The organism is Lactobacillus sp. C449L (assembly GCF_059900815.1).
In genome coordinates this window covers 1-84,598 of record NZ_JBWXGA010000005.1, presented here as the reverse complement: position 1 = coordinate 84,598, position 84,598 = coordinate 1, and the positions used below count along the sequence as shown (strand labels likewise).

Annotated in this window: 84 protein-coding genes, 1 other RNA gene and 1 other annotated feature; of the genes, 70 read left to right on the top strand and 15 right to left on the bottom strand. The window is 37.0% G+C overall.

Annotated features, from left to right (window positions below):
• Positions 1-2,639 (top strand): SLAP domain-containing protein (locus tag AC2JF9_RS07560; RefSeq protein WP_500726592.1); only part of this gene is annotated, 2,639 nt, incomplete at its 5' end.
• A gap of 21 nt (positions 2,640-2,660) precedes the next feature.
• Positions 2,661-2,804, top strand: coding sequence for an SLAP domain-containing protein (locus AC2JF9_RS07555; RefSeq protein ID WP_500726599.1), 144 nt, complete (start codon positions 2,661-2,663; stop codon positions 2,802-2,804).
• A 445-nt stretch (positions 2,805-3,249) separates the two neighbouring features.
• Here the strand turns inward: AC2JF9_RS07555 and AC2JF9_RS07550 are convergent, their stop codons facing one another.
• Genes AC2JF9_RS07550 through AC2JF9_RS07525 form a run of 6 tightly spaced genes read right to left on the bottom strand, consistent with a single transcriptional unit; the run spans position 3,250 to position 8,513 of the window.
• Entirely contained in the window at positions 3,250-4,956 is a 1,707-nt protein-coding gene (locus AC2JF9_RS07550) for a glycoside hydrolase family 13 protein (RefSeq protein ID WP_500726590.1), read from the bottom strand.
• Positions 4,940-5,356: a PTS sugar transporter subunit IIA gene (locus AC2JF9_RS07545; RefSeq protein ID WP_500726588.1), complete on the bottom strand. Its 417-nt coding sequence runs from the start codon at positions 5,354-5,356 to the stop codon at positions 4,940-4,942. The genes AC2JF9_RS07550 and AC2JF9_RS07545 overlap by 17 nt, the downstream gene beginning before the upstream one ends.
• Before the next feature lie 8 nt (positions 5,357-5,364).
• A complete protein-coding gene (locus AC2JF9_RS07540) occupies positions 5,365-6,201 on the bottom strand; it encodes a PTS system mannose/fructose/sorbose family transporter subunit IID (protein WP_500726586.1) in 837 nt (278 codons plus the stop codon).
• Positions 6,194-7,012, bottom strand: a complete 819-nt coding sequence (locus tag AC2JF9_RS07535; protein ID WP_500726584.1) for a PTS mannose/fructose/sorbose/N-acetylgalactosamine transporter subunit IIC — start codon at positions 7,010-7,012, stop codon at positions 6,194-6,196. Before AC2JF9_RS07535 ends, AC2JF9_RS07540 begins: the two co-directional genes overlap by 8 nt.
• 11 nt (positions 7,013-7,023) lie before the next feature.
• Positions 7,024-7,485 (bottom strand): PTS sugar transporter subunit IIB, encoded by a 462-nt coding sequence (locus AC2JF9_RS07530; RefSeq protein ID WP_500726582.1) that lies wholly within the window; start codon positions 7,483-7,485, stop codon positions 7,024-7,026.
• A 20-nt stretch (positions 7,486-7,505) separates the two neighbouring features.
• Positions 7,506-8,513 carry a LacI family DNA-binding transcriptional regulator gene (locus AC2JF9_RS07525; RefSeq protein WP_500726580.1) on the bottom strand — a complete coding sequence of 336 codons (1,008 nt, stop codon included), beginning with the start codon at positions 8,511-8,513 and terminating at the stop codon, positions 7,506-7,508.
• Positions 8,514-9,096: 583 nt separating this feature from the next.
• Between AC2JF9_RS07525 and AC2JF9_RS07520 the strand changes: the two genes are divergently transcribed.
• Positions 9,097-9,747, top strand: a complete 651-nt coding sequence (locus AC2JF9_RS07520) for a hypothetical protein (protein WP_500726578.1) — start codon at positions 9,097-9,099, stop codon at positions 9,745-9,747.
• Positions 9,748-9,824: 77 nt separating this feature from the next.
• Here AC2JF9_RS07520 and AC2JF9_RS07515 read toward each other — a convergent pair whose 3' ends face one another.
• From AC2JF9_RS07515 to AC2JF9_RS07505, 3 genes are all read right to left on the bottom strand, one after another.
• Positions 9,825-10,535 carry a TatD family hydrolase gene (locus AC2JF9_RS07515; RefSeq protein ID WP_500726576.1) on the bottom strand — a complete coding sequence of 237 codons (711 nt, stop codon included), beginning with the start codon at positions 10,533-10,535 and terminating at the stop codon, positions 9,825-9,827.
• Between the two features lie 432 nt (positions 10,536-10,967).
• Positions 10,968-11,552 carry a DJ-1 family glyoxalase III gene (locus AC2JF9_RS07510; RefSeq protein ID WP_500726574.1) on the bottom strand — a complete coding sequence of 195 codons (585 nt, stop codon included), beginning with the start codon at positions 11,550-11,552 and terminating at the stop codon, positions 10,968-10,970.
• Between the two features lie 35 nt (positions 11,553-11,587).
• Positions 11,588-12,244, bottom strand: a complete 657-nt coding sequence (locus AC2JF9_RS07505; RefSeq protein WP_500726572.1) for an HAD family hydrolase — start codon at positions 12,242-12,244, stop codon at positions 11,588-11,590.
• Between the two features lie 76 nt (positions 12,245-12,320).
• Here AC2JF9_RS07505 and AC2JF9_RS07500 point away from each other — a divergent pair, with 76 nt between their 5' ends.
• From AC2JF9_RS07500 to galT, 8 genes are all read left to right on the top strand, one after another.
• Positions 12,321-13,082 (top strand): sulfite exporter TauE/SafE family protein, encoded by a 762-nt coding sequence (locus tag AC2JF9_RS07500; protein ID WP_500726570.1) that lies wholly within the window; start codon positions 12,321-12,323, stop codon positions 13,080-13,082.
• A gap of 37 nt (positions 13,083-13,119) precedes the next feature.
• Positions 13,120-13,800, top strand: coding sequence for a histidine phosphatase family protein (locus tag AC2JF9_RS07495; protein WP_500726568.1), 681 nt, complete (start codon positions 13,120-13,122; stop codon positions 13,798-13,800).
• Between the two features lie 56 nt (positions 13,801-13,856).
• Entirely contained in the window at positions 13,857-14,753 is an 897-nt protein-coding gene (locus AC2JF9_RS07490; protein WP_500726566.1) for a cation diffusion facilitator family transporter, read from the top strand.
• On the top strand, positions 14,750-14,932 hold the full coding sequence (locus AC2JF9_RS07485) for a DUF308 domain-containing protein (RefSeq protein ID WP_500726564.1): 183 nt from the start codon (positions 14,750-14,752) through the stop codon (positions 14,930-14,932). Before AC2JF9_RS07490 ends, AC2JF9_RS07485 begins: the two co-directional genes overlap by 4 nt.
• Positions 14,933-14,934: 2 nt before the next feature.
• A complete protein-coding gene (locus AC2JF9_RS07480) occupies positions 14,935-15,609 on the top strand; it encodes a 2,3-bisphosphoglycerate-dependent phosphoglycerate mutase (protein WP_500726562.1) in 675 nt (224 codons plus the stop codon).
• Between the two features lie 104 nt (positions 15,610-15,713).
• A complete protein-coding gene (locus AC2JF9_RS07475; protein WP_500726560.1) occupies positions 15,714-16,649 on the top strand; it encodes an AAA family ATPase in 936 nt (311 codons plus the stop codon).
• Between the two features lie 139 nt (positions 16,650-16,788).
• The gene (locus AC2JF9_RS07470; protein WP_500726558.1) at positions 16,789-17,955 is read left to right on the top strand and encodes a galactokinase; all 1,167 of its coding nucleotides are present in this window, start codon (positions 16,789-16,791) and stop codon (positions 17,953-17,955) included.
• Between the two features lie 20 nt (positions 17,956-17,975).
• Positions 17,976-19,454: a UDP-glucose--hexose-1-phosphate uridylyltransferase gene (gene galT / locus AC2JF9_RS07465; RefSeq protein ID WP_500726556.1), complete on the top strand. Its 1,479-nt coding sequence runs from the start codon at positions 17,976-17,978 to the stop codon at positions 19,452-19,454.
• 70 nt (positions 19,455-19,524) lie between these two features.
• Here galT and pepC read toward each other — a convergent pair whose 3' ends face one another.
• Entirely contained in the window at positions 19,525-20,871 is a 1,347-nt protein-coding gene (gene pepC, locus AC2JF9_RS07460; protein WP_500726554.1) for an aminopeptidase C, read from the bottom strand.
• Between the two features lie 150 nt (positions 20,872-21,021).
• The gene (locus tag AC2JF9_RS07455) at positions 21,022-21,324 is read right to left on the bottom strand and encodes a hypothetical protein (RefSeq protein WP_500726552.1); all 303 of its coding nucleotides are present in this window, start codon (positions 21,322-21,324) and stop codon (positions 21,022-21,024) included.
• A gap of 112 nt (positions 21,325-21,436) precedes the next feature.
• On the opposite strand from AC2JF9_RS07455, the gene AC2JF9_RS07450 reads away from it, so the two are divergent.
• The 22 genes from AC2JF9_RS07450 to rplL all read left to right on the top strand — a co-directional run bounded on the left by AC2JF9_RS07450 (position 21,437) and on the right by rplL (position 40,725).
• Complete coding sequence (locus AC2JF9_RS07450) at positions 21,437-21,988, top strand: dCTP deaminase/dUTPase family protein (protein ID WP_500726550.1); 552 nt, start codon at positions 21,437-21,439, stop codon at positions 21,986-21,988.
• Complete coding sequence (gene radA / locus AC2JF9_RS07445) at positions 21,989-23,365, top strand: DNA repair protein RadA (protein WP_500726548.1); 1,377 nt, start codon at positions 21,989-21,991, stop codon at positions 23,363-23,365.
• Between the two features lie 72 nt (positions 23,366-23,437).
• Positions 23,438-24,943 (top strand): glutamate--tRNA ligase, encoded by a 1,506-nt coding sequence (gltX, locus tag AC2JF9_RS07440; RefSeq protein WP_500726546.1) that lies wholly within the window; start codon positions 23,438-23,440, stop codon positions 24,941-24,943.
• A gap of 533 nt (positions 24,944-25,476) precedes the next feature.
• A complete protein-coding gene (locus tag AC2JF9_RS07435) occupies positions 25,477-27,087 on the top strand; it encodes an ATP-binding cassette domain-containing protein (RefSeq protein WP_500726544.1) in 1,611 nt (536 codons plus the stop codon).
• Between the two features lie 1,072 nt (positions 27,088-28,159).
• Positions 28,160-29,584 carry a cysteine--tRNA ligase gene (gene cysS, locus AC2JF9_RS07430; RefSeq protein WP_500726542.1) on the top strand — a complete coding sequence of 475 codons (1,425 nt, stop codon included), beginning with the start codon at positions 28,160-28,162 and terminating at the stop codon, positions 29,582-29,584.
• Positions 29,577-30,020, top strand: coding sequence for a Mini-ribonuclease 3 (locus tag AC2JF9_RS07425; RefSeq protein ID WP_500726540.1), 444 nt, complete (start codon positions 29,577-29,579; stop codon positions 30,018-30,020). Before cysS ends, AC2JF9_RS07425 begins: the two co-directional genes overlap by 8 nt.
• A complete protein-coding gene (gene rlmB, locus AC2JF9_RS07420) occupies positions 30,007-30,762 on the top strand; it encodes a 23S rRNA (guanosine(2251)-2'-O)-methyltransferase RlmB (protein ID WP_500726598.1) in 756 nt (251 codons plus the stop codon). The genes AC2JF9_RS07425 and rlmB overlap by 14 nt, the downstream gene beginning before the upstream one ends.
• A gap of 233 nt (positions 30,763-30,995) precedes the next feature.
• Positions 30,996-31,571: a sigma factor gene (locus tag AC2JF9_RS07415; RefSeq protein WP_500726539.1), complete on the top strand. Its 576-nt coding sequence runs from the start codon at positions 30,996-30,998 to the stop codon at positions 31,569-31,571.
• A 73-nt stretch (positions 31,572-31,644) separates the two neighbouring features.
• A complete protein-coding gene (locus AC2JF9_RS07410; RefSeq protein ID WP_500726537.1) occupies positions 31,645-31,860 on the top strand; it encodes a P8 family protein in 216 nt (71 codons plus the stop codon).
• Positions 31,861-32,043: 183 nt separating this feature from the next.
• Positions 32,044-32,193 (top strand): 50S ribosomal protein L33, encoded by a 150-nt coding sequence (gene rpmG, locus AC2JF9_RS07405; protein ID WP_084619582.1) that lies wholly within the window; start codon positions 32,044-32,046, stop codon positions 32,191-32,193.
• A gap of 7 nt (positions 32,194-32,200) precedes the next feature.
• On the top strand, positions 32,201-32,371 hold the full coding sequence (gene secE, locus AC2JF9_RS07400; RefSeq protein WP_500726535.1) for a preprotein translocase subunit SecE: 171 nt from the start codon (positions 32,201-32,203) through the stop codon (positions 32,369-32,371).
• A gap of 101 nt (positions 32,372-32,472) precedes the next feature.
• On the top strand, positions 32,473-33,021 hold the full coding sequence (nusG, locus tag AC2JF9_RS07395; protein ID WP_500726533.1) for a transcription termination/antitermination protein NusG: 549 nt from the start codon (positions 32,473-32,475) through the stop codon (positions 33,019-33,021).
• Positions 33,022-33,147: 126 nt separating this feature from the next.
• Positions 33,148-33,573: a 50S ribosomal protein L11 gene (gene rplK / locus AC2JF9_RS07390; RefSeq protein WP_500726531.1), complete on the top strand. Its 426-nt coding sequence runs from the start codon at positions 33,148-33,150 to the stop codon at positions 33,571-33,573.
• Between the two features lie 71 nt (positions 33,574-33,644).
• Positions 33,645-34,337 carry a 50S ribosomal protein L1 gene (rplA, locus tag AC2JF9_RS07385; protein WP_500726530.1) on the top strand — a complete coding sequence of 231 codons (693 nt, stop codon included), beginning with the start codon at positions 33,645-33,647 and terminating at the stop codon, positions 34,335-34,337.
• A 135-nt stretch (positions 34,338-34,472) separates the two neighbouring features.
• The gene (locus AC2JF9_RS07380) at positions 34,473-35,339 is read left to right on the top strand and encodes a phosphate ABC transporter substrate-binding protein (protein WP_500726596.1); all 867 of its coding nucleotides are present in this window, start codon (positions 34,473-34,475) and stop codon (positions 35,337-35,339) included.
• A 1-nt stretch (position 35,340) separates the two neighbouring features.
• A complete protein-coding gene (gene pstC, locus AC2JF9_RS07375) occupies positions 35,341-36,333 on the top strand; it encodes a phosphate ABC transporter permease subunit PstC (protein ID WP_500726528.1) in 993 nt (330 codons plus the stop codon).
• Positions 36,334-36,340: 7 nt separating this feature from the next.
• Positions 36,341-37,234, top strand: coding sequence for a phosphate ABC transporter permease PstA (gene pstA, locus AC2JF9_RS07370; RefSeq protein WP_500726526.1), 894 nt, complete (start codon positions 36,341-36,343; stop codon positions 37,232-37,234).
• A gap of 10 nt (positions 37,235-37,244) precedes the next feature.
• Positions 37,245-38,045: a phosphate ABC transporter ATP-binding protein PstB gene (gene pstB / locus AC2JF9_RS07365; RefSeq protein ID WP_500726525.1), complete on the top strand. Its 801-nt coding sequence runs from the start codon at positions 37,245-37,247 to the stop codon at positions 38,043-38,045.
• A gap of 13 nt (positions 38,046-38,058) precedes the next feature.
• On the top strand, positions 38,059-38,814 hold the full coding sequence (pstB, locus tag AC2JF9_RS07360; protein WP_500726523.1) for a phosphate ABC transporter ATP-binding protein PstB: 756 nt from the start codon (positions 38,059-38,061) through the stop codon (positions 38,812-38,814).
• A gap of 15 nt (positions 38,815-38,829) precedes the next feature.
• The gene (gene phoU / locus AC2JF9_RS07355; protein WP_500726521.1) at positions 38,830-39,516 is read left to right on the top strand and encodes a phosphate signaling complex protein PhoU; all 687 of its coding nucleotides are present in this window, start codon (positions 38,830-38,832) and stop codon (positions 39,514-39,516) included.
• 123 nt (positions 39,517-39,639) lie between these two features.
• Positions 39,640-39,765: a sequence feature (ribosomal protein L10 leader region), on the top strand.
• A gap of 35 nt (positions 39,766-39,800) precedes the next feature.
• Positions 39,801-40,310, top strand: coding sequence for a 50S ribosomal protein L10 (rplJ, locus tag AC2JF9_RS07350; RefSeq protein WP_500726519.1), 510 nt, complete (start codon positions 39,801-39,803; stop codon positions 40,308-40,310).
• 49 nt (positions 40,311-40,359) lie between these two features.
• Complete coding sequence (rplL, locus tag AC2JF9_RS07345) at positions 40,360-40,725, top strand: 50S ribosomal protein L7/L12 (RefSeq protein WP_500726517.1); 366 nt, start codon at positions 40,360-40,362, stop codon at positions 40,723-40,725.
• 41 nt (positions 40,726-40,766) lie between these two features.
• Here rplL and AC2JF9_RS07340 read toward each other — a convergent pair whose 3' ends face one another.
• Positions 40,767-40,904, bottom strand: coding sequence for a hypothetical protein (locus tag AC2JF9_RS07340; RefSeq protein WP_500726515.1), 138 nt, complete (start codon positions 40,902-40,904; stop codon positions 40,767-40,769).
• Between the two features lie 885 nt (positions 40,905-41,789).
• On the opposite strand from AC2JF9_RS07340, the gene AC2JF9_RS07335 reads away from it, so the two are divergent.
• The 3 genes from AC2JF9_RS07335 to AC2JF9_RS07325 all read left to right on the top strand — a co-directional run bounded on the left by AC2JF9_RS07335 (position 41,790) and on the right by AC2JF9_RS07325 (position 48,967).
• Positions 41,790-44,345, top strand: a complete 2,556-nt coding sequence (locus AC2JF9_RS07335; RefSeq protein WP_500726513.1) for a BspA family leucine-rich repeat surface protein — start codon at positions 41,790-41,792, stop codon at positions 44,343-44,345.
• 185 nt (positions 44,346-44,530) lie between these two features.
• Positions 44,531-46,762, top strand: coding sequence for a BspA family leucine-rich repeat surface protein (locus AC2JF9_RS07330; RefSeq protein WP_500726511.1), 2,232 nt, complete (start codon positions 44,531-44,533; stop codon positions 46,760-46,762).
• A 195-nt stretch (positions 46,763-46,957) separates the two neighbouring features.
• A complete protein-coding gene (locus AC2JF9_RS07325; RefSeq protein WP_500726509.1) occupies positions 46,958-48,967 on the top strand; it encodes a MucBP domain-containing protein in 2,010 nt (669 codons plus the stop codon).
• Between the two features lie 175 nt (positions 48,968-49,142).
• Here AC2JF9_RS07325 and AC2JF9_RS07320 read toward each other — a convergent pair whose 3' ends face one another.
• A complete protein-coding gene (locus tag AC2JF9_RS07320) occupies positions 49,143-51,275 on the bottom strand; it encodes a MucBP domain-containing protein (RefSeq protein WP_500726507.1) in 2,133 nt (710 codons plus the stop codon).
• 231 nt (positions 51,276-51,506) lie between these two features.
• On the opposite strand from AC2JF9_RS07320, the gene AC2JF9_RS07315 reads away from it, so the two are divergent.
• The 17 genes from AC2JF9_RS07315 (at position 51,507) to tsaD (ending at position 62,665) form a co-directional block, all read left to right on the top strand.
• Positions 51,507-52,127: a class I SAM-dependent methyltransferase gene (locus AC2JF9_RS07315; RefSeq protein ID WP_500726505.1), complete on the top strand. Its 621-nt coding sequence runs from the start codon at positions 51,507-51,509 to the stop codon at positions 52,125-52,127.
• Positions 52,127-52,657 (top strand): tRNA adenosine(34) deaminase TadA, encoded by a 531-nt coding sequence (gene tadA, locus AC2JF9_RS07310; RefSeq protein ID WP_500726503.1) that lies wholly within the window; start codon positions 52,127-52,129, stop codon positions 52,655-52,657. The genes AC2JF9_RS07315 and tadA overlap by 1 nt, the downstream gene beginning before the upstream one ends.
• Positions 52,658-52,687: 30 nt before the next feature.
• Positions 52,688-52,774, top strand: an RNA gene (gene ffs / locus AC2JF9_RS07305) — signal recognition particle sRNA small type.
• A 60-nt stretch (positions 52,775-52,834) separates the two neighbouring features.
• A complete protein-coding gene (gene dnaX / locus AC2JF9_RS07300; protein ID WP_500726501.1) occupies positions 52,835-54,649 on the top strand; it encodes a DNA polymerase III subunit gamma/tau in 1,815 nt (604 codons plus the stop codon).
• Between the two features lie 14 nt (positions 54,650-54,663).
• The gene (locus AC2JF9_RS07295) at positions 54,664-54,993 is read left to right on the top strand and encodes a YbaB/EbfC family nucleoid-associated protein (RefSeq protein ID WP_500726498.1); all 330 of its coding nucleotides are present in this window, start codon (positions 54,664-54,666) and stop codon (positions 54,991-54,993) included.
• Positions 54,994-55,593, top strand: a complete 600-nt coding sequence (recR, locus tag AC2JF9_RS07290; RefSeq protein WP_500726496.1) for a recombination mediator RecR — start codon at positions 54,994-54,996, stop codon at positions 55,591-55,593.
• Positions 55,593-55,823 (top strand): YaaL family protein, encoded by a 231-nt coding sequence (locus AC2JF9_RS07285; protein WP_500726494.1) that lies wholly within the window; start codon positions 55,593-55,595, stop codon positions 55,821-55,823. The genes recR and AC2JF9_RS07285 overlap by 1 nt, the downstream gene beginning before the upstream one ends.
• A gap of 102 nt (positions 55,824-55,925) precedes the next feature.
• Positions 55,926-56,573, top strand: a complete 648-nt coding sequence (gene tmk, locus AC2JF9_RS07280; RefSeq protein WP_500726491.1) for a dTMP kinase — start codon at positions 55,926-55,928, stop codon at positions 56,571-56,573.
• Positions 56,574-56,578: 5 nt separating this feature from the next.
• On the top strand, positions 56,579-56,902 hold the full coding sequence (gene darA / locus AC2JF9_RS07275) for a cyclic di-AMP receptor DarA (protein ID WP_500726489.1): 324 nt from the start codon (positions 56,579-56,581) through the stop codon (positions 56,900-56,902).
• Positions 56,902-57,759, top strand: coding sequence for a DNA polymerase III delta subunit-related protein (locus tag AC2JF9_RS07270; protein WP_500726488.1), 858 nt, complete (start codon positions 56,902-56,904; stop codon positions 57,757-57,759). Before darA ends, AC2JF9_RS07270 begins: the two co-directional genes overlap by 1 nt.
• 7 nt (positions 57,760-57,766) lie before the next feature.
• Positions 57,767-58,105, top strand: coding sequence for a DNA replication initiation control protein YabA (gene yabA / locus AC2JF9_RS07265; protein WP_500726486.1), 339 nt, complete (start codon positions 57,767-57,769; stop codon positions 58,103-58,105).
• Between the two features lie 11 nt (positions 58,106-58,116).
• The gene (gene rsmI / locus AC2JF9_RS07260; RefSeq protein WP_500726484.1) at positions 58,117-58,971 is read left to right on the top strand and encodes a 16S rRNA (cytidine(1402)-2'-O)-methyltransferase; all 855 of its coding nucleotides are present in this window, start codon (positions 58,117-58,119) and stop codon (positions 58,969-58,971) included.
• A 9-nt stretch (positions 58,972-58,980) separates the two neighbouring features.
• Entirely contained in the window at positions 58,981-59,718 is a 738-nt protein-coding gene (locus AC2JF9_RS07255; protein WP_500726482.1) for an acyl-[acyl-carrier-protein] thioesterase, read from the top strand.
• Positions 59,719-59,771: 53 nt separating this feature from the next.
• Complete coding sequence (locus AC2JF9_RS07250) at positions 59,772-60,290, top strand: folate family ECF transporter S component (RefSeq protein ID WP_500726480.1); 519 nt, start codon at positions 59,772-59,774, stop codon at positions 60,288-60,290.
• A 26-nt stretch (positions 60,291-60,316) separates the two neighbouring features.
• The gene (tsaB, locus tag AC2JF9_RS07245; RefSeq protein ID WP_500726478.1) at positions 60,317-61,057 is read left to right on the top strand and encodes a tRNA (adenosine(37)-N6)-threonylcarbamoyltransferase complex dimerization subunit type 1 TsaB; all 741 of its coding nucleotides are present in this window, start codon (positions 60,317-60,319) and stop codon (positions 61,055-61,057) included.
• A complete protein-coding gene (rimI, locus tag AC2JF9_RS07240; protein ID WP_500726476.1) occupies positions 61,023-61,613 on the top strand; it encodes a ribosomal protein S18-alanine N-acetyltransferase in 591 nt (196 codons plus the stop codon). The genes tsaB and rimI overlap by 35 nt, the downstream gene beginning before the upstream one ends.
• A 2-nt stretch (positions 61,614-61,615) precedes the next feature.
• Positions 61,616-62,665, top strand: a complete 1,050-nt coding sequence (gene tsaD / locus AC2JF9_RS07235; RefSeq protein ID WP_500726474.1) for a tRNA (adenosine(37)-N6)-threonylcarbamoyltransferase complex transferase subunit TsaD — start codon at positions 61,616-61,618, stop codon at positions 62,663-62,665.
• A 43-nt stretch (positions 62,666-62,708) separates the two neighbouring features.
• Here tsaD and AC2JF9_RS07230 read toward each other — a convergent pair whose 3' ends face one another.
• Positions 62,709-63,113: a GNAT family N-acetyltransferase gene (locus tag AC2JF9_RS07230; RefSeq protein ID WP_500726472.1), complete on the bottom strand. Its 405-nt coding sequence runs from the start codon at positions 63,111-63,113 to the stop codon at positions 62,709-62,711.
• Positions 63,114-63,254: 141 nt separating this feature from the next.
• Between AC2JF9_RS07230 and AC2JF9_RS07225 the strand changes: the two genes are divergently transcribed.
• Entirely contained in the window at positions 63,255-64,127 is an 873-nt protein-coding gene (locus AC2JF9_RS07225) for a PhzF family phenazine biosynthesis protein (RefSeq protein ID WP_500726470.1), read from the top strand.
• 71 nt (positions 64,128-64,198) lie between these two features.
• Here the strand turns inward: AC2JF9_RS07225 and AC2JF9_RS07220 are convergent, their stop codons facing one another.
• On the bottom strand, positions 64,199-66,121 hold the full coding sequence (locus tag AC2JF9_RS07220; RefSeq protein ID WP_500726468.1) for an ABC-F family ATP-binding cassette domain-containing protein: 1,923 nt from the start codon (positions 66,119-66,121) through the stop codon (positions 64,199-64,201).
• A gap of 269 nt (positions 66,122-66,390) precedes the next feature.
• Between AC2JF9_RS07220 and AC2JF9_RS07215 the strand changes: the two genes are divergently transcribed.
• The 16 genes from AC2JF9_RS07215 to AC2JF9_RS07140 all read left to right on the top strand — a co-directional run bounded on the left by AC2JF9_RS07215 (position 66,391) and on the right by AC2JF9_RS07140 (position 84,443).
• Entirely contained in the window at positions 66,391-67,026 is a 636-nt protein-coding gene (locus AC2JF9_RS07215; protein WP_500726466.1) for a redox-sensing transcriptional repressor Rex, read from the top strand.
• A 173-nt stretch (positions 67,027-67,199) separates the two neighbouring features.
• Positions 67,200-67,484: a co-chaperone GroES gene (gene groES, locus AC2JF9_RS07210; RefSeq protein ID WP_500726464.1), complete on the top strand. Its 285-nt coding sequence runs from the start codon at positions 67,200-67,202 to the stop codon at positions 67,482-67,484.
• A gap of 17 nt (positions 67,485-67,501) precedes the next feature.
• Positions 67,502-69,127 carry a chaperonin GroEL gene (groL, locus tag AC2JF9_RS07205; RefSeq protein WP_500726462.1) on the top strand — a complete coding sequence of 542 codons (1,626 nt, stop codon included), beginning with the start codon at positions 67,502-67,504 and terminating at the stop codon, positions 69,125-69,127.
• Positions 69,128-69,451: 324 nt separating this feature from the next.
• The gene (locus AC2JF9_RS07200) at positions 69,452-70,120 is read left to right on the top strand and encodes a DUF969 domain-containing protein (protein WP_500726460.1); all 669 of its coding nucleotides are present in this window, start codon (positions 69,452-69,454) and stop codon (positions 70,118-70,120) included.
• The gene (locus AC2JF9_RS07195; protein ID WP_500726458.1) at positions 70,121-71,158 is read left to right on the top strand and encodes a DUF979 domain-containing protein; all 1,038 of its coding nucleotides are present in this window, start codon (positions 70,121-70,123) and stop codon (positions 71,156-71,158) included.
• A gap of 25 nt (positions 71,159-71,183) precedes the next feature.
• On the top strand, positions 71,184-71,831 hold the full coding sequence (gene pcp / locus AC2JF9_RS07190) for a pyroglutamyl-peptidase I (RefSeq protein ID WP_500726457.1): 648 nt from the start codon (positions 71,184-71,186) through the stop codon (positions 71,829-71,831).
• Positions 71,832-71,999: 168 nt separating this feature from the next.
• Positions 72,000-74,582, top strand: coding sequence for a DNA mismatch repair protein MutS (mutS, locus tag AC2JF9_RS07185; protein WP_500726594.1), 2,583 nt, complete (start codon positions 72,000-72,002; stop codon positions 74,580-74,582).
• 2 nt (positions 74,583-74,584) lie between these two features.
• Positions 74,585-76,468 (top strand): DNA mismatch repair endonuclease MutL, encoded by a 1,884-nt coding sequence (mutL, locus tag AC2JF9_RS07180; protein WP_500726455.1) that lies wholly within the window; start codon positions 74,585-74,587, stop codon positions 76,466-76,468.
• Between the two features lie 3 nt (positions 76,469-76,471).
• Positions 76,472-77,056 (top strand): Holliday junction branch migration protein RuvA, encoded by a 585-nt coding sequence (ruvA, locus tag AC2JF9_RS07175; RefSeq protein WP_500726453.1) that lies wholly within the window; start codon positions 76,472-76,474, stop codon positions 77,054-77,056.
• Positions 77,057-77,091: 35 nt separating this feature from the next.
• On the top strand, positions 77,092-78,114 hold the full coding sequence (gene ruvB, locus AC2JF9_RS07170; RefSeq protein WP_500726451.1) for a Holliday junction branch migration DNA helicase RuvB: 1,023 nt from the start codon (positions 77,092-77,094) through the stop codon (positions 78,112-78,114).
• Between the two features lie 66 nt (positions 78,115-78,180).
• On the top strand, positions 78,181-78,633 hold the full coding sequence (yajC, locus tag AC2JF9_RS07165) for a preprotein translocase subunit YajC (protein WP_500726449.1): 453 nt from the start codon (positions 78,181-78,183) through the stop codon (positions 78,631-78,633).
• 168 nt (positions 78,634-78,801) lie between these two features.
• A complete protein-coding gene (gene zwf, locus AC2JF9_RS07160) occupies positions 78,802-80,250 on the top strand; it encodes a glucose-6-phosphate dehydrogenase (RefSeq protein ID WP_500726447.1) in 1,449 nt (482 codons plus the stop codon).
• Positions 80,243-81,379: a DNA polymerase IV gene (gene dinB / locus AC2JF9_RS07155; protein ID WP_500726445.1), complete on the top strand. Its 1,137-nt coding sequence runs from the start codon at positions 80,243-80,245 to the stop codon at positions 81,377-81,379. The genes zwf and dinB overlap by 8 nt, the downstream gene beginning before the upstream one ends.
• A 55-nt stretch (positions 81,380-81,434) precedes the next feature.
• On the top strand, positions 81,435-82,391 hold the full coding sequence (locus tag AC2JF9_RS07150; RefSeq protein ID WP_500726443.1) for a DHH family phosphoesterase: 957 nt from the start codon (positions 81,435-81,437) through the stop codon (positions 82,389-82,391).
• Positions 82,384-83,745, top strand: coding sequence for a DEAD/DEAH box helicase (locus AC2JF9_RS07145; RefSeq protein WP_500726441.1), 1,362 nt, complete (start codon positions 82,384-82,386; stop codon positions 83,743-83,745). The genes AC2JF9_RS07150 and AC2JF9_RS07145 overlap by 8 nt, the downstream gene beginning before the upstream one ends.
• Before the next feature lie 164 nt (positions 83,746-83,909).
• Positions 83,910-84,443 (top strand): hypothetical protein, encoded by a 534-nt coding sequence (locus tag AC2JF9_RS07140; RefSeq protein WP_500726439.1) that lies wholly within the window; start codon positions 83,910-83,912, stop codon positions 84,441-84,443.
• The last annotated feature ends 155 nt before the right edge of the window (positions 84,444-84,598 follow it).

Genomic DNA, 84,598 nt, shown 5'->3' with positions numbered 1-84,598 from the left:
CAATTGATGCAGCAACAAATGCGCAAGGAGTAAAGGATGCTAAGGAAGCAGGTATTGCCAAGATCCAAGGCGACCATATTCCAAACAGTACAACATTAGCTGACCAAAAGAGTGCAGCCAAGACAGCCATTGATGAAGCAGCGACTGAAACTAAGGGAAAGATCATGCAAGATCCATCCTTAGATAATGATGCAAAGGCTAAACAGTCTGCTGATGTAGATAGTGCAGTTAATAGTGCCAAAGATGCTATTGACAAGGCAAATAGTGTTCAAGAAGTACAAATTGCTCGTGAACAAGGTATAGCTGATATTAAATCTAAATATGTAACTAATCCAATAACATTAGCCAACCAAAAAGATTACGCTAAGGCTTTAATTAGAGACGAAGCAGCAATAGTTACAGCAGCTATTAGGAGCGATTCTTTGCTTGATGATATTACGATAGCTAATCAAGTAAGTGCGGTTAATGCACAAATGCAAATGGCTATAGATAGAATCACAGCTGCCACTAATGCTCAAGAAGTTAAGGATGAGTACAATAAAGGCGTCAGAAATATTCACGCTCAACATCTTTCAGGCGTTAGTTTAGCTGAACAAAAAGAGGATGCGATTGCAAATCTAAATGACGAAGCCACCTTAATAAAAGGTAACATTGATCAAGATGTCACAATAGATGATGATACTAAAGAAATTCAAAAAGCTAATGTTGATTCTGCATTATCAAGGGCAACTAGATTAGTCAACCGTGCTAAGACTTCTCAAGAAATAAGTAATCAAGAATCAGCAGGAATTACTAGAATTGATGAACAACATGTTTCTGGACAACCATTAAGTAGTCAAAAAGCACAAGCATGTCAAGTAATTGATGCAACTGCAACTAGTGCTAAAGGTAGAATTGACCAAGCTTTAAATATTACTAACTCAGAAAAGCAAAGACAAAAGCAATTAATAGATAACCTGGCTGCTGATGTTAAACAAGCAATTAATACATCATTGAATGCAACTAAGATTAATGAAAATAGAGATGCTGGAATTGATGCAATTAATAATGTAGCAAGAGCTACTGGTCAAGCTGACTTAAACAAACAAAAAGAGGCTGCAGTAGCTGCAGTAACTGCTGAAGCACAAGCCATTAAAACTGCAATAGCTAATGATCCTTCACTGACTACCTCAGAAAAAGACTATCAAACAGCAAATGTTGAATTAGAAAAATCTAAAGCACAAAGCGCTATTAATAGAGCCGAAAATGCTCAAGAAGTTTTAGAAAAACAAACTGCTGGTATTACTGCAATTGATGCACAGTACGTTCGAGGGAGATCAGTATCACAACTCAAGACTGATGCAATACAAGAAATTACTACAGCAGCAACAGAAGCTAAGAATAGTGTTGACCAAGATCAAACTTTAACTGCTGAGGAAAAATCAAAAAAAAAGTTAGCAATTGATAATGCATTAGCCAATGGCACAAATGCAATTAATAGAGCTACCAATGCTGATGAAGTAAATCGAGCAAAAGCTGAAGCAATTTTAGCAATTAATACTGCACGGAATTCTGGCGGTAATGGTTCAGGTTCAAACGGCTCAGGCTCAAACGGCTCAGGCTCAAACGGCTCAGGCTCAAATGGTTCCGGCTCAAATGGTTCCGGCTCAAACGGCTCAGGCTCAAATGGTTCCGGCTCAAATGGTTCAGGTTCAAACGGCTCAGGCTCAAATGGTTCAGGTTCAAACGGTTCCGGCTCAAACGGCTCAGGTTCAAATGGTTCCGGCTCAAACGGCTCAGGCTCAAACGGCTCAGGTTCAAATGGTTCCGGCTCAAACGGCTCAGGCTCAAATGGCTCAGGTTCAAACGGCTCAGGCTCAAATGGTTCAGGTTCAAATGGCTCAGGTTCAAATGGCTCAGGTTCAAATGGCTCAGGCTCAAATGGCTCAGGCTCAAATGGTTCTGGTTCAAATGGTTCCGGCTCAAATGGCTCAGGTTCAAACGGCTCAGGCTCAAATGGTTCCGGTTCAAATGCCTCAGATAGTACTACAGAGGCTCAAGCATCTAAAGCGGCAAACCGTAAACTGAAGCACAATGCTTACTTCTACAATAAAGAAGGAAAACGTGCAAATCTGCTAGTTGCTAAGAAGGGCTCAACTATTTCAACCTTTGGAATTAGAAATATTGGCAATCGCGAGTTCTATCTAACTGAGAGCGGTTTATACGTTGCTGTTAATAACTTTAGAGCAAGAAGTCGTCGCTTGAAGCATAATGCGTTTATCTATAGTCAAGATGGTGAGCGTATTGGTACCAAGGTACTAAAGAAGAACACAAAAGTTGGTACATATGGTGATCCAGTAAAAATTCTTGGGACTAATTACTACATCATTGATAATGATCAATATATAAAGGCTGCAAATTTCCCTTCAGCTAAAAGAGAAGCTAATAATGTACCTGCTGAAGGTGTAACCTCTAATGCAATAATTAAACGAAATTCGTATGTATATGATGCTACTGGTAAGAGAATTAACAAAGTGGTTCTTACAGCTGGTTCAGAGATTACTACTGGAGAGACTAAGTCAATTGAAGGACGTCAATTCGTCGAAATTGCCAAGGGTCAATATGTAGCAAGTAATAATATTAATGTTAAAGAAAGTTAATTAACTGCAAGAGTTTCCGTTATAAGTATTGATAACCGCTCTGGTAAGCCAACAGTTAAGGACTGCGAATCTGTTCAAACTTATGGAAATATAGTTTCTATCAATGGGAAGGCATACTACTCAATCGGTAACGGTGAGTTTGTTAAGCAAAGTGCTTTTGAATAGAGCTAATTATTAAAATAATTTTGAATAAACTAGCTTAAATTAATAAGCTCCTATCTCTTAAGAGATAGGAGCTTTTTTGTTTGTTTAAATTAAAATCAGTAGATACTTATAAAAATGCAGGTAAATTATAAAATAGTCTTATTCAAATAGATTCTTAGATATTTGAACTGAGTAAAATCTCGTTACAGAAAAGTATAAACGATTAGATCTAACAAAGTTATAATGCAATAGTTAAGTAGTTTTAAATTTAGAAACTAATAAGGCGAAAAAAATATCTAGGCAGATTAACCTATAAAACTCAATTTTTAATTATGACAAAACCCACCACCTTAAATACGGTCATTTAGCTTTTATACATAAAATTAAACACAAAAAAACTGATGGCTGCTTTCATTGAAATGTCTATCAGTTTTTTTAATAAAGAGTCTGCTCAAATAAACTTATTTCAATTGCTTAATTCATAAACAGCACATCCATAAGCAGATAAATCAAGTTCTCCATTACTAATTTCATCGGGTAAGTTTTGATTGCCAATTATTAATTTTGAAGAAGAATAATCTACAGTTTTAGGTATTGAATAATTAATTTCCCTATCAGTGAAATTGGCTATCACAATTAGTGCATGATTTTTTTCTTCTCGTAAATAAGTATATATGTAAGGATTACTTGCGTCTATCAATTTATATTTACCTGTAGTAATAATAGGAAGTTCATGCCTCAATTTAATTAACTTTTGGTAAAAGTAGAAAACAGAGTTTTTATTTGCTAAAGCATTTTTAACATTTATTTCTTTGTAATTTGAATTAGTTTTTAACCAAGGTTTAACTTTACTAAAACCAGCATTTTCAGTTTCATTCCATTGCATTGGAGTTCTAGCGTTGTCACGTGATTTTAGATGTATACATTCCATTGTATAATCTTTACTCAAATGGTTTTGCTCAGTAAATTCTTTATAAATACTCTTAGTTTCAACATCTTGATAGTCTGTAATATCAGAAAAAAGAGCATTTGTCATTCCTATTTCTTCGCCTTCAAATATATATGGAGTTCCTTGCAACATATGCAGAACAGTTCCTAACATTTTCGCAGATTTTTCACGGTATTTTTGATTATCATTTCCAAAACGAGAAACCGCTCTTGCTTGGTCGTGGTTGCTCCAATATAAGCTATTCCATGCTTGATGGTCTGACATTTCAGTTTGCCAGTCTGTTAAAACTCTCTTTAAATCAATTAACTTAAAACGCTTATCGGAAAATTTTCCATATTTACCGTAATCTAAATGCATATGATCAAAACTGAAAACCATATTAAGTTCATGACGATCCCGTGCTGAGTACAGTACTGCTTCCGAAGAATTAGTATGGGGCGTTTCTCCGACAGTCATAATATCATACTTACTCAAGACTTCACGGTTCATTTCCTGTAAATACTTATGAACTTTTGGACCATTAGCTGCCCCCTGGTAATAACTAGCATATTTTTTATTTTGAATAATAGGGCCATCAGAAAAACGAGTGTCCTTGGAAATTAAAGAAATGACATCCATTCTAAAACCGTCTATGCCTTTATTAAGCCAAAACTTCATAATGTCATAAACTGATTCTCTAACTTTTGGATTGTCCCAATTTAAATCAGGTTGTTCTTTTGCAAATAAATGTAGATAATATTCGGCAGTCTTATCTACATATGTCCACGCTGATCCACCAAAACTGGAGCCCCAGTTGTTCGGCTCATGACCATTTTTTGGCTTTTTCCAAATATAAAAATCGTGATACGGATTGTCAGACGATTTTTGCGCTTGCTTAAACCAGGGATTTTTATCTGAAGTGTGATTAACTACTAAGTCTAAAATAATCTTTATGTTTTTTTGATGACATTTCTTTAATAAGTCATCAAAATCGGCCATTGTTCCTAATTCAGGATTAATTTCTTTGTAGTTTGAAATATCGTAGCCATTATCAATCTGTGGAGACTTATAAATAGGATTTAGCCAAATAACATCGATTCCAAGTTCTTCCAAGTAATCTAGCTTTTCAGCTATACCGTTTAGGTCACCAATTCCATCATTATTTGAATCGTTGAAGCTCTTTGGATAAATTTGATATACAACACTATTTTTCCACCAAGGTCTGTTTTTATTCGTCATCATCATCCACCTTTATATCGTTTACATATACCATTGCTTCTCGAGCTTCTTTAAGAATTTCTCTTATTCTGTCTTCGGTTAGATAGTTTTGATTTGGTTCCATTAAGAAAGCAAGCGCTAAAGGCAAGTTCATCCCACTTATGACATGGGTGTGTGGCCTTTCTCTATATAGGAAGAAAAGTTGATTAACACTTCCTGCGGTCATATCGGTTAAAACTACTAATTCTGTTTTGCTTGAAAATTTGGACATTAGTGTTTTGATTTTTTCTTCTACGGAAGTGTTATCCAAATACGCAGAAAAAGAAATTATCTCGTCACTTTTAGTATTTCCAGAAATAAAATTTAGGGTATCTTTTAGACCGTCTGCAAGTCGATGATGTGAAGCTAAAATAATTTTACGCTGCATTTTTTCTCCTAAGCTTTTAGTAAACCGAAATATGAACCAATTAAGGATATTATAATTACGAACAAAATAAGTCTAGTTGGAGTCCATTTTTTGTTACCCAATAGTTTATAAACTAATATTGTTAATAGTGCCGGTAATAAATTTGGCATTATCTTGTCGAAAATCCCACTTTGCAAAGCTAACGAAACTTTGCCAAAGGTGAATTTTAATGGTGTTGATATCTTTACAGTCGTTGCAATTAGACTCCCTACAACTGTTAGCCCCATTATTGAAGCTGCTTCTGTAAAAAGAGACAGCTTATCGCCAAGCGACGTAATTAATTTTGTGCCTGAAGTAAAACCTACTTCAAACAATCCTACCTTAACAAACCAAAAAATAACGTTTGCAATGAACCAAATAATAGCTCCTAACGGATTTCCTTGCAAAGCCATATATCCTGAAATTGATCCCATAATTGTAGGCCATAATATCCAAACAAGAGTATCGCCAACTCCAGCTAGCGGTCCCATCAAACTAGTTTTTAATGATTGGACAGCTGTTTTTGCTTTAATTCCATCCTTTGCTTCCATTGCAGTGGTGGCACCTAGAATCAAGCTTGACATTACTGTAGTAGAATTATAGTAGTTAAAATGGTTGTCTAACGCTTCTTGATATTCGTCATCATCTTTGTAAATTTTTCTAAGAATTGGTGCTAAAGACCAAGCTACTGCCGCGCCCATTTGAGATTCATAATTAAAAATATTGACTGCCATAAATCCATATCTACTACCAGCTCTCCATAGGTCTTTCTTAGTAATGTTAGGTGTCTTGCTATCAAGCTGACCATTAGTTTGTTCCTTACTCATCGTAGTCGTCCTCGCCTTCATTTGTGTCTTCACTTATACTAGTTGGATTGTTGTTTGTACTAATTGCAGCTTTTGTTTTATGCTGATTTGAAGTAAAGTACCAATATCCAGCAGCAAAACCAATTAACGCTATTCCGAGTACAGAAATATTTAAGAAAGTTGCGCAAACAAAACCAACAATTATAAACGGAAGAAACTTTTTAACTGGCATGTATCTCATTAACATTCCAATACCAACAACTGGAAGCATTCCTCCAGCAATTGTTAAACCAGTAGTAAACCATTCGGGAATGAACTTTAATATTGCTTTAATTGCTGGAGGACCAGCTAATACAACTATTGCTGTTGGAACAGCAGTTTGCAAGCTGAATAGCAGAGGACCTAACCAAGCTTCACGTTCCATTCTTTTCCAATTATGTTGATCATTATCTGTTTTCATTTTATGGGCTAAACCATTGCAGATAATCCTACATAAAACTTCTAGTTGAACTGCAATAAGGCCTACAGGTAATCCAACTGCTATTGCAGATTTGATACCTGTCCCTGTTCTAACCGCTACAAAAATACCTACAATAGTTGCTAAACCATAGTTTGGAGCTGAAGCGCCACCTAAGGCTGCCACTCCAAGCATCATTAATTGAAAGGTACCAGCAATTAATAATGCGGTATTTAAGTCGCCCATAATTAAACCTGTGATTGTACCTACAATTACAGGAAACCATGACATAATAACTAAACCATTTTGGTCCACTGTCATGTATCCTGCTAATATGACAATTAATACATCTTGTAAAATCTGAATTCCTGACATCGTAATTTCCTCTAGTATTCTTTCTCTTGGTCTTCTGGAACGTATTGAATTACAATAGGGATATTCTTTTGTCTAATTTTCTCAAGATCATCCTCTTCTTGTTTATTCAAAGCAATAAAATTACTGATAGGCTTGCGGCCGTTTTCGTTGAATATAATTCCTAAATCAACTTTAGGAATTTCTATTCCGTTTTCAATAAGTTTGATTAATGTGCTAGGTTCTTTAACAAGAACTAATACTCTTTGATTGTCATAGTTCCCAGCATTAAAATTTGAAATAGCCTTTTCTGTATCAATAATAGACATTCCAGTTCCCGAAGGTTTTGACATACGCATGCTAGCTTTAATTGCTTCGTTTTTGCTAATTTCATCATCAATGACCATAAAGCGTTTGATTTTCAATGCTTGGGCCCATTGATTAACAATTAAGCCGTGAATCAACCTTTGGTCTATTCTTGCTAATACTACTGTCATTTTTGTTCTCCAATCATTAACTAAATTGTTTTTCTTATAACTAAATCAAGGTCTAAAAGTATCTTTCTTTTATCTTCTTTTTGACTTTTTATATCTTGCATTAATATTTCAGTAACTTTTTCACCCATACTTTTAATAGGTTGTTTTATTGTTGTAAGTGGGTAAGATAGAAACTCATCTAGAGGTTGGTCGTCAACACCTAAAATACCAAGTTCTTCCGGTATTTTAATATTCCTCTTAAGAGCTTCGCTCATTATTCCAGTTGCTACCTCATCACTACCAGCTATTATGCAGTCAGGTTTATCTTTCATCTTGGAAATTCTTTTAACTATCAGTTTTCCGTCTTCAATTGAATGTGCATTTGAGAATAACCAATTTGAATTAAACTCAAGATTATTTTCTTTTAGGGCAGTAGAGAACCCCAGATAACGATCGCTATCGAAACTTTGTCCCAAATTGCCTAAAGTTAGCTTAGAAGCACCGGTACAATAAGCTATTTTTCTTTTTCCTTTATTGATAATATAATTTGTGCCTTTAACGAATGCATCGTACTGATTGCCAATTACACAAGGCAATGTTTCGTCAGATATATACTCGTTACAAACTACAATTTGACCATATTTCTTATATGATTTAATTAAATCCCAGTCATTTTCTAGCGCACAAAGTATAATTCCATCGACTTGATGAAGTTTTAACAGCTCTAATGCGTTAATTTCATCTTCTTTTTTTCCAAAGGTTTGAAAAATTAGGACTTTATAAGAATACTGCGTAGCTGTTTGTTGAATGTAATTCACTAGATAAGAGAAAAAAGGATTAATAATAGAAGGCAAAACAACTTCTATTGTTTTTGTGCTTGATCCTCGCAGCTGTTGAGCAGCTAAAAGCGGTTCATATCCTAGTTGCTCCATTGCCAGTTTAACTTTTTCGACTTTATTTTTTGAAACATGGGGATTATTGTTAATAACCCTAGAAACTGTACTTACTGAGACTCCCGATAATTTAGCAACATCTGAAATCGTTGCCATATTATCACCTCCTTTTACCTAAATTTAAATATATCACTAAATGATATCGTTTTCAAATTAAATTGATATCGATTTCAAAAAAGATAAAAATATACTTGCTATATTAGAATTTGAGCTGTTTATTTTTTTAAAAAACTAGTATCTTTTCAATTATTTTAATGGAACTTAAAAAATGAAAGCCAAGAAGAACATGAATAGAATGCTAGATCAAGCAATAATTTGAAATTTTCTGTTGTCAAAAATAAGTTATTCAAAACGGAATTTTTTGGACAAAATTCACATAGAAACTTCCAAAAAATATAACTATTTTGTGGAAGAATGACTAATTGTTGTTTGGCATTTAAAGAAGTAACAGGCTGCAACTAGGAGATGATACGTTTATATTTTTAAAGAAAAGAAATAGTAAATATCAATTACATTTGCCGTCATTTAATTATTTTGTTACTTATTAAACAATTCTAATTAGATCCTCTAATGTGAAAAAAACATATATTTAATATAATAATTGTTGTAACACGATTGTAACAATATTATAATTTGCTTAAAAGAAAAAATAACGTTAGTGGTTTGGAGGATTGTTTAAATGAAATACAAAAGAAATTATTACATCATGACAGCGGCAGCTACATTATTATTTTCACTTGCTAGCGTTAGAAAAGAAAGTGTCAATGTTTATGCAGCAACCGAGTCTGTTCAGAAAAACAAAAACTCGGAAAACGGAAACTTACAAATTATTCCAGCGAAGCGCTTGGCCAAGGCTGGTTATATTTTTAGGTTAACTAAAGATGCTGCTTTATTTCCTAACTTTAATGCATCGCAAGGAGAGCAATATAGTAAGAAAGTTGTAAAAAAGCTGATTGATAAAAAAGTCCGTTTTAAGGTAACAGAATATGGTACTGCCAAGGCTGCTTTAGTTGCTCATATTATTGACAAAAGTGGTAAAAATCAAGGCTGGGTAAACTTAGGAAGTGATAACATCTATAACATTAACGCAAAAAAGAAGTCGCTTAAGCCACTTGTTAAAGCAGAAATGAAAGTTATGAATTTGGTTTTCGAAAAGGGTAAGGAAATCGCTTTAAAAGAAATGCCTCAAGTAGAAAAAGAAATTAAACAACTACATGGAAAAAACAAGAGAATTGGTGAAACTTCCGTTAAACAACTAAAAAAGTGGCTTGACTATCAGGGAATAGATGGAGCTTATAAATATATACCTACTTTATTATTTGGACTGTAATATGTACTCGATCGTCTCTCTTTTAGACGAATATAGTACTAAAAATGAAAAAATTCTATAAATTAAAGCTTTATTCTTTATCTTAAAAAGTCATTCAAGTTATTTGCTAACTGCGTGGTTAATCTTACTTTGTCAATATTACGTAGTTTGGCTAAGGTGGTAACTGTTTTCTCTAAAATGTCAGGATATTCTTCAACCTGAATCGAACGATTTTCCAGCCATTTAACCGAACTTAAACCGTCAGTTTCAATAAGTAATCGCTCAAGCGGAACTGCTTTAGCCAACTTTATAACGCTGGGATCACTTAAGACTGCAAGGCAGACACTAAAATAACAATCGGTGGCAATGTACTCTTCTTGGAAGCTTGGACAATCATACCAATGAATCATATAGTGATTTGGGTACTCTTTAATTGTGTCTAAAATGAGTTTTTCGCATCCTTTAGTATGCAAAATTACTGGCTTTTGCTTATCGCAAGCCCAAGAAACTTGTTTTTCAAAAATAGGTGTTTGAATGTCAAGATTGTTTTTTGTCCAAACTGTATCAAGACCAATTTCGCCCACAACGTTGGCTCGTTCAAAATAGGGTAGAACTTCTTGGAACGTGAATTTATCAGCGTCCCAGGGATGAATACCAAAGCTAAGAGGTTGCCTACGTTCAGTCAGCTGAAGATTAGTTGACCATTCTTGCGGATTCTGGCAATTGATAATCGACTTAATCCCATTTTGAATTTGTAGCTGTGCCAAGTTTTGATTATTTTCCAAATGGCAATGAGCATCAGTTAGCATTAATTTTGCCTCCCTATAAAATTCAGTATTTAAATTCCGAGAAAAATAAAAAATTGGTAGAGCATATAGATAATATTCTACCAATTTTGTTTTAAATACGCTTTGATAAAACGGCTATCAAAAGATGCAACTGTCTTTTTTATGAACCATGACTGCAAGATACGTAAAGTAAGCTTCATATACGACAAAGGACAGGCTAATGCGAAGATATCCAAAATTAATACATAAAAAACCTGGAAAAAGAATATCATAGCTTCTTATCTAAAATAGGGAAATTATATATTCGCTTTCTAGTTAACGATAATGTCACCGTAACTACTTTGAACTTTTAAAGTAATTTTACCATCTATTATGCGGCTAAAGCGCAATAATTCGGTTTTCCATAAAATCTAATATTCGAATTAGGATTGCTTTTTTGTATCCAGTATTTACTTATAAACTATCCTGAATATGGTCACCTAAGTAGTCATAAAGCATGGCTTTTTTCAGGTCATTAGTATCAATATCAAGTGCTTCGGCAATTGCATAAGAAAAAGCCCATGCAGTTGCTGGTCCGCGGCTGGTAACGATTTTATGGATATCGTCAGTCACTGTAATATCTTTTTTAAAATGACCGATTGGAGCGTCTTTTTTAGTTTGCTTTTCAAAGCCAGGGTAACAGGTATAGTCGGCATTATCTAAAAGACCGAAGCGAGCTAATGCGATTGGAGCAGCACACATTGCTGCATTCCACTTGCCTTCAGCGTTTCTTTTAGCCATGAAATCACGTAACTCGTCATTTGCTCGTAAGTTATTGGCACCTTCAGAGCCACCTGGTAAAGCAACCATATCGTAGTCGAGTAAGTGATCATCAAGCACTTTATTACAAGTAATTCTAATGTTATGCGCTCCCGTCACGTCTTTACTGGTTAATCCAACCATATCACATTCGGCACCAAGCCGCCTTAAAACATCAACTACACTCAGACCTTCAACTTCTTCACAGCCATCGGCAAATATTACTGCTATTTTCTTCATACTTAGTACCTCGCAATTCTTATACTTATTATAAACTAGCTAAGTTCAAGGTAAAATAATAAGTCATTTAACTTTTTTAAATGTAGGGTAGGACGCGGACTAATTGGCATTTTTACTTTCTTAGGGGCAACCCAAAGAGATTGCAAGTTAGCGTTTTCAGCGCCCTGAATTTCATCGGCTAAGTCAGTTCCAATGATTAAACAAGAATCTGGTTCAAGTTCTTGCTCTTGAATAATCTTTATAAAAATATTCTTATTTGGAAGCCGCTCAGGAAAGCTGTCTTTAAAATAGCTCGCTGCAAAATAATTAAGTAATTCGCTTGGGGCTAATCGATTTGTAACAACTTGTTTGTTTTCTTTTGATAAGAGTACCATTTTAACTTTGCCTTGGATTTCGTCTAAAAATGGAACTACACCTTTAACTAATTGTTTTTGCAATTGTATTTGCTCATTGAAAATCTTGCGTGCTTCAGTTAAGTTTGTTTTACAAAAGTTCTGCAAGCTGATTTCGATGCGCTCATCTAAGCCAAGCAACTTACTCTGCGTGCAAAAGTCGTTATATTTTAAACGTTCGGCAGGCCCAAAACCACTACCTAATGCTTTTAGGGTTCGCTGAAGAGCATTTCGTTCAGCCGCTTTCTCATCAAGCAAACTACCCTCAGGAATAAAGATTAATGTTTGAAATTTTGTCACTTTTAGTTTACCCTCTTAATTTGTTTGTTACCTGCATTATAATAGATATTATTGATTAAAAGGAAGTTAGATTACAATGCCCTCAGTTTTAACCATGATTTTTATTTTTTTGGGCGGAATTGCCGGTGGTTTGCTGTCTTCGGCAGCCTCAATGGCATCGCTAGCATCGTATCCGGCTTTGTTAGCCGTTGGTATACCTCCAATTTATGCGAATGTAACTAATGACGCTGCCCTCATTTGGACAGGTATAGGTTCGACTCTTTCATCGCTTAAGGAGCTCAAAGGCCACTGGCGTCAAGTAGCTTTTTATGCTCTTTTTACCATATTAGGATCGTTATGTGGCTGCTATTTGTTGCTTACTTTTCCATCGAAAGTTTTTGAGAAAGTTGTGCCATTTTTTATTGCTGGGTCGGGAATTATGGTTATCGTTTCAGCTAAGCATCATAATTTAAAGCCACATAAAAGACCCCTCTGGCAAGAGGTATTATATATCGTAGCATTGCTAGTAATGGGAATTTACACTGGCTATTTTGGTGCTGCTGGTGGAGTAATTGTCATGGTTTTACTAACTTATATCACAGACGAAAAATTTATTGTTGTAAATGCAATTAAAAATGTCATTTGTGGCTTAGCAAATTTAGTTGCCTTAATCGTTTTTGCTTTTGCTTCACATATCTACTGGATTCAGGCAATTCCGTTGGCGATAGGGATGTTTATTGGTGGCTATTTAGGCATGGATATTTTACGTGTAGTTCCAGCCAAGTATATGCGTGTTTTCATTGCTACACTAGCTTTTATTCAAGCTGGCTATTTCTTTTACAAGGCATATGTGTTATAGTTTATAAACATTAATTTAGATGAAAGGAGAATATAGATTGGCAACAGAAGTATATTTAATTCGTCATGGTGAAACTATGTTTAATCAACTGGATAAGGTGCAGGGATGGTGTGATTCACCGTTGACTGTTAAAGGGATTAATGACTTAAAAACGACTGCTCGAGCATTAAGCCAAGTTCGATTTGACAATATGTATTCTTCTGATTTAAAACGAGCAATTGATACAGTTCATTTAATGAAGGACGCGAATCAAGTATCTGAAATCGGGAAAATTAAAAAACTGCCCGAATTTCGTGAAGTTTTTTTTGGTTCGTTTGAAGGTGACGATATTCAAGATACTTGGGAGCAAGTTAGTTATGCTGCCGGAATCGGACCTGAAAAAGATGTCACTAAGATTATCAATCAGGTAGGAATCTACGAATTTCGTGAGGCTACCAAGAAGGCTGATCCTCGTCATTTAGCCGAGAATAAAGCCGAACTTGATGATCGTATGGTGAGAGCAGTTTCAGTTTTAGGTGATTTAACTAAAAATGATCAGCGTGTCCTCATCGTTTCTCATGGTGATTTTATTAAAACACTGGCAATCAAATACTGGAATCAAAGCGATGGTTTGCATGACATTATTTTTCCCGATAATGGCAGCGTTACAAGGGGAATACTATACAATAACGGAAAATTTGAAATTGTTGATTATAATGTTGATGCAACGGAAATGTAAGGCCCTACTGTAAATAGTAGGCCTTTTTGTTATACTGATGTAATAAGGAGAAGCAAATGAAAGATCACACCACAAAGCGTTACGCTTACGTTACAGCACTCAATGTTATTATCACGGCTGCGGAATTTATCGGTGGCTTCGTTTCAGGTTCGTTATCACTTTTATCCGATGCCGTACACAATTTAAGCGATGTCGGAGCAATTATTATTTCGTTTGTGGCTCACTTAATTAGCAATCGACGTAGCAATAAACAAAAAACTTTTGGCTATGAACGAGCTGAAACACTAGCTGCCTTTACTAACGGAATTGTTCTAATTTTAATTAGCATTATTCTATTTGTTGAAGCAATTGAACGTTTTTGGCAGCCAACTGAAATTAGTGGCACTATTATGCTAGTTGTTTCAGTCATTGGATTGTTAGCTAATATAATTTCAATGATTGTAATGCATGAAGACGGCGAACAAAGCTTAAATGTTCGTTCAACTTTCATTCATATGATGAGTGATGCTTTGTCTAGTGTTGCTGTGGTAATCGGAGCCATCTGTATTTACTTCTGGCATATCACTTGGATCGACCCGTTAATGACCTTACTTGTTTCAATTTTTGTTTTCCATGAAGCTTATGGTCTAACCAAAAAGGCTGCCAATATTTTGATGGAATCTAATCCTGATGTTGATCTTGATCAAGTTAATAAAATTGTTCTTTCATTTCCTGATATTAAAAACATTCATCACGTTCATGTATGGCGTTATAGCGATCGTTACATCATGTTAGATGCTCACGTAAATGTAGCTGCGGACTTAACTGCTGGTCAATTTGAACAATTGACTGGTCAAATTAGTCAAAAACTTGCCAATTTAGGTATTAATCACACTAATTTTCAAGTCGAGTGTGAGCGGGGAAAGAACAATAAGATGATTGTCTCTGATCATGATAAGGAAGCGTCAAAATGAAATTTGAAGTCAATATTTTTACTGCCATTATCGTGCTTATAGTTGGATTATACGATATGGCATATGCGTTTAACCGCCGTCACAAAAATCAAGGACGTGGTTATGGTCCATTCTTGGTATTAGGTATTATTTTTACAATTTTTGGCATCTATTTATTGATTAAAAACTGGATGGGTTAAAAATGGTAAAGTTAGTGTTACTTAGACATGGTGAAAGCACTGCTAATTCACTAAATATATACACTGGCTGGGATGATGTTGCACTAACTGCTAAAGGTAGAACTCAAGCTAAGTCAGCAGGACAGTTAATTAATGAAATCAGTGATTTTGAACCGACGCATATTCATACTTCGACTTTGCAGCGAGCAATTATTACAGCTAATATTGTTGCTGAAATTTGTCATTTTTTATATTTGCCTATAACTAAAACCTGGCGATTAAATGAACGTCATTATGGTAAATTACGGGGTATTAATAAAGACAGTTCTCGCTCGATTTTTGGTGAAAAACAAGTAAGAGAGTGGCGTCGCGGCTTTTATGCTATTCCGCCTGCGGGTGAAAGAATAAAGGCGCTATGTTACGACAATTTTGACTATCGTTGTTTGCCTAATGCTGAGAGTTTATACCAAACTCAAAAACGGCTGTTGGTCTATTATTATAATCAGATTGCCAACCGTTTATTAAAAGGCGAAGACCAGTTAGTAGTTGCGCATGGCTCAAGTTTACGCGCATTAATTAAACAAATTGAACAGATTAATGATAATGAAATTGTTAATCTTGAAGTGCCGAATGCCCAACCAATTGTTTATATAATGGACAGCCAGTTACAGATCATTGAAAAACAAATTTTATGCTGATTTTTCATCCACTTTTCAGTTAATCGTGAAGAATTTTCCAGATGTATGTTAAAATTTAATACGATATTAAATAGAGTTTTACATTCTTAGTTTGGAGAATAGGTATGCGTAAAATATTTTTATTACGAGGCGCACCCGGCTCCGGAAAATCTTCTTTTATTGCTCGTCATCACTTACAGCCTTACGCGATCAGCCGTGATCAGATAAGGTTATTATTGGCGAACTTAACTTACTATTATGAAGAAGATTCCGATTGCTTACATCAAGTTATTCCGCGTTATGCTAATGAGCAAACGGAAAAAATGGTGGATTACCTCGTAGAAGAAAAAATGAAACGTGGTGAAACCGTAATTGTCGATAGTACTCACATCGTTGAAGAGAGCATTGATCACTATCAGCAGTGGGTTGAACAGTATCACTACGAGTGTTTTATTGTTGATTTAATGTATCATAAAAACCTGCAAAATTTGTTAAACCGTAACGAGATTCGCAGGCACTATGATTGGGTTAAGCCTGAAGTAGTTAAACAAATGTATCTTAGCTATCAGGCTAATGTTCAAATTCCTGAGTGGGCTCGTGTTATTAGTCCTAATCAATTAGGTAGGGCATTAATACAAAAAGAAAGTGATTTGGATCATTTTGCTCATGTAGTTGCTGTTCCTGATCAAGTTGATGAAGAAGACTTTCCTCATGTTCACATTTCAAATTTCTATTTTTCGTTTAATGATCGCTTTACTGAGAAATATGGAACTTATCGAAATGTGGTGACAATTGGTAAAACTAAGAAAGAAATTATTGAAGAATTTCGACTTCCATATTTTGCTTTTAAGTTTCATCACAAACATTTTTTAATTTCCGCTTATCCAGTCCGAAACGAAATGCTGGATCCAATTAAAAAAGTTAAAGGGGTTTGGACATACTCAACTGGATTAATTAATTTAGCGGATTTTGCTGAGGAATATCCGCCGAGTAAACAGCAACATGTTCACCAGTTTAATTTGAATAAACTACAATCTGACCGTTTATTACATATTTGGTAAAAAAAGCCGCTAATAGCGGCTTTTTGCGTTCTTATAGTAACAAATAACATAGTGAGTCAGTATCACACTTGTTCAGTTTTTTAGAAAAAAGTATAATAAAAACAAAAATGGTAACGCTTTAAGAAAAAGAGTGGAAACAATGAAGATTGAAGATTTAAAAGCTGAGTTTGTAAAAACCTATCAGGAGCGCCCGACAAGGTGCTATTTTTCACCAGGACGAATTAATCTTATCGGTGAGCATACCGATTATAATGGAGGACATGTTTTTCCTTGCGCAATTTCTTTGGGAATATATGGTGCGGTAAGTCCACGTTCTGATCAGCAATTTAATTTTTATTCTACTAGTTTTCCGGATCTTGGAGTTGTTAGAATAGATCTAGCTCAATTACAATATGCAAAAGAAGACTCATGGGTTAACTATGCCAAGGGTATGATTTATTTTTTGCGTAAGAGTGGTGCTAATATTACTCACGGACTGAATATTTATCTGAGTGGTAATATTCCCGACGGTGCTGGCTTATCCTCTTCAGCTGCCTTGGAAATGCTAATTGGTGTGATCATGAATGATCAGTTTAACCTAGCTCTTGAACGTTTAGAGCTCGTTAAATTAGGTGTAAAAACCGAGAATGAATTTATTGGAGTAAATTCAGGTATTATGGACCAGTTCGCCGTTGCGATGGGGCAAAAAGATCAAGCAATTTTGTTAGACACGAATACGCTTCAGTATAAAATGGTACCGCTGAAACTAAAGGATAATGTAATTGTTATCATGAATACTAACAAAAGACGTGAATTATCCGATTCTAAGTATAATGAACGCCGAAGAGAATGCGAAACAGGCCTAAAGGCTATCCAAACGAAACTTAAAGTTCGTTCGCTAGGTGATTTAGACGTCCAGACTTTTGATGAATACAGTTTTCTGTTGCCAAATGAAACCCTGCTCAAGCGCTGCAGGCACGCCGTATGGGAAAATCAACGTACTTTAGCGGCTGAACAAGCATTACAAAAAGAAAATTTAGCTCAGTTTGGCCGATTAATGAATTCATCGCATGTTTCACTTGAATATGATTATGAAGTCACTGGCCCAGAGCTTGATACACTTGCTCATACTGCTTGGCAACTGCCCGGTGTATTAGGCGCTCGCATGACTGGAGCTGGTTTTGGTGGCTGCGCCATAGCCTTGGTAAATAAAGAAAAGGTTGCCGCGTTTAGAGAAAAAATGACTCAGGTATATCAGGAAAAAATTGGTTATCAGCCTTCATTTTATTTAGCTGAAACTGCAGACGGCACAAAAGTGCTGGAATAATTACCATATAGGAACTTGTTATGGATGAACACAATTTAGTTGAAACTTTTGTTACGCAGATTATAAACTTCAGTGATTACACTGAACTAGACCGAATTTATTTACGTAATTGGATTTTAGCCCTGGTAGGCGATGATGCGTTGACGGTCAAGACGACACAATCTAATCTTTTAGCTTTAAAAGATCAATTGGTGCAAATTGCCCAAGATCATGGTCATTCTTTAAAAACCAATGCTGAACGTGATCTTATTGGAGCTGAATTAATGGATCTGATAGTTCCAAGACCGAGCATTGTTAACCAACGCTTTTGGCAAACCTATCACCGTTCACCTGAACAAGCAATTGCCGATTTTTACGAATTAAGCAAGCGAAGCGACTACATCAAGACGCAAGCTATTGCCAAGAACATTTATTTCAAAGCACCTAGTCAGTATGGTGATTTAGAAATTACTATTAATTTGTCAAAACCGGAAAAAGATCCTAAAGAAATTGCCGCCGCCAAGAAACAAAAGCCTACTGGTTATCCACTGTGTCAACTGTGTATGGAAAATGAAGGTTACTTAGGAAGGATTAACTATCCAGCACGCAAGAATCATCGCATTATCAGATTTGATCTTAATCATGAAGAATGGGGTTTTCAATATTCGCCTTATGCCTATTTTAATGAACACTGTATTTTTCTTTCTGCTAAGCATGAACAGATGAAAATTAATCGTGAGACTTTCAAAAATCTGCTCCAGATTGTTGACCAGTTTCCCGGCTATTTTGCGGGTAGTAATGCTGATTTACCAATTGTTGGCGGTTCAATTCTGACTCATGAGCATTATCAAGGAGGGAGACATCGTTTTCCAATGGATAAGGCACCGCTTACGACCAAACTTCAATTTACTGGTTTTAGTCAAGTCGAAGCAGGTATTGTTAAATGGCCTTTATCGGTAATCCGTTTGCGCAGTCAAAGCCAAAGTCAAATGGTTGATTTAGCAGAAAAGATCCTTAAATCTTGGCAAAATTATACTGATGAACAGGTTGAGGTTCGTGCAGTTACTAATGGTGAGAAGCACCATACAATTACACCAATTGCGCGTAAACAAAATGATTTTTATGAATTGGATCTTGTTTTGCGTGATAATCAAACCTCAGCTACTTATCCCGATGGTATTTTTCATCCTCATCCCGATGTGCAACATATTAAAAAAGAAAATATTGGTCTAATTGAAGTAATGGGTTTAGCAATTTTACCGCCTCGTCTTGAGTCTGAAATGCTTGAAGTTAAAAAGTTTCTTTTAGACCAACCCAATGAAATTGCTCGGATACACCTCAAATGGGCGCAAAAAATTAAAGCAAAACAGTCGCTAACTTCCGAAAACGTTGATCAGATTTTACAAAATGAAATAGGGCAAGTTTTTGCACGCGTTTTAGAAGATGCTGGCGTTTTTAAACAGACAGAAATTGGTCAAGAAGCCTTTTTGCGCTTTGCTCAAAATGTGGGGCTGGCTTAACTAGTAATTTCGCAATAACAAAAAACTGCGTTACGTAATGTAGCGCAGTTTCTTTATTTGCTTAAACAGCTTATTTAAATGCTAAAGAACCCATTGGATCCCAAGGTAGCAATTGAATTGGGTTTTTGGCACCTTCATCAAACTCTTGTTTCATGTCTTCCGGTAAAAACTTCTTATTGATAACAGCTTGATAAACAAATGCATCAAACCATGAATCACTCATGATGAAGTAACCTTTGAAACCAGGTTTATCACCCCATGAGTTTTCAATCTTCCATTTAGTTGGCTTGTCGTCGACAATATCAACACCAGTGATAACCATGGCGTGATCCATCAAGCTTTCACCAGAATCAAGTTTGTCAGCCTTGGTCATGGAAAAGTCAACATCAAATAATTCATCGCGTTTGTAAATATTAGTGTCAAGAAGACCGAGTTGTCTTTCAGAATCCTTACCAACATTTGAACCAAACCAAACAACTTCGCCAGCTTTCAATTGCTTGATGATTAAGTCTTTCATGTCATCAATCTTCAAGTTGAGGTGACGAACTTGTCGACCACCAACAACGTTACCTAGGTATTCAACTGAGAAAACTTGGTGATAAGGCTTGTCGTCAGTAGGTGAATTGATAATTGAAACGTGATCTTCTAAGTTCATACCAACATACTTGTCAAAGAACTCTTTAGGTGTAATTCCAGCTTCGCGGTGATAATTGCCGTCATCATCTTTATATTCAAAGTCAAATTTCTTTGGTGGAACACCAAGGGAAACTGCCAAAATACGGAACACATCATTTAAAAATTCGTTCTTGCGAGCTTCAACTTCGTCTTCTGATTTGCCACTGTTTACTAAATCGCGTAGTTCTAAAGCGTCTTTACGCAAAAGAGTGTTCAATGTGTCATTTAAAGCACTAGAATTAGTTGCGTTTGCAGTTTCTGGATAAACTGATTTAGGAACAATCCCGTATTTTTCGATTAAGCCACAAAGCATGTCCCATTGACCACCATCTTGTTGCGGGGTCGCAAACAAAAAGCTGACTTTACGGTCGCCAAGTGGTTTATCTGCAGAAGCAATAACATTTTCAAAGAACCAGTTAGATTTCTCAAATTTGTCCCAAAAATTAGTGTAGTTTTGAGATAATTCAAAATCCTTAACTTTGTATTCCTTTTGTAGTGGGTGACGCATAGTGTTTAAAGCAGAAAACATCCAGCAACGACCGGATTGTTTTTGATCAGCTGGTTTACCCGTTTCAATTTCAATAGAAAATGCCGGCGTCAAATCGATTCTCGATTGAATGTTTTGGCTTGCCTTAAAAATGCCATTTTCTTGAGCAGCATGACTGGCAATGTTAAAGCCTGGGTGTTTTGCTAAGTCAGCGGTATATTCTGCAATGGCTTTATTTGTGATTTCTTTGGTCATAAAATAATTCCTCCTTTAGTTAATAACTACCATTTTAGACTATCTTTTTAAAGTAGTCTATTAGACTTGGGCTAAATTAGCTAAAGTATTTTTCATTTGCGCATTAAACTAGTTAAAAGGTAATTTAAGTAGTATACTAAATAGCCTTATTTATTCTGAAGCGGGCTTATGATACCAAATTTTACTAAATTCAGCGTGTTTATTAAAATAATCGATAACCATTGGGTCTGTGGGCCAGACTGGAATTTTTGATTCTTGGGCAATAAACAACAATGTATTCATTTCTTGAGCTAATATTTGATCTTTATTTGCATCTGGGTTGATAAACATGTGACTCATCAGCCACACTTCACCGTCCGCGCGTTCAATTTTGTCCATGGTCCAGCGGCATTGCATTACACCATTATCATCATCCATTTGAAAAAATTGGTGCGGGTCGTCAATATTAAACATAATTTTTCCTCAAAAAAATAGAAATAGTTTTTTACATATTTTATTATAGAAGATTATAAATAAAACCTGCAAACTATTGTAAAATAGTCTTTAGTGATTTAAAGGAGAAAAAATGACTAAGACACGGGGCTTTGAAATAGTATCAAAATATCAGAATAAAAATATTACTTTGCCAAAAAGACAGACCCTTGCAAGTGCAGGTTACGATCTTGAGGCTGCAGAAGACATTATTATTCCGAGTATTTGGCGTTTAAATTTTGTTCGCATTTTTCGTCTAATTAGAAACGGACACCAACTGTATGAGTTAGATTATGATATGGCTGAGAAGGTACTAAAGCCCTTTTTAGTACCAACTGGAATTAAGGCATATATGCCAGACAACGAATTTTTGCTTTTAGCTAATCGCTCATCAAATACCTTTAAGCGCAACTTATGTTTACCAAACGGAATAGGTGTTGTTGACTCAGATTATTACAATAATCCTGGTAATGAAGGTGAACTTTTTGTGCAAATTATTAATTACGGTGTAAGACCAATAAAAATTAATAAGGGCGAGCGAATTGCACAAGGCATTTTTATGCAATACCAAAAAACTGATAACGATCTTCCGGTTAGTCGACAAAGAGCTAACGGATTTGGTTCAACCAATTTAAAGGAGGACTAAATGGCTAAAACCAAGACAAAATATAAATGCCACTCATGTGGTTATATTTCCGCCAGTTATTTAGGTCGCTGTCCTAATTGCGGTGCATGGAATCAGTTTGAAAAGGAAACTGAGACAGTTTCAGCACATTCAACTAAAGGCAGTCCTAGTCGCTTAATTAAAAAAACCGGGGTTAACGAGCCAGTTAAGCTCGAAGAAGTTAAGGCGGAAAAAGAAGAGCGCGTCCAAACAAGTATGGGAGAGTTAAATCGCGTACTTGGTGGTGGAATTGTACCGGGTTCACTGGTTTTAATTGGGGGCGACCCGGGAATTGGTAAATCGACTTTAATGCTTCAAATCATGAGTGAGCTTTCCATGAATCATAGGGTTTTATATGTTTCGGGCGAAGAATCGGCCAACCAAATTAAACTTCGCGCTGATCGTCTGGGCTTGTCCGCTAACGATATGTTGCTATATCCTGAAACTGACATGGAGGATATTCGTCAGCAAATCGATACTATCAAGCCAGATTTTGTGGTTATTGATTCAATTCAAACCATGAATGAGCCAAGTCTTGATTCAATGACTGGCTCGGCTTCGCAAGTTCGCGAAGTTACTAGCGAACTGATGAAAATTGCCAAGATGGATGCAATTACGGTTTTTGTAATTGGACACGTTACTAAAGAGGGCGCTATTGCTGGTCCTAAAATTTTGGAACACATGGTAGATACTGTATTATATTTTGAAGGTGATGAACATCATGCGTACCGTATTTTGCACTCGGTGAAAAATCGTTTCGGAGCCGCTAACGAAATTGGCATGTTTGAAATGGTTAATAAGGGACTCCAAGAAGTTACCAACCCTTCAGCAATTTTTCTAGATGAGCGTCTGCCAAACTCCACTGGTTCTTCAATTGCCGTTTCGCTTGAAGGAACTAGACCGATATTGGCTGAACTTCAAGCACTGGTAACACCTACTGCTTTTGGTTACGCTAAAAGGACCACTTCAGGAATTGACTTTAATCGTGCGGGTCTACTACTGGCTGTTCTTGAAAAACGGGGTAATCTCATGTTGCAAAATCAAGACGTCTATCTAACGGCAACCGGTGGTATTCGGTTGAATGAGCCAGCGGTTGATTTAGCGGTGGTAATGGCAATTGCATCTAGTTATAAAAACCAAGAAATCTTACCAACTGACTGCTTTGTTGGTGAAGTGGGTTTAACTGGTGAGGTGCGGCGTGTTAACCAGATTGACGCCCGAATTAAAGAAGCTGCTAAAACAGGTTTTAAGCGCATTTTTATACCGCAGCATAATATGCGATCAAGTTTTAACAATCTAGAAATAGAGGTTATCCCTGTTTCGAGTATTCCCCAAGCGTTGAAATTGGTTTTGGGTTAGAAGCATTGAACTTTTAGGGCGCAACAGTTAAACTAAAAATATTGATATTTACTTTTGAAAGAGGCATGGATTTTGGCAAAACAGAAAATTCGGGTAAGATATGCTCCAAGTCCAACAGGACACTTACATATTGGTAATGCGCGTACGGCATTATTTAACTATTTATTCGCACGTCATAACAAGGGCGTCTTCGTCTTAAGAATCGAGGACACCGATCAAAAGCGTAATGTTGAAGGCGGATCAAAGTCACAGATGGATAACCTTCGCTGGCTTGGCATTGACTGGGATGAAGGTCCGGATAAGGGTGGCGATTTTGGACCATACCGTCAATCTGAACGTAAAGATATCTATAATAAGTATATCCAACAACTGATTGATGAAGGTAAGGCTTATTACTCTTATAAGACTGAAGAAGAACTTGAAGAGCAACGTGAAGAACAACGCGCAATGGGTATTGCCCCGCACTACACTTATGAATATGAAGGTCTGACTGCCGATGAAATTGCTCAAAAACAAGAAGAGGCCAAGGCAAAAGGTTTAAAGCCAGTAGTTCGAATCCACATTCCGGAAATGGAAACATATTCTTGGGAAGATATCGTCAAAGGTCATTTGAGCTTTGAATCTGATACTATTGGTGGCGACTTTGTCATTCAAAAACGTGATGGGATGCCTACATATAATTTTGCAGTGGTTGTAGACGATCACCTGATGGAAATCACTCATGTTTTGCGTGGGGATGACCATGTTTCTAACACGCCAAAGCAATTGGCGGTTTATGAAGCACTTGGCTGGCAACCACCAAAATTTGGGCACATGACTTTGATTATTAACGCGGAAACTGGTAAAAAGCTCTCCAAGCGTGAAAAAGATGATTCGATTTTACAGTTCATTGAGCAGTATCGTGATCTTGGTTATCTGCCAGAAGCCATGTTTAACTTCATTACTTTGCTCGGCTGGTCACCAGTTGGCGAAAACGAGATTTATTCACAACGTGAACTAATCAAGCAATTTGATCCAGCTCGCTTATCCAAGTCGCCGGCTGCATTTGACCGCAAGAAACTGGAATGGATTAATAATCAGTACATCAAACAAGCTGATCGAGATACTTTGCTCGACTTGGCTCTTAATAACCTTCAAGAAGAAGGAATGGTTGAAAAAGATCCTAATCCTGAGAAGATGGAATGGGTTCGTCAGTTGGTTAACATTTATTCAGTACAAATGTCTTACACTAAGCAAATCGTTGACTTAGCCAAGATTTTCTTTGATGCGCCAAAAGATTTGAATGAAGAAGAAATTGACGAAATCCGTAAGGACGAAGCCAGACCAGTAATTGAGGAATTCAAGAAGCAAATTGACTTGATTCCGCGCTTTACTTCACCGCAAATCATGAATGCGGTTCAAGCAACCAGGCAAGTGACTGGTATCAAGGGTAGACGTTTATTTATGCCAATCAGAATTGCTACAACCAGATCAATGGTTGGCCCTGGTATTGGCGAAGCTATGGAACTTTTGGGTAAGAAGAGAGTTATGCAACACTTGGAATTAACCTTGAAGCAAATGAGTGAAAACGGCTTATAAATACTATATTTTGGTAGAAATAAAAGCACATCATCTCGAAAAGAAGTGGTGTGCTTTTGCGTTTTAGCAGTAATTTTGTTTTGTACTGACATTAATTAACCGCTTGTTTGCCATAAAATAGTTCGCCTTTGCTCTGCCATCAATTCTGTGCAACTCAGCCAGAGGTTAGCGAAAAAATTGACGTTGGCGACGCTTATGTTAAAAGTAGCGAAGTAAAGTTCGTTTACGGAATTGAGTTAAAGCCAAGTAACATTGCCCAAGTTGCAGAAAATCAAGCCCGCCGAGATGAAACAAATAATAAAGTCTAAATAGTCTAGGGGAAAAGCTAGACTATTTTTAATTAAAAATTTATCTAATATAGCCTGATTGTATATTGCTGATATATATAAAATATTATATTGCGATACATTTTGTCAGAGAAAGAGAAATATTTACAATATTGTTTGACTTTTATATAAAAGTCAAGTATATTATTAAAAATATTAAAATATAATGAAAATAAATTTAATGTGTATTATTGAAGGAAATCAATAATGAGAATTAAAAAGATGATCGCAATTATTCCTAAAAGTTTGCTTATCCTCCTATCTATTACCTTATTGGCAAGCTCTTTTGAAGGTGTGGTGAATTCAGCTGTTATTGGTTACTTGCCGAATTTTACTCAAAATAGTTCAGTTGAAAAATTTATTCAGTTCGTTTGTATTTCAATTTTAGCTTATTCTGTGGTTTACCTTGCAATTTGGTTACTTAATCGAATTCAAAACCGAATCATTTATTTACTTAATATACAACTCAAATCTGACTATATAAAAAAGGCCACTTTTGAAAGAATTGATACTAATACGGAACTTTCAGCTTTAATTAACGACTTTAAATTAATTGAAACAAATTATTTTAATTTGTTGGTTGAAGTAATTGCCGATCTATGTATGTCACTTTTTTCAACAATTTTTATTTTGCGACTTAATGTGATTTTAGGCATTGTCTTTATTGCTTTTGCACTGCCTCAATTATTTGTACCGAGGATTTTTCAGCCACTGCTATCAGTACGCTCAGCCGTTTGGTCGAAAAATAATGGTAAATTTGTTGAAAAGATGCGTGATTTACTGGGCGGTAGGGAGACAATTTTGCGTTATGGCGCCTTTGAGCCAATTGATCGTAAAATCAACGAGCAGTTGGCTGCAACAGAGCGTTCCTACCAATCCTTGAATAATAGTAGAATGAACGTTCAAATAATTTCATGGCTTTGCTCGCTGATCGCATTGTTTTTACCGATTTGCTTTGGCTTTTACTTAATGGTCAACCAGCAAAACGTGACTTCTTCAATTATTTTATCTATTTACTTAGCTAGTGGGCAGGTCATGCAGCCATTAAGAGAAGCAATTAACGATTTTGCAACGGTTAAAACAACGGTTGCGCTCAGGAAATCAATTAATGATGTTCTTTCTAAACGAATTGTTGAAGAAAAGCCACAAACTGCAAGAAATAGGTTAACAATAAATAAAATAACAGGCAAGGGGATACAGTTTTCTTTTGGAAAGAAAACGATTCTTGATCAAGCTCAGTTTATAATCAATCAGGGTGATAAAATTTTGTTAACTGGCGCCTCGGGAGCCGGCAAAAGCACCATTTTTAACTTAATCATGGGAACTTTGCATCCAGTAGAAGGACATCTTGTCTATCGCGTCAATGGTCAAGATCAATTTAAGGTCAATCCTGCTTACTTTGCCTTAATTCAGCAAAACCCTTATATTTTTAATGAAACGATTCGTTTCAATTTAAGTTTAGGTCTAAATTTCCCTGATGAGCTGTTATTAACATGCTTAAAGAAGGTAGGCCTTGATCAGGAACTTGGCAGTCAACCTTTAAAGTATGTCTGCAAAGACAATGGCAACAACTTATCAGGTGGACAGTGCGAGCGATTGGAAATTGCTCGTGCCTTAGTGTTTGACCGGCAAATAATTTTAGCCGATGAAATAGATGCCAATCTTGATCCAGCAAATGCATTACAAGTAGAAAAAATGCTTGCTAATATTGATAAAACGGTCATAATGATTTCGCATCACATTAATTATCAACGGGCAAAAGACTTGGGCTTTCAGCATTGGGTACTAGAAAATAACAAGTTAATTGAAATAAAGTAGTGCTTCAAGGTCATAATAGTTGTGCAAATAAAAAGAAAGGACTAATACTAAACACTAGTTCTTTCTTTTATATTTAATTATTTCTTAACCCTATTGATAATTGGAAAAGCTATGAACTAGCTTCATTATACAAAAATAGTTAAATTTAACGAAAAATCAGGAAAATTGTCTATTGAATTACCAGCCCTCTTTAAATTGATTAATCCGTACAAAGGAAAAGAAGGAAATTTAGTCCGTAAAATATATTTCAATGATAATTTTAACGTCGCTTAATATTAGGAAGTTCTTCAGCAAGGAGAGGAACTGCAATCACTGGTATTCCATTTGAGGATATGAATCGTTTACAAGAGTTGACAGGATATTATATTAAAAATTATCATGTTAGCGAGGTTTCTTTAGAAAAATAATCCCTTTGGAGCAAAAATATCTAAAGAAGTATTTGGACGCATTAAATATGCCATAAATATGCTCTATCGTTAAGGCTGACTTAGTAGTGTTAAAATCGAAATTGAACAAATAGTTTCAATTAGCTGGGGAATTACAGTAATTGTTACATCATGAGAATGTAGCCATATGTGATAGTTCCGCGATGATTTGAGCGCTAGACATAATTCAGGCAAAGTCGCCTTTTAATTGTTTAATGTGGAAATTATTAATAATTAGGTTCAAAGCAGCAACCTTAAATAAATTTCTTAGAAGTAAAGCAAATACGAATCTGCTTAGGGTAAGCCATTGAAATTTTATCGCGTCAGCTACTTCTCAAAGTTATTCACCGTATTGCTAAGAATAAGATTCCGATCCCAAAATAAATTGTTTAAGTAAGATGAGCCCCGAAGTTGAAACAATTTCGGGGCTCATACCATACTCGAAAGCAACAACCAATTAAGTAAATTATTGAGAAAATACCTTATTAAAATGTTAGGTTAATTATTAGGATCATTTTTTACAGATGGGGTTAACAGGCAAGATTCGTCTTTCACGATCCGTTATTTTCCCTTAGCCGCTGCTAGAATATGCGCGACTTTCTGTTAAAATGGAAGTAAATGTTTTATAGAAAGGCAAGCAAGCCGCCGTGAAAATATATAATACTTTGACTAGAACTAAAGAAGAATTTCATCCAATTAATCCTGGAAAAATAACGATGTATGTCTGTGGTCCCACAGTCTACAACTACATTCATATAGGTAATGCGCGCAGCGTAATTGCTTTCGACACTATTCGGCGCTATTTTGAATACAAAGGCTACCAGGTCAACTTTGTATCGAACTTTACTGATGTTGATGACAAAATGATTAATGAAGCGCGTTCTGAGAAGATCACGGTGCCAGAACTGGCTGAGCGTTACATTAAGGCATTTCAAGAGGATACAGCGGCTTTAAATATTGAACCGGCAACTTTGAACCCGCGGGCAACAAACGAGATTACGTCGATTATTAAGTTCATTAAAAAACTCATCGAACAAGATTATGCGTACGAATCTAACGGTGATGTATATTATCGTACTAAGAAATTTGCGAACTATGGTGAACTTAGCAATAAGAATGTTGCTGAACTTGAAGAAGGTGCCTCAGAACATATCAATGACGAAGAGCAAAAACGTAAAGAAGATCCGATTGATTTTGCCCTGTGGAAAAAACAAAAGCAACCTGATGAAATCGCTTGGAATTCGCCTTGGGGTAAAGGCCGTCCCGGCTGGCATATTGAATGTTCAGTAATGGCGACTAAGTACTTAGGTGATACCATTGATATTCATGGTGGAGGTCAGGATTTGGAATTTCCGCATCATGAGAATGAAATTGCCCAAAGTGAAGCCGCTACCGGTAAGGAATTTGTCCACTATTGGATGCATAACGGCTTTGTAACGGTTGGTGCGACGCAGGAAAAAATGTCGAAGTCGCTACATAACTTTATAACGGTACACAACTTGCTAAAAGAAATTGACCCGCAAGTATTGCGCTTTTTTATGGCAAACGTTCAATATCGCCGACCAATTAATTATTCCAGGGAAAATCTTGAACAAGCGGCCAATATTCTGCAACGTTTCAAAAATACAGTGAATAATCTTGATTATCGTCTAACTAATGACCAGGATAGTAAAGAATCTTCTGAGCTTAGAGCGGCAATTACTAAAACTGAAAAAGACTTTATTGCTGCTATGGATGATGATTTTAACGTTCAAAATGCTTTAACAGCTATTTATGATTTATTACCAGTAGTTAACGCTAATACCAATGAGCGTTTTGCTGACGATGATGCCCTAAAACATGTTCGCGAGTTACTGGGTAAATGGCTAGAGATTTTTGGTATCAATCTTAGTAAATTAACGACGCAAGATAAAGTTCAAGATGATGAAGAAGTGATTATGCTTATTAAGCAACGCGAAGAAGCACGTAAAAATAAAGATTGGGCAAAAAGCGATGAGCTTCGCGACCAGTTAAAAGAACTGGGAATTATTGTAGAGGATACTCCACAAGGAACAAGGTGGGTACGTGAATAAACATAAAGAATTAGTTGAACAAAAAGTAAATCCTGATACCTTAAATGGGCAAACTTTGGCTTATCTAGGTGATGCAGTATACGAAATTTTCATCAGGCGGCATTTAATCAAATGTGGTATTGTCAAACCGCAGGTTTTGCAAAGGCAGGCGACACACTATGTTTCCGCAAAAGCTCAGGCTGCTCTGATAACTAAATTACAAAATGAGAACTTGCTAACTGATGATGAAGTAGCTACGTTTCGCCGCGGGCGTAATTCGAAAACTCATACCAAAGCTAAAAATACCAGCTTAGCAACCTATCAGTTATCCACAGGTTTTGAAGCAGTGTGGGGTTATTTGGAGTTGCTAAACAAAAAAGAACGCATTGCTGAATTAACGCAATGGTGCATTATTGCTGTTGAAAAAGGAGATCTTGATGAATATGACTTCGAATGATAGTGACTTTGTCTTTGGCAAGCATGCCGGGCTTGATTTTTTGAGCACGCAAGAAGCGGAGCGAATTAACAAGATTTTTTTGCAACAAGGTGTTCAAGAAAGTTTTGCTAATGAAGTTTATGGCTTAGCTAAAAAGAAAGGGCTGGTTGTTCAGGCTGTTCCCAAAAACAAACTGGACCGTCTTGTTCAAGGAGGCAATCATCAGGGACTAGTTTTGACGGTAGCTAGTTTTGAATATGCTAATTTGGAGAATTTATTAGACAAGTTTGACCAGGAAGAAAAACAACCCTTTTTATTAATGCTTGATTCAATCGAAGATCCGCATAACTTAGGTTCAATATTAAGAACCGCTGATGCTACAGGTGTTGATGCGATTATTATACCTAAACGTCATGCCACTGGTTTGACTTCAGTTGTTGCTAAAACATCGACTGGAGCAATTGATCACGTTCCGGTTGCTCGAGTTAACAATTTGGTACAAACAAGTAATGAATTAAAAAAACGGGGCTACTGGCTTTTTGGTACTGATATGAAGGGCATCGATTACCGTAAGTGGGATAGTAATGGCAAAACAGTTTTAGTTATTGGTAACGAGGGTAAAGGTATTTCGCGTTTACTTAAAGAACAGATGGATCAAATGCTGACTTTGCCAATGGTGGGGCACGTCCAGTCACTTAACGCGAGTGTCGCAACAGGGGTATTACTTTATCAGATGTTAAATAGTCGTAATCCTATTAAATAAAAATCACGAATCACTTTGAATTGTATAAAAGGTCAAAGTGATTTTTTGTGTACCAAATTTTTATAATTTTTTTGAAAAATGGGCATTTAGACATAATGAACATTATGTTTTTACCAAGAAAACACAAAATTTGCATTGCGTAGATTGAACGCGGGTTCGATATTTTGAGACAACCAAGCTTTGTATTCTGCACTCTGAGTGCTTTTTAAAAGCACTGAAAGGGAGCGAAAAGAGTGAATAATTCTCAATTAACAGCTGATCTGGAAAGTGGATATATTGAGCAAATCAAAGCAGGAAAAACGGATGCACTCAAAAACCTGTGTAATTTATATCGGCCGTTAATTAATAGTGTTAAGCGCAAATATTATGTGCGCAGTTATGATAGCCAAGACTGGGATCAAGACGCCATGATTATTTGCTATGCTGCAGTTATGAATTTTGACCAAGCTAAAGGTAAGTTTTCTAGTTATTATAAAACGCGATTGCTAAATCATGCTAAGAGTCTAGTTAGGTATGAGACAGCTTACAGAAGAAAAGCACTTTCGCAGTCGGTTTCACTAGAATCTGCGGTGGAATGTGGATTAAGACCATTATGTAATTCTTGCTCGATCACATCAGAAATTCCAATGAGTGAAAGTCTGGAAGAATTAGTTAGCAATTTATCTCAAATGGAAAACATGGCTTTGTTAATTGTTTTAGGAGTCTATCAAAGCGATGAAGTAATGAAACGGCTAAAAATTAGTCAATTGGCTCTTGCAAGGGCACGAGCGCGCTTATTTCGCAAAATGAGAAGTGTACTGTCGAAATAGCCTATGTATAAGTTGAAAAAGCTAAAGAGAGTTATAATTAACTATGTAGAATTATTTTTAGGAGGTAGTTAAGATGACTGAAGAATTTAAAACTGCATTGTTAGATCGTCACATGAAAGAAGTATTTGACTGGAGCGATTCTGATCTTCCAGTTAGAGATGCACTTTGGGATTATTTTATGGAAAAAAACGGTAGAGATACCATTAAAACGGAAGAAGACATGCTTCCGTTCTTAGATGATTCCGACGACAAAATCAAATCTTTTGTAAATGAAAATCTTAAAAAGTAAATCCGACTTTACATTGTTCTACGTCCGGTAATCACGCATATAGATTGATTACTAAAAAAGCAGTTGCATATAACCGTAGCTGCTTTTTATTTTTTGAGAATTCAAATTTTGATAACTTAAAAAAGCAAGTCATTGCCTAAACTGGCTTTTTTTGCTAAAATACAATAGTTTGGAAGTGAGATTATGGCAGTGAAAAAAGCGTCTCTAGCCTGCAGTATCTGCGGCTCGCGTAACTATTCAATCACCGCAAGCAAGAATCGCACTCAGCGGCTTGAATTAAAAAAATTTTGTAAGCATTGCGGAAAGATGACTTTACACAAGGAAACGAGGTAAGAAATAATTGATTAAGTTCTTTAAGAGCGTAGCTCAAGAAATGCGATTGGTAACTTGGCCAACCGCCAAGCAGAATCGCCACGATACCGGAACGGTGATTACAACTTCAATTTTATTTGCTTTGTATCTTGGTTTACTGGACCTATTATTTAGCAGTTTAACGCAGATAGTTATGTAAATAGAAATGTTTTTTTATTCGTGATATAATATAATGAGTTAGAAAAGGACCTCTTACTTGGAGGTTTTTTTGTTTGCCAAAATAAAAGGAGAAATTTAGTAATGGTTGAAACAACAAAAAAACAATGGTACGTGCTTCATACCTATTCAGGATATGAAGACAAGGTCAGATCAGATTTACTTTCTCGAGCTCAAAGCATGGGGATGCAAGACTACATCTTTCGTGTGATGGTTCCAGAACAAGAAAAGATCGAGAAAGTTAACGACAAGAAAAAAGAAGTTGAAGAAAAGATTTTTCCTGGTTATGTTCTCGTTGAAATGGTCATGACCGACGAAAGTTGGTTTGTTGTTCGTAATACGCCGAACGTTACTGGTTTTGTTGGCTCGCATGGTGGTGGTTCAAAGCCTTCGCCACTGCTTGAAGAGGAAGTCAATCGACTTTTGCGTCAACAAGGCGAGCCTGCTAAACGTCCCCAAATCAATTTTGAAATTGGTGAAACAGTTACAATCATTGACGGTGCTTTTAACGGTGTTGAAGGAAAGATTACCGAAGTTCAACCTGACCGCTACAAGCTATTTGTTTCGGTTGACATGTTTGGCCGTGCCACTACAACTGAGCTTGATTATGATCAGGTAAAGAAAATTAGTTAAGAATTAGTCAGTTATTGCAAATCTAACTAAACGATGGTACCATATTAGGGTACTTTTATTATTGTGGGAGGAAAAGTAGGTAACTTTTCCATTTTAACCACGCACGGAATCAAGGAGGTTTTGACCGTGGCAAAAAAAGTTATTAACGTTGTAAAATTACAAATACCAGCTGGTGCTGCAACACCCGCTCCTCCAGTTGGTCCTGCTTTAGGTCAAGCAGGTATTAATATTGTTGGCTTTACAAAAGACTTCAATGCTAGAACTGCTGACCAAAAAGGCATGATTATCCCTGTAGTCATTACAGTATATGAAGATCGTTCATTCGAGTTCATTACAAAGACTCCACCAGCTCCAGTTCTTTTGAAGCAAGCTGCTAAGATTGACAAGGCATCCGGTGAACCTAATACCAAGAAAGTTGGTAAGGTAACTAAGGATCAAGTTAAGGAAATCGCAGAAACTAAGATGAAAGACCTTAACGCTGCTGATATCGAAGCTGCTATGCGGATGATCGAAGGTACTGCTAAGAGCATGGGTATCGAAGTCAAAGACTAATCCTGTTATTTATAACAATTTAGGTGGGAGAGCTTGAAGCTCGTTTGACCACATATTAAGGAGGAAATCACATGCCAAAGCATGGTAAAAAATATTTAGAAGCTGCTAAAAAAGTAGATTCAAAGAAATTATATTCTGTTGCCGAAGCCATTAAGTTGGTTAAAGAAACTTCATATGCTGGCTTTGATGCTTCAGTTGAAGTTTCATACAACTTGAGTGTTGATCCAAAGCAAGCTGACCAACAAATTCGTGGCTCGCTTGTTTTGCCAAACGGCACTGGTAAGACTCAAAAAGTTATTGTCTTTGCTGAAGGTCCACAAGCTGAAGAAGCTAAGGCTGCTGGTGCAGACGAAGTTGGCTCAGATGAGTTAGTTGAAAAAGTTCAAAATGGTTACTTAGATTTTGATGTTGTTGTTGCAACGCCAACAATGATGGCAAAAGTTGGTCGCTTAGGTCGTGTCTTAGGACCAAAGGGCTTAATGCCAAACCCTAAGACCGGTACTGTTACAATGGATATTGAAAAAGCGATTAAGAATGTTAAAGCTGGTCAGGTTGAATACCGTGTTGACCGTCAAGCAGCCATTCATGCAGCCATCGGTAAAGTTTCATTTACTGATGAACAATTAATCGAAAACTTTGATGCCCTTCGTGACGTCATTGTACGTGCACGTCCATCAGCTGCTAAGGGACAATACATTAAGAGTGTTGCAGTTGCTGCAACCTTTGGCCCTGGGATTAAGCTTGATCCATTAAATTTGGTTTAATACAAAAAATAAAAGCAACTTGCTTACGTGGCTAAGTTGCTTTTTTTGTAGACTTTTTGAACATTTATTATTTATCAATTGCAGAAGATTTGTTAAACTAAAGCATAATCCAATTATCTAATTGAGGAAATTATGATGTGTAAAAGAAATTTGGGCAAATTGCTGGCCCTTCTTTTGTTTGTACCGCTTTTTTTAGTTGGTTGCAGTCAGAACAGGCAGAAGATTACAATCGTTGGTTCAAGTGCGCTGCAGCCTCTAATTGAACAAGCAGGAAACGACTATCATTTAGCTCATCTTGACAGTAATATTGTTGTTCAAGGTGGTGGTTCTGGAACCGGATTAAGTCAGGTTCAGGCTGGAGCCGTTGAAGTAGGTACTTCAGATGTTTATGCTGAAACACAAAAAGGCATCGACGAAAAGAAACTTAGAGATTATCCGGTTGCTATAGTTGGAATTGTCCCGATTGCCAACAAAGGTGTAGGGGTCAAAAACCTTTCTGATAAACAATTAGCCGCTATTTTCACAGGAAAAATTAAAAACTGGCGTCAAGTTGGTGGGAAAAACATGCCAATAATCGTAATTAATCGTTCACGTGGTAGTGGCACTAGGACTACCTTTGAGGATCTAATTCTGAAGGGCAAAGAAGCTGTTAATTCGCAAGAACAGGATTCTAACGGTACAGTTAAGAAAATTGTTAGTTCAACACCAGGAACAATCTCCTACATTTCTTTTCCTTATGCAAATGATCCCAATATTCAAAAGCTAAGCATTAATCATGTTCAGCCAGTAAATGAGAATATTCCCACTAATAAGTGGCCCTTATGGTCTTATGAACACATGTATACGAAGGGAAAACCCAATAAGGCAACAGCCGCTTTTATTAAATATGTGCTTAGTAAAAAGGTCCAAAAGGATCTAGTTCCCAAAATTGGTTATCTCAGCATTCATGAAATGAAAGTTACGCGTGATAGTCAAAATAAAGTGACGAAAATAGGTAATTAGTATGGCTAAAAAAGAACAAGATTTGCAAAAGGTCGTTGAACAAGCTATTGCTCAACAAAAAGTGCCTCATGTCAAATTCAAAGGGATTGATCCTCACAGCATTGATATTGCAAGGCTAACTAAACCATCAAAGGAAACAAGACAAGAACGTTGGGGTAAGGGACTTACTGCTTTAGCCATTGTTTTAATAGGTGCTTTGATTGTTGCTATTATTGGCTTTGTTGGTATGCACGGCTTAGCTACTTTTTTTACTGATAAAGTAAGTATTTTCACCTTTTTATTTTCCACTGATTGGAACCCAAGCGCTGGTCCTAATCATGTTGGTGCTGCAGCAATGATTGTTACTTCGTTTGCAGTAACTCTTCTAGCTGCCTTAATTGCTACACCATTTGCAATTGCCGTGGCTTTATTTATGATTGAATATGAAGCTGGCAAACGTTCTAACTTACTTCAGTCAGTAATGGAATTACTTGTTGGTATACCGTCGGTTGTTTATGGCTTTTTGGGACTGACAGTCGTAGTTCCAGCAGTTAGAACCGTTTTTGGCGGAACCGGGTTTGGTATTTTAACGGCTACATTAATTCTCTTTGTAATGGTGTTGCCAACAATCACTTCGCTAACAGTTGATGCTTTTAAGGCGGTTCCTAAAGAGCTGCGCAAGTCATCAGCGGCTTTAGGCGCAACTAGATGGCAAACAATTTTCCATGTTGTTTTACGGGCAGCGCGCGCTCGGATTATGACAGCAATTATTTTTGGAATGGCCAGAGCCTTTGGTGAAGCACTAGCTGTCCAAATGGCAATCGGAAATGCGGTTTTGATGCCGTATAACCTAGTCAGTCCAGCAGCAACACTAACCAGTCAGCTGACCAGTCAAATGGGTAATACGGTAATGGGTACTTTGCCGAATAATGCTTTATGGTCTTTGGCATTGCTATTGTTAGCTATGTCGCTAGTATTCAACTTACTAGTGCATTTAATTGGAAAGAAGAGTTAGTAGCATTATGAATCCAAAAAGAAATGATCGCATCGCTACTGGCATAATTTATTTGCTAGTAGGAATAGTAGTTCTACTTTTAGTTGGGATTATCGGCAATATCTTAGTTTCCGGTGTTCCGCACTTATCCTGGCATTTTTTGACTTCGGTTTCTTCTTCTTTTGAAGCTGGTGGCGGAATTCGGGATCAACTGTTTAATTCACTTTATCTGCTTTTGTTGACCCTAATCATCTCGTTACCAATTGCCCTTGGAGCAGCAATTTACTTGGCTGAATATGCCGCTGATAATTGGCTAACACAGTTAATCAGGACAACAATTGAAATTCTTAGTTCATTGCCATCAATCGTAGTTGGTTTATTTGGCTATTTGTTATTTGTAGTTCAATTTGGACTAGGATTTTCAATTATTGCCGGAGCATTAGCTTTAACATTTTTCAACTTACCAATTTTAACCAGTAATATTGAGGAAGCAATTAAAGGTGTTCCGCAAACACAGCGTGAAGCTGGCTGGGCATTAGGTCTATCCAACTGGAAGACAATTCGCGGAATTGTAATTCCAGCGGCACTTCCGGGAATCATCACTGGGGTTATCCTCAGTGCAGGAAGGGTTTTTGGTGAGGCTGCCGCACTAATTTACACTGCTGGGCAAAGTGGATCAACAGTTGATTATTCAAACTGGAATATGTTTAGTCCAACTAGTTTTTTAAATGTAATGCGTCCGGCGGAAACCCTGGCGGTTCACATTTGGAAAGTTAATACTGAAGGGATTATTCCTGACGTGACAGTTGTTTCGGCTGCAACTTCCGCTTTATTGGTTATTGTAGTTATTATTTTCAATTTTGGTGCTCGTGCTTTAGGCAACTGGTTATATAACCGTTTGACTGCTGCTAAAATAAAATAGGGATAATTATATGGAAAAATGGGAAAGCAAAAAGACCTATATTAAGACCTTTAGTGATGATGAATGTGCAATTTATACACAAGACTTAAGTGTTTTCTATGGGGGAACAACCCAAAAGCTCTTTGATGTAAACTTAGGTTTCAAGAAAAATACGATTACTGCTTTAATAGGAGCTTCTGGATCGGGTAAATCAACATTTTTGAGATCACTTAACCGGATGAACGATCGCGTTGCCCGTGTTGACGGTAAGATTATGTTTCATAATCTTGACGTCAACCAGAAGAAAATCAATGTGTATGAGCTCCGCAAGGCAATAGGAATGGTATTTCAAAAACCAAATCCGTTTCCTAAATCAATTAAAGAAAACATAGTTTATGCACTAAAAGCCAATGGCCAACAAGATAAGAAAAAACTAGACCAAATAGTTGAAGAAAGTTTACGGGCTGCTGCTTTATGGGATGAAGTTAAGGACAAACTTGATAAAAGTGCCTTAGCCCTTTCAGGTGGCCAACAGCAGCGTTTGTGTATTGCTAGGGCTATCGCTCTAAAACCTGAAATTTTACTCTTGGATGAGCCAGCAAGTGCGCTAGACCCTGTTTCAACAGCTAAGCTTGAAGATACACTGAAACAATTACGAAAAAAATATACGATGGTGATGGTTACGCACAATATGCAGCAGGCTTCGAGAATTAGTGAATATACTGCTTTCTTTCACTTAGGACATGCCCTTGAGTATGATACGACTACCAATATTTTCACCAATCCCCAAGGTGAAATTACTGAAAAGTACATTCAGGGTAGTTTTGGCTAAAGGAGAGAGTAGTATGACGAATATTATGACTGCTGAAAACGTAAAATTGAGTTATGGCAAATTCGAAGCATTGCACGGAATCAATCTCGCGTTTCCAGCCAAAGAATTAACTGCACTAATTGGTCCTTCTGGTTGCGGCAAGTCAACATTCCTTCGCTGCTTGAACCGAATGAATGACGATATTGATAACATTAATATCACTGGTAAAATTCTTCTTGAAGGTAAAGACATTTACCGCTCACACCTTGATTTGGTGGCTCTTCGTAAGAAAGTAGGCATGGTTTTTCAACAACCAACGCCTTTTCCTTTTTCTGTCTTTGACAATGTTGCCTACGGTTTACGTGTAGCTGGAGTAAAAGACAAGGAGCTAATTGAGCAGCGTGTCGAAGAAAGTTTAAAACAAGCTGCAATTTGGGAAGAAACAAAAGACAGTTTACAACGCAATGCCCTAGCATTTTCTGGTGGACAACAGCAACGAATTTGTATTGCTCGTGCGCTGGCGGTTAGACCTGATGTAGTTTTATTGGATGAGCCAACTTCGGCACTTGATCCAATTTCAAGTGCGGAAATTGAAGAAACCCTAATGGGTTTGAAGAAAAAATACACTTTTATCATGGTGACGCACAACTTGCAACAGGCGAGCCGTGTTTCTGATCAAGTTGCCTTTTTAATGAATGGGGAACTGATAGAATCAGGCTCAACTGAACAGATGTTTTTGGCACCAGAAAAAGAAATAACTAGTAATTATCTAAACGGCCGTTTTGGCTAAATTTGGAGGTGGATTATGCACGAAATATTTTTAGACGAATTGAAGAAGCTAAATACCCGTTTTATGGAAATGGGTGTACTTGTTAATGATTTAATTGACAAAGGTACGCGTTCATTCGTTGATCATGACAAAAAAATGGCTCAAGAAATGATTCAGGAAGACAAGGCTGTCGCCAAGGAAGCAATCAAGATTGAAAAGAAGGCTCTTGATTTAATGGCACTGCAGCAACCTGTTGCGACTGACTTTCGCGTGGTTATTAGTATCTTAAAAGCAACAACAGATTTGGAGAGAATTGGTGAAAATGCCAACAGTATTGCGGTTGAAACTGTTCGAGTAAAAGGTAATCCTCGTATTCCCGAAGTTGAAAAAATCATTTCGCGGATGACCCATCAGGTTCGCGCCATGCTTATCCAAGTTTTAACGGCTTACGTACAAGAGGATGAAAAAACGGCTCGTGAAATGCTTGATGGTCATGAAGACGTATATCATGATTATCGCAAAGCTAGAAAGATGATCATTGATGGAGTTGAAAAGGACCCTAGTGTTGCGGTAGCTTCCGCAAGCTACTTTGTAATTATTCGCCTACTTGAAAGAATCAGTGATCATATTGTTAATTTAGCAAGCTGGGTTATTTACAAATCATCTGGTGAGCTATTTGAGCTAATCGACGCGAATAAGATAAATGAAGATGATGACGAATAACCTAGGTTACTTTGTATTTTAACAAGTAACACCCAAAACTAATTACCTAGTAATTTGGTAATTAGTTTTTATTTGTTGGCATATAAAGAAATAGCTTGCATTTAGCTTTAAATCCTGCTATAGTTATCAAAGTAAATTCTACCTAAGACTCGGGTGGCATTAAGCCTTAATTTCCCGCCGAGGCCGGAAGATAATGAAGATTTTAACTGCTCCATGTCTTGCTTGGCATGGAGTTTTTTGGGCCTTTTGGAATTTATTAATGAATTTTACGGAGGTGAATCTGATTGAGTAAAGCTGCTATTGCTGAAAAAGAGAAGTTCGTTGATGCGTTTGCTGAAGAACTTAAAGCTGCAAAGGCTATCTTAGTAATTAACTACCTTGGATTAACTGTTGAAGAAGTTACTAACATGCGTAAAGAACTTCGTGATAACGATGTTAAGATGAAGGTTGTTAAGAATACTTACTTAAGACGTGCTGCTGCTAAGGCTGGTATCGATGGCTTGGACGACACTTTTGTTGGACCAACAGCTGTTGTGTATACTGATAACGCTGATGACATTACTGAACCAGCTCGTATTGTTTCTAAATACGAAGATGATTTTGATGTTATTGAAATTAAGGGTGGTGTGCTAGAAGGCAAGTTGACTTCTAAAGAAGACATCAAGGCTCTTGCTGCTATTCCTGGACGCGAAGGCTTGCTATCAATGCTTGTTTCTGTATTACAAGCACCTGTCCGCAACGTTGCCTACGCTATTAGTGCTGTTGCTGATTCAAAAGACGAATCAGCTGAATAATATATAGTAAATTATATCTAAATAAAAATATTTCGGAGGATACATAAATATGGCTTTAGATACTGAAAAGATTATTGAAGACTTAAAGAATGCTTCAATTCTTGAATTAAATGACCTTGTAAAGGCTATTGAAGACGAATTTGGTGTTTCTGCTGCTGCTCCAGTTGCTGCTGCAGGTGCTGCAGGTGGCGATGCTGCTGCTAAGTCAAGCTACGATGTAGAATTGACGGAAGCTGGCCAAGAAAAGGTTAAGGTTATTAAGGTTGTTCGTGATCTCACTGGACTTGGCCTTAAGGACTCAAAGGATCTTGTTGATGGCGCTCCTAAGAACGTTAAGGAAGGCGTTTCTGAAGACGAAGCTAACGACATTAAATCTAAGCTTGAAGAAGTTGGTGCTTCAGTAACTTTGAAATAGTTACAGCCCAACTGGACAAGCTAAATATAAACAGCGCAATCTCAACGATTTTGGGGTTGCGCTGTTTTTGTTTTTTCTTTTTGTGTTCCAAATGTGTTCCAATGTTTTTTTGATAAAAATAAATCATTCAACTTCTCTTCAATTTTTAGATCGTTCTCTTTTTTCATTTCATCGATCAAGTACGTTTTCCTATTTTTATTTCAAGAAAACTAGCTTAAATGGCTAGTTTTTTGTATTATTAGGTTTGAGGTAAATGAGATGAATAATAAAATGAAAAATTGGTTTATTAAAAATTGGGAACGTATTTTAAATGGTTTTCTAATTATTTTATTTTTGTATTTAATGTATCGAAAAATGATTACTCTAGGAATTATAAAGCACTTATAGATTTAATGCGTAGAACATATAATTTTTTTAATAGTTGAAATAAGTTTGCAAAGCACTCGCTTATAAGTGCTTTTTTAATGCTTAAAATCAGGAGGTGGTGAAATGATGTGGCGATCGAGGGAGAAAAATAGCAGCAGAACATGACTGTGAACTAAGTATTGAGTACAGGAACATTGCGTGTCTCACAACGCAGCTAAGTCATGGCGCAGTCGCTACGGCTGGACAAGAAAAGGTGCACCGAAAGGGTGCAATCAGATGCAAAAAAGTTCATTTTTAAAAATAAAAAAACTGAGTCACTATGTAATAAGTAGGGGTGCTATTTAATTTACTAAGATTTCTGCTCAAAAAATGTGTTCCAAGTCATAAACTAGTTCAAAACAACTTGAACCAAGAAAATTGATTTGTCAGTACTTTCATGACTATCGAATTAGAGTAAAGCCCATAAATACTCTTTGAAATAGTTACGATTCAACTGGACAAGCTAAATATAAGCAGCGCAATCTCAACGATTTTGGGGTTGCGCTGTTTTTCTGTCCAAAGATAAATAGCAAAGAGTTTCCGGTCTTATTAGCAATACATATATGCAATAAATTATAAAGAAAAGTCGAGTTATTTTATTGTGGTATAATATACAATTATAAGTAAACACTGTTATTAATAGTAAAGTAGGATATATCATGATTACTAATGGCAAATATAAAGAAAAGGTGTTAACTAGCAGTATTATAACTTCGACAGCTGTACTTTTAGGGTTATATCTTAATAACGGAAGTGTGGTAAAAGCAGATAATTTATCAACTAACCAAGACACTACTCATACTTCGAACAGTACAAATACTGTGCCAGGTAATTCTAACGCCCAAAATGAAAATAGTGTTACTCAAACTAGTGAATCAGAAACAACTAATGAGCAAAATCAGTCAAAGAGTGAAACAGGTGATTTAACTAGGTCAGTGAAGACATTCCGTTGGAATGGTATAAATGTAACATTTGACGACAGCACTGGGGTATTAACCATACTCGGTGGAACAGAAGACGCTCCATTGATATTAAACAATCCTGCGCGAATAAATGGTAATCTTTATGGTCCTGGCAATAGTAGTTTTGGCAGATATAGCGAAATTAAGGAAATTAGAATATCTGGTAAGATAAAACTAAAAGGGTCGCTTAAGGGGCTGTTTGGACTTAACTGGGTAGACACAATTTCAGGATTAGACCAACTTGATACTTCTGAAGTTACTGATATGAGTAGCATGTTTGAAGGATGTGATAAAGTAACAAGCTTAGATGTTAGCCACTTTAACACTAGCAAGGTAAGCAATATGTCGCACATGTTTGATAGGTGTAGCAAGATAGCAAGCTTGGATGTTGGTGGTTTTGACACGACCAATGTAACTAACATGTCGTACATGTTTAATAACTGTAGTAATTTAACAAATTTAGATATTGCTAAGTTCAAAACGAGTCAAGTAATTGATATGTCGGTTATGTTTAGTCATTGTACGAAGTTGACCGATGTGGATGTTAGTCATTTTGATACTAGTAAAGTGACTAATATGACAAGCATGTTTTCAAGCTGCAGAAGTTTGTCTGATATCAATGTCAGCCATTTTGATACCAGTAAAGTAACAAGTATGGCCAGTATGTTTGAAAATTGCTATAACTTAACTAACTTGGATGTCAGTCATTTTGACACGACAAATGTGACTTATATGTCATACATGTTTAACGGGAGCAAGAGCTTACAGAATATCGATGTCAGTCACTTTGACACCAGCAAGGTAACTAACATGGAATATATGTTTAGTGATTGCGCTAGTTTATCAAATGTAGATGTCAGCCATTTTGACACTAGTAAAGTGACTAATATGGCAAACATGTTTTCAAGTTGCAGAAGTTTGCCTGATATCAATGTCAGTCATTTTGACACCAGTAAAGTAACTAACATGACAGGTATGTTTAGTGGGTGTAGTGCGTTAACTAACTTGGATGTCAGTCATTTTGACACCAGTAGGGTAACTGATATATCATACATGTTCAAAGAATGCCAAAAACTGGTTGATTTAGATGTCAGTCATTTTGACACTGGTAGTGTAACTAATATGTCTTATACGTTTGCATATTGCGATGGCTTGAAAAGTTTAGATGTTAGACACTTTAATACTAGCAAGGTAACGTCTATTGGCAATATGTTTACTGGTATGAATTTAACTAAGCTAGATTTGAGTAGCTTTGATATGGGTCAAGTAAATCCAAACTATTACTGGGCTAAAACAAACATGCTAGCAGGTCTGTCGAAATTAAAAATACTAGTTCTTGGCCCAAAGTGTGATATTAAAAAAACAGGTATGGATCAAGGAATAAGTGGTCCTGGAAGAAAAAGCTATCAACTCAATCCAGATAGCAACTGGATTAACGTAGCAGACGGCACGGTTGAAAAGCCAAAGGGAGATAAAATTTGGAAACCAGTAGAGATGATGGACAATTATAATGTCTCTGAAGATGCAGATACCTATGTCCGATTTGGCATTGTTAAGGCACATTATCAGGATAAAGACGGCAATGAAATTGCAAGCGATCAAGAAGTTAGAGGACTAATTGACGAAGATTATACCAGTGTGACAAAACTAAATATACCCGGTTATACCCTTAAAGAAGTTCAAGGTGACAATACAGGTATATATGGCGATAGCCCCAAAGAAGTTACATATATTTACACTAAAAAAACAGTGACACCTAGCAGACCGGTCACTCGAGCAAAAGTAACAGTTCATTATCAAGATGAAAATGGTAGTAAAATTGCTGGTGATGAAGTGCTAACAGGCAAAGTTGGTGATGGCTATCAAACCATACAAAAGACCATTAATGGTTATACCTTTAAGGAAGTTAGAGGCAATGCCACAGGGTTCTTTACCGCTAATGAGCAGACGATCACATATGTTTATACAAAAGATGATGAAACAGCAACTATAACATTACCTAATTATGTACCAAAACCCACTAAGCCAAATAATACGAATAAACTAGCTGGCACAAACAACCAAATTGCTAAAGATAAGAACCAGCAAAAGGCAACTAAGCAACTTTCTGGTGATCCTAATAAAGCAAAGTCAGATTCATTGCCACAAACAGGTGCAAGCAATGAAGATAAAGGTATCTTTTCCATTTTAGGCACTATGCTGCTGTTAATTAGTTCTATCGGAGGAGCTTGGTTCAAACGTAAGCAGAAATAGATAAAGAAGCACTAGCCAAATTGACTAGTGCTTTTTGGTTTGGTCTAACATAAACTAATTGTTAGTTAACACATATAAATAACAAATCAGTAGTAGTTTATATAAAGGGAGATAGAAGCATTTAATTATGATATAATTAACAAACTTAGGCAAACAATGTTATTAACACTAAAATAGGATAAAGCATGATTACCCATAAAATTGATGTCAAATATAAAGGAAAAGTACTGACGAGAGGCATTATAACTTCAGCAGCGGTGTTGTTAGGCTTGTACCTCAATAATGCAAGTATAGTAAAAGCAGATAGTTTGACAACTAATCAAGACATTTTGCAGACTAGTAGCAGTGAAGATAATGAAATACCTGGTGCTAATGACCAAAATGAGAGTAGTGTTGCTCAAGATACACTGACTAATACTTCTCAAATTAGTGAGTCAGAAACTACTACTGAATCTAATCGCTCAGAAAGTGAAGCAAGTGATTTGGCCAGATCATTAAAAGAATATATTTGGAATGGTGTAAATGTAACATTTGATGATACTACGGGAGTATTAACCATTCCTGGCGGAACAGAAAATGTCCCACTGATATTAGATAATCCTGTTCGAATATTCAATAATCTGTATGGTTCTAATAGTAGTAGTTTTGGTAGATATGACGCAATTAAAGAGATTAGAATAACTGGCAAGATAAAACTAAAAGGCACTGCTAAGGAATTGTTTAGTCTCAGTTCGATAGAAACAATTTCGGGATTAGGCCAACTTGATACTTCCGAAGTAACCAATATGCGGGGGATGTTTTACGGATGTAGTAAATTAACTAGCTTGGATGTAACTTCTTTTAATACATCCAATGTGACTGATATGAGTCTCATGTTTTATGACTGTAGTGCATTAGCTAGTTTAGATGTCAGTAATTTTGATACTAGTCAAGTAAATAGTATGCACTTTATGTTCTTTTATTGTGAAAATTTAACTAAATTAGAAGTCAATAACTTTGATACTAGTAAGGTAACAACTTTTAATGCTATGTTTCAAGGGTGTTGGAACATAACTGACTTGAATGTCAGTAATTTTGATACTAGTAAAGCAATCGTTATGCGCTTCATGTTTGGTAATTGTAAAGCGTTAACTAAATTAGAAGTCAATAATTTTGATACTAGTCAAGTAACTGATATGCAAGGAATGTTTTTTGGGTGCGATAGTTTAACCAAACTTGAGATAAATAATTTCGATACTAGTCAAGTAATTGATATGGCGTATATGTTTACGTATTGTAAAAGTCTAGCCAATTTAGATGTCAGTCATTTTGATACCAGTAAAGTGACTAAGATGCAATACATGTTTTACGGCTGCGTTACATTAACTAATTTAGAAGTAAATAATTTTGATACTAGTCAAGTAACTGATATATACTGCATGTTTGCGCGTATGAACTTGACCAGGCTGGATTTGAGCGGCTTTGATATGGGTAAAGTAAGAATTTCTGATAAAATGTTAGCCGGTCTACCTAAATTGAAAATATTAGTTCTAGGTCCAAAGTGTAATATTAGAAATGCAGGTATTGATAAAGAGGAAAGATACTTAGAAGAATCTTATATACTCAATCCAAATAGCAATTGGGTTAATGTAGCTGACGGCACAATTAAAAAGCCAAAGGGAGATAAGGTGTGGAAGCCAATAGAGATGATGGCTAATTATAATGGCTATACAGATGCAGATACCTATGTCCGATTTGGTATTGTCAAGGCACATTATCATGATAAAGACGGCAATAAAATTGCTAATGACCAAGAAACCAGAGGGCTAGTTGACGAAGATTATACCAGTGTGACAAAACTACTTATACCTGGTTATTCCCTTAAAGAAGTACGAGGTAACAATACAGGCATATACGAAGATGCTCCAAAAGAAATCATTTATATTTACGCCAAAAATCCTGATAGACCAACAACAAAATCTAAAGTAATAGTACATTATCAAGATGAAAACGGTAATCAAATTGCTAGCGATGAAGTTTTAACTGGCAACGTTGGTGGCGGATATCAAACTGTTCAAAAGACCCTACTTGGCTATACTTTTAAAGAAGTTAGAGGCAATACTATTGGGTTCTTTACGACTAATCTACAGACTATAACTTATATTTATATTAAAAATGCCAGTGCAACTACTATTTCTACATCGCCAACCATGCCAAATAAGAATAAGTATAATGTTATTAACAATCGAACTGTTGCAGATAAGAACCGTCAAAAAGAAACTAAGCCACTTTCTGGTGATCCTAATAAAGCAAACTCAGATACATTGCCGCAAACAGGTCCAAGCAAGGAAGATAAAGGCATCTTGTCCATTTTAGGCAGTATGATGTTACTAGTTAGTTCTATTGGCGGAGCTTGCTTCAAGCGGAAGCAGAAATAGAACAATCAAAAGCAAAAAAGTCCTAACCTAAATGGTTAAGGCTTTTTTAGTATTTACAGTTTAGTATAGATGATTTTCAAGCATATAAAGTGATAACACAGTGTACATTATAACTGTGTTATACTATAATATCACATGTGATACTTGATGATTAATAATAATAAAGTGTGTTCTAACACTGAGATAGGAGAGAAAATGAGAACTGATCGCATTGATTATAAACATAAAGAGAAGGTACTGACAAGCAGCGTTATTATCTCTACTGCAGTTCTTTTAGGTTTATATCTGAATAATGGGACGGTAGTTAAAGCAGATAGCTTGCCAACAGGTCAAAACACGACTCAGGCTGCAAATAGTGTCAATACTGAAACAGGCAACTCTACAAATCAGAATGAAAATAATGCAACTGAAACTGGAACAATCAATAGCACTCAAAATAGTACTAATACATCTCCAAATGATGAAGAAATAGAACAAGCAACAAGTAAAACCAGCGATTTAACAAGAGCAGTGAAAACCTATACTTGGAATGGGCTAAATTTGGTCTTTGATGACGCGACTGGTGAATTAACTATTCCCGGCGGGACAGATGCTAATCCAGTGGTATTACGTAATCCTACTCCTCTTTATTACCTTCCTTATAGTGAAATTTACTATTTTAAAAAAATCACAATTACTGGTAAGATAAAAATCGTTGGTTCTGCTGCCCGCTTTCTTGCTTTTATCCCACATGTAACCGAAATTTCTGGTTTAGAAAATCTTGACACTAGTGAAGTAGAAAATATGACAGTAATGTTTGGCGGATGTCCTGACCTAACAAGTCTAGATTTAAGTCACCTTAATACGACTAATGTGACCGATACGTCTTATATGTTTAATGGTTCGGAGAAGTTGACTAGTTTAGATTTGAGCCAGTTTAATAAAGATAAACTAACTAACATAGCTGGCATGTTTTATAATTGTGCAGCCCTAACCACTATAGACGTCAGTCAATTTAAAACAGCTAAGGTAACTGATATGTCGGGTATGTTCAGTGGCTGCTCTTCGTTAACTAGTATAGATTTAAGCAATTTTATAACTGATAATGTTACGAATATGAATAACATGTTTAGTAACTGTTCTGCTTTGACTGAGTTAGATCTTAGCAAGTTTGTTACCAATAAAACAACAGATATGAGTTATATGTTTTACTCATGCGAGCATCTTGCCAAGCTAAATATCAGCAATTTTGATATGAGAAAAGCGTACGATTCACGCAATGCCATGGATGAACACAGAACCGTAGGCTTTTTAAAAGGCTTACCTAACCTAAGCGTGTTAGTCCTTGGTCCTAACTGTATTCTTCAAAACGCAGGGTTAACTGAGAGCGTTGTTAAAAGTTCAGGAACAACTTTATTACTCAACCCAACCAGCAAGTGGCAAAACGTAGCTGACGGGACAATTAATGAGCCAAATGGTAATAGAGTTTGGGCTCCCGCTGATCTGGAAAGAAATTACAACGGTTCGGTTGATCACGACACTTATGTTCGTTCGTGCAAAGTCAGGGTGCACTATCAGGATGAAGATGGCAATGAAATAGCTGGAAGTAAGGATATTAGGGGAGTGTATGGTGAAGAATATCCCAAAGCTAGCATTCCCGGGTATACCTTTAAAGAAGTACAGGGCGATACCACCGGCACATATGAGGATATACCAAAAGAAGTTACGCTTATTTATAAGAAGAACCCGGAGAATCCAGTCATACCAAGCAGACCATTAGTGCAAGCCAAGGTAACAGTACATTATCAGGATGAAAACGGCAAAGGAATTAATCCTGACGAAGTATTAACAGGCAAAGTTGGCGATGGCTATCAAACCATGCAAAAGAGCGTTCCAGGTTATACATTTAAAGAAGTAAGAGGGAATGCCACAGGTTTCTTTACTTCCAATGAGCAGACGGTCACATACATTTACACTAAAGATGATGGAGAGATCGTTTTACCAGTTAAACCAGCAACGAAGCCAAACAAGCATAAGCCACAAAAACAGGCAGTCAAGAAACAACCAAAGAGTAATCCAGTTCCAAACCGAACAGAAAACAAAACTGATCCATTGCCACAAACGGGTGCAAGCAAGGAAAGCAGCAGTCTGTTAATAGCAATTGGCAGTATGATGTTACTAATCAGTTCTATTGGAGGAGCTTGGTTTAAACGCAAGCAGAAATAATAATAATTAAAAACAAAAAAAGTCCTAACCTAAATGGTTAGGGCTTTTTTGTTGGCTGTAACGCCTGAGTTTAACTTAAAAGCAACAGTTTATATGCTTTTAAACAGATAAAAGTCTGGTAGCAGTATGCTATCTACACTTTTTACTAATTAATGTTTATACTTCTATAGCTATCTTAGTGTTTTCTCTTTTTTCTGAAACCAAAAACTCCGAAAATTGCCATCGCAATTGTTGAAATTCCTATTAATAATAATGAATTCATGGAATTGGGCTCTTTCCCAGTAAGCGGTAGTTTTTTAGGCGTTATATCGTCTTTTGAATTAATTTTTGCATCACTTGTTGATAATTGATTAGTTTTTTCTCTAGTAGCAGGCTTTTTAATTTTGTTAGTTTGGTGAGTCGAACTAGGATTAATAATATCATTTGGTTTCTTTTGGTCATCGCTATTTTGAGTATATAGATATATGACTGTCTGCTCATTAGCGGTAAAGAACCCTGTGGCATTGCCTCTAACTTCTTTAAATGTATAACCAGAAATGGTCTTTTGCATGGTTTGATAGCCATCACCAACTTTGCCTGTTAGCACTTCATCACTTGCAATTTGATTGCCATTTTCGTCTAGGTAATGAACTGTCACATTTGAAACAGGGTCAGGGTCTATAGGAACCACAGGTGTTTCATTATGCTTGACAGTAATTGTTCTGGTATACGAAGTTTTTGTATTGTTACTACCTGTCACTTCATATTTAACATTGTATGAGCCCGCTCTCAGATTTTGACCATTTACAGGATAGCCGTTGTAATCAGTCACAATTATTTTGTTGGTTAATGAAGTCGTTCCTTCAAAAGCCATTAATCCGGTCTTAGCGTCAAAAGTTTCAGTATCATAAATAGTTACATTTCCGCCCCTAAAATAAGGAGTACTTGAATCAGCCCCGATATACTGAAAAGTAGATTTGTTGCTGAAAAAAGAAGGACCGGTTTGAAGTGTTACTTCATTAATTGCTTCAGCTGATTGCTCAGGCACATAAACTCTTAAAAATAGCGGATAGCCCAAGTTGTTAGTAGTCATATATGCCCCGGCATCTACAGTAACCTCGTTATCAGTAACAGTCCATTTCAGTAGAGGATTATTAGTAATATCCTCTATTTGTCCTCCTGTAACCCGTTTGTCTATCAGTAGGTGATAATGTTGTAAATCAATTTTGTCTTTAGATTTAACACTTAATTTAGCTCCAGCCTGACTACCAATTGCGGCTTGATAATTTACTATATAAGAGAAAAACATCGAACCCGATGCACTTTTATCATTTGGGTTTCTTAATGTAGTCCCGTCAGGTAAATAAACCGGAGCAGATTCATTACGATATTCAGAATCAGTATTTAGTTCAGCTATACCGTTAAAGCCCGCTGTTGCATAGCCCGGTGCGCCTACACCAGGACCTGGGGCTACATATCCAGCCGGCTTTATATATAGAGAACCGGTATAGATTTCGTTACTTGAGCCCAAAATAGTGCTAGTAACGGTTACTTTACCCGGAACTGGATCAGGATTGGTAGTGTTAGAACCTACAGGTTTATTCCAATCACAACCTGCATTTCGCGTAGCAAAGTTAACAGCAAAATTGTAGGTACCAGGAACTAAGTCTTTATTAACAGTGATATCATAGCTTCCATTATGATTATCAGCAATAGAAAAAATGTTACTGGACTGAGTAATTGAATTATATGTCAAAAATTTATCAAGTGGTACACGGCTGTCCGGTTCAATTTTAATCGTTAATTTAGATCCTTGGGGGATTACTTCATCGGTATTACTCTGGTTTGTCACCTTAAAAGAAAGCATGTAGCCTGCATTGTTCCAACCTAGAGGATGTTCTGCAGAACTTGCTGGGCTAGCCGAAACCGTAACTTGGGCAAATGAAGCGGCTCGCGTAAGCTGGTGATTTTCAATTTTATTATTTGTAGATGTATTATTTGGCGCCTCGTTTGTGATTTCAGTTGAGTTACTGGCGTTAGCTTTTACAGCAGTAGCGGAATTACTTACTTCAGAATCCTGACTATTATTTTCTCCCATTAAATTTGCACTTATGCCACTGTCTGCTCCAGCAACAGCTCTATCATTACTAGAACTAGTTTTCGAGCCAATCTTAAAGCTTTTAGGTTTAACCACATTTTGTTTGTTCTTAGATTTAATTGAAAGCGTCTTGGCAGAAACGTTGTTAGTATTAACATTTGATGCGGCTAATAAAGTTAAAGGCAATGAGACTGCGGATACAAATATAATTTTATTATTTATTTTCTTCATTAAATAACTCCATAATAGACTCAAATTATTAGATTACTTTTGTTGATTCTTTAAGAAAGAAGTCTTGATTTGCAAGACAGAAAATAACATTTCTATGTAATAATTATACGCCTATTCTAAGCGATGACGAAAATTTATAAATCAATTTGACACAAAAATAATTCAATTTGCAAAAAGGTAAACGTCCGTTAAAATTAACTAAATGAAACTGTTTAAAGAAACGAGCAAGTTATGACTGAAAAAGAAAATCAAATGTACTTTGCTACTAATCCAACCACTGATCATGATGAACATACAATTCATTATCAAATAAATGGAACTACGCTGCATTTTAAAACCGATGCCGGTGTCTTTTCCAAAATGCGGGTTGATTATGGTTCAGGAGTTTTAATAAAGAATATGGCGCAGCTCATCTTTCCACCTAGGAACATTTTGGATGTGGGTACGGGTTATGGACCTTTGGGGCTATTTGCGGCCCAGTTTTGGCCAGAGCAAACTGTTGAAATGGTTGATGTTAATGAACGCGGTCTTAATTTAGCAAGGCAAAACGCCGAGATGAACAACATTAAAAACGTTAAGATTTATCAATCAGATGTTTATGACCAAATAGCGAGTGATAAAAAATTTGGCTTGATTGTCACCAATCCGCCAATTCGTGCAGGTAAAGCCGTAGTTTCAAATATTTTGGCTGGTGCCAAAAATCACCTTGTTCAAAATGGACAGCTTTTAGTAGTTATTCAGAAAAAGCAGGGTGAACCAAGCGCCCGCAAATTGCTTAAAGATACATTTGGCAACTGTACAATTTTAGCTCGGGATAAGGGCTACTATATTTTGCAGGCGGTGAACGACTAATGTCTTTTTCGAGTGAAGAGAAAAAAAAGTACATGCAATTAGCATTTGCGCAAGCTAAAAAAGCTCAGAGCATAGGAGAAGTTCCCATCGGAGCAGTTATAGTAGACGCTGATGGTCAGGTGATTGGTGAAGGCTATAATCGGCGCGAACTTGATCAAGATGCAACCCAACATGCAGAAATGATAGCAATTAGGCAGGCATGTGCAAAATTAGAAACTTGGCGTTTGCTTGATTGCAGTCTTTTTATTACTCTTGAACCTTGTCCAATGTGCGCTGGCGCAATTATCAATGCCCGGATTAAAAATATTTTTTACGGTGCACTTGATCCTAAAGCAGGGGCAGCTGGCAGTGTAGTAGATTTATTTGAAGTACAAAAGTTTAATCACCATCCTAATGTGGTTCGCGGTCTCTATCGTGAAGAAGCTAGTCAGATGTTGAAAGACTTTTTTAAAGAAATTCGCCATCAGCAAAAACAGGAAAAATTAGCTGAATCAGCGGTTGCAGAAAAAGGTAAAAATTCTGCAAATTAGTGGATAATTTTCCTAAAATACGTTAGTATATTTATTGGGCAATGTTTGACTTCCAAAGCGTGTCAGGACCGGAAGGTAGCAGCACTAAGGTTGCTTGGGCATGTGCCTTTTATTAGACATCAACAAACTCTTAACTCTTTCGAAGAGTTAAGAGTTTTTTACTAGAAAGATATATCAATGGCTTATCAGGCTTTATACCGCAAATGGCGTCCGCGCACTTTTGATAGTGTCGTTGGCCAAGAAGATATTACAAATACTCTAAAAAATGCAATTATACGCGGTACAATTTCGCATGCATTTTTGTTTGCCGGACCTCGTGGTACTGGCAAAACTTCGTGTGCCAAGATTTTTGCCAAAGCGCTAAATTGTAGTAATTTGCAAAATGGTGAACCTTGCAATGAATGTGCTAACTGTGTTGCGGCTGACAAGGGCTCGATGTCAGACATTATGGAAATTGATGCGGCTTCAAACAATGGAGTCGACGAAATTCGCGAAATTCGTGACAAAGTAAAATATGCGCCTACGCAAGGAAAGTATAAAGTCTATATTATAGACGAGGTTCATATGCTTTCAATGGGAGCCTTTAATGCCCTGTTAAAAACACTAGAGGAACCTCCAAAACATGTCGTGTTTATATTAGCAACAACTGAGCTGCAAAAAGTTCCCGCGACTATTATTTCGCGAACGCAACGGTATAATTTTAAACGTATTTCCCAAGCTGATCTTGAAAACAGAATGAAGTATATTCTGGAACAAGAAAAAATCAAGTATGATAATAAAGCGATATCGGTGATTGCACAAGTGGCTGATGGTGGGATGAGAGATGCCTTAAGCATCCTTGACCAACTTCTTAGCTACGAAAATGATACGATTGAATACGATGCGGCTCTAGAAATTACTGGTTTTGCGGCAAAAGAGAAAATTGAACAAATTTTATTAGCTATTTTAAAACGGGATGCAAATCAAGCTTTAACTTTATCAAAATCTGAGCTAGAAAATGGTGCTAGTTCGACGAACATTTTAGATGAATTAATTGAAATGGCTACTAATGCTTTAATGGCTATTAAAACTAGCGATGATACTCAAAGCAATTTTTTAAACAAAGATTTTGTTGCTGAAATTAAGGACATTCCGGTGGAGCGCTACTTTCAATTAATTTCTGCAGCTAATACGGCATTAAACGATTTGCGTTATACTAATCAACAGCAGATTCCGCTTGAAGTTTTTTTAGTTGAGAGTACGAATCCTATTGATTCAAATCAAGTAAATTCTCGTGAGATTGTTTCTGCTCAAGTTGACAATAATTCCGCAGATAGTAACGAAAATCTTCAGGTTGAGATTACTGCTTTGAAAAAACAAGTAGCTGATCTGACCAAAACAATTTCTAAATTGGGAAAGATACAAACTAGAAACAGTGATCGGATTTTTCATCTTGATAATGAAGTAGCTGATGTTGCTAGGCCAAGCGATAAACCAGCTAAAACTAACAAGCCTAAGAAAAAAGTCAGAAATGATCAACAAGTAGACAATAAGAATAATGAACAGGTTTATCATGTTTTGGAAAATGCAACTAAACACGATTTACAGGCAATTAAAGACATCTGGCCTGACCTGCAATCAATACTGGGAGTTTCGCAGCGCGCACTGCTGGATGTTCTCGAACCAGTAGCTGCTAGTTCTGAGCAAGTTGTGATGAAATGTAAATATGCTCTGTGGTTTGAGAAGGCGAGTTCGGATGATAATTTGCTTGATGTTTTAACGGATCAAATTGCTAAATTTACTAATCACGACTACCAGATTGTATTAGTTCCGGATAGTGATTGGTTTGCAGTTCGTAAGGAGTTTTTAAAGTCTCACCGAAGTGAATTGCTTAATAAGAAAAACCAAGAGAATTCAACTGTAGAAGACCAAAAATTGCTAACTAAAACTTCAAATGAAGTGATTCAGAAAGCAAAGGACTTATTCGGCGATACAGTGAATATTAAGGATTAAAAAAGGAGAAAACGATGAGTAAAAGACCTAATTTTGGCGGCATGGGCGGCATGAATATGCAACAAATGATGAAACAAGCCAAAAAAATGCAAGAACAAATGGCGCAAGAGCAACAGACAATTACTGCTCAAGAATTTGTGGGAAAGTCTGCAGATGACTTAGTAGTTGCAACTTTTAGCGGCGATCGGAAGTTAAAGGACATTAATATTAACAAGGATGCGATTGATCCTGATGATCCTGATATGTTGCAAGATTTGATTATTGATGCAGTTAACAAGGGGTTAACTGAAATTGACGAAGCAACGCAAGCAAGTTTAGGTAAATACACGAAGGGTATGATTTAATTGCAATATCCAGCACCAATTGCGCACTTAATTGATTCTTATATGAAATTGCCAGGTATTGGTGAAAAAACCGCCACCCGTCTTGCTTTTTATACGCTTGACATGCCAGACGAAGATGTGCATGACTTTAGCTCGGCTTTAAACGAGGTTAAGGAAAAATTGCATCGTTGCTCGATTTGTGGCAACATTACCGAACAAGACCCCTGCTCAATTTGTAGCAGCCCAGACCGCGAGCAGTCGACCATTATGGTTGTTGAACAGCCTAAAGATGTGATGGCATTTGAAGAAATGGGCGAATATCATGGCTTATATCATGTATTGCATGGCGTTTTATCTCCAATGGATGGAATTGGTCCGGAAGAAATTAATATTAAGTCACTAATTATTCGTTTGCAAAATCAAGACAAAGTAAAAGAAGTTATTTTAGCATTAAATTCAACACCTGAGGGTGAGTCGACCGCGATGTATATCAGTAAACTAATCAAACCAGCAGGCATTAAGGTTACTCGCCTAGCTGCCGGTCTTGCGGTTGGCAGTGACATTGAATATGCCAACTCAATAACTCTGAAAAAGGCAGTACAAGGGAGAACATCAATCTAATGGCACGTAATCAGGTTAAACAAATAGGTGATGAGCGTTTGCTCAGCACTATTGAAAAATTGCAAGCCGAAATTGCAGTTCAAAAAAGCCTCAATCCAACTACTTTAGATATGTCTGAAGATAATATTATTGCTACTAAAATACTGTTTGAAAAGTACACGTTCTTGTATGATGAGGCTAGGCATCGACATACAAGATTTAGTGGTTTTACAAATGCAATTTCAAAATAGAAAGCCTTGCTTGAAAGGCTTTTTTATTTTTGTCAAAATTATCAGAACCTTAGGGTGTTCATATAGAGTGAACTCTTGTAAAATAGACACATGGAGAGTTTTATGAAGAGTTTTTTTATTAGCTTTGAGGGGCCTGATGGTTCCGGTAAAAGCACCGTTTTAACACAAGTAGTGACCCAAATTGCCCCGCATTTGAAAACACAATATCTAGTGACTCGTGAACCAGGTGGCTCGGCAATTGCTGAAAAAATTCGGCAGCTTATTTTGAGTCCGGAAAATGAAGAAATGGACGACAAGACTGAAGCATTATTGTATGCGGCCGCGCGTAGTCAGCATATGGCTGAAACAGTAATACCTGCTTTAAAAAAAGGCGAAATAGTTTTTTCCGACCGCTACGTTGATAGTTCGTTAGCTTATCAAGGAGCTGGACGAGAGCTTGGAATAGCTGCAGTTCGGCAGATAAACGATTTCGCAACTGGTGGTATCAAACCGGATTTAACGATTTTTTTAGATGTTAAGCCGGAAGTTGGATTGGCGAGAATTTCTAAAGACCGTGCTGGCAAAGAAGACCGTTTGGAACAGGAAGAAATAAACTTCCATCAAAGAGTTTATCAAGGTTACCAAGAGATTATTCGCGGCAATCCTGATCGTATTCAAATAGTTGATGCCGATAAGCCAATTAATCAAGTAGTTGCGTCTTGTGTTAAAATTATTACCAATCATATACCAAAAGAAATGTTAAAGGACTGATTTGGATGAAGTTAATAATTGCGATTGTTCAAAGAGAAGATGCTAACCGTTTGCAGCATGCTTTTGCTAAAGAGAGTATTCGTGCAACCAAATTAGCTACCACAGGTGGTTTTCTAAGTGAAGGAAATACTACTTTTCTAATTGGAATTGACGACAAGCATGTCAAACAGGTAATGCGTATAATTAAGAGCGAGTCACACGGCCGTGAAGAATACATGAACCCTAGTTTATCGATGACTGGCTTTGATGTTAGCAGTCAGCCCGTCAAAATAACAGTTGGTGGCGCAACCTGTTTTGTTTTACCGGTGGAAGAGTTTAAACAGTTTTAATGGCTATTGAAATTTCGCGAAAAGGCACTAAACAGGCTGATTTTTTACAGCAAGCTTTTGAAGAAGGAAGATTGGCGCATAGCTACTTGTTTGTTGATACTAACGATGAGCAGGCACTCAATACAGCGTATTGGCTAGCTTGTCTAGATAACTGCGTAGGTGAAAACAAGCCTGATGGTTCATGCCAAAACTGTCGGCAAATCATTTCGGGCAACAATCCTGACGTCTTGCTAGTCACCACGGATGGAAAACAGAGCATTGGCATTGAGCAAATCCGTTTTTTAAAAGAAGAATTGGCGAAAAGTCCGGTACAAGGCAAGACACGCTTTTTTATCATTAACGAAGCACAAAAACTGACTTTATCTGCGGCAAACGGCCTGCTTAACTTATTAGAAGAGCCAGTTGCCCCGGTGGTAACGATTTTGATTACTAATAATACTGATCAAATTTTGCCAACAATTCGATCAAGAGCGCAGGTTATTAACTTTGCTAACACTGAAAAAGCCAGCGGTAAAACTGAATTTCTCATTGAAAATGGTTTTAGCTCCGAAAAAATTGCTGAAATGGGCGATACATCAGCTTTAGACAGTGCAGTAAAGTATTTCTTTGAAGAAATGTTGGAGTTTAATTCCCTTGCATTAGTTAGTGCTCATCAGCTAGCGGATACCGCGAAGACTAGAATACAGCAAGACTACATATTGCTGTTGCTTAAAAAAATGGCCCAAAATGAACTTAATAATAATCAACAGGTCGGAGCAAGAATGTTGAAATATCTAATCGAAGTAGACAAAATGCGCTACAGTAACGTTAATTTTATCAATCTACTAGATTATCTTGCCCTGCAATGGAAACGGTAGGAGCTTTATGGAAGATTCATACTCAAAATTGCAACAGCTTCATGATTCAATGGTCAGTATGACTAAAACAATCGAGAGCCTTGAAAATAACATTTTAGAAACGCTTAAAGAAAATACCGAGCTTAAGGTAGAAAATGAGCTTTTGCGTGAAAAAATGGATAAAATGAGCAATGCCCAAAATAACTCAGTTAAAACCCATAGTGGTCTTGAGTCATTGCGTAAAATTTATAATTCAGGTTATCATATCTGTAATATGTACTATGGCTCACATCGTGATCCAAATTCAGATTGTATGTTTTGCGTAGATATACTGGATAATTTTGGTGAGAAAAAGAAAGCGCGTTAAAGGACTGAAAAATGCAGCGGCAAATTAGTTACGGTCAAGATACAGGCAAACTTTATTTAGTGCCTACTCCAATTGGCAATTTGGAAGATATTACGATTAGGGCAAAGAGAATTTTGCAAGATGCCGATTATATTGCGGCTGAAGACACCAGAACAAGTGGTGTATTATTGGAAAAGATTGGCGTACATAATCGAATGCTTTCTTTTCATAAATACAATTCAAAAGAACGTGCGCCTGAACTTATTAACCTAATGAAAAACGGTGCAGTAATTGCGGAAATTAGCGATGCCGGGATGCCAGTTATTTCTGATCCAGGTTACCTATTAGTCCAAGAGTGTATTAAAAATGATCTTCCGGTCGTGCCGCTTCCCGGGGCATCAGCCTTTGCAACAGCCTTAATTGCGTCAGGTTTTGATGCTCAGCCGTTTACATATTATGGCTTTTTGCCCCGTAAAGCAGGTGAGCAAAAACCTCTTTTTGAGCAAATGGAGCAAGCGCGAGCAACATCAATTTTTTATGAGGCGCCACATCGTTTGGTAAAAACTCTTAGTACTATGGCAACTGTTTTTGCTCCCGCAAGAGAAATTGTGGCTGCTAGGGAACTGACTAAGATCCATGAAGAATTTGTTCGAGGCACGATAAAAGAACTAAATGAGTATTTTAGCCAAAATATGCCCCGCGGAGAATTTGTTATTTTAGTTTCACCTAATACTGCGGAGCGAAAGCAACTAACTTGGCCTGAACTAATTGATCTAGTCAACAATCTTGTTGATAAAGGCGAAAGCAAAAAATCTGCGATTAAAGCAGTTGCAACGGCGAATCAAGTTTCCAAAAACGAATTATATGAACAATATCACCAAAAGTAGGTAAATAAAATGAAGTATAGTGAACAACATAAAGTAAATTTTTATGAATGTGATGAGAATCAACATTTGCGCTTGCCAGCCATGATTAATTTAATGATGAGTGTTTCCGAGCACCAATTAGACAGTGGAGCGGCAAGCACTGATGCCCTTAATAGTCGAGGACTTGGTTGGGTGGTAACACAATATCATGTTGAAGTTACTAGATGGCCGCAGCCCAACGAGGAAATCACTTTAACCACTGAGCCGATTGGCTATAATCGCTTTTTAGAGTATCGTGATTACCAATTTCTTGATAAGAAAGGTAACGAGTTAATTTCAGCCAAAAGCGAATGGGTTTTGTTTGATTTAAAAGAGCGTAAACTGGTTTCTACTGATAAAGAAATGATGGAGGAAATTGGCGTTCCGCTGTTAAAGAAGCTACCACGTTTTCCGCGCTTAAAGCCGCAAAGTGAATACCAGTCAAAACGCCAGTATCGCGTTCGCTATGACGATTTAGATACTAACCATCATATGACCAATGGGCACTATTTCAACTGGTTTATTGACACACTAGACCGTGATTTTCTCAAGTCTCATGTGGTATCGGAAATCGACATTAAATTTAATCAAGAAGTGAGATATGCGCAGACTCCTTTTGCTTGTGTCAGTCTTATTGAAGACGAAAATGGGGTTAAGTCGTATCACACGATTGAAGATGAAGATCGGAATGACAAAGCCGTTTGTGAACTAACTTGGCGCAAACTGTAATATAATTAAACGAGGCTTAATGCCAAGTTTATTTATGAAAGAAAGTGGTCCAAATGACTACCAAGGAAATGTTCAAGGTCGAACTACGTGACCTGATTCTTTTGGGCTTTATTGTTGCTATTAAAATTGTGCTAAGTCGCTTTTCAGTAGGCACCACAATCGTTCACGTAGGGCTAGGCTTCATTGGAAGTGTACTTTTAGGTTACGTATTTGGCCCTATTTGGGGTGCAGTTGGAGGCTGTATTAGCGACCTTGTTTCGTCAGCCTTGTTCGGCAATCAAGGTGGCTTTTTTCTAGGGTTCACTCTAAGTGCGATGGTTGCACCATTTATTTATGGCTTTTTCTTCTATAAAAAACCAGTTAAAATCTGGCGAATTATCCTTGCAACCCTATTGGTTACAGTAGTTGTGAACATTGGTATGAACACGTTATGGCTTCACTTTTTATACGGTATGGAATTTAGTGTTGCTTTAATTCAACGGCTGCCTAAAGAAGTAATTGCGCCTTGGCTAGAAATGATGGTAATTTACTTTGTTTTACAGGCTCTTTCGCGTGTTAAAATTAGAAAATAGATTTTAAAAAGGTAAAGTAATCTGAAATGAAAATTCTGAGTGTGTCAACCGCGACTAATCAACTTAGTGTAGCTTTGAACGAGGACGATAAAGTAATTGTTGAAAAAAGTGAGCGCGATGAAAGAAATCATAGCGAACACCTTGATCCATTAATTGAAAAAATTCTAACTGAGAATAGCCTAAAACTAAAGGACATTGATCGTTTTGCTGTTGCCATTAGCCCTGGTTCATATACTGGCTTGCGTATTGGCGTAACTACCGTTAAAATGTTTGCCAGCATTTTAAGTAAAGAAGTTGTTGGTGTATCAACCTTGCAGACTTTAGCTGCTAGCTGTCAAGAACAAAATACTTTGATTGTTGCTGGAATTGATGCCCGCAATGACAACTATTTCGCTGGCGGATATTATAACGAAAATAATTGTCCCATAAATGTCATTAATGATGGTCACTACCATATTGAAACTCTACTTGACGCAGTTAAAGACTATGTTAATAGTCATAATATTGAAAAAATTGTTTTTGTTGGTACCGGTTTTGTAAAGCAGGAAAAACTGATTGATAAAATTGGCATTTCTTACTGCTTTGGTAGTGAGAATCAAAATATAATGCATGCGGGTTTGATTGGTAAACTAGCGGTTAATGCGCAACCGGTTAATCCTGACCTATTGTTGCCAAAATACTTGCGACGCACTCAAGCAGAAGTTGACTGGCATAAGAAAACGGGCAAACCGTTTGAATCTGATAGTAATTATGTGGAAGAAGTTTGAAAACCTAGTTCATTGGATAAGTTCCAATCCAAGCTATAATAAAAGCAAACTCGAATTTAAGCCGTTTGTATTTACGTTAAATGGTCAGACTCTGCAAGTTATGCGTGCTCGCGAAAATGATATTGCCAATTTGATTTTTTTAGAAGCGAATGCCTATAATGGTCACTCGCCCTGGGCGCCCGAAATTTTCCGAATGGAACTACGCAAAAGAAGCTCTTTATACTTAGTTGTTTATCATGAATCAACATTAGTTGGCATGATTGGGATGAGCCTGAAAAAAGAGGAAGCACATATTACCAATATTACAATTGATCCAAGCTGGCAAGGTCAAGGATTAGGTACATATTTGATGCGTTTGATGATTGACTTTGCCCAAAACAAGGGTTGTCAACTTATGAGTTTGGAAGTCAGAATTGATAACGAAGTTGCCAAAACCCTTTATCACAGTTTTGGCTTTGTGACCAATTTTGTGCGCCCAAATTACTATCAAGATGTTCATAAAGATGGGCTAAATATGGTTTTAAAATTAACGCCTAACTCAAAAGAAGGGAAATAAATTTGGATCGTAAAAAAGATATTCATATTTTAGCTTATGAAAGTTCATGTGATGAAACTTCTACTTCAGTTGTCAAAAACGGCAGAGAAATCGAAAGTTTGATTGTTGCTACTCAAATTAAGAGCCACCAACGCTTTGGTGGCGTGGTACCTGAAGTAGCAAGCCGCCATCATATTGAAGTGATTAGTCAAATTACTAAAGAGGCTTTGCAAGAAGCAAATGTAACTTGGAACGACATTGATGCGATTGCGGTAACTTATGGTCCTGGACTTGTCGGAGCGCTGCTTATTGGGGTTAGTGCTGCAAAAGCTGCTTCGATGGCTACGGGAATTCCACTGATTGGTGTTGATCATATTATGGGACATATTATGGCTGCGCAGCTAACTGCTGAAATCGCATATCCAGCACTCGCTTTGCAAGTTTCTGGGGGTCATACGGAAATTGTTTTGCTAAAGGATGCAACTCATTTCGAAATAGTTGGTGACACGCGTGATGATGCTGCTGGAGAAGCATATGATAAGATAGGCCGTGTCTTAGGCGTCAATTATCCTGCAGGTAAAACAATTGATGACTGGGCCCACAAAGGTAAAGATACTTTTGAATTTCCACGTGCAATGATGGAAGATAACGATTACGATTTCTCCTTTTCTGGCTTAAAGAGTGCGTTTATCAATACTTGTCATCATGCCGATCAAATTAATCAAGAACTTAATAAATATGATTTAGCTGCAAGCTTTCAGGCAGCAGTTGTCGATGTTTTAGTTTCTAAGACAATTAGGGCAATCAAAAAATTCCAACCCCAAACATTCATTATGGGCGGCGGCGTTGCAGCTAATCGAGGGCTACGTGATTATATGAATGCCGAAATTGAACATTTGCCTGAAAATTTGAAACCAAAAGTGATTTTGCCAGATTTAAAATTATGTGGTGACAATGCTGCTATGATTGGTGCGGCAGCTTACAATTTATATAACGAAGGAAAATTTGCTGATTTATCCTTAAATGCTAATCCTTCCTTGGAATTGCCATATGCAGAAAATATGATTAATTAAGCAAAAATGGGTTGACCAGTCTTATGGTCAACCCATTTCTTTTTTAAAACTCTCGATAAAATGCCACTAGTTCGCCGCGGTCACAAGAAACAAAACCACATTTTTCATAAAAAAGGCGAGTTTGAGGCTCATCGATAGTCAATAACACTTTTTGGCGCACTGATTGGTATTGGTTAAGAACAAGCTCAATTAAGTGCGAGCCAACACCTTGCCTTTGATATTGCGGAGCAATTAAAAGGTCTTGAATATAAATAATTGAAATGCCGTCACCAACAACGCGAATTAATCCGACTACTTTATCTCTATCGATAGCCGCGATTACCAAAAGTGAATTTAACATCGCTTGCTGTAACGCAGCTGGATTTTTGGTGTATGCTGTCCAACCAACACTATTATATAGTTCAGTCATTTGAACTAAATCAATATTTTTACTTGTTACGTATTTCATTTGAATTCTCCTTAATTTAATTGAAAATTAAAGAGCAAAACGTAATTTCTCCATTTTAACACCCGCTTTTAAGTAGTTTAATAATATTATAAGCAAAGCGCTTTAAATAGCAATAATTATAAATATGGAGGTAGTTATACCTTGAAAAAACAACTAACTTATAGTCAAATCGATGTTTTTACTAAACATCCATATTACGGAAATCCTCTAGCCGTAATTAATGATGGTGACCAGCTAAGTGATTCAGATATGCAGTTGATTGCAAAATGGACAAACTTATCTGAAACTACCTTTATTTGCTCGCCAAGCAATCCGCGAGCGGATTATCGTTTGCGAATTTTTACACCTAGAGCAGAGTTGCCCTTTGCCGGACATCCCACTATTGGATCAGCTCAAGTAGCTTTAAATAATGGCATAGTACCCAAAAATCAAAATTGTCTAATTCAAGAGTGTAAGCAAGGTTTAGTTCCAATCTACTTAGACCAAGGTCAAATTTCATTTGCGTTACCCAAACCTAAAATCACTGAAATCAAGCGTGAGCTTCAAGAAAAGATAGGAAAAGCATTAGGTGTTAAAAAAGCGTCAGCTATTATCTTTTCAGAAATGATAGATATCGGCGCAGTTTGGTGCACGATGTTTTTTGATTCGGTTGATACCATCTTGGCTTTAGAACCAAATGATGAAGAACTAATAAAGTTGCTGCCACCTAATGCATCAGGAGTAACTGTCTTTGCAATGCAAACAGGAGATACTGCGGTGGAAGTTCGTTCGTTTGCTCCAGCTCAAGGTGTTCACGAAGATCCTGTTTGCGGTAGTGGCAATGGTGCAGTAGCAGTTTTAATCAAAAAGCATCATCTTTTAGAAAAGCAGCAATATACAGCCAGTCAAGGACAGAAACTAAATCGTGCTGGGAAAATTGCTGTTAACTTGGACCATCACGGAGAAATATTGGTTGGTGGGCATGCAGTCGAATGCATTTCTGGAAAAATCGTTTGTCCCAGTTTGAATAACTAAAAAGCTCAACAAAAAACCCTAATTTTTAGTATTTTAAAATTAGGATTTTTTGGTTTATAGAGGTCTAAAAGTTAATTAAATTCATCAAGATTGGTTAGGGCTGCTTCCCAGTCCTTATTAGCTTGCGCTAATTCAGTTTGGATTTGAGTTAGCTCTTCTTGAAGTGGTCCCAACTTATCAAAATTCGTTGCAATTTCCGGGTTAGACATTTCAGTTTGAATTTCCTCTTGCTTTTTCTCAAGCTGGTAAATTTTAGCTTCAATATTTTCAACTTGACGTTCAAGTTTTCGTTTTTGGGAATCAAGCTGTTTTTGTTCTTGATATGATAATTTATTAGCTTTTGTTTCGGCAGGGTTGCTAACTTCGTCGCTGTTAAAATCACTAGTATTATTACTAATAAATTTATTTTTTTCATCTAAGTAATATGTATAATCACCGTCATATATTCTTGCGTGTTGATCTTTAATCTCAACAATTTTATTGGAAAGCTGATTAATAAAATATCGATCATGAGAAACAAAAAGTAAAGTACCGTCAAAGCTCTGTAGCGCTTGTTCCAAAACTTCTTTAGCTTCTAAATCCAAATGGTTAGTTGGCTCATCCATGAGCAAGAAATTGTTATGCTCTAAAGATAGAACCGTCAGTGTCAATCGAGCTTTTTGCCCTCCAGACAACTGGGCAACTGTTTTATCAATGTCCTTAGCTGTGAAAAGAAAGCTTGCTAAAATCGATCTAACGTCTCGTTCTGGCATAGTTTTATGCCGATCCCAAACAGTGTCAATAACAGTTTTATTTGGCTCAAGTAGCTGCAATTCTTGGTCATAATAACCAATATCAAGTGCTGCCCCATACTTAATGGATCCACTTTTAGGCTCAAGCTCATGCATAATCGTTTTGAGCAGAGTTGATTTGCCTATCCCATTAGGTCCAATAACAGCTACACGGTCGCCTTTATTAACTTGGAGGGAAATATCTTTGACCATGGTTTTAGTCGGATAGCCAATACTCAAATCGCGTAAAATTAAAACCTCTTTGCCAGAAGAACGCTCACTTTGGAAATTAATACGTACCTTGGATTTATGCTTTGGCGGATTAATTCGTTCCATTTTCTCTAGTTGCTTACGCCGACTTTGAGCCCTTTTAGTAGTTTTGGCACGAACTAGGTTTTTTTGAATGAAATCTTCGTCTTTTTTGATTTTCTCTTGTTGTTTTTCGTAGGCTTCTTCTTGCTGACGATTACGTAAACTGCGCTCAGCTACATAATCCGAGTAATTACCTTTAAAAGAAGTCAGTTTACCGAATTGTAATTCAAAAATCTGAGTAGCCAAATGATCTAAAAAGTACTGATCATGCGAAACAACCAGAATAGCGCCTGCGTAGCTTTTTAGAAAATTCTCAAGCCAATCTAACGTGTCTAAGTCTAAGTAGTTGGTTGGCTCATCCAATAAAAGTAATGGTGGTTTGCGCAAAAGCAGTTTTACAAATGACAGACGAGTTTTTTCGCCTCCCGAAAGATCACCAATCACTTTTGACCAAGTGCTTTCAGGAAAGTTAAATCCATTCAAGATGCTCTTAATATCTGCTTGGTAGGTATAACCACCTAGTTGTTCAAAATTGAACTGCAATTGGTCATATTGTTTTAAAAGCTGCTTATCGTCAGGTTGATTAGCTATTTGTTCTTGCAATTGATGAATTTGGTTGCCCATTTTAATCAGGGATGCGAAAACAGTCAGCATTTCGTCCCAAATAGTTTTATTTTCATCTAGACCATTTTCCTGAGCAATGTAGCCAACATCAATGTCTTTGTTAATAGTAAATTCGCCATGAGTAGCTTCTTCTTCACCAGTCATGATTTTAAGCAAAGTGGTTTTGCCGACGCCATTTGGTCCAACTAGTCCAATTCTTGCATTTGAATCAATGGAAAAGTTGACATGATTGAATAAGGTAGTGGCACCAAATTGTTTTTCTAAATCGTGTCCTTGTGCAATTATCATATTTTTCACCTAAAAACCATTTTAGCATATCAAACAAAATTACTGCGTACTTGTTTGGCTTGGATTTTAAAAAATCAAAAAATCGTAATCTAAACCGGGCTGATTTTAAGCGTAACAAGATTTTATGGAAACTTGGTATGTTGTTGACCTAAACTCACTGTATCAATAATTCTAAGCTTGTGAAAAAAAGTATTTGCAAATATCATCAACTTATAGGTAAAATAATCTTAACTGATGAATGGAATTCACAAGTTGGAGGCCTTTTAAAAATGGAAAAAATCAAAATACCCACAGCGACAGCTAAAAGACTGCCACTTTATTATCGATATTTAATTATTTTGAATGAAGCTGGCAAAGAAAAAGTTTCTTCTACGGAGCTGTCCGAAGCAGTTCAAGTAGATAGTGCATCAATCAGACGCGATTTTTCTTATTTTGGTGCTCTAGGTAAACGTGGGTATGGTTATGATGTAAAAAGCCTGCTTACATTTTTTAAAAAGATCTTGAATCAGGATACGTTAGCTAATGTTGCCTTGGTTGGTGTTGGTAATTTAGGTCATGCTTTGCTCAACTACAATTTTAAAAGAAGCAACAATATTCGTATTTCTTGTGCTTTTGATATTGACTCAAAAATTACAGGGAAAATCTTAAGTGGTGTTCCTGTATACGAAATGCGAGATTTGAAAAAGCAATTAAGTGACCAACAAATTACGATTGCAATTTTAACGGTTCCATCTGATTCTGCCCAAAAAACAGCAGATGAAATGGTTGAAGCGGGTATCAAAGGCATTATGAACTTTACGCCTATTCGCTTATCGGCACCAGCAGGTGTGCGAATTCAGAATGTTGATCTAGCAACTGAACTGCAAACTTTAATTTATTTTCTCGACTCAGATAAAGGTAAGTAAAGCTATCAATATAACCAATTTAAGTAAATTAGCACTTTGAGCAAAAAAGTGCTAATTTTTTCTTGCATTTTTTTGTTAAAGGGTTTATTATCATATTTGTAAGTTAGCACTTGGTCATTAGGAGTGCTAACCATAATTAAATAGATTTTAAATTAAATATAGGAGGGACAAACGTGTTACAACCAATTGGTGATCGCGTGATCGTAAAAGTAAAAGAAGAAGAAGAAAAGACTGTAGGCGGAATCGTTCTCGCTTCTAATGCGAAAGAAAAGCCAACAGAAGGTGAAATTGTTGCTGTAGGTGAAGGCAGTTATGCTGAAAACGGCACTAAAATCCCAATGTCTGTGGCAAAAGGCGATGTTGTTCTATACGATAAGTACTCTGGCACTAACGTTGAATACGAAGGTGAAAAATTCTTAGTCCTTCACGAAAAAGATATTTTAGCAGTTGTTAAGTAATCAAAGGAGCGGATATTATGGCAAAAGATATTAAATTTTCAGAAAAAGCAAGACGTTCCCTTTTAAAGGGTGTTGATCAGTTAGCTGACACAGTTAAAGCAACAATTGGACCTAAGGGAAGAAACGTTGTTTTGGAGCAATCATATGGCAACCCAGAAATTACTAACGATGGGGTTACAATTGCTAAGGCAATTGAATTAAAAGACCACTATGAGAATATGGGTGCTAAGCTAGTTGCGGAAGCTGCTCAAAAAACTAACGATATTGCTGGTGACGGTACTACTACTGCAGTTGTTTTGACACAAGCAATTGTTCGTGAAGGTTTGAAGAACGTAACGGCTGGCGCAAACCCAGTTGGTGTTCGTCGCGGTATTGAAAAAGCTACTAAGGCAGTTGTTGATGAATTACACAAGGTTAGTCACACTGTTTCATCTAAGGACCAAATTGCCCAAGTTGCTTCAGTATCATCTGCTTCAAAAGAAGTTGGTGACTTAATCGCTGACGCAATGGAAAAAGTTGGCAATGACGGTGTTATCACTATTGAAGATTCACGTGGTATCGAAACTGAGTTGTCAGTTGTTGAAGGTATGCAATTTGATCGTGGTTACTTGTCACAGTATATGGTAACTGACAACGATAAGATGGAAGCAGACCTTGAGAGTCCGTATGTTTTAATTACTGATAAGAAGATCTCTAACATCCAAGACATTTTGCCATTATTGCAAGAAATCGTTCAACAAGGTAAATCATTGTTGATTATTGCTGATGATGTTTCTGGCGAAGCTTTGCCAACTTTAGTTTTGAACAAGATTCGTGGTACATTTAACGTTGTTGCTGTTAAGGCTCCTGGCTTTGGCGATCGTCGTAAAGAACAATTACAGGATATTGCCGCATTGACTGGTGGTACAGTAATTACCGAAGACTTAGGACTTGAATTAAAAGACACTACAATCGATCAATTGGGTCAAGCTCGTCGTATCACCATAACTAAAGACTCAACTACTATTGTTGATGGTTCTGGCTCAGAAGAAGCTATTAAAGAACGTGAAGATTCAATTAGAAAGCAAATTGAAGAAACTACTTCTGACTTTGATAAGAAGAAGTTGCAAGAACGTCTTGCAAAATTAACTGGTGGAGTAGCTGTTATTCACGTCGGTGCTGCTACTGAAACCGAATTAAAGGAACGTAGATACCGCATCGAAGATGCTTTAAACTCAACTCGTGCAGCTGTTGATGAAGGTTATGTTGCCGGTGGTGGTACTGCTTTAGTTGATGTTAAGGATGATGTTAAGGATCTTAAAGGTGACAATGCCGATGAACAAACTGGTATAAACATTGTTTTACGAGCATTAACAGCTCCAGTTCGTCAAATTGCTGAAAATGCTGGTGAAGATGGTTCCGTTATTTTGAATAAGTTAGAAAGTCAAGCTCCTGAAGTTGGCTACAACGCTGCTAATGATAAATGGGAAAACATGGTTGAGTCTGGTATTATTGATCCAACTAAGGTAACTCGTACTGCCTTACAAAATGCCGCTTCAATCGCCGCTTTACTATTGACTACAGAAGCAGTAGTTGCAGAAATTCCAGAAGACAAGCCTGCTGAAGATCCTAACGCTGCAGCTGCAAACGCTGGTATGATGTAAAATTAATAGTTATTGCTGATTTAAAAAGGAACTGCTCTTTTGAGCAGTTCTTTTTTGTTCTACCATTGTTAGAAAAATGCACTATGTTAATCTTAGTTCTTATAAATATTCCTACACATGAAGATTAAAAAAATAATACGAAGTTATTAATATTGAAAAAAGAATTTTTTTAAATTATCACAAGAAATACAGCCTTTTCAGCAAAAAGAAAGCACGAAATATAAGCCTAATATATAGTAGCTATAAATAATTAATTGACATTATATTATAAAAATATTAACATATTTACTTGTTATTGTGTTTCTATACAAGAAAGGAAGGCTAATGGAATATTTAAGCTTACTTGGCGTTTTAGTGATAGTCGTGGGTTTTGCCCTTGGACTTGATACTGTAGCCGTAGTTGTTATTTCGGCTTTGGTCACTGCTTTAGTATCAGGGATTGATTTCGTTAAATTTTTACAAATTCTTGGTAAAGGATTTATAGATAACCGGATGGTTTCGCTCTTTTTCTTAACTTTACCAACAATTGGCATTATTGAGAGACATGGTCTAAAAAAGGCCGCTTCCAATTTAATTCAAAAATTAAATAATCTTACTCCTGGTCGAATTTTTGATATTTATACGGCAATCCGCGAATTGGCTGCTGCTTTTGGGATATCTCTTCAAGGACAAGTTCAGTTTATTGCGCCACTAATCAATCCAATGGCGCAGGCTGCTGGGAAAATAAATGGAGAACTAACTGATTTAGAAATTGACCAGATTAAAGGGCGTGCTGCTGCTAGTGAGAATTTTGGTAACTTCTTTGCTCAAAACTTATTTGTGGCCTCATCAAGTGTTTTGTTAATAACAAGTACTATGAAGTCATTAGGGCACCCAATTGCAGCTTCAGGGGTCGTTTTATATACGTTACCAATTGCTGTGATTTGTTATGTCTTGTGCCTAATATACAACCATATTTTTGATAACAAGATAAAAAAAGGGAGTGCAAAATAAATGGGTGATTTTTTAGGAAGTATGTGGAATAACCTTGCTGCTCTCATTAGAAGTATTTGGAATAATCTTGTTGCTCTCAAAAGTAGCTTAGACCATTTTTTAGACTCAACGATTAATGATGTTTTCATAAGCAATTTTCTACTAGCATTTTTTATTGTAATCGGGTTGTTTTTCTTGGCAGCTGCAATTGAATCTTGGCGTGATGAAACTAACCCAGTACGTTGGGGAACTGGCCTTTTTTGGTTCTTGTTTGCTATTTTATTTAGTGTTGGACAGTGGATTCCCAGTGAAGTAAGTGGTGCGTTTCTTTTAATAATTGCGTTACTGTCTTTACTTAAACAGGTTCGTGTTGGGAACATAAAAAAATTGCCTGAAGAAGTTGCGGATAAGACTGTTAGTCGAATTGGTAATTGGATTTTTCTTCCAAGTATCTTATTAGCAATTTTGGCACTTGTAATTGCACAATTTACTAAACTAGGTGGTCAGGTAGGTATTGGGATTGCAGCGTTAGTATCCTTAATTGTTGCAATGGTCTTAACTAGGTCAAATGTTAGTGTTGCATACGAAGATACCCAAAGAATGGTTAGATCAGTGGGCTCAGCTGGTATTCTTCCACAACTTCTTGCCACGTTAGGAGTTGTCTTCACTGCTTCTGGCGTTGGAGAAGTGACATCTAAAATTATTTCCGGTTTATTTCCAGTCGGAAATCACTTATTAGGTGTTAGTCTTTATTGTGTTGCTATGGCTGTCTTTACTGCAATCATGGGTAATGCTTTTGCTGCTTTTGCTGTTATTACTGCCGGAATTGGTATTCCCTTTGTTGTAGCTCAGGGAGGTTCACCTGTTGTTGTAGCAACACTTGGAATGACTGCTGGGTATTGTGGCACATTAATGACTCCGATGGCAGCTAACTTTAACACTCTGCCAGTAGCTTTGATGGAGATGAAAGATCCGCTAGGTGTCATTAAGCAGCAATTCCCAATAGCAATTATTATGTTGCTGGTTCACATAGTTTTAATGTACTTTTTGGCTTTTTAATATCCTAAGTAAAGGAGAATAAACAATGAAAATCTTAGTAACCGGTTTTGATCCTTTTGGTGATGATAAAATTAATCCTGCAATCGAGGCAGTAAAACGGCTGAACGATGAAATTGCCGGTGCCCAAATTGTTAAGGTTGAAATTCCTACTGTTTTTGGAGACTGTGCCCAGGTTGTTCATGACGCAGTCGTTAAGGAAAAGCCTGACTACGTGTTGAATATTGGTCAAGCAGGTGGTCGATTTGCGCTAACGCCTGAACGAGTTGCCATTAACTTTGACGATGGCCGAATTGCTGATAATAAGGGCTATCAACCAATCGCCACGCCAATTCATGAAGATGGTCAAAATGCTTACTTCACTCAATTGCCAGTTAAAGCAATGGTCCGGGCGATTCGTGCAGCAGGTTTGCCTGCGCTGGTCTCAACCACTGCGGGTACTTTTGTCTGCAATCATATTATGTACCAAGTACAATACATGATTGATAAGGAATTTCATGATTTGAAAGCTGGCTTTATGCATATTCCGTTTTTGCCTGAACAAGTTGTTGCCCGACCGGAAACTCCTAGTCTTAGTTTAGCTGATGACGTTAAAGGAATTACTGCTGCGATTACCGCAATCGTCGAAATGGATGGCAAAGCTGATCTTCAGAGTATTGAAGGACATATTGCTTAAAGGTAATTCGTGTAGTTTACAGCTAAGCTGCAATATAACTTGATTAATGTTTAAAAGATCGTTTTTAAATTACGGTCTTTTTTTCTTTTGCACGATTGTTTAGCGTATAATGAATAACAGTAAAGCAGAAAAGAAGAGGAATAAATGGCGAAAGCAAATCTAACTCCGATGATGGAGCAATATCATGAAATTAAGAAACAATATCCCGATGCTTTTCTTTTTTATCGTGTCGGCGATTTTTATGAACTATTTGAAGATGACGCAGTCAAAGGTGCGCAAATTCTAGAACTAACCTTGACTCACCGTTCAAACAAAGCTGAAAATCCAGTTCCAATGGCCGGCGTTCCTCATGTTGCGGTTGATTCTTACGTTGATACTCTAGTAGAAAAGGGATATAAAGTGGCTCTTTGTGAGCAGCTTGAAGACCCCAAAGATGCTAAAGGAATGGTTAAACGAGGCATTATCCAATTAGTTACGCCTGGAACGTTGATGAATGACAAGCCAAGCGAAGCAAAAGAAGCAAATTATTTAACCTCCTTAATAACAACCAAGAATTGTTTTGGTCTTGCGTATAGCGACTTATCAACAGGAGAGATTTTTGCAACGCATTTAAAAACTTTTGATGCAGTCTCTAATGAACTTCTCTCTTTGCGTACGCGTGAAGTTGTTTACAATGGACATTTAAGCGACTCAGAGAGTGAATTTTTGAAAAAAGCAAATATCACAGTTTCCAAGCCAGTTGAATTAGCTGAGAAACATGCGGAAATTTCCTATGCGCAACAAAATCTAACTAACCCTGCTGAAAAAGCTGCTGTTAAGCAGCTTGTAGGGTATTTGTTGCAAACGCAGCGCCGCAGTTTGGCCCATTTGCAGATTGCGCGTAGTTATGAAGTTAGCCAGTATTTACAAATGTCGCATACCGTGCGGGATAACTTGGAGCTAACCGTTTCTGCTAAAACAGGCAAAAAAATGGGTTCGCTCTTTTGGGTACTTGATAAAACGCACACAGCAATGGGTGGAAGACTGCTAAAGCAATGGCTTAGCCGTCCGCTTTTATCAGTCGATGGTTTAACTAAACGTCAAGAAATGGTGCAAGCGTTACTTGATGGTTATTTCACTCGTGCAAATGTAATTGATGCTTTAAAGGGAGTTTATGACCTTGAGCGTTTAACGGGTCGAATTGCTTTTGGTAACGTAAATGCCCGCGAACTATTGCAATTAGCCCATTCTCTTGATGCTGTCCCAACAATCATGGATGCTCTAGAAAAATCGGATAGCAATATTTTACAGTCTTTTGCGCAAAAGATTGATCCATTAAAAGGAATCGCTAAGCTGATTACCTCAACGATTATTGAGCAGCCTCCAATATTGACGACCGAGGGCAACTTGATTCGGGATGGTGTCGACAGCCAATTAGATCGCTATCGTGATGCAATGAACAATGGCAAAAAATGGTTAGCCGAACTTGAACAGTCTGAACGTCAAAAGACAGGAATTGAAAACCTTAAAGTAGGTTACAATAAGGTCTTTGGCTATTATATTCAAGTGACTAATTCTAATAAAAACAAGGTGCCATTAGATCGTTATACGCGCAAGCAAACGCTAACCAATGCGGAGCGTTATATTACGCCAGAATTAAAGGAACACGAAAATTTAATTTTGGAAGCACAAACTAAGTCTACTGATTTAGAATACCAGCTATTTGTGAAACTTCGTGAAGAAGTAAAAAAATACATTTCAGCCCTGCAAAACCTGGGTTCTCAGATTGCTGCTCTTGATGTTTTTTGTGCTTTTGCGCAAGTAGCTGAAGAAAACAACTATTGTCGGCCCAACTTCCATTCCAATAATCAAGACGTTAAAATTGTTTCAGGACGACATCCAGTCGTTGAAAAGGTCATGCAGAATGGTTCATATATCCCTAATGATGTGAAACTAGCTGATAATACTGATATCTTTTTAATTACCGGTCCAAATATGTCTGGTAAAAGTACTTATATGCGGCAAATGGCGTTAATAGCTGTAATGGCTCAGGTAGGTTCATTTGTACCAGCGGAGAAAGCTGATTTACCCATTTTTGATCAAATATTTACCAGAATAGGAGCAGCTGACGACTTGATTTCTGGCCAAAGCACTTTTATGGTCGAGATGACTGAGGCTAATGATGCGTTGCAAAATGCTACCAAGCGCAGTTTGATTTTGCTTGATGAAATTGGTCGCGGCACTGCGACCTATGATGGAATGGCTTTAGCTGGAGCAATTGTGCAGTACTTACACGATGAGGTGGGGGCTAAAGTTCTATTTGCTACCCATTTTCATGAGCTAACGGCTTTAGAGCAAACTTTGCCGCGGTTAAAGAACATTCATGTTGGTGCAACGGAAGAAAATGGCAAACTGATTTTTTTGCACAAAATACTACCCGGACCTGCTGATCAGAGTTACGGAATTCACGTCGCGCAACTGGCTGGTTTACCGCGTAAGGTTCTGCGCAAAGCAACAAAACTATTAAATCGTTTAGAGGCGCAAGGCAGTAATATTGGTCCCGCTTCAGCGCAATTAGATTTGTTTAGTACCACAAATGACGAAGAAAAAGTAAATGGAACTGAAATTGCAGGAAATACTGATAATGAAATAACAGATAAAGAAAAAGATGTTTTAGATGAAATTTCGAATCTATATTTGGCAGATCAAACACCCTTGCAGGTAATGCAACTAGTTGAAAGCTGGCAAGAGGACTTAAAGGATGAAAAATAATCATGGCACAAATTCATGAATTATCAATTAACTTATCTAATCAAATCGCTGCTGGTGAAGTAATCGAACGACCAGCTAGCGTAGTCAAAGAACTGGTTGAAAATGCCATAGATGCTGGCAGTTCCAGAATTAGAATTGATTTTGTAGATGCTGGTTTAAAGCAAATCATTGTTCAAGACAACGGTTCCGGAATTTCAAGTGATCAAATTGATTTAGCATTTACTCGTCACGCAACTAGCAAGATTAATAATGAGCATGATTTGTTTAATGTTGCTACACTTGGTTTTCGTGGAGAAGCTTTGGCTTCTATTGCTGCTGTCAGTCATGTTGAGATTTTAACTAATAGTTCAGGAGCAGCTGGCACTCGAGCTGAATTTTCTGCTGGAGTAAAAACTGTCCAAGAAGATGCAGCTGCAACTAAGGGTACGCAGATTACAGTTAAAGACTTATTTTATAATACGCCTGCTCGTTTAAAATACTTAAAAAGTCCGCGTACTGAAATTATAAAAATTGTTGATATTGTTAATCGCATTGCTTTAGGATACCCTGAAATTGCCTTGACTTTGGTTAACGAGGGACGACTTTTACTTCGAACAGCAGGTAATGGTAACTTAAAGCAAACTGTTTCTAGTGTTTATGGTCGCTCCATTGCGGAGAAGATGTTGCCCTTTAAAAGCAGCGATAATGATTTTGAGGTTGAAGGCTTAATTTCAAAGCCTAATTTAACTCGTTCAACGCGCAACTATATTTCAATACTGCTTAACGGCCGCTATATTAATAATTTTCAACTTGCTACTGCTGTGATGGACGGGTATGGTACTAATTTGGCTGCAAAACATTATCCAGTAGCTGTAGTTAAAATAAAAGTTGATCCGTTATTAGTTGATGTTAATGTTCACCCCACTAAACGCGAAGTAAGACTTTCTAAAGAAACCGAATTAAGTCGCCTGATTACCAATGCAATTAGCAGTTCACTCTTAGGTGAGGACGCTCAAGCTAGTGCGATAGAAAACTTGGTTTCCTCAAAAGAGGAGACGCGCATTGACCAGTTAAAATTTAATCTCAATAAAAATGTAGTGGAAACTAAACGTCCAGAATCGCCTGTTGATGAAGTTCGTGAGCGGGCAGCAGTTGAAATTCAGCCAGCTGCTCATTCACAATATGTAGATTTAAATGTTCCGCAAGAGAATGACCGTTATATTGTAACAGCTTCCTGGAAAGAAAATGTTGCTAAACAGGTCAGACTAACTCCATTTTCGCATTCAAAAAATAATGATGAAATTATTTCTACCGGAGATGAGCTGCTAGCAAGCAGTCTGCCTGAACTCAACTTAATCGGTCAAACCAATGCCTACATTATTGCTGCCAATAATGATGATATTTACTTAATTGACCAAGTCGCCGCGCGTCGGCTTATTGCTTTTGAAAAGATTAGTGCAGAAATTGCTAACCAAAAAGTAGCGCAACAGGGGCTTTTGACGCCAATGATTTTAGAATTTGGTAATTTGGATTATCTTCAGATTAAAGACAAACTAGCAGAAATTAAACAGATTGGTATTAATCTGGAAGAATTTGGTCAAGATACTTTTATTATGCGTTCTTATCCAACTTGGCTAGCTGGTGATCTTGAAAAATCAGTAAGATCAATTATTGATAGTTATCTAAACGTTGATAAAACTGACGCTGCTAACTTAGTTAAACGAATAGCAGCCGACCAGTCAAAACGTCTGATTCCCGGACGTAAAAAACTAACTACTGTGGAATGCGGCGATCTTTTGACTAGTTTAAGAAAAATTGCTGATCCATACCATGATGCGCAGGGTAAGATAGTAGTAGTACGTTTGCGCCAAATCGAACTGAATAAAATGTTTAAGAAGGATGAATAACTAATGTATGAATATCTTTCCGGTGTAATTTCGGTAATTAAACCTGACTTTATTGTTATTGATGTTGGAGGAGTGGGCTATAAAGTCTTTAGTCCCAGTCCTTTTGCATACAGAGAAGGACAAAAAGCACGCGTTTTTATTGAACAAATTGTGCGTGATACCGGAATTACTTTGTATGGTTTTCAAACTGAAGATGATAAAGGATTGTTTTTAAAACTATTGAGTGTTAGTGGAATTGGTCCTAAGTCAGCCTTGGCAATTATGGCAGCTGAGAATAGTAATTCATTGGCTGAAGCAATTGAACAAGGTGAGGTTAAATATTTGACCCGTTTTCCTGGTGTTGGAAAAAAGACCGCTTCGCAAATTGTGCTTGACTTAAAAGGCAAATTAGGTGATTACGTTCATCAGGATGACAAGTTCTCAGAACAAGAATTTTCGCCTGAGCTTAACGATGCATTACTTGCATTGCTAGCTCTGGGCTACACTAAAAAGGAAGTCGAGCGAATTTCTCCGGTTTTAGCAAAAGAAAAAGCAACTACTGCGGATCAATATATTAAAAAGGGATTGTCTTTGCTCTTAAAGAAATAATTCTTGTTATAATAAAAATGATGTTTTAAAAGGAAGTGAAACTAGTAGTGGACGATGAAAACTCAATAACTTCAAGTGAAGTTCAAGGACAAAAAGAACAAGAAGCCGAATTCTCCCTGCGCCCGCAAAGTCTGAGCGAATATCTAGGGCAAGAACGAGTAAAAAAAGAAATGGCAGTTTATATTGAAGCTGCCAAAAAACGTGATGAAGCTCTTGATCATGTTTTATTATATGGTCCTCCGGGTCTTGGCAAAACTACCCTTGCCTTTGTGATTGCCAACGAACTTGGTGTTCACCTGAAAAGTACGAGTGGGCCAGCAATTGAAAAAGCTGGTGACTTGGTGGCACTTTTAACGGATTTGAATCCTGGTGATATTTTATTTATTGATGAAATTCATCGTCTGGCTAAGCCGATTGAGGAAGTACTCTATTCCGCAATGGAAGACTATTACGTTGATATAGTTATTGGCGAAGGGCAAACAACGCATGCTGTTCATGTGCCACTACCGCCTTTTACTTTAGTTGGGGCAACTACCTTGGCTGGACAGCTGTCTGCACCCTTACGCGATCGTTTTGGTATTGTTGAACACTTGCAGTACTACAATGTTAGCGAACTTGAAAAAATCATTCAACGGTCTAGCAACGTTTTTGATATCAAAATTGATTTGCCAGCAGCACATGAATTAGCTAGACGTTCTCGCGGTACTCCTAGAGTTGCTAACCGTCTACTTAGAAGAGTGCGTGATTTTGCCCAGGTCAAGGGTGAAAAAGTGATTTCTTTTGAAACAACAAGGGACTCTTTAAAGCAGTTACAAGTTGACGATGAAGGTCTTGATCAGACTGATCGGAAAATATTGCGGGTAATTATTGAAAACTATCACGGTGGTCCAGTTGGGGTACGGACAATTGCAGCCAATGCTGGAGAAGACGTAGAAACAGTTGAATCATTGTATGAACCTTATTTAATGCAACATGGTTTCTTACTAATGACACCGCGTGGTCGAGTAGTCACCGAAAAGGCATATTTGCAATTAGGTTTGCCAATTCCAGACGAATAAGTGCAAAATGCAATTGATTTTTGTATAATAAAGTAATTGATATTTTTTTAACAATGAGGTGTAATTTTGAATACTCTATTTTTAGCAGCTAAAAGTAATAATAATGGTATGAGCAGTATGTGGACAATTGTTGTATTTATTGTTTTGATTGCCCTGATGTACTTTACGATGATCAGGCCCCAGAGAAATCAGCAACAAAAGAAAGCGGAAATGATGAATCAGCTGAAAAAGGGTGATCAAGTTGTCATGATTGACGGTCTGCATGGTAAAATTGATGCAGTTAATTCTAAAGACAAAACAATTGTGCTTGATGCTGACGGAATCTATTTAACTTTCAGTCGCATGGCGGTTCAACAAATTGTTCCGTCCGCAAGCGCAGAGACAGAATCTGAAACCCCTGCAGCTGAAGAAAAAACTGCTGATGACAGTAAAGAAGAAAAGCCAGCGGAAAAAGAATCAAATTCGCAAACGCCGGCTGGAGATAATTCGGCTTCGTCAAATGACGATTCTGAGAAGTAATTTTATCAAAGTTAAAAGCACCATTACGGTGCTTTTTCTTTTACTGAAAATGAGTTAGCTAGAGCAGTTTTCTGGCTATTTTTGATTAAAGGTAGTTAAAAGCTAATGTTTAGCAAGAAAATATTATAAAATAGAATTGACAAAAGTACTTATCGAAAGGAATTTCTTATGAAAAATATTCCAGTGGTTATGATTATCTTTGGTGGAAGTGGTGATTTAGCTCATCGGAAACTTTATCCAGCATTATTCAATTTATATGAACAAGGACTAATTCACGACAATTTTGCGGTTATTGGCACTGCTCGTCGTCCTTGGTCGCATGAATATCTTCGTGAACAGGTCAGTGACGCAGTTCACGAAACTCATAATGAAGTTGATGAAAATGACCTTACAGCTTTTGCAAGTCATTTTTATTACCAGTCTCACGATGTGACTAATGTCGAACATTATGAAACCTTAAAAAATCTGGCTCAGGAACTTGATAATCGTTATAGCGCTCAAGGCAATCGCATTTTCTATCTGGCTATGGCACCGCGCTTCTTTGGACAAATCGCGCAACATATTAATGATCAGCACTTAACTAGTAGCGGTTTTAATCGAATCGTAGTAGAAAAGCCATTTGGTCGAGACTTAATAACAGCTCAAGAGTTAAACAAGCAAATTACGACCTCGTTTGCTGAAGACGATATTTTTCGTATTGATCACTATCTAGGTAAGGAAATGGTGCAGAATATTTTACCTTTGCGACTAACTAATCCTCTAGTTAAAAATGTCTGGAACCATTCTGCTATTAAAAATATCCAAGTTACTTTAGCTGAACAGCTGGGAGTGGAAGCTCGCGGAGGCTATTACGAAACTTCTGGTGCGCTTCGTGATATGGTACAAAATCATATTTTCCAGATTATTACCTTACTGGCAATGCCGGAGCCAAAAGACCTCTCGTCAAAGAGCATTCACGAAGCTAAACAAGAGTTGCTAGACAGTATGATTATTCCAAGCAAAGATGAAGTTGATCAACACTTTGTTCGCGGTCAATATTTAGGTAGCGATACAACTTTTGGTTATCGCCAAGAGGCTAATGTTGCACCTGATTCTAATACTGAAACTTTTGTTGCTGGGGAAGTAAAGTTTAAAAAGGGACCACTAGCTGAACTACCGATTTATTTTAGAACCGGTAAGGAAATGCGGGAGAAAAAGAACCGTATTGATATTGTTTTAAAGCACATGTCTAACCAATATGGTCAAGCACATTCGAATAATATTACAATTGTAATTGATCCTGAAATGCAGATTTTTATTACTATTAACGGCAAAAAAATCAATGAGTCTGGTATTCGCCGTGAAAATTTGGAATATCTTTTTTCTAAAGAAGAACAAGAAAAAATACCTGATGGTTATGAACGCCTTCTCCATGATGTTTTTGTTAATGATTCAACTAACTTTACTCATTGGAGTGAGCTGAAGAATTATTGGAAATTCATTGATGCGATTGAAGCAGCTTGGCAAGAGGATAATGAGCAAGGACAAGAGCCTAAGCAATACTTGCCGTATCGAATGGGACCAAAAGCTGCAAGTGAAATTTTTGAATCGCCGACAGAGCGTTGGATTTATGAGTGATTTTAGCGACGGTTTACTGCCCGAAAATGACACACATCGTAAGATAATTCATATTGACATGGATGCTTTTTATGCTTCCGTGGAAATGCGCGATAATTCCAGTCTAAAAGATAAAGCATTGGTAATTGGGCAAGATCCAAGACAAAACCATGGCCATGGCGTTATTTCAACGGCTAACTATGTTGCTCGCCAATTTGGCGTTCATTCAGCCATGCCATCTATCAAAGCACTAAAAATGATCCCCAAAGAAAAACTTGTTTTTATGAGCCCTGATTTTGAAAAATATCACCGTGTTTCAGTTGAAATTCATCAATTAATGCATGAAGTTACTGATAAAGTTGAGTCAATTTCTTTAGATGAAGCGTATTTGGATGTAACCGAAAATAAACTAGGACAAACATCTACTGTTCAAATCGCAATCGACTTACAAAACCGTATTCGAGATGAAGAAGGACTGACTTGTTCTTTTGGGGCAACCTATAATAAGTTTCTGGCCAAGATGGGTTCTGAATATTCTAAACCATTTGGTCGGACAGTCATTTTGCCCGATGAAGCCAAGCTGTTTTTGGCACGACAAAAAATTGGTAATTTTCATGGCATTGGACCAAAGACGCAAGAAAAGCTGGCAGAAATGGGTATTTCCACGGGTAAGGGACTACAACAAATTCATGTTCGCGAATTGATAAAGCAGTTTAATCGGATGGGCTATCAAATGGCTATACATGCCCATGGAATCGACTTATCGCGTGTAATCCCTGATAATGAACGCAATCGTAAATCGATTGGGATTGAACGAACCTATGAACCTTGTTTATACGATGAGCAAACTGCTTTAAGTAAGATTCGTGGCTATGCGGTTGATTTGGCTAAAAAACTAAGTAAACGAGATCTTTATGCTAATACTATTGTTCTAAAAATGCGCAATAGTGAATTTGAGACACTTACTAAAAGGCGTAAACTCCCCCATGCAACCAACGATTCAATTGAAATTTTTGAAACTGTCCATGAACTTTTTAGTCCAATCTCAGGACCGTTTTTGACAGATGGAATCAGACTTTTGGGAATAACTGCAACTGACTTTTCAGAATCAGATTTTGAGAATATCGATTTAGAATTATTTTCTAAGTAACGTATATTTTCTGTTAAACTAGTTAAAGTACTTAGAAGATTGTGAAGGAGTAAAAATGAATACTTTTCCTAAAATATACGAAAAAATCCAGCAGTATCAGACCATTATCTTGCACCGCCATACCAGTCCAGATCCTGATGCGTTAGGATCACAAGCAGGTTTAGCACGGTCTTTAAAACTGAGATTTCCAGATAAAAAAATTTTATGTGCTGGTGAAAATGACGAGGGCGATTTAGCTTGGATTAATTCCATGGATAAAGTGACTGAGGCCGACTATCAAGGCGCTTTAGTCATTACAACGGACACTGGAAACACTGCCCGGATTGCAAATAAAATGTATAGTAAAGGTGATTTTTTAATTAAAATTGACCATCATCCTGATGTTGAACCATACGGTGATTTGCGTTTTGTAGATGATGAAGCTCCAGCAGCTTCTCAAATCGTAGCTGATTTTATTATTGAAGAAAAGTTACCGTTGACTGCTGAAGTTGCTTATCCGTTATATGCTGGTATTGTTGGCGATACGGGTAGGTTTATGTATCCTGAAACCTCTGAGCACACTTTTAACGTAGTTGCAAAGTTAACCGCAACCGGGATTAATATTAATGAAATTGCTCGTAATATTAGTGATGTAACTTTTGCTCAAGCAAAACTGCAGGCGGAAGTGTTAGAGTATATGAAAGTTGATCCTAGTGGAGCAGCTTATGCTGTTTTATCTAGAGCTGCTTTACAAAAATTAGGTGTAGATTCTGATCAAGCATCATGTACTGTTTCAACACCGGGACGAATTAAAGATATTATTGCCTGGAACGTTTTTGTTGAGAAACCTGACGGTACTTTTCGTGTTCACTATCGCTCAAAAGGCCCAATTATTAATGAACTTGCTGCTAAGCATGATGGCGGCGGGCATGCCTTGGCAAGTGGCGCCAACGCCAAGGACATGAATGAGGTTAAGCAAATTTTTGCTGAACTCGTTCAAGTAACTAAGGAATACAAAGAGAAAAATGAATAATATTTTTACAGACGAGACAATAAAGCCTGCAATTCGAGCTGGTTTAACCAAAATTAACTTTAGTAAACCAACCCAAGTACAGGAAGAAGTAATTCCCGTTTTATTGCGGCACGAAAGTACCGTCGTTCAAGCGGTTACCGGCTCTGGAAAAACGCACTCTTTTTTGATACCAATATTAAATGATATTGATGAAGAGCTGACATACCCGCAGGCAATTTTAACTGCGCCCAGTCGCGAATTATCAGAACAATTGTATCAGGTGGCTCGTCAGTTACGGGATGCATCCAATCTAAATATTTCAATTGCCCATTTTGCAGGTGGAAATGACCGTGAAAGACAGTTAAAGAAAATCAGCAGTCATAAGCCGCAAATTGTAATTGCCACTCCGGGACGCTTACATGATTTTGTAGAAAAAAAACTACTACCTTTAGATTATATTAAAGATTTTATCGTTGACGAAGCAGATATGACCTTGGATATGGGCTTTTTAAATGACATTGATTTCATTGCTCAAAGACTACCTAAAGATGTTACTTTTGCAGCATTTTCAGCAACAATCCCTGTTAAGTTAGCGAATTTCTTACGTAAGTACATGTCTAAACCAAAGCAGATTGTGATTGACAATCCTGCGGTTATTTCGCCAACAATCAAAAATGATTTAATTGATGTAGGCTCTAAGAGTCGAAAAAAGATTTTATATCAATTGTTAATAATGGGCCAGCCTTATTTGGCGCTGATTTTTGCTAATACTAAACAGAAAGTGGATGAGTTAACCTACTATTTGCAAGAACATGGTCTGAAAGTTGCCAAAATTCACGGAGGAATTACTGAGCGAGAGCGAAAGCGGACCTTGCGGGAAGTTGAAGCAGGTCAGTACCAATATGTAGTTGCCACTGATTTGGCAGCTCGCGGATTAGATATTGACGGCGTAAGTTTGGTTGTTAATTATGAAATTCCTCGTGATTTAGAATTTGTTATCCATCGGATTGGGCGCACTGGAAGAAATGGTCTGGGCGGACACGCTGTTACACTGATTCATGCCGAAGAGATGAATCAAATTAGTGGTCTAGAAAAAATGGGGATTCACTTTGATTTTGTTGAAATTAAAAATGATGAACTGGTACCGCGCAAGCACTATCATAGTCGCAATAATCGCAGTAGTTCGTCGTATGCGATTGATGGGAAAGTCGGTGGCTATGTTAAAAAAGCCAAAAAAAATCGCAAACCTGGATACAAGAAGAAAATCAAGCGTGTAATTCAGCAAGATAAAGCGCAAAAGAACAAAATTGAACAGCGTCATAAAATTCGTAAAGCTAAACAGCAGCGTAAAAAACGCCGCGACAATAATTCTTAGCAGAAAGCAAAACTACTTTTAGTTTTGCTTTTTTGCTAACTGAAAATCACCTGCGGTTTGCTTTTAACAAAATAAGGTTAATTGATAACCCATCTTTAAGCGTGTGGTATGTTAGCGGTTTTATTGATATATTTAAAATACCATAACCTTAAGGAGGAATATGGATGAAATTAACAAAGTTTGAGAAAGTGTTAAGGGATGGCCTTTCAAAGAACGTAGTTGAGCACTACACAGTAATGAATTTTTGTAAAGAAGCTAAAGTTAGTCGAGGATACTTCTATACGCGTTATTCAAATATCACTGATCTATTTGCTTCTGTTATGACAATTCAATTAAGGAGAACATTGCGTAGCTCTAAAAATGAAACAATGGGAGAAATGTTCTTTCGAATGTTGCTAAAGGTTAAAGAAAGTCATATCTTTTTCCTAAACATAATTCTAATTTCAAAAGACCCACGTGGTTTTTATGAAGTTCTTCGAAAAGAACTTGCCCAAGCAATTGAAAACTACCTTCGTCCTAGAAGAGCATTTTCAGTTAGACAAGTCGAGCTTGTAGCTAATGGTATTTATGCCATTACCTATAACTGGATCATTCACGAGTGCAAACACGATATTCGCGATGTTTATCAATGTATTAACTTGTTACTGACCAATCTCAATAGAATAAAAAGAAATTCGTCAGATCAAGGATTAAGCTAGAATGTTAGAAATAACATTCTTTTTTTATAAAAAAGACTTGCAAAAGGAAGAAATAGTTGCTAGTATAAATAACTGTCGTCGGGCGCAAACCAAGAGGTTTAAGCGTCAAAGACGACAAAAGAATTCAAGCCAAACCAGTTGACAAAGAGCGAGTG

Bases quoted from the DNA above. Each gene is read 5' to 3' on its own strand.
- AC2JF9_RS07550 (WP_500726590.1), bottom strand. From the start codon at position 4,956: ATGATGATGACGAATAAAAACAGACCTTGGTGGAAAAATAGTGTTGTA.
- AC2JF9_RS07545 (WP_500726588.1), bottom strand. From the start codon at position 5,356: ATGCAGCGTAAAATTATTTTAGCTTCACATCATCGACTTGCAGACGGT.
- AC2JF9_RS07540 (WP_500726586.1), bottom strand. From the start codon at position 6,201: ATGAGTAAGGAACAAACTAATGGTCAGCTTGATAGCAAGACACCTAAC.
- AC2JF9_RS07535 (WP_500726584.1), bottom strand. From the start codon at position 7,012: ATGTCAGGAATTCAGATTTTACAAGATGTATTAATTGTCATATTAGCA.
- AC2JF9_RS07530 (WP_500726582.1), bottom strand. From the start codon at position 7,485: ATGACAGTAGTATTAGCAAGAATAGACCAAAGGTTGATTCACGGCTTA.
- AC2JF9_RS07525 (WP_500726580.1), bottom strand. From the start codon at position 8,513: ATGGCAACGATTTCAGATGTTGCTAAATTATCGGGAGTCTCAGTAAGT.
- AC2JF9_RS07520 (WP_500726578.1), top strand. From the start codon at position 9,097: ATGAAATACAAAAGAAATTATTACATCATGACAGCGGCAGCTACATTA.
- AC2JF9_RS07515 (WP_500726576.1), bottom strand. From the start codon at position 10,535: ATGCTAACTGATGCTCATTGCCATTTGGAAAATAATCAAAACTTGGCA.
- AC2JF9_RS07510 (WP_500726574.1), bottom strand. From the start codon at position 11,552: ATGAAGAAAATAGCAGTAATATTTGCCGATGGCTGTGAAGAAGTTGAA.
- AC2JF9_RS07500 (WP_500726570.1), top strand. From the start codon at position 12,321: ATGCCCTCAGTTTTAACCATGATTTTTATTTTTTTGGGCGGAATTGCC.
- AC2JF9_RS07490 (WP_500726566.1), top strand. From the start codon at position 13,857: ATGAAAGATCACACCACAAAGCGTTACGCTTACGTTACAGCACTCAAT.
- AC2JF9_RS07485 (WP_500726564.1), top strand. From the start codon at position 14,750: ATGAAATTTGAAGTCAATATTTTTACTGCCATTATCGTGCTTATAGTT.
- AC2JF9_RS07480 (WP_500726562.1), top strand. From the start codon at position 14,935: ATGGTAAAGTTAGTGTTACTTAGACATGGTGAAAGCACTGCTAATTCA.
- AC2JF9_RS07475 (WP_500726560.1), top strand. From the start codon at position 15,714: ATGCGTAAAATATTTTTATTACGAGGCGCACCCGGCTCCGGAAAATCT.
- AC2JF9_RS07470 (WP_500726558.1), top strand. From the start codon at position 16,789: ATGAAGATTGAAGATTTAAAAGCTGAGTTTGTAAAAACCTATCAGGAG.
- galT (WP_500726556.1), top strand. From the start codon at position 17,976: ATGGATGAACACAATTTAGTTGAAACTTTTGTTACGCAGATTATAAAC.
- pepC (WP_500726554.1), bottom strand. From the start codon at position 20,871: ATGACCAAAGAAATCACAAATAAAGCCATTGCAGAATATACCGCTGAC.
- AC2JF9_RS07455 (WP_500726552.1), bottom strand. From the start codon at position 21,324: ATGTTTAATATTGACGACCCGCACCAATTTTTTCAAATGGATGATGAT.
- AC2JF9_RS07450 (WP_500726550.1), top strand. From the start codon at position 21,437: ATGACTAAGACACGGGGCTTTGAAATAGTATCAAAATATCAGAATAAA.
- radA (WP_500726548.1), top strand. From the start codon at position 21,989: ATGGCTAAAACCAAGACAAAATATAAATGCCACTCATGTGGTTATATT.
- AC2JF9_RS07435 (WP_500726544.1), top strand. From the start codon at position 25,477: ATGAGAATTAAAAAGATGATCGCAATTATTCCTAAAAGTTTGCTTATC.
- rlmB (WP_500726598.1), top strand. From the start codon at position 30,007: ATGACTTCGAATGATAGTGACTTTGTCTTTGGCAAGCATGCCGGGCTT.
- AC2JF9_RS07410 (WP_500726537.1), top strand. From the start codon at position 31,645: ATGACTGAAGAATTTAAAACTGCATTGTTAGATCGTCACATGAAAGAA.
- rpmG (WP_084619582.1), top strand. From the start codon at position 32,044: ATGGCAGTGAAAAAAGCGTCTCTAGCCTGCAGTATCTGCGGCTCGCGT.
- nusG (WP_500726533.1), top strand. From the start codon at position 32,473: ATGGTTGAAACAACAAAAAAACAATGGTACGTGCTTCATACCTATTCA.
- rplA (WP_500726530.1), top strand. From the start codon at position 33,645: ATGCCAAAGCATGGTAAAAAATATTTAGAAGCTGCTAAAAAAGTAGAT.
- AC2JF9_RS07380 (WP_500726596.1), top strand. From the start codon at position 34,473: ATGTGTAAAAGAAATTTGGGCAAATTGCTGGCCCTTCTTTTGTTTGTA.
- pstC (WP_500726528.1), top strand. From the start codon at position 35,341: ATGGCTAAAAAAGAACAAGATTTGCAAAAGGTCGTTGAACAAGCTATT.
- pstA (WP_500726526.1), top strand. From the start codon at position 36,341: ATGAATCCAAAAAGAAATGATCGCATCGCTACTGGCATAATTTATTTG.
- pstB (WP_500726525.1), top strand. From the start codon at position 37,245: ATGGAAAAATGGGAAAGCAAAAAGACCTATATTAAGACCTTTAGTGAT.
- pstB (WP_500726523.1), top strand. From the start codon at position 38,059: ATGACGAATATTATGACTGCTGAAAACGTAAAATTGAGTTATGGCAAA.
- phoU (WP_500726521.1), top strand. From the start codon at position 38,830: ATGCACGAAATATTTTTAGACGAATTGAAGAAGCTAAATACCCGTTTT.
- rplL (WP_500726517.1), top strand. From the start codon at position 40,360: ATGGCTTTAGATACTGAAAAGATTATTGAAGACTTAAAGAATGCTTCA.
- AC2JF9_RS07335 (WP_500726513.1), top strand. From the start codon at position 41,790: ATGATTACTAATGGCAAATATAAAGAAAAGGTGTTAACTAGCAGTATT.
- AC2JF9_RS07330 (WP_500726511.1), top strand. From the start codon at position 44,531: ATGATTACCCATAAAATTGATGTCAAATATAAAGGAAAAGTACTGACG.
- AC2JF9_RS07325 (WP_500726509.1), top strand. From the start codon at position 46,958: ATGAGAACTGATCGCATTGATTATAAACATAAAGAGAAGGTACTGACA.
- AC2JF9_RS07320 (WP_500726507.1), bottom strand. From the start codon at position 51,275: ATGAAGAAAATAAATAATAAAATTATATTTGTATCCGCAGTCTCATTG.
- AC2JF9_RS07315 (WP_500726505.1), top strand. From the start codon at position 51,507: ATGACTGAAAAAGAAAATCAAATGTACTTTGCTACTAATCCAACCACT.
- tadA (WP_500726503.1), top strand. From the start codon at position 52,127: ATGTCTTTTTCGAGTGAAGAGAAAAAAAAGTACATGCAATTAGCATTT.
- dnaX (WP_500726501.1), top strand. From the start codon at position 52,835: ATGGCTTATCAGGCTTTATACCGCAAATGGCGTCCGCGCACTTTTGAT.
- AC2JF9_RS07295 (WP_500726498.1), top strand. From the start codon at position 54,664: ATGAGTAAAAGACCTAATTTTGGCGGCATGGGCGGCATGAATATGCAA.
- AC2JF9_RS07285 (WP_500726494.1), top strand. From the start codon at position 55,593: ATGGCACGTAATCAGGTTAAACAAATAGGTGATGAGCGTTTGCTCAGC.
- tmk (WP_500726491.1), top strand. From the start codon at position 55,926: ATGAAGAGTTTTTTTATTAGCTTTGAGGGGCCTGATGGTTCCGGTAAA.
- darA (WP_500726489.1), top strand. From the start codon at position 56,579: ATGAAGTTAATAATTGCGATTGTTCAAAGAGAAGATGCTAACCGTTTG.
- AC2JF9_RS07270 (WP_500726488.1), top strand. From the start codon at position 56,902: ATGGCTATTGAAATTTCGCGAAAAGGCACTAAACAGGCTGATTTTTTA.
- yabA (WP_500726486.1), top strand. From the start codon at position 57,767: ATGGAAGATTCATACTCAAAATTGCAACAGCTTCATGATTCAATGGTC.
- rsmI (WP_500726484.1), top strand. From the start codon at position 58,117: ATGCAGCGGCAAATTAGTTACGGTCAAGATACAGGCAAACTTTATTTA.
- AC2JF9_RS07255 (WP_500726482.1), top strand. From the start codon at position 58,981: ATGAAGTATAGTGAACAACATAAAGTAAATTTTTATGAATGTGATGAG.
- AC2JF9_RS07250 (WP_500726480.1), top strand. From the start codon at position 59,772: ATGACTACCAAGGAAATGTTCAAGGTCGAACTACGTGACCTGATTCTT.
- tsaB (WP_500726478.1), top strand. From the start codon at position 60,317: ATGAAAATTCTGAGTGTGTCAACCGCGACTAATCAACTTAGTGTAGCT.
- AC2JF9_RS07230 (WP_500726472.1), bottom strand. From the start codon at position 63,113: ATGAAATACGTAACAAGTAAAAATATTGATTTAGTTCAAATGACTGAA.
- AC2JF9_RS07220 (WP_500726468.1), bottom strand. From the start codon at position 66,121: ATGATAATTGCACAAGGACACGATTTAGAAAAACAATTTGGTGCCACT.
- AC2JF9_RS07215 (WP_500726466.1), top strand. From the start codon at position 66,391: ATGGAAAAAATCAAAATACCCACAGCGACAGCTAAAAGACTGCCACTT.
- groL (WP_500726462.1), top strand. From the start codon at position 67,502: ATGGCAAAAGATATTAAATTTTCAGAAAAAGCAAGACGTTCCCTTTTA.
- AC2JF9_RS07200 (WP_500726460.1), top strand. From the start codon at position 69,452: ATGGAATATTTAAGCTTACTTGGCGTTTTAGTGATAGTCGTGGGTTTT.
- AC2JF9_RS07195 (WP_500726458.1), top strand. From the start codon at position 70,121: ATGGGTGATTTTTTAGGAAGTATGTGGAATAACCTTGCTGCTCTCATT.
- pcp (WP_500726457.1), top strand. From the start codon at position 71,184: ATGAAAATCTTAGTAACCGGTTTTGATCCTTTTGGTGATGATAAAATT.
- mutS (WP_500726594.1), top strand. From the start codon at position 72,000: ATGATGGAGCAATATCATGAAATTAAGAAACAATATCCCGATGCTTTT.
- mutL (WP_500726455.1), top strand. From the start codon at position 74,585: ATGGCACAAATTCATGAATTATCAATTAACTTATCTAATCAAATCGCT.
- ruvA (WP_500726453.1), top strand. From the start codon at position 76,472: ATGTATGAATATCTTTCCGGTGTAATTTCGGTAATTAAACCTGACTTT.
- zwf (WP_500726447.1), top strand. From the start codon at position 78,802: ATGAAAAATATTCCAGTGGTTATGATTATCTTTGGTGGAAGTGGTGAT.
- dinB (WP_500726445.1), top strand. From the start codon at position 80,243: ATGAGTGATTTTAGCGACGGTTTACTGCCCGAAAATGACACACATCGT.
- AC2JF9_RS07150 (WP_500726443.1), top strand. From the start codon at position 81,435: ATGAATACTTTTCCTAAAATATACGAAAAAATCCAGCAGTATCAGACC.
- AC2JF9_RS07145 (WP_500726441.1), top strand. From the start codon at position 82,384: ATGAATAATATTTTTACAGACGAGACAATAAAGCCTGCAATTCGAGCT.
- AC2JF9_RS07140 (WP_500726439.1), top strand. From the start codon at position 83,910: ATGAAATTAACAAAGTTTGAGAAAGTGTTAAGGGATGGCCTTTCAAAG.